Below are 114,593 nucleotides of genomic sequence, written 5' to 3'. Positions count from 1 at the left end.
AAGGCGTGATGGTGCCGCCCGGGGCTGGGGTGCGGCGCGCGATCCGGCTACCGTCTCGCCCATGGAGCTGAAGGTCTCGTCCCTCGCCGAGCGCCCCGAGATGTATCGACAGGTCGTCGAAATGCCCGACACCTGGCCCGAGTTGATGCTGCACGACTTCACAGGCAATGCCCACTACGGCCGGATCGCCACCGAACTCCCGGAGTACGTCCTGTTCGCCGAGGACGAGCGGGGCGAGGCCGTCGCGCACGCCTACAGCGTGCCCTTCGCGCTCGCCGCCGAGGGGCGGGGCGGCCGGGGCGGGGGCGAACTGCCCGCCCGTGGCTGGGACCAGGTCCTGGTGTGGGCGTTCCAGGACCTGCGCGCCGGTACCCGTCCGGACACGGTGAGCGCGATCTCGATCGTCGTCTCCCCGCACGCACAGGGCACGGGACTGTCCGGACGTATGCTCGCGGCGATGCGGGACAACGCCGCCGCCCACGGTTTCCACGAGGTCGTCGCCCCGGTGCGGCCCAGCGCCAAGCACCTGGAGCCGCGGACACCGATCACCGAGTACGCCTACCGGGTGCGCGAGGACGGCCTGCCCCACGACCCCTGGCTGCGCGTGCACGCCCGGGCCGGCGCCACGATTGTCGCCGTGGCGCCTGCGTCGATGTGCGTCGCGGCCTCGCTGGAGGAGTGGCGCGCCTGGACGGGGCTGCCCTTCGATCGCGACGGCGAGGTGGAGGTGCCGGGTGCGCTGGTACCCGTGCGGTGCGACCTGGAACACGGGTACGGAGTCTACGTCGAGCCCAACGTGTGGATGCGGCATACCTTGTGACCGGCGTTCCGGCCCTCCGGTGTCGGGCCCTCCGGTGTCCGGCGGCCGGGCTCAGCCGCCCAGCGCGTCCAGGTCGAGGATCTCGCCGCTGGGCTTCCGGGCCGAGACGGGCTTGTCGTAGTCGCTGAAGACGATGCTCCCCGGGTCTTTCGCGGACTTGCTGTCGACCCGCAGGAGACAGCCTTCGACGAGGCTTCGCTCTGCGCCCGCAGGAACTTCTCGTCGTACTTCATTTGAAGTGTTCTCCTGGCTGTGGCCGGGAGATTCCTGCTTACCTTGCGGCAGCGGGCTTGACGCGCTTCGCGCGCCTGACGACTGCCCTCCCGGCAGCCGGGATGAGCGCGTGGCCCATCCGGTACAGGTGATGGATGTTGCGGGCCGCGTTCCAGTCGGCGTTGCCCGACCATCCGCAGCCGATGTTCTTGCACACGAACAGGGCCTGGGTCTCCCGGCTGCCGGGGGTGCTGAAACCGCACAGCGAGCAGCGCCGGGAGGTTCCGGGGGCGGGGACCTTGTGCAGGGTGCCGCCGTACCTGGCGGTCTTGTACGTCAGCATCGTCATGGTGCGGCCCCATGCCTCCTGGCTGATGGAGCGGTTCAAACCGGACTTTCGGGCGACGTTCCTCCCGGGCTCCTGGACGGTGCCCCTGGCGGACTTGACCATGTTCGTGATCTGCAAATGCTCCACCACGACGGTGCCGTACTGCTTGGCGATGGCGGTGGTGGTCTTGTGCTGCCAGTCAACGGCTCGGCGCGTGGCTGTTGCGCGGAGTTGCTTGATCTGGTCGTAGGTATGCCGGAGTCGGCGTGAGGTCTTCTCGCCCGGTTTGCGGTGCGTCTTGCGCTGGGCGGCTCGCTGCTCCAGGCGGAGCAGTTTGGCCTTCTCCTCGGGGTTCAGCCACTTGTCGCGGTCGGCTTTCCCCTCGGAGGTGTAGGCGGGGCGGCTGTGGTCCTGGTGGTTACCGTCGGAGAGGGCGAGGGGTAGGTTCACCCCGGCGTCGATGCCCACTTCCGGGCCGGTGTGCAGCGCGGGGGTGGTTTCGAGGGTCTGGACGCGAAAGGAGATGTGCCAGCCGAGCGCGTCCTTGACCAGCCGGGCCCCGGTGATCCGGTTGTCGGCGTTCGCCTGCTTGCCCACCGGGAGGTCTTTGGTCCAGCGGAACCGGACACGGCCGATCTTGGGGATGTTGACCATGCCCCACCGACGGTGCACACGGGTGATGTTCAGGTCCCGGCCCTGCGGAATGTCCACGGACATGAGAGACCGGATACGAGACTTGAAGTTCGGAGCCTCGGCGCGGCCGTCCCAACAGTTCTTCCACGCCTGAAAGTACGCCTTGAGTACCGCCTGCGCGGCTTGCGCGGGCAGTGCGGCCAGCCAGTCGATCTCCTTTCGGGCCTGACGGATCGCCGCGTCGGCGGTGGCGAGGAATCTGCGGTCCTTTGCGAGCATCGTCCACCAGTCGTGCAGCAGGTTCCACGTCGTGCGGGCCGCGTGCGCCTGGTCGTCCATGAGCCGGATCTGCGTAGGCGTCAGCGCCAGCCGGGCACGATGCCCGAACTGCCGTTTTACCTCCACGAGTTCATCGCTCACTCGATCACCGTAGCATTCGGTTTATGTCACCCAGGTGGGAACCAAATCGCGATGTCAGAACCGGTCGTCATGTGGTCAACAACCTTCATGTTCATTTGGTTTTTGTCACGAAGTACCGGAATGGAGCGCTCACCGAGGCCATGCTCAGCAGGTGCGAGGAGATCATGCGGGAGGTCTGCGCCGACTTCGAGGCTGAACTGAAGCAGTTCGGCGGCGAGGAGGACCATGTCCGCCTGTTGGTGCAGTACCCGCCCAAGGTCCAGCTCTCCAAGCTGGTCAACTCCCTCAAGGGCGTCAGCTCCCGCTACCTTCGGAAGGAGTACAGCGCACATGTCCGTCGGCACCTGTGGAGCGGCCACTTCTGGTCCGGCTCCTACTTCGCCGGGTCCTGTGGCGGCGCGCCACTCACCACCGTGCGCCAGTACATCGAAAACCAGCAGCGCCCCGTGTAGACGGGAAGGTGCTGCTCGTCGATGCCGGAACCGTCGCCGAACACACCGGGCGCGACGGGCTCGACCGGGAGGCCGTGCGCACCGCCGTCCTCGACGCCTGGCGGCCCTTCGAGCGGGCCGGTACCGCGGCCGGGCAGCCGGGGCTGGCGAGCTCGGTGCCGGTCATCGAACTCCTCGACGACGTCGACCTCGCCCCGGCTCACCATCTCCCGCCCGCCACCGAGGGCGATGGCGAACACCTGAGCGCTGTACGGCGCTCAGCGGTTGACTTGGGGCCGAGGGTGCGTATCCGAGTGCACGGGGGCGGGTGCGGCTGCGTGCAACTACGTATCAAGTGATGAGCACGACAACGGTTCGGTACAACCCGGACCCGTTGTCGGTGTCGGCCTATACGCTCGAACCCCGACACCGAACCTGTCACTCGTACGTCCGTCCCCGTCGGCACAACCCGGTCCAGGAGCAGTCATGTACGGCCCCGGCGCGCCGCCGCCCACCAGCAACGCGGGCACCGTCATCACCCTGCGCGTGCTGATCGCCGCCGCCGGGTTCCTCTCGTGCGGCCTCTTCGCGTGCCTGCCACTGTTCCGGGTCGCCTTCCTGCGCGGCCGGTGGTTCAACTGGGTGGCCGCCTGGGTGAGTCTGCCGCTGTCCATCACGTGCTTCGCGGTGGTCGGCGCGGTGGCGGAGAACAACGTCAAAGGCGACTACGCCCTCGGCACCGTGATGATCCTGGGCGCCCTGAGCAGCGCCTACTTCCTGGTCATGGACATACGGCAGGACAACCCCCAACGCCAGTACGCCGGTTACGCGCCGGACCGGGCCGCGACCGTGCCCCCCGGGTACGGTTATCCGCCCCCGTCGCCGTACGCGAACATGCGGACCGGGCCCCAGCAGCCCCCCATGCCTCACACGCCGATACCCCAGCCCCAGGATCAGGTACCCCGGCCACCCGCGGCCCAGAGCTCCGTACCGACCCCGCCGCAGCGCCCCGCGCCCGCCCGTATCGACCAGGTGCGCGCCGAACTCGACGAGCTCAGCGACTACCTGCGCAAGCACGACAGCAACGGCAGCGGCAACGGCACCCCCAACCCCAACCCCAACAGCAGCCACGAGGGCGGACGGTGAGTGTGGCGACGGGCCGCGTCATCGCCGACCGGTACGAACTGTCCACGCTCATCGGACAGGGCGGCATGGGCCAGGTGTGGACGGCGTACGACCAACGGCTCGACCGGCGCGTCGCGGTCAAGCTGCTGCGCCCGGACAAGGTCGCCGGCCAGGAGGCGGACGAACTGCGCCGCCGCTTCGTGCGCGAGTGCCGGGTGACCGCGCAGGTCGACCACCCCGGGCTCGTCACGGTCCACGACGCGGGCAGCGAGGGCGAGGAGCTGTTCCTCGTCATGCAGTACGTCGACGGCGCCGACCTCTCCGACCACCTCGCCGAACACGACCCCTACCCCTGGCAGTGGGCGGTCGCCGTAGCCGCGCAACTGTGCGCCGTGCTGAGCGCCGTGCACGCCGTGCCGATCGTCCACCGCGACCTCAAGCCGCGCAACGTGATGGTGAAGCAGGACGGCACGGTCACCGTCCTCGACCTGGGCGTCGCCTCCGTCATGGACACGGACACGACCCGCCTCACGCACACCGGTTCGCCCATCGGCTCGCCCGCCTACATGGCGCCCGAGCAGGCGATGGGCGGCGCGGTCGGCCCATACACGGACCTGTACGCACTCGGCGTACTCCTCCACGAACTCCTCAGCGGGGACGTGCCGTTCTCCGGCTCGACGGCCCTCGGCGTGCTGCACCGGCACCTGTACGAGCCCCCGCTGCCCGTGCGCCGCCTCAGACCCGAGGTGCCCGAGTCGCTGGAAGCGCTCGTCCTGCGGCTGCTCGCCAAGGACCCGCAGCACCGGCCCGCCTCCGCGCAGGAGGTGTACGAGCACCTGGCGCTGCTCCTCCCGGAACGTGGGATGCCCACGGGGGCGCCCCTGGACCCCACGCGCCCCTTCCTGCGCCCGCACGCCCCCTGGCCGGACCGCGCCCGCACCCCCGCAGCCCAGCCGACGGCAGCCCCGGTGGTCGAGAGACCCGACGTCGCCAGAGCTGTCGACGAGGTCAAACGCCTCCTCGGCGAGGGCCGGATCACCCAGGCCGTCGACATCCTCGGCGGGATCCTGCCCGCCGCCGCCGAACAGCACGGCGAGCACTCCCCGGTCGTCCGCACCCTCCGCAAGCAGTACGCGGCCACCCTCATGGACGACGGCCAGTACCGCCGCGCCCTGCCCGAACTGCGCCGCCTCGCCGACGAACGCGCCACCGGGTCCGGCCAGGCCGACCCCCAGGCACTGCGCTTCCGCTACGAGGCCGCCCAGTGCCTCGAACAACTCGGCGAACCCGCGGCGGCCCTCGCCGAGTACCGCGCCCTGCTGCCGTACTACGAGAACCAGTACGTCGCCGGCGACCCCGAACTCGCCCTCGACGTCCGCCGCCGCATCGGCCACCTCCTCCTCGCCCTCGGCGACCGCACCGCCGCCCGGGACACCCTCGCCCGCCTCCTCCACGACGTGGACCGCCTGCGCGGCCCCGGGCACCCGCTGGCGGCGGAGATCCGACGGACCCTGGAGTGGCTGGGACAGGTGCGCGGCTAGTGTTTGCGGTGGCTTGAGGGAATCTTGTGGGTCTCCGGGGCCGATGTTTCCCGAACACGGGAACGGCACCGGCTCCGTTGCGACCTGCTTCCGTGTCACCGAACCAAGGGGGAGAGCTACGTGGTGTCCAGTCACCGGCAGTCCAAGAAGCGCAGGTACATCACCTGGGCGGTGGCCGGGACGGCCGTCGTCGCCGGGGCCGGGCTCGCCGCGCAGTCCTCGATGGCCGCCACCACCTGGCCCGCCCAGCGCACCTACACCGGTCGCGCGTTCGACACCTGCACCGCGCCCTCCCTCGCTGCGATGAAGGCCTGGCGCACCAACAACTTCTACGGCGCCGCCGCCGTCTACATAGGCGGCAAGAACCGCGGCTGCGCCCAGCCCAACCTCACCGCGTCCTGGGTGAAGTCGGTCAGCACGCAGGGCTGGAAACTCATCCCCCTGTACGTCGGCGCCCAGCCGTTCTGCCAGACCGGCTCCAGCCCCGAGAAGCTCACCGCCGCCACGGCCGCCTCCCTCGGCGCGAAGGACGCGGCGGACGCGGTGACCAAGGCGTCGGCGCTCGGGATGAAGGCCGGCAGCCCGGTCTACCTCGACATGGAGTCGTACGACATCACGAACAAGGCGTGCAACGACGCCGTACTGACGTACGTACGCGCCTTCGGCAAGGCCCTCCAGGCCAAGACGTACCGCACCGGTTACTACGGCTTCACCAGCTCCAGCGCGAAGGCGATAGCCGAGGCCACCGACCGCACCAACCTGCCGGGCAACATGTGGTACGCGCTGTGGGACCAGCAGAACACCACCACCGCGGACTGGCCCTTCGCCGCCACTCAGTGGACCAACCACAGCCGGGCCCACCAGTACATGGTCAACAGCAAGGAGAAGCGCGGCGGTTACACGATCACCGTGGACCGCAACGCGTGGGACGCACCGGTGGCCATCACCGGCTGAGGCCGCCAGGCCGGGCATGGCGGGCACGGCGGGCATGGCGGTGCCCGAAGTCCCGGTGAATCGTTGGTCGAATGGCTTGGCCGGAGCCAGGCCACTGCCTACCATCGATCATCGCAAGACTTTGTGCGCCCGCCCGTCGCCCGACCACCGCCCCTCAACGAGGCGCTTCGCGCCGCACCAGCTGGTCTGCACAATCTCCTCAGGAGGCTTCCTTGCACCGCCGTCGTCGCACCGCGCTGTTCCTGTCCGCCGCGATCGTCGCGGCGGCCCCTCTCCTCACCGCCTGCGGAAACGACGCGCATCCCGGCGCGGCGGCCGTCGTCGGCGGGCAGCGGATCACGGTCGCGCAACTGGAGAGCAGGGTGAACGAGGTACGCGCGGCGCAGCGGGCGGCCACCCCGGACCAGGCCCAGTACGCGCAGACCGTCGCCAGAACGGCCAGCCTCACCCGCGACACCCTGCACACGCTGGTCCTCGACCGCGTCCTGAACCAGGCCGCGAAGGACGCGGGCGTGACCGTGACCCGCAAGGACGTCCAGACCCTGCGTGCCTCCCTGGAACAGCAGGCGGGCAGCGCGAAGGCGCTGGCGGACGCCTGGCTCCAGCAGTACGGCGTCGCCCCGGCCCGCCTCGACGACAGCCTGCACACCGAGATCGTGGCCCAGAAACTGGCAGCCGCGCTCGGCGCCGACATGAACACACCCGACGGCCAGGCAACGTTCTGGAAGGCGATGTCCGACGCCTCGAAGACCCTCGACGTCGACCTCAACCCGCGCTACGGCAGCTGGGACGTCCAGAAGAGCAGCCGCGTCGACGCCAAGACACCCTGGGTACGGGAGATCACGGCGTCGCAGACGGCCGAGGGGACGGCGTAACGGCCAGGGCGTAGCAGCCACGGCGTAACGGTTGTCCGCACGGGTGTCCGGGTTTACGGGCGCCTGTGTGCACAGGGGCGTGCTGGCCTGTGGACAACCGGTGGGGCTGTCGGTGGTGTGGGTTACGTTCGAAGGGTGAACGCAACCAGCGGCTTCGAGACCGCTCCGGAGACGGAGACCGACCCCGGTCGTGTCGTCCTGCTCACCACCAGCCACCGCGTCGCGCCCGGCCTGCTGTCCTGGCCCGCCTGGCAGGTGCTGCACACGGCCGACCGGGTGCTGTGCGCGGACGGTACGCATCCGCAGCTGCCGTATCTGCGGGACGCCGGCATAACTGTCGAGGAGACCTCCCCGACCGCCGAGGACCTGATCGGCACCTGCGCCGGCGGCCGGACGGCCGTGGTCGTGACGACCGGCGAGGGCGACCCGGCACTCACCGACGGCCTGTCACGCCTCGCCGGTTCAGGCCGCGTACGGATGCCTGACCTGGAACTCCTCCCCGCCTCCTACGACCTGCCCGGCGCCCGCCTCCTCGACCTCGTGCAGGTCATGGACCGCATCCGCCTGGAGTGCCCGTGGTCGTCCAGACAGACCCACAAGGGCCTGGCGAAGTACGGGCTTGAGGAGGCGTACGAACTCGTCGAGGCGATCGAGGAGGGCGACCGGGACGAACTGCGCGAGGAGCTGGGGGACGTCCTGCTCCAGGTCGTCTTCCACGCGCGCATCGCCGAGGAGGGCAGCGAGGAGGACGGCGAGGAGGGCACAGCCCCGTTCTCGATCGACGACGTGGCGGCCGGCATCGTCACGAAGCTGATCCACCGCCACCCGCACGTCTTCGGCGACGAGACGGCGTCCACACCGGAGGACGTCAAGGAGCACTGGCTGCGCACCAAGGCGGTCGAGAAGCAGCGGGAGTCGGTGACGGACGGCGTGCCCCTGGGCCAGCCGGGCCTCGCACTGGCCGCGAAGCTGGCGTCCCGGGTACACACGGCGGGCCTGCACGTCCCGCTGCCGCAGGGCGAGGGCATCGGATACGAACTGCTGGAGATGGCGGTACGGGCGGAGCGCGAGGGCGTGGACCCGGAGGCGGCACTGCGGGCCGCCGCGCGGGCTTATCGGGATGCGGTGCGGGTGAAGGAGGGGACGGCGGAGGTGGCTGGGGAGGGGCGCTGAGCTGAGCCGGGTCCGGGGCTCAGTACCGTTGTCCCAGGGCTAGCTAGTGCTGAGGCGTGCAGCGTGCCTGGAACAGAAGTTGGATCAGCTGGCGGCCGAGGGTGCCAGGACGCTGGTCAACGGGCTCAAGTCGGCGGAGTGGGCGCGGGTACGGTACCGGTTCGTGGAGTGGTTCGCGTTGCGTGGGCAGGACGACTGCGTCCATGACCTCAAGCGTCTGCCAGGGCCGATAGGCCAGGGCGCGGATCGCATCGGATGCACCGAAAAGCTGAGAGCTAGGTGTTGCCGGCCATGAGGTTGGTGGCGCTGCTCGCCGGTGTTGACCTTCGAGTTGGTTGAAGCTCAATGATGGCGAGGTGCCAAATTCTGAGCTGATGCCGATCGGGGTCTTCGCCCAACGCAGTGGCTTGACCTCAAGCGCGTTGCGGTTCTACGCAGACTCCGGGCTGCTGAATCCCACCGAGGTCGACCCGGTCTCGGGCTACCGCTACTACAGCGCTGACCAGGTGGCGCGGGCGACCATGCTGCGTCAGCTCCGCGAGATCGCTATGCCCCTCGCTGTTGTCGAGGCTGTCCTCGAAGCCAGGGCTGACGAGGCATCCCGGCTCCTGGACGAGCATGTCGCGAAGGTCGTTGGGGACGCGGTAGCGGCGCAGCAGAAGGCTGCAGTCATCAAGTCCGTACTCGGCGACGTGTCAAGTCTGCCGATTGTTGTGCTGAAGGGTCCTGTGCTGGCGAATGCGGTCGAACAGGTCCTGACCGCGACCGCACGTGAGCCGGGGATGCCGGTACTCGCCGGCCTGTGCATCGAGGCGAGTCATGAGGCGGTCACCCTGACCGCTACTGACCGATACCGGCTCTCCACACGAACCCTGGTACCGGCTGAACCACCGAGGCAGACGTGGGTCGGCACGGTCGACGGCGACGAGCTGCGGGCCGCGATCGCCGAAATCCGCCGCAGCGCGCTGGTGCGACTCGAAGCGGTGGTGCACGGAATCTGGCTCCGAATGGAAGACCGGGAGGACCGGTATTGCCGGTTGCTGTCCGAGGAGTTTCCCGACTACCGGCTGATGCTCGCGTCACTTAGCGAGGTCACCACCCGTGTGACAGTCTCGAAGGAGCTGCTCCTGCGGGCCCTGGAAGACCACCCCGGCGATCGCATCGCGCTGCACGTTACCGACCACGGAATGAACGTCCGGTCAGCGGATGACGAACACCCGGACATCCCGCTCCCGGCCACCGCGACAGGGCAGTCCCTACAGACCTGGTTCGAGCTGACGACGCTCTATCCCGCCGTGAGCACCGCGATCGGCCCCGACGTGATGCTCGACCTGAGAGGGCACGACCAGCCCGTCACGATCCGCTCCGCCGATCGCGGCGATCTCACCACCTTGGCCATGCCCATCAAATCCGACCACCGTTCCGTCTGAACACGACGACGAGGAATGTTCTATGACCGCCGCACCCGCCAGCCCCGACTCGACCATGGAAGCCATCGGCGAAGCCGTCACCAAAGGCCGAGCTGGCGATATCGCTTCCGCCCGCCAAAAACTCCTGAATCTGTGGGCCGTGCTCGGTGTCACCGGCGACCCGCTGCACCGTTGCTCGCTCGCTCACTACCTCGCAGATTTCTACGAAGATCCCGCCCAGGCGCTGGCCTGGGACGTCAGGGCCCTGGATGCTGCCGACGCGGTGACCGAGCAGCGCGTCCAAAAGCACCACGCCAGCCTCCACATCGCCGGCTTCTACCCCTCCCTGCACCTCAACCTTGCCGACAACTACCGCCGACTCGGCTCCTTCGAAGCCGCCACCGAGCACATCACCGCCGCCAAAGCGCAGGCCCCCAACCTTCCTGAGGATCCCTACGGTGACCTGCTTCGTGGCGCCATCCAAGAGGTCGCCGAGGCCATCGCCGGACGGGACCGCGCACGGCGAGCATCTGCACCCGGTTCTCCTGCGTGACGCACAAGGACACACCCCTCTGTGGAGGGGCGACGTCGCCCCATCGAGCGCTGCCGCACGAGACCGATCGCCCACGTCGCAGCCGAGACGAGGATCTCCCGGGCGTGCGCATCAAAGTGGGGCAACCGATACCGGTGCCATGGCGAACTTGGGCTGGAGGACCGCTCTTCCACGCCACCATCAGCCCACCGCGACGCCGTCGCGCATCGCTGATGAGGACACGGAAACCCCGTTCTCCATCGACGACGTGGCGGCCAGCATCATCACCGAACTGATCCACCGCCACCCACACGGCTCCGGCGACGAGAACGCGTCCATGCCGGAGGAGGTCAAGGAGCGTGAGCTGTGTCCTCCCAGGTATCCCACGCGAGGACTTGGACGACGTCCTGATCCACACCCCTCAATCGGCCGTGAACTCCACCGGGAGGTTCCGCAGCCCGCGCATGATCAGGCCGCCTCGCCAGCGCAGGTCCGCAGGGTCAGCGGCAAGTCGCATATCGGGCAGACGGCGCAGCAAAGTAGCCAGCGCAGTGCGGCCTTCGAGGCGGGCGAGCGGGGCGCCGATGCAGTAGTGGATGCCGTGTCCGTAGCCGAGATGCTGGTTGTCCCTGCGGGAGAGGTCGAGCGTGTCCGGCTCGTCGAAGCGGGCAGGATCACGGTCGGCAGCAGCAAGGACCACGAGCACAGGATCACCTGAGGCGATCCGTTGGTCGCCCACTTCGAGGGGTTCGGTTGCGTAGCGCCAGGTGGCCAGCTCGACGGCGCCGTCGTAACGGAGAAGCTCTTCGACTGCGGTGGCGAGCAGTTCCTGTTCGCCACGGTCGATCGACTTCTGCAGTTGTGCCCGCTGTTGTGGGTTGCGCAGCAGCGCGTATGTGCCGTTGCCGATCAAGTTGATAACAGTCTCAAAACCAGCGAACAGTAGTACGAAACACATGGCTGCGGCCTCGTTTTCGGTGAGGTGTTCGCCGTGGTCGGAGGAGCGAATGAGCCCGGAAATGAGGTCCTCGTCGGGACCGGGACAGTCCGGGAGCGACTCCCGTTTGCGGTGGATCAGTTCAGCGAGATACCCGCGCATCTTCTTCACGGACCGTGCGACGCCGCCCCTCGGCCCGCCCCCGTGCCGGATCATCATCCCCGCCCAGTCCCGGAAGTCGTCCTGGTCCTCGCGGGGGACTCCGAGCAGGTCGCAGATGGCGTAGATGGGGAGAGGGAACGCGAAGTCGTGGATGAGGTCGGCGCTTCCGGTATGCGCGAACTGGTCGATGAGATGATCGGTCAACTCTTGGACGCGGGGCGCGAACTCGGCCACTCGACGGGGAGTGAACGCTTTGGAGACAAGGCGGCGGAGCCGTGTGTGGTCCGGCGGATCGATGTTGAGAAGATGGGTCATGAGGTTGGCGCTGCGCTCGCCAGGGATGCCCGTCTTGCTCTTGCCCTGGGCGCCTTCGGAATGGTGGACGGGATTCTTGGACAGGCGCTGGTCGGCGAGCGCCTGCTTGGCGTCCGTGTACCGGGTGACCAGCCAGGCCTCCACGCCGCTGGGGAGCGTGGTGCGGTGCACAGGCGAGTGCTCGCGGAGCCACGCGTAGGCAGGGTAGGGGTTGGTGGCGAATTCCCAGGTGAAGAGTTCAGGTTCGATATGTGGAGCGTTCACGGGGGTGACGGTACCGGGAGCCGTATTGCGTAGGTGAGGACACCGACCTGCGCAATTCCCCTTCAACTGCACAGAGTGACAGGTAAAGTTCCCCAAAACGGCACCGGCTCCAGAGCGCTTGCAGCAGCGCAAAGGAGCCGGAACCCTCCCGGCAGTGAGCGAACACTCCGGGGACGGAACAGTCTTGGAGGACTGAACATGCCCATTGTGGCACGCCCATGCCATGCGGCCCCTGCGGCCGTCATCGTTGCCAAGTACGCGCGCGTTTCCACTCTCGACCAGCTTGACGGCTTCGGGCTCGAAGACCAGGACAAGGTCTCCAACGGATGGCTCGGCCGTCACCCTGAAGTCACCGTCTACGACTCCTACGTGGACGAAGCCGTGTCCGGGGCTCTGGAGAGCCGACCTGAGATGGACCGTCTCGTTGTCGATGCACGGCAGCAGCACTTCAATCGCATCCTCGTCCCCAAGGTCGACCGCATTGGGCGAACGGCCCGAGCCGCCTATCAGTGGGCGTGGAACATGGCTGACCTCGGTATCCACTTCATCTCGGTCACCGAAGGGATCGACACCAGCACCGAAGAGGGCTGGCAGCAGTTCATGCGATACGTCACCTTCTCCGAAAGGGATTGGCGACGCATCAAGGAGCGCACCGTCGCCGGCCGAGAGCTGAAGATCAGTTACGGCGGCTGGCCCGGTGGCCCGGCTCCCTACGGCTACAGGATCGAGAAGGACGCCAAGGACGTCGGAGGACGCCGTAAGCGCTTCTCAGTTCTGGTCACCGACGTCGATGAATCCATGGTCCTCGCTGTCGCGGCGGATCTCATCATCGACCAGGGTATGAACCTCACCGAGGCTTGCGAAGAGCTCAACAACCGCAGGCTCTTCGCCCGCAGCGGTGTCCGTTGGAGCGTTGCCAACCTCCGCAGCCGCCTCTACAGCGAAACCATCCACGACGGCTATGTCGTCTACCGAAAGACCGACCGCGGTAACGGAAAGAACCACACCCGCCGTGGCGACGACGGCACACCCGTCCATGGTGACCCGGTCAAAATCGGTGTCCCGCCCATCTTCTCCGTGGAACGGGCCGCACAGCTCATGGCCGCCCTGAAGAGGCTCGGCTTCCAGAACGGTCGGCGCGGGAACGCCGTCTATCCCCTCACCGGACGGATTCACGGTTTGTGCGGCGAGGTGTACACCGGAGCAGGCCGGGGCACGGGCCGGTCGTACCGCTGCAAGGGACTTCTCAAGGACCCCTCGTGCCGTGAGCCCCACTTTGAGGCCGACGACATCGAAGGCGCCGTCCGGAAGGAGCTGGCCATGCTCCTCGAAGCCGAAGGCTGTCCAGGGGGCTTGGCTGCCGAGCGAGTGGGCGGTCTCTCCGGAGACAAGGAGAAGTACGAGAAGCGCGTCTCCGAGTTCACGACCAGAATCGCCGAACAGGAGCACCTGATCGAGGTGCGCATCCCCGAGTACGTACGCGCCGGTGTCGACCCAGCGGTACTCAAGGCCTCCATCGCGGTGCTTGAGACCGAACTGGCTGATTTCCGGAAACAGCGCAGGTTCGCCCAGCAGTGGTTGGAGGCGTACACCGATCACGAACGCCGGGCGGGCAATCTCGTCGACATCGCGAGCAGTATTGAGGAGCGGCTGCAGAAACTGACTCTGGGGGAGTGCAAGGAAGTCTTCGACAGGTTCGACCTCAAGGTCGTCCCCGGCGATCTGGCCATCCTTGGCAAGCCTGGCGGGAGGTGTGCCGTCAGCGACTGGCACTGGACAACCGGCACGAAGGTGCCGCCAGACCCCGACGACGAGCAATGGGGGAAGGTGCTGGAGGTGCTACGGCCGTACTTCACCAAGCGTCACTTCATGAGCAGGTACGACATCCGTCTCCAGTTGGAGGGGATGCTTCACCGGCTTCGCCATGGCCTCTCGTGGTGCGATATGCCCCTTACCTGGGGACCCGTCGATCCGATTCGCGAGCGCCAGCTCTCCTGGTGGCAAAAGGGCGCCTGGCCGGAGGTCATGAAGATTCTGGACGCCGACGTCACGGGAGTCGGTGCGTACAGGCGGCCGACCTTGCCGCAGCTCACTGTGACCGGTCGGTTCCGGTCCGGGCTGCTCGGCGAGGTCCGGGGTGCGGTTGCCGGGGACCGCGACAAGCAGCGGTAGCCGATCCGGTGACGGGTCTACGGCCGACGGATTCGTGACACTCCGCGGAGGCACCCTCCTCACCCGCCCCCCGCCATCTCAACTCGGCGCAGTTCCCGCCGAGTTGAGATGGCGGGGCGGGCTCATCATGCGTGGACTGCGTACCCTGCCCGTCGAGTTCACGCCGGTGCGCGAGGTCGGGCGGGCGTCGCCGGTGGGGTCGTAGGCGAGGGCGTAGAAGACCGGGAGAAGGTGACACTCCCTCAGCAATGTGATCTTCACGTGATCTGTGCGGCATTAACTTGTGACAAGTGTTCGTCTGTCGATACGTTCGTGCACCAGTGCGATGCCTTGCATCACTGGTCGCACTGCCCCCAGTTGTCTCGTGAAAGGCACCGCATGCTCTCCGGGAACGGTCGTCACCGTCGCCCCCGTCAGGCCCCGGCTCTGCTTGTCGCAGCCGGCGTGACAGGCTCCGCCATCGCCATCCCACTGCTCGCCGCGTCCGGCGCCAGTGCGGCCAGTGGTACCACCTGGGACAAGGTCGCGGAGTGCGAGAGCGGCGGCTCCTGGAGCGCCGACGGCGGCAACGGGTTGTACGGCGGGCTCCAGTTGACCCAGGCGGACTGGGCGAAGTACGGCGGCCTCGCGTACGCCGTGAGCGCCGACCAGGCCAGCCGTTCGCAGCAGATCGCCGTCGGCGAGAAGATACTCGCCGACCAGGGGGTGGGGGCCTGGGAGGACTGCGCGCTGCTCTCCGGGCTCGGCAAGGACACCGGTTCGGCCGATGTCGACACGGGCGTCGTCGAGGGTGACACCGGCGCGACCGAGGGCGACGTCTCGGGCCTGGGCCTTGGCCTGGGCTTGACCCCGGGCTCGGACTCCTCTCCCTCCGCCTCCTCCTCGCCATCGGTGTCGCCCACGCCCTCGCCGTCCCCCTCCACCGGCTCCTCGGCCCCGACCGGGGCCTCCGACTCGTCGCCGCCGCCCGCGTCGTCCGTAGGGGCGACGACCGACCCTGTCGGCTCCGCCGGGTCGGTCACCTCGCCGGCGGCTTCCTCCCTGTCGCCCGGCGTGGGCGGTTCGGAGGGAAGCGACAGTTCGCCCATAGGCGCCTCAGGGAGTGGAGAGCAGGGCAACTACGGGCAGATTGCGGAAAATAAGGACAAGGTGAGCGGCGCCGAAACCGCTGCCGGTACCGGCCGTCATCGTGGTGAGGCCGAGGGCTCGTACACCGGCAGCATCGGGGACGCCCTCTGGGGTGTCACCGACTCTCTTGACCTTGTGGGCGGAGAGTCCGGAACCCCCGCCGGAACCGCGTCCTTCCTTGACGCTGACTCGGGCCTTATCCTTCCCGGTCAGACCCTTGCGGTAGGTAGCGAACCAGGGCAAAACTAACCGGAGTTCACGTCCCGGTTTCGAGCTGAATGTCCGTTATCGATGCGGTGAGACAAAGGTCTCAGAAGCCCTGATCGTCTTTGTATTTCAGAGGATCAGCTGTTTACGGTCGTCATCGCCCGCCACAGTGGGCCCCGCCGGTCGTAACGCCGAGTCCTGCCAACGGCCGTACGGGAACAGTCGTCGCTATCAAGCGCCGTAGGCAGGAGCGGGGGACCCAAGGTAAGTGCCGCACCGGGCAGTTGTCCGGAGCGGCTTGGGGTGAAGCCGTACGCCGCCCGCAAGGGACGTACGGCCGGGCAACTCAACCGACCCGAACCCGACAGCTCACCTCGCAGGCGTCGGTGAGGGGATATACGCATGCTGTTTACCGGTAAGGGCAAGCACCGCCGTCCGTCCAAGGCCACCCGGGTCGTCGCCCTCGCGGGTGTGACCGGTGCTGCTGTCGCCGCTCCGCTCCTGGCGGCCGGCTCCGCCTCCGCCGCCACCTCTGCCGAGTGGGACACCGTCGCCCAGTGCGAGTCCGGCGGCAACTGGTCCATCAACACCGGCAACGGCTACTACGGCGGCCTGCAGTTCTCCGCCTCGACCTGGGCCGCGTACGGCGGCTCGTCGTACGCCTCCACCGCCGACCAGGCCTCCAAGTCCCAGCAGATAACCGTCGCCGAGAAGGTCCTCGCGGGCCAGGGCAAGGGTGCCTGGCCGGTCTGCGGCACGGGCCTGTCCAGCGCCTCCTACGGCGGCGGCGCGAGCAGCAGCACGGGCACGAGCGACAACAACTCGTCCAGCAGCTCGAACAACTCCAGCGGCTCCAGCGAGACCTCCACCCGCTCCACCGACAACCAGTCGGCCTCCCGTTCGCAGGAGCGTCCGGCTGCCAAGAAGACCGTCACCACCCCGACCGGCAAGAAGGTCGAGAAGGGTGACGGCGAGTACAAGGTCGTCAAGGGCGACAGCCTGAGCGCGATCGCCGAGGCGCACGACGTCAAGGGCGGCTGGCAGAAGCTCTTCCAGCTGAACAAGGACATCATCGACGACGCCGACTTCATCTTCCCGGGCCAGCAGCTGCACCTCAGCTGACGCGGCTGTACCGCGGCCGACCCCGGTCACCGGCGGGCCGGAACTTCCCCCAGATCCTGGCCGGCTCGTAGGTGAACCACAGGGCTCTCACAGCCGTGCCTTCCATAGTGAGGGCCTCGTGAGGGTCACCCCCGTCCCCCACGGGCTCCCCGCTCCGGTGCGTGTTCCCCCGTACGCACCGGAGCGGGGCTTTTTGTTCCCTGGGGGAACAATGTTTACCCTCGGTTCCGTTCATGTTCCGTCCATGGGGTGGCCGGACGGCTGGCCGATCCCCCGGAGCCGGTTAGGCTCATCAACGCGGAGCCGCCGCGGCCCCGTACTCGCGAGGCCCAGCAGCCCCGCGTACCCGCGTCACATCCCAGCCAGAAGGAGATGCTCGTGCCGTCCATCGACGTCGTCGTAGCCCGGGAAATCCTCGACTCGCGAGGCAACCCCACCGTCGAGGTCGAGGTCGGCCTCGATGACGGCAGCACCGGTCGTGCCGCTGTCCCGTCCGGCGCCTCCACCGGAGCCTTCGAGGCCATCGAGCTGCGCGACGGTGACCCCAACCGTTACTTCGGCAAGGGTGTCGAGAAGGCCGTCCTCGCCGTCATCGAGCAGATCGGCCCGGAGCTCGTCGGCTACGACGCCACCGAGCAGCGCCTCATCGACCAGGCCATGTTCGATCTGGACGCCACCGACAACAAGGGCTCCCTCGGCGCCAACGCCATCCTCGGCGTCTCCCTCGCCGTCGCCCACGCCGCGTCGGAGGCCAGCGACCTCCCCCTCTTCCGCTACCTCGGCGGCCCGAACGCGCACCTGCTGCCCGTTCCGATGATGAACATCCTCAACGGTGGATCCCACGCGGACTCCAACGTCGACATCCAGGAGTTCATGATCGCCCCGATCGGAGCGGAGTCCTTCTCCGAGGCGCTGCGCTGGGGTGCGGAGATCTACCACACCCTCAAGAAGGTGCTGAAGACCAAGGGCCTGTCCACCGGTCTCGGCGACGAGGGCGGCTTCGCCCCGAACCTGGAGTCCAACCGCGCCGCCCTCGACCTCATCGTCGAGGCCATCAAGCAGGCCGGTTACGTCCCCGGCGAGCAGATCGGCCTCGCGCTCGACGTCGCCGCGTCCGAGTTCTACAAGGACGGCAAGTACGAGTTCGAGGGCAAGTCCCGCACGGCCGCCGAGATGACCGAGTACTACGAGGAGCTCGTCTCCGCGTACCCGCTCATCTCCATCGAGGACCCGCTGTACGAGGACGACTGGGCCGGCTGGAAGACCATCACCGACAAGCTGGGCGACAAGGTCCAGATCGTCGGCGACGACCTCTTCGTCACCAACCCGGAGCGTCTCGCCCGTGGTATCGAGGAGGGTTCGGCCAACGCCCTGCTCGTCAAGGTGAACCAGATCGGCTCGCTGACCGAGACCCTGGACGCCGTCGAGATGGCCCAGCGCAACGGCTTCAAGTGCATGATGTCCCACCGCTCCGGCGAGACCGAGGACGTCACCATCGCCGACCTCGCCGTCGCCGTGAACTGCGGCCAGATCAAGACCGGCGCCCCGGCCCGCTCGGACCGCGTCGCCAAGTACAACCAGCTCCTGCGCATCGAGGAGATCCTCGACGACGCGGCGGTCTACGCCGGGCGCTCGGCCTTCCCCCGCTTCAAGGGCTGAGCCTTCCCGCACGTCCGCCCCGCGGACCACGGGCACAGCAAGGGCTGAGCCAACCAGAGTCAAGGCATAGCCAGTCGTACGTACGTCCCCGTACTCGGTCCCGTACCGTGTGCGGGGACGTACGCGCGTGTGAACGGGAGGCGGGGAACATGGCCGTGAAGGACCGGGACCGGTTCTCCACCGCGACCAGGATCAAGCTGCTCGGCGAGCAGACGGCGGCCCGCGTCTACCGATCCCAGACCAAGCGCCAGGCCCGCCGCTCCCGCCTGACCGGGCGGGCGGCCCTGCTCGTCCTGGTCCTCTGCACGCTGATCGTGGCCCTCGCCTACCCGATAAGGCAGTACGTCTCCCAGCGCGCCGACATCGCCGCCATGGAACGCGAACGCGACCGGACCAGCCGGCGGGTCGAGCAGCTCCGCGACCTGAAGGCGCGCTGGCAGGACGACGCGTACGCGGAGCAGCAGATCCGGCAGCGGCTGCACTTCGTGCTGCCGGGTGAGACCGGGTTCATCGTGATCGACCCGGACGCGGCGAAGCAGTCGCGCGCCGACCTCGGCGCGGCCGATCGCCCCTGGTATGCGAACGTCTGGGACGGCGTGGACAAGGCCGACGCCGCGAACCAGTGACGTCAAGCAGTGAACTGAACGGAACAGAGAAGACAGGTATGGACACGCCCCCGCCTCCCACCCCGCGCACCGAGCCGACCGACGCGGACGTCGAGGCCTTCCAGCAGCAGCTTGGCCGCCCGCCGCGCGGGCTGCGCGCCATCGCGCACCGCTGCCCCTGCGGTCAGCCCGACGTCGTGGAGACCGCTCCGCGGCTGCCGGACGGCACGCCCTTCCCCACGACGTACTACCTGACGTGCCCGCGCGCCGCCTCGGCGATCGGCACGCTGGAGGCGAACGGCGTGATGAAGGAGATGACGGAACGTCTGTCGACGGACCCGGAGCTCGCCGCCGCGTACCGGGCCGCGCACGAGGACTACATCGCGCGCCGTGACGCCATCGAGGTCCTGGAGGGTTTCCCGAGCGCGGGCGGCATGCCGGACCGCGTGAAGTGCCTGCACGTCCTCGTGGGCCACTCGCTGGCCGCCGGCCCCGGGGTGAACCCGCTGGGCGACGAGGCGATCGCGATGCTGCCGGAGTGGTGGGCGAAGGGGGCGTGCGTGACGCGCTCGACGTCTCCGGAGGGGGACGGCCGGGTGGTGCACGAGAGCGAGTCCGGGCACTTCGCGTTCAAGCCGGTGGAGGCAGCGGATTCGGTGGAGTCCGGGGAGGGCGGCAAGTGACCCGTGTCGCCGCCATCGACTGCGGTACGAACTCGATCCGCCTCCTGGTCGCCGACGCGGACCCGGAGACCGGTCAACTCGTCGACCTGGACCGGCGGATGACCATCGTGCGCCTCGGTCAGGGCGTCGACCGTACGGGACGGCTGGCCCCCGAGGCGCTGGAGCGGACCTTCGCGGCCTGCCGGGAGTACGCCGCGGTCATCAAGGAGCACGGCGCCGAACGGCTCCGCTTCGTCGCGACGTCCGCCTCCCGGGACGCGGAGAACCGGGACGAGTTCGTACGGGGTGTGCTGGACATCCTGGGTGTCGAGCCCGAGGTCATCTCGGGTGAGCAGGAGGCCGAGTTCTCCTTCACCGGCGCCACCAGGGAACTGACGGGGCGCGACGACCTCGCCAAGCCCTACCTGGTCGTGGACATCGGCGGCGGCTCGACCGAGTTCGTGGTCGGGGACGACCAGGTGCGCGGGGCACGGTCCGTGGACATCGGGTGCGTACGGATGACGGAGCGGCACCTGGTGCGGGACGGCGCCGTCACCGATCCGCCCGCCGAGGAGCAGATCGCGGCGATCCGCTCGGACATCGAGGCGGCCCTGGACCTGGCGGCGGAGACGGTCCCGCTGGGCGAGGCGCGCACGCTGGTCGGGCTCGCGGGGTCGGTCACCACGGTGTCGGCGATCGCGCAGAACCTGTCCGCGTACGACCCCGAGGCCATCCACCACTCCCGGGTCTCCTACGACCGCGTCCGCGAGATCACCGAGACCCTTCTCCGGTCCACCCATGCCGAGCGTGCGGCGATCCCCTCCATGCATCAGGGGCGCGTCGACGTGATCGGAGCGGGGGCGCTCGTACTGCTCTCGATCATGGAGCGGATCGGGGCGTCGGAGGTCGTGGTGAGCGAGCACGACATCCTCGACGGGATCGCGCACAGTTGCGCGGCCGAGTCGCGTTCGTAGGCGTTCCTCGACGGGATCGCCTTCAAAGTCGCGGAAGCTCTGCCAGATCCAGATCCAGATCCAGCCGTAGCCGTAGTTCTTGATGTATCCGGTGGAGCCGGTCTGGTAGGCGTCCGTGCACACCGCGGCGACTGATGCCGGCGCGACCGGGTGGGACGCGGAGCCGTCGTTCGTGAAGTCCGCGATTGATTGGTGGGCCGGGAACGGGCTGCCAATCAACATCCTGACCAGTGGACTTGAGGAGCACCGGGGGCGGTGTCCCACGTTCCGCACAGGGGAGGGAACGTGGGACACCCGGGCGGGATGCCTCCAGTGGATCGGGCCGCTCGACGAGTTCGGCGGCGTCGTCTTCGTAGGGTTGGTAGGGGAGGGGAAGCCGAATGGGGCGCCCTGAAAGTCCGTTGGATCCGGAGGCCGGGCCGGTCGAACGGTTTGCCTTCGAGTTGCGTGAGTTGCGGCGCCAGTCCGGTGGGGTGACCTACCGGGCCATGGCGGAGAGTGCCGGCTATACGGCGGCGACGCTGTCGGAGGCGGCGGCCGGGGAGCGGCTTCCGTCCCTGCCGGTGGCTCTGGCGTATGTGCGGGCCTGCGGCGGGGATGCCGACGACTGGGAGCGGCGCTGGCAGCAGGCCGCCGAGGACGAGGCCGGACAGCCGCCCGAGGCCGACGGGAGCGCGTCGCCGTACCGGGGGCTCGCGCGGTTCGAGCCGGGGGACAGCGGCTTCTTCTTCGGCCGGGAACAGTTGGTGGCCGACCTGGCGGAGCTGGTGCTGGACAGCCGGTTCGTGGCCGTTGTGGGCACGTCCGGCAGCGGGAAGTCGTCGCTGCTGCGGGCCGGTCTGATCCCACTGCTGCGTGGCGAGGACCGGCCGGGCGAGCGTCCGGCGGCCATCCGGATCCTCACCCCGGGCGTGCGGCCGGCCCACACGCACGCCCGCGCGCTGGCCCCCGTGGACGGCGCCGGGGACACCTGGGTCGTGGTGGACCAGTTCGAGGAGGTCTTCACCCTCTGCCGGGACCCCGCCGAGCGTGGCCGCTTCATCGAGCTGCTGCTCGCCGCCGTACGGCCGGACAGCCGGCTGCGTGTGGTGATCGCCGTACGTGCGGACTTCTACGGCCGCTGCGGCGAACACCGTGACCTCGCCGCCGCCCTGCGCGGCGCCGGTCTGCTCGTCGGCCCGATGAGCGCGGACGAACTGCGCGAGGCCATCGTCAAGCCCGCCGCGGCCGAGGGGCTGGTCGTCGAGCGGGCCCTGACCGCGCGGATCATCGCGGACGTCGCCGACCAGCCCGGCGGGCTGCCGCTGATGTCCCACGCGTTGATGGAGACCTGGCGGCGGCGCCGAGGCGGGGCGCTGACCGTCAAGGGCTATCAGGCCGTCGGCGGTGTACACGGCGCGATCGCCCGCACCGCGGAGGAGTGCTACAACCAACTGTCCGCGCACGAGTCGACGTTGGCCCGCCAGGTGATGCTGCGGCTGATCGCCCCGGGGGAGGGGACGGACGACACCAGCCGTCCCGCCCGCCGCGCCGAACTCGCCGCCGGCTCGGCCGACACCGACACCGACGCCGTGCTCGACCTGCTGGCCGGCGCCCGTCTGATCACCCTCGACGACGACACCGTCGACCTCGCTCACGAGGCACTGATAACCGCCTGGCCCCGGCTGCGTGACTGGATCGAACGTGACCGCGACCTGCTGCGCAGGCACCGGCTCCTCACCGAGGCCGCCACCGCCTGGAACCAGTTCGACCGCGACGCCGGCGTTCTGTACCGGGGAGCCCGGTTGACCGCGGCCACCGAGGCCTTCCTCCCGCTCGCCGGTCCCGACCCGCTGACGCCGTTGGAGCGGTCCTTCCTCACCGCGAGCCTCGACGCCCGCCACCACGAACAGCGCCAGGCCACGCGTAACAGCCGTCGGCTGCGCGTCCTGACCACGGCGCTGACGATCCTCGTCGCCCTCGCGACCGTGGTGGGCCTGACCGCCTGGAACCAGAACACGACCGGTACCCGGCAGCATCTGCAGGCCGAGGCCCGCCGTATCGCCGCGATGGCCGACAGCATCCGCTCCTCCGACCCGAGGACGGCCATGCGGCTCAGCGCGGCGGCCTACGGGCTCGCCGACCTGCCCGACAGTCGCTCGGCCCTCCTCGACTCGCTCGCCCAGACCGAGCAGGACCGGTTCGATCCCGGGCAGGACCGGTTCGATCCCGGGCAGGGTCCGGCTTCGACCGGCGACAGCGACAGCGACAGCGCGGAGCGCCGGTTCCTGAGCCGCGACGGTCGCCTCCTGACCAAGGTCACGGAGGGCCGTGTGGAGCGCTGGAACACCTCCACAGAGTGGCGCATCGGCTCGTTCCCCGGCCCGGGAGGCCTGGAGTTCCCCGGCGTCGAGGGCATCAGTCCCGACGGAAACACGCTCATGAACTGGACGGAGGGCGGGCTGAGGCTGTGGGACATCGAGGCCGGCCGGCAGGTCGGCGCGCGCATCGGATCGGCCGACGACTCCTCCGCCGGTACGACCGGTTCGTTCGTCACCGATACGCGGATACTCCTCTCCAGCCGCTACCCCGGAGGGTCCGGCGTCCGCTTCCTTATATGGGACACCGTGCTCGGCCGCTCGGTCTTCGAACAGGACCTCAGGGAGGAGCCGACCGCCGACAGCGTCGCCAGCCCGGACGGACGACTGCTGGCGATCTGCCCGCGCGGCGGACCGGTGCAGGTGTGGGACACAGCGGAACGGCGGAAACTGCCGACTCCGTGGGCGACCGCGAACCGGGATCTCTGCCCGACCCATCAGTCCCGGTTCGGTTCGGCGGTAGGCGGTCCGTATGAGGGCCGGCTGCTGTTCACCCCGGACAGCCGCGCCCTCGCCGTCGTGGGTGACTTCCCGGACGGCTCCGGGGTGCGCGCCTGGGACCTGGCGTCGGGAAAGCGGCGGATGAAGATCGAGTACTCCTTGCCGGAAGGCGCCGGTACCCGCATGACGTTCAGCGCGGACGGCGGTTTCGTCGCGGTGGAAAGCGATGACGAGATCCTGCTGTGGCGCACCGCCGACCCGGACGTGGCCGTGTTCCGGCATCCGCTGAGCTCCACGGGCTCCTACGATCTGGACGAGACCTCGGCACTCAGGCTGGACCTGGCCCAGCGCAGGATCCGGTACCTGGAGGTGCGCGGCTGGGAGAGCAGTACCTCGGTGGCGTCGCTGGCCCTCGACGAGGCACTGGACTCCGCCTACCCGGTCGGCCCGGTCCGGGCGGCCACCTACAGTCCGGACGGCCGGACCCTCGCCGCCGTACGGCGTCTCGACGGCGCGACCCGCTTCCAGCTCCTGGACGCGGCCACCGCCGAGGTCCTGGCCGATCTGCCCAACCCGCAGATGTTCTGCCTGCCGGATCCCGGCTGCGAGAACCACACCGCGTTCAGCGCCGACGGAGGGACTTTCGCCTACGGCGCCGAGCCGCCGGCCGGCCGCTATCCCAGGATCACCCTCTACGTCTGGGACACCCGCACCCGCCGCCAGATCACCTCGCTGTCCTTTCCGGCGGACGTCGAGGGCATCGGGCTCAGCCCGGACGGGAAGACCTTGCTGGTTTCCAGGATCAAGGGAAGCGGAGCGATCGAACTCTGGGACGTCCACAGCCGGACCAGGACCAGGGTGCTCCACGGCGTGCGGAACAACCCGGTCGTCAGGCCCGACGGACGCCTGCTGGCCACCTCGGGCGGCGACTACGTCGAACTGCTCGCCGACAGCAGGGCCTACCGCATGACCCACCGCAACACCTCGGACCCGCAGTCGTCCGTGGTCTTCAGCCCCGACGGCCGCTATCTCGCGGTGGGCGGCAGGGGCGGGGTCACGATCTGGGACGGCAGTGCCCGACGACGCCTGGCGAACCTGCCCGCGACTCCCGACGGTTCGGCACCGCCGGCCGGCGGCAACGGTGTCACGCTCGACGACAAGCAGCTCGACAACCAGTTCGTCACGACGTTGGCCTTCTCGCCGGACGCCCGGTATCTCGCCGTGGGCACCGCAGGCGGAACGCTGCAGATCTGGCAGACAGAGGCGCCCCACCTCCAGGCCGCGGTGTTCCCCTCCCTGGGCGGGCGCGTGCAGTCCGTGGCCTTCAGCCCCGACGGGGGAACCCTGTACGCCGCGAGCACGCACCGCCGCTCACGTTCCTACGACCTCGACCCCGAGCACGTCGCCGCCACGGTGTGCGAACGGGCGGGCGGCGGACTGTCGCGTGCCGACTGGAAGAGCTATCTCCCCGACGTGCCCTACCGCGACGTGTGCTGAGCCCTGGGACCCCATCCGGGACCCCGGGATCAGCCTCCCCTGAGCAGGTCGGACAACGTATGAGCGCACCTGGGGGGCTGTTTGCGGCCCCCCGGGGACACCCCCTCGGGAAACTTCGTGAAGTTCTTCACAAGGAATTCGGTCCTGTTGGGCGAGGAACATGGTCCAGAGGGCCCTATCGGGGGCTCACCTGGGGTGGGAGCGTGCTCGGGGGAGCGTTTCGGCGGTGTTTCCAGGGGGTGTTGCCGGAGGCTGGTCCAGTCGCTCCGGCGGCCCGGAAGGGCAGTTCACGCGGCATTGACATCGGGGCGTACCGCCCGCTGGTACCTCTCGCGTGGCAGGGTCTCGGTCAAGCGGGGCGCGCAGTGTAGCAGAGGGTCCGCATAAGCTTGTGAAGGGGCGCACGAGCGACCCCCCCTGAGCGGGTGGATACTCGATGGCATGAGCACCACGGAGCGTCCCAGGATCCTCGTAGTAGGCGGTGGGTACGTAGGCCTGTACGCAGCTCGGCGCATCCTCAAGAAGATGCGCTACGGCGAGGCGACCGTCACGGTCGTCGACCCCCGGTCGTACATGACCTACCAGCCCTTCCTCCCCGAAACCGCCGCCGGCAGCATTTCGCCGCGCCACGTCGTCGTACCGCTGCGACGTGTGCTGCCCAAGGCGGAAGTTCTCACCGGTCGGGTCACCACCATCGACCAGGACCGCAAGGTCGCCACGATCGCCCCCCTCGTGGGTGAGGCGTACGAGCTGCCTTTCGACTACCTCGTCATCGCCATGGGCGCGGTCTCCCGCACCTTCCCGATCCCCGGCCTCGCCGAACAGGGCATCGGCATGAAGGGCATCGAGGAGGCCATCGGCCTGCGGAACCACGTCCTCGAGCAGCTGGACAAGGCCGACTCCACGACCGACGAGGAGATCCGCCGCAAGGCGCTCACCTTCGTCTTCGTCGGCGGTGGCTTCGCGGGTGCGGAGACCATCGGTGAGGTCGAGGACATGGCGCGCGACGCGGCGAAGTACTACACCAGCGTGTCCCGCGAGGACATGCGGTTCATTCTCGTCGACGCCGCCGACAAGATCCTTCCCGAGGTGGGCCCGAAGCTGGGCCAGTACGGCAAGGAGCACCTGGAGAGCCGCGGGGTCGAGATCTACCTCTCGACGTCGATGGACTCCTGCGTCGACGGTCACGTGGTGCTGAAGAACGGCCTCGAGGTCGACTCCAACACCATCGTGTGGACCGCGGGCGTCAAGCCCAACCCGGTCCTGTCGAGGTTCGGCCTTCCGCTGGGTCCGCGCGGTCACGTGGACGCGCAGCCGACGCTCCAGGTCACGGGTACGGACTACATCTGGGCCGCGGGCGACAACGCCCAGGTGCCGGACGTGGCCGCCCGCAAGGCCGGCGTGGAGAACGCCTGGTGCCCGCCGAACGCGCAGCACGCGCTGCGGCAGTCGAAGGTGCTCGGCGACAACGTGATCTCCGGTATGCGGGGCTTCCCGCAGAAGGAGTACGCGCACTCCAACAAGGGCGCCGTCGCGGGTCTCGGCCTGCACAAGGGCGTCGCGATGATCGTCATCGGCAAGCTCAAGATCACGCTCAAGGGCCGGCTGGCGTGGTACATGCACCGCGGCTACCACGGTCTGGCGATGCCGACGTGGAACCGGAAGATCCGGGTGTTCGCGGACTGGACGCTGGCGATGTTCCTGAAGCGTGAGGTTGTGGCGCTGGGGGCGCTGGAGACTCCTCGTGAGGAGTTCTACGAGGCTGCGAAGCCGGCGCCTGTCGCTGCGGCGAAGAAGGCCGAGGAGAAGGTCGAGGAGAAGGTCGAGGAGAAGACAGAGGCCAAGGCCTCCTGATCTCCCCCCTCTGACCTCCTCCCTCTGACCTCCGGTCACTGAAACACCCCTGAAGGGGCCGCTCGCCATCCGTGGTGCGAGGGGCCCCTTCAGGCGTTTCCTTGCCTCCGCCGCCCTTACCCGTCCCGTCCTGTCTCCGGGGGCTGCGCACCCAGACCCCCGCTGTCGGCCCTGAAGGGGCCTCGTCCTCAAACGCCGGACGGGCTGGGTGGGGGCGGCAAACGAGTGGGTGGGTACTCACCGTCTTGGCTGCAAAAGCTTCGCCGCTCATCTCACCCTTTTGCCCAGTTGTGATCAGCCCTGGGGACTGCGAGCCCGACCCGTTGGTGTTTTCGTGAGTGTTGGACATTCCCGGTGATGTCGTCACGGAGGTGTGCGTCATGCCCGAAGCCGCGCCGCGGCTCCAGAGCTTCGCCGAACAGTTGCTGGGGGCCCCGCTCCCGATGCGTATCCGCGCCTGGGACGGTTCGCAGGCCGGTCCGCCCGGCGCCCCCGCACTGGTCGTCCGTAACCGCCGCGCCCTGCGCCGGCTGCTGTGGAAACCCGGCGAACTGGGGCTCGCCCGGGCCTGGGTCGCCGGCGACCTGGACATCGAGGGCGATTTCTACGCCGCCCTCGATCACCTGTCCGGGTTGCTCTGGGAGCGCGGGGAGGACACCCGGAGTCTCGCCGAGGCACTGCGCGAACCCGGGGTGCGGGCCGCGGTGCGCGGGCTCGTGAAGATGGCCGGGCTCCCCGTCCCTCCCGCCCCGCCCCGTGAAGAGGTTCCGCGGCGCCGCCGACGCCTCCACACCAAGCGCACCGACAAACGCGCCGTCAGTCACCACTACGACGTCGGCAACGACTTCTACGAGGTCGTCCTCGGCCCGTCCATGGTGTACTCCTGCGCCTACTGGGACGCCCCCGGCGGAGCTACCGGCCTTGAGGACGCCCAGCGCGACAAGCTCGAACTCATCTGCCGCAAGCTCGCCCTGGCGCCGGGCCTGCGGCTCCTCGACGTCGGCTGCGGCTGGGGCTCCCTCGCCGTGCATGCCGCCCGCGAGCATGGCGTTCGGGTCGTCGGCGTCACCCTCTCGCAGGAACAGGCCGCGTACGCCCGTAAGCGCGTCGCGGAAGAGGGGCTCGCGGACCGGGTCGAGATCCGGGTGCAGGACTACCGGGATGTCACCGACGGGCCCTTCGACGCCGTCTCCTCCGTGGGGATGGCCGAACATGTCGGGAGCGAGCGGTATCTGACGTACGCGCGCGATCTGTACGCCCTGCTCAAGCCGGGCGGCCGGCTGCTCAACCACCAGATCGCCCGTCGGCCGCAGACGGACGAGGGCGCGTACAGCCTCGACGGGTTCATCGACGCGTACGTCTTCCCGGACGGCGAACTCGCGCCCCTCGGCACCACCGTCACCCAGCTCGAACGGGCCGGGTTCGAGGTGCGTGACGTCGAGTCGATCCGGGAGCACTACGCGCTGACCCTGCGTCGCTGGGTCGCCAACCTGGAGGCCGACTGGCCGCTGGCGCTGCGGCTCACCAGCCCGGGGCGGGCCCGCGTCTGGCGCCTGTACATGGCCGCCTGTGCCCTCGCCTTCGAACACAACCGGCTCGGCGTCAACCAGGTCCTCGCCGTGCGGACCTCCGGATCCGGTGCCTCCGGGATGCCCCTGCGGGCCCGTACCTGGAACTGACCTACCTGGAAGGGACGGCAACGAGAAGGGAGTTGGGTTCCGTCGTTGTGACGGCGGAACCCAACTCCCTTACGGATACTGCTGAACCCCTACTCCGACTTGATCGCCGCCAGCATGTTCATGCGGGCCGCGCGACGGGCCGGCCACAGGGCCGCCAGGATGCCCACCGTGGCCGCGAGGAGCAGGAAGAGCGCCATCCTGGCCCAGGGCAGGACGAGTTCGTACGTCGGCATGCTCGTGCCGAGCAGTTCGCCGGCCGCCCAGCCGAAGAACACGCCCAGGCCGATGCCCAGGACGCCGCCGAAGAGGGAGATGACCAGGGACTCCAGACGGACCATCCGCTTGATGCCCTTGCGGTCGAGGCCGATCGCGCGGAGCATGCCGATCTCCTGGGAGCGTTCGAAGACCGACATGGCCAGGGTGTTGATGACCCCGAGGACCGCGACCAGGACCGCCATGGCCAGCAGGCCGTAGAGCATGTTCAGCATCAGCGTGAACATCTGCGCGATCTCGTTGGAGATGTCCTTCTTGTCCTGGATCTTGATGGCAGGGTTGGCGCCCAGGGCCTTCTCCAGCTTGTCCTTCGTCGCGCTCGTCGCGCCGTCCGACGTTTTGACCATGACCTGCATGTCGGCGGGGTCGGCCGCGTCCGTCCGGTGCGGGGCCAGCAGGGCGTTGTCGACCATGATGCCGCTCACCACCTCGTTGCCCTCGTACACGCCCGCCACGGTCAGCAGCTGCTTCTGCCCGTCCTCGTAGCCGACCGTGAAGGTCGAACCCGCCTTCCAGTCGAGGGACTTGGCCGTGCGCTCGTCCACGACGACCTGGGTGCCGCCGACCTTGAACGTGCCGTCGTCGACCGTCAGCTTCGTCAGCTTGCCGATCGTGGCGCCGGTGACGCCGGTCATGTACTCGGTCGTGCCGTCGATGAGGACGGGGGCGTCGCTCAGGGGGCTGACGGCGGTCACTCCGGGCGTCTTCGACAGCTTCTCGGCGACGTCTGAGGAGAGGCGCTGGCCGTTGGCCATCGAGACGATGTAGTCCGCGCTGATCGAGGCCGACGCCATCTTGTCGATCGCCTGCTGGAGGCTGCCCGCCATCACCGTCATACCGGTGATGAGGGTGAGCCCGATCATCAGCGCGGAGGCCGTGGCGGCCGTACGGCGGGGGTTGCGGACCGAGTTCTGGCGGGCCAGCTTCCCGGAGACGCCGAACACGCGCATGAACGGGCCGGCGGCGGCGATCAGCGGGCGCGAGAGGAGGGGGGTGAGGATGAAGACGCCGATGATGAGCAGTACCGCGCCGATACCCATGGGGGCCTGGCCGTCCGAGCCGCTCATCGACGTCGCGGCCAGGACCACGGCGATGCCCACGCCCGAGAAGAGCGCGCCCAGCGTGTTGCGCAGCACCAGCGACTTGGTGGTCGCGGTGGCGTGGACGCTGCTCATGGCGGCCACCGGGGGGATCTTCGCGGCGCGGCGGCCGGGCAGCCAGGCCGCCAGCATGGTGATGAGGATGCCGACCGCGAGGGCCGCGCCGACCGTGCCGGGCGTGACGACCAGCGGCCCGTCGGGCACGGTCGCGCCGAGCATGCCCAGCAGTGCCTTCAGCCCGGCTCCGATGCCGATGCCCGCGACCAGCCCGGTCACCGCCGCCACAGCGCCGACCACGAACGCCTCGACCAGCACGGACCGCGTGACCTGCCGGCGCGAGGCGCCGACGGCCCGCATCAGCGCCAGTTCCTTGGTGCGCTGGGCGACCAGCATGGTGAAGGTGTTGGCGATGATGAACGTACCGACGAAGAGCGCGATGCCCGCGAAGACCAGCAGGCCCTGCTTCAGGCCGCTCATCCCGGCGGCGATCGTCTTCGCCTGGTCGTCGGCGAGTTGGGTGGCCGTCGTCGTCTCGACGGCGTTCCGCGGCAGCGCCTTGTCGAGCGCCGCCTTGAGTGCGGCCTGGCTCGTCCCGGCCGCCGCCTTGACGTCGATCTCGTCGTACGCGCCCACCTTGCCGAACAGCCGCTGCGCGGTCGCCGTGTCGAAGAGGGCGAGGCTGCCGCCGGCCGTCACGTTGCCGTCGTCCGTGGTGAAGATGCCGGAGACGGTGGGGGAGAGCACCGGCCCGTCCACCGACAGGCGCACGGTGTCCCCGACCTTGTACCCGGCCCGTTCGGCGGTCTTCGCGTCGAGGGCGACCTGGCCGGCGTTCTTGGGCGCGGTGCCGTCCGTCAGCGGGTACCGGGCGTCCTTGTCGCCCCAGTAGTTCGCGCCCTGCGACTGGAAACCGCCGCCGATGAGCTTGCCGTCCTTGTCGGCGATGGCCGTGAAGCCGTTCACGACCCCGATGACGGACGCGGCGCCCGGAACCTTCGCGCTCTCGTCGAGCAGGGCCTGCGTCAGCTCCGGAGGCCTGGCGATCGTGTCGCCCCCGTCGTTCCCAACGTCCCCGACGCCCGGCCGCACGGCGACGTCGACCTGGTCGAAGCCCTTGGCGGAGCTGTTCTGGAGGGCGTTCGAGAGGGTGTTGGTGAAGACCAGGGTCCCGGACACGAAGGCGACGCCGAGCATCACGGCGAGCACGGTCATCAGGAGTCTGGCCTTGTGCGCGAGTACGTTGCGCAGGGCGGTACGGAACATGGGTGTCGTCTCAGTCCGTCGAGGTCGAGATCGAAGTCGTGCTGAAGTCAGGGCAGGCGTACGGGAATTGATGGAGCGTCAACTCTCGGCTCGTGCGGTGGCGGTGCGTCGGTGCGTCAGCTGGTGCGGATCGCCCCGGTGTCGAGCCGCTTCATGCGGTCCAGGACGCTGTCCGCCGTCGGGCCGTACAGCTCGTCCACGATCCTGCCGTCCGCGAGGAAGACCACCCGGTCCGCGTACGCCGCGGCCACCGGGTCGTGGGTGACCATCACGACCGTCTGCCCCAACTCCCGTACGGAGTTGCGCAGGAAGCCCAGTACCTCGGCGCCCGCGCGGGAGTCGAGGTTCCCGGTCGGCTCGTCGCCGAAGATGATGTCGGGGCGGGAGGCCAGGGCCCGGGCCACGGCGACACGCTGCTGCTGGCCGCCGGAGAGCTGGGACGGGCGGTGACGGAGCCGGTCGGCGAGGCCGATCATCGTGATGACCGAATCCAGCCACTCCTTGTCAGGCTTCCGGCCCGCGATGTCCATCGGGAGGGTGATGTTCTCCAGGGCGGTCAGCGTCGGCAGCAGGTTGAACGCCTGGAAGATGAAGCCGATCTTGTCCCGGCGGAGCTTGGTGAGCTGCTTGTCCTTGAGCGAGCCCAGCTCGGTGTCGCCGATGCGCACGGAGCCGGACGAGAAGGAGTCCAGCCCCGCCACGCAGTGCATCAGCGTGGACTTGCCGGAGCCGGACGGGCCCATGATCGCGGTGAACTCGGCCTGCTTGAAGTCGACGGAGACCCGGTCGAGGGCGACGACCTGCGTCTCTCCCTGCCCGTAGACCTTGGACAGTTCCGTGGCGCGGGCGGCCACCGAGGTGGTGGTCCGGTCGGCGAGGGGAGTGGTGGTCACGGATGGGGCTCCTGTCGGACAGCGGTGCGCGGCGATGGGCCAGAGGTGTGACGAGTTCGGGTTCGGCTGCGAGGTCCGAAGCTCGTGTACCCATCGTCATGGCCCGGGGCCGCCGTGTAGTCAGCCGTTGTTCCGGTTCCGAAGGCAGACCCGGGACGGACCCGGGGCGCCCGTCTCATACCTGGGGATGACGGTCGTCCCCTAGGCCCTTCGGGCGGGGAGATGTCAAGAACAGGTGGAGCCCCCTTGTTCGAACGGTGAAATTCCGTCATTCCGCATGTGCGCCGAACCGCCTCGCGAAAGGCTGTTGGCAAGTGCGGATGGCTCGTTCCAGGTGCTGATGCACCCTCAGAAGTCAATAAAATAAGACAACATCGGGGCCCTCACCCGCAGTTCGGGTGGGGCGTCCCGATAGGCTCGGAATCTCGATGCGGAGCCCAGGGCCTGCCCGGATGGTGGAATGCAGACACGGCGAGCTTAAACCTCGCTGCCCCTTCGCGGGCGTGCCGGTTCAAGTCCGGCTCCGGGCACTTCCGACTGTTGTACGCCGGATTTGTCGGTGCTGTGTTCATTGAGGACTTCATCGCGGAACCGTTGACAGCGGACGTTTGCGGACAGAGACTCATCACCGAGAGTTCGTGAAGAAAGTTTCACCAAGCGAACGCACATGCGCTGGATGACCGTACCGCCCGTATGAAGGGAACGACCGATGCGTACCACCGTCGGCATCATCGGAGCCGGCCCCGCCGGGCTCCTGCTCGCCCGGCTGCTCCACAACGCCGGTATCGACTCGGTCGTCCTGGAGAGCCGCGACCGGGAGTACGTGGAGCGGCGGCAGCGGGCCGGGATCCTGGAGCAGGGCACCGTCGACGTACTGCGCGCGGCCGGGGCCGGCGCCCGTATGGACCGCGAGGGCCTGCGCCACGACGGCATCGAGCTGCGCTACGACAGGAAGCGCCACCGCGTCGACTTCCCCGCCCTCACCGGTGGCCGGTCCGTGATGGTGTACGCGCAGACCGAGGTCTGCAAGGACCTCATCGCCCTCCAACTGGCGGAGGGTGGCCCGCTGCTCTTCGAGGCGGAGGCACTCGCCGTGCAAGGAGTGGAGGGAGCGGAGGGAGTCGAAGGCGCCGGGAGTGGTGGCCCCCGGGTGCGGTTCCGGCACGAAGGGCGCGAGGACGTACTGGAGTGCGAGTACGTCGTCGGGTGCGACGGCTTCTGGGGGGTGGCCCGTACGGCGATCCCCGCGGAACTCACCCGCGTCTTCGAACGGTCGTACCCCTTCGGCTGGCTCGGCATCCTCGCCGACGTGGCGCCCTCGCACGACGAGCTGGTCTACGCCCGCCACGACCGCGGCTTCGCCCTCCTGTCCATGCGCTCCCCGTCCGTCTCCCGCCTCTACCTCCAGGTGCCGGACGGCACCGACGCCGAGGAGTGGAGCGACGAGGAGATCTGGGACGAGCTGGAGCGGCGCTTCGAGACCGCCGACGGCTGGAAGCTCGACCGGGGGCCCGTCACCCAGAAGTCCGTGACACCGATGCGGAGCTACGTCCACGAGCCGATGCGGTACGGACGGCTGTTCCTGGCCGGGGACGCCGCGCACATCGTGCCGCCCACCGGCGCCAAGGGGCTCAACCTCGCCGTCGGGGACGTCGTGACCTTCGCCCGCGCACTGACGTACGAGAAGGAGACGGGGTCGGCGGAGCTGCTGGACGCCTACTCCGAGACCTGTCTGCGCCGCGTCTGGCAGGCCGAGCGGTTCTCGTACGACATGACGACCCTCCTGCACCGGACCCCGGACGCCACTCCCTTCGAGGACCGGCTCCAGCTGGCCCGGCTGGAGCGGATCGCGGGCGCCCGTTCGGCGGAGACCGATCTCGCCGAGGGTTACACGGGTTTCCCCCTGGAGTGACGGTGGGTGACAGCGGACGACGGTGGGGTGAAGGGCCCGCCGACCGGCCTGATCAGGGGGCGGTCTCGGGTCTGTACCGGGTTGGTCATGGTCCTGGGGCTCCGTAGCCGGGAATCAGGGCGGCGCGTAGCGTGTTCGCGACAGGACAAGGGAAAGATCCTCCCCAAGCACTAGGGTCAATCCTTTGCCCACCTATTACCCTTGAGCCCAAGGCCACGCACTGTGGCCATGGAGGAGTGAAATGAGGAGCAGCAACCCGGTCTTCTCGCGACGGGGGTTCAGCCGCGACAACGGCTACGCGGGCTTCAACACCGCGCCGCAGGCCGGGGGAGCCGGTGTCGGTACGCAGTCGGGCAACCCCTATGCGGACCAGCAGGCCCAGCAGGGCGGCAACCCGTACGCGACCAACCCCTACGCCCAGCAGGACCTTCAGCACGGCGCACCGCCGCAGGCCCCGGTCTCCACCGGCCGGATGACGATGGACGACGTCGTCATGCGGACAGCCACCACACTCGGTGTGCTGGTCGTCACGGCGGCGCTCGCCTGGGCGCTGCTGCCGGTCGACGACGCGAACATCAGCCGGTCCTACGGCATCGCCATCGGCGCCGGTCTGGTCGCGATGGTCCTGGGCCTCGTCCAGTCCTTCAAGCGCAAGGCCTCGCCCGCGCTGATCGTGACGTACGCGGCGCTCGAGGGTGTCTTCCTCGGCGTCGTCTCCAGCGTCGTCGACAACCGCATCGCCAGCGGTGCGGCCATGCAGGCCGTGATCGGCACGCTGGCGGTCTTCACCGCCGTACTCGTGGCGTACAAGGCGGGCTGGATCCGCGTCAACCGCCGCTTCTACGGTTTCGTGATGGCGGCGGCGCTCGGCTTCGTGCTGCTGATGGCCGTGAACCTGCTGTTCGCGGTGTTCGGCGGCGGTGACGGCCTCGGCTTCCGCAGCGGCGGCCTCGGCATCATGTTCGGCATCATCGGCATCCTGCTCGGTGCGTGCTTCCTCGCCCTCGACTTCAAGCAGGTCGAGGACGGCATCGCCTACGGCGCGCCGCGCGAGGAGGCCTGGCTCGCCGCCTTCGGCCTCACGATGACGCTGGTCTGGATCTACCTGGAGTTCCTGCGGCTGATCGCCATCCTGCAGGGCAACGACTAGCAGCCGGTACGACGGCGGTCGGCGGTGGGTCGTCGGCGGTCGGTAGTACAGGAGAAGGGCCCCGGGAAGCATTCCCGGGGCCCTTCGTCACGTCGTGGTGTCGGTGCGCGCCTCGGTCTCTCGGAGGGCTGTGCACTCAGAGAAGCTTGCGCGCGGCCCTCCTCAGGTCGTACTCGTGAATGATCGCCTTGGCGTGGCCGTACGCGAGATCGTGTTCGTGCCGGAGCCAGCTGACCTTCTCCTCGAAGCGGAAGAGGGAGGGGCCTTCGTCGACGGTGCGCAACCAGTCGGCGACTTCACGACCGGTGCATTGAGGGATGCGGGCGAGCATGTTGCGGTGGGTCTCCTCGGAGAGGACGTGGGACATCGGCGCCTCCGGACGCAAAGGGGATGTAAGCCGGTCCTTCACGCCACGGTGCCTGAGGGTTGGGTCGTTGGCAACAGTCCGGTTGCGACGGTTAGTCTCACGGCGTGCTGGATACCGAGCCTTTGACGCTTGCAGTGGATCACTTTGCCGACCGGTTGCGGGCGGCGCCGCAGAGTCGGTTGCAAAGGGGGGCCGCGGCGGAGGCGTTGGGGTTGGCCAGGGAGTTGGCACGGCGTGCCCAGCTTCTGGAGTCGCCCGGGGTCGAGCCTCGGGTCATGCCCGATGTCGGTATGTTCGCTGCCGCGGATCAGGTGACTGTTGCCGCGCATGATCTGGCGCTCGTTCTGAAAAGCGAAGGGGAACTGGCCGCGGCGCTGACTCTGGTGGCGGAGGCTCAGCAGCGGGCGGGGGTCTAGCGGCGGGCGGGAGTCCAGAGGCGGTTCAGAAGGGTTCGGGGGGTGACCGCGAACCCGCCGCCGCGTCCCACGACTACAGGGACGCTATGACCCTGTCCGCCAGTACGTACACCGTTTCCTCGCCGCATTCGAAGGTCAGGGCGTAGGCGCCCGAGATGCCCGAGCCGCCGAGGAGGACGGGGGCCTCGCCCGTGCGCAGAGCCGCGGAGAGACGTTCGGCCGTCTCGCGGTGGCCCGGGGTCATACAGAGGGTCGTGCCGTCGGTGAAGACGTAGACGTCGAGGGTTCCCAGCGGACCGGGGCGGACGTCGGCCAGGGCGGTACGGGACTCGGCGAGGTCCTCCAGGCAGGCGACCGTGCGTTCGTGGTCGTTCACGATGGGCGACTGGGCCGGTACGAAGTCGGGGTGCGAGGGGTGCCGGCGACGGGCGGCGGCCAGTTCGGCGGACTCTCCCGCGAACTCGTCGGTGTCCGTGCTGGACTCGGTCACCGGCTCCAGGGACTCCAGGCCCGCGAAGTCCGCCGCACGCGGCAGGAACAGCTCGCTGTCGGGGAGGCCGAGCAGGGAGGGCGCGTCGGAGGCGTCACGGGCCTCCTGGGCGGCCCAGAAGGCACGCGCCTCGGCGAGCTCCCGCTCCCGCTCCTCGGCGAGCGCCTCGGCCACGGCGGCGCGTATCCGGTCGGTGTCACCGGCTGTGCGGGCCTGCGGCACGAGACCGTGCGCGCCGACGGCGAGACTCTGGGCGGCGAGCTCCGCGTGCAACGCCGCGATCTGTCGACGCAGCCCCAACAGGGTGCGCAGAACGGCGACGCCCACAGCCGTGGTGACGGTGGCTGTGGCGAGCAGCAGAGCAAGAGGCGTAGCGCTCACTGACGTACTCCCGGTTCAAAGTCGACCCCCGACTTCCTACATCAGCTTGAAGGGTGGACTAACCACCTGTCAGTGCGTAACGTCACGAATCGGACAGGACTTTGGGCCCGGGGTTCGGTAGTGAACCACTCCTGACCTGCGTAAATACCTCACCAAAGCGAGATAGGTCACATCCTGAGGGAGATTGGATCACAAAACGGCCCAGAACCCCGGTGGTTACTGGGTTCCGGGCCGCTTTCTCACGCAGCGCATCCGCTCGACTACCGAAACGATTCCGCCAGTTGGGGATCGCGGCGGTTTCGCCTCGGGCGCTCGGGGCTCAGCTCAGGCGCTCGATGACCATCGCCATGCCCTGGCCGCCGCCGACGCACATCGTCTCCAGGCCGAACTGCTTGTCGTGGAACTGGAGGGAGTTGATGAGCGTGCCGGTGATCCGGGCGCCCGTCATGCCGAAGGGGTGGCCGACGGCGATGGCGCCGCCGTTGACGTTCACCTTCTCCAGGGGGATGCCGAGGTCGCGGTAGGAGGGGATCACCTGGGCGGCGAACGCCTCGTTGATCTCGGCCAGGTCGATGTCGTCGGCGGTGAGACCGGCGCGGCGCAGCGCCTGGCGGCTCGCCTCGACCGGGCCGAGGCCCATGATCTCGGGGGAGAGGCCGGAGACGCCGGTCGACACGATCCGGGCCAGCGGGGTCAGCCCCAGCTCGGCGGCCTTCGCGTCGCTCATGATCACGACGGCCGCGGCGCCGTCGTTCAGCGGGCAGCAGTTGCCGGCGGTGACGAGTCCGTCCGGACGGAACACCGGCTTGAGCCCCTGGGTGCCCTCCAGCGTCACGCCCGCACGCGGACCGTCGTCCTTGCTGACGACCGTGCCGTCGGGCAGCGTCACCGGGGTGATCTCGCGCTCCCAGAAGCCGTTCTTGATGGCTTCCTCGGCGAGGTTCTGCGAACGGACGCCGAACTCGTCCATGTCCTGACGGGTCACGCCCTTCACCCGGGCGAGGTTCTCGGCGGTCTGGCCCATCGAGATGTAGGCGTCCGGTACGAGGCCGTCCTCGCGGGGGTCGTGCCAGGAGGTGCCCTCCTGCTGGGCGACGGCGGCGGTACGGGCCTCGGCCTCGGCGAAGAGCGGGTTGCGCGTGTCGGGCAGCGAGTCCGAGTTGCCCTTCGTGAACCGGGAGACCATCTCGACACCGGCCGAGATGAAGACGTCGCCCTCGCCCGCCTTGATGGCGTGCAGTGCCATCCGGGACGTCTGGAGGGACGAGGAACAGTAGCGGGTGATCGTGCAGCCCGGCAGGTAGTCCATGCCCATCTGTACGGCGACGATCCGCCCGAGGTTGTTGCCCTGCTCGCCACCGGGCAGACCGCAGCCGAGCATCAGGTCGTCGATGTCCCGCGGATCCAGCTCGGGGACCTTGGCCAGCGCGGCCTGGATGATCGTGGCGGTGAGATCGTCGGCGCGCAGCTCCTTGAGGGAGCCCTTGAAGGCGCGTCCGATGGGGGAGCGGGCGGTCGAGACGATGACGGCTTCCGGCATGACGGCTCCATTGGCGTACGAGGGTAAGCGGACCTGCTTGCGAAGTTACCCGTACGTATGGCCTCGGTCACGGGTGTGGCGGTGTGACTCGGGCCGCACTTTTCTAAGCGCTTGCTCAGGAGGTCGGGATCATGCGGGCGGACCTCACCTGCTGACGGCCTCCGCGATCCGCAGGGCGGCCTCGGCGGGCGTGAGGTGCGTGGTGTCGACGACCTCGGCCTCGGCGTGCAGCCAGGTGCGGGCCGCCTCGGCGTAGGGCTCCAGGTATTCGAGGCGGAACGGGGAGGGGCCCATGACGGCGTCCCCCTCGATGCGTCCGCGGAGGGTGTCCTGGTCGGCGTGGAGGACGAAGTGCCGTACCGGGATGGCGTGGTGGGCGAGGCCCGCGCTGATCTCGCGCCAGTACTGCTCGACCAGGACGGTCATGGGCATCACCAGAGTGCCGCCGGTGTAGTCGAGCACGCGGCGGGCGGTCTCGACGACGAGAGGCCGCCACGGCGGCCAGTGCTGGAAGTTGTCGGTATCGGGCAGCCCCGGCTTGATGTCCATGAGCGTCTCGCCGACCTTCTCGGCGTCGAACACCCTTGAATCGGGGATCAGTTGCTGCACGAGCGCACTGGTCGTCGTCTTGCCCGCGCCGTGGGTGCCGTTGAGCCATACGATCATGGGACCCGACGCTATCCGCTCCGCGGGGAGCGCGGTGATGCACCTGCGGGCCGGTGAGGGCTGGTCGCGCAGTTCCCCGCGCCCCTTTCGGGGCTTCGGGGCTTCGGTGCTTCCACGCCCTCGCCGGCCTCAGCCGCTCGACACTCCCCTCGGTGTGGTCGGGGTGGGGGACGGGTCCGTTGCCGGTACCCGGCGCCTGCGCCTGCGCTTCATCAGGGCCCAGGGGCCTCTGGGGCCCGTGGGCATCGCCGCCGTGACCTCCGTGCCCGGCTCCGATGCCGCCTCCGCCGCCGCCCGTGCCACCGGCAGGAAGCCCTCGCGGCGGGACACGTCCGGGCGATCCTCGTCCGCAGGCCACAGGCCCAGCGCCGCGCACACCGTCGGGAGGACCGCCATCGCCGCCGTCGCGTAGCCCTCCGCCGAGGGGTGGTAGTTGTCCGGGCCGAACAGTTCGCGCGGGTTGGCCTCGAACTCGGGGCCGAGCAGGTCGCCCAGCGACACCGTGCGGCCCCCCTGTTCCACGACCCCGATCGTCTGTGCCGCCGCCAGCTGGCGGGACGCCCGCCGGGCCAGCCAGCGCAGCGGCTGCTGGACGTGCTCGACGGTGCCCAGGTCGGGACAGGTGCCCACGACCACCTCCGCACCCGCCGTACGGAGGCGTCGTACCGCCGAGGAAAGGTGGCGGACCGAGCGGGTCGGGGGCATGCGGTGCGTGACGTCGTTCGCGCCGACCATGATCACGCAGATGTCCGGGATCCAGTCGGACGCCGAGACGGTCAGCCCCACCTGGCGGTCCAGATCGTCCGACTGGGCGCCGACCAGCGCCACGTTGCGCATTTCCACCGGACGTTCCGCGAACGCCGACAGGCCGGACGCGAGCAGCGCGCCCGGGGTCTGGCGGGCCCGGTGGACGCCCTGGCCGGCCGCCGTGGAGTCGCCCAGCAGGACGAGTCTGAGCGGGGGCTCACCGGGGGTGGCGTACCCGCGTCCGTACAGGCCGTCCGCGCTCGGCGCGTGTGGACCGCGGCCGTTTCCCACCTGGCGTCTCGCCATCCGGACCTCGGCCAGCACCACTCCCATGGCCGCCGCGCTCATCAGGCCGACCCCGCCACCGCCGTACGCGGCACCGGCCGCGATCCGCCGGGCCACCCTTGCCCTTGACATGCTCGTCATGCGTCGCCGCCACCTCCTCGTAGCCGTACACCCACTCCTTGCCCCGAACCGGCGGTCCGCCAATCGTGACGTGAGGTGAATGCCGAGGCGGAGCCTTAGGCTGGCCGCACCAATGACAACCACATTTATGTGCGGCAACCGGAGACAACGGTGCAATTCCACGACTCGATGATCAGCCTCGTCGGCAACACCCCGCTGCTGAGGCTCAACAGTGTGACCGCGGGCATTCAGGCGACCGTCCTCGCGAAGGTCGAGTACTTCAACCCCGGCGGGTCCGTGAAGGACCGCATCGCCCTGCGCATGATCGAGGCGGCGGAGGAGAGCGGGGAGCTTCGGCCGGGCGGCACGATCGTCGAGCCGACCAGCGGAAACACCGGGGTCGGGCTGGCCATCGTGGCCCAGCAGAAGGGGTACAAGTGCATCTTCGTCTGCCCCGACAAGGTGTCCACGGACAAGATCAACGTGATGCGCGCCTACGGCGCCGACGTCGTGGTCTGCCCCACCGCCGTTGACCCCGAGCACCCGGACTCGTACTACAACGTGTCCGACCGGCTCGTGCGCGAGACGCCGGGTGCCTGGAAGCCCGACCAGTACTCCAACCCGCACAACCCCCTCTCGCACTATCACTCCACCGGCCCCGAGCTGTGGGAGCAGACCGAGGGGCGGATCACCCACTTCGTGGCGGGCGTCGGCACCGGCGGGACCATCTCCGGGACCGGGCGCTATCTGAAGGACGCCAGCGACGGGCGCGTCCAGGTCGTCGGGGCCGACCCCGAGGGGTCCGTGTACTCCGGGGGGTCCGGGCGGCCGTACCTGGTGGAGGGGGTGGGCGAGGACTTCTGGCCCACCGCCTACGACCGGACCGTCGCCGACGAGATCGTCGCCGTGTCCGACAAGGACTCCTTCCAGATGGCCCGCCGGCTCGCCAAGGAGGAGGGCCTGCTGGTGGGCGGCTCCTGCGGGATGGCCGTCGTCGCCGCGCTGCGGGTCGCGGAGCGGCTCGGGCCGGACGATGTCGTCGTCGTGCTGCTGCCCGACAGCGGGCGCGGATACCTCAGCAAGATCTTCAACGACGAGTGGATGGCCGACTACGGGTTCCTGGAGGACACCGGCCCCTCCGCGCGCGTCGCCGACGTCCTCGACTACAAGGAGCACGGCCACATCCCCTCCCTCCTCCACATGCACCCGGACGAGACCGTCGGCCAGGCCATCGAGGTGCTGCGTGAGTACGGCGTCTCGCAGATGCCGATCGTGAAGCCCGGCGCCGGTCACCCGGACGTCATGGCGGCGGAGGTCATCGGGTCGGTCGTCGAACGCGAACTGCTCGACGCGCTGTTCACCCAGCGGGCCTCGCTCGACGACCCGCTGGAGAAGCACATGTCGGCGCCGCTGCCGCAGGTCGGCTCCGGTGAACCCGTCGGCGACCTGATGTCCGTACTCGGTACCCATGACGCGGCGATCGTGCTCGTCGAGGGCAAGCCGACCGGAGTCGTCAGCCGGCAGGACCTGCTGGCCTTCCTGGCCAAGGGCGGCAGCCAGTAGCGAACGTCCGGTGAACGGGGCGTGTCGGAGGGGAACTTGCGGTGTGGGCCGCGATGTCCCGTTCCGGTTCCTTTCGGCCGGAGACTTCGTGGAAGTGGTACGAGGGTGTCACGTCCGCGCAGCACACGCTTAACACGGGACCGGCAGAGTAGTGGGTGTCGGCAAGGGCGGGAGCGGCTCCCCGCCCAGGCCGGCACCGAAACGGCGTCACGGACTTCCGGAGCGGCTCCCGGACCTCCACCGACGCCCAGGACGCGCCAGCCCGGCCCTGACCCGGCACGCGTCCCTCGCGGGGACCGCCGTCGTCCCGCCCCCCGGCAACGGGGGTGCGGCGGTCCCCGCGAAAGCTTTTTCCACCCGGCGTACGGTGACACTCCCCTGCCCGTGGTGACTCCGGGACCTCGGCCGACAGCCCTCGGTCCTCGGTCCTCAGCCCTCCCAGTCGCTGTCCTGGCCGGACCTCTTGTGCCGGCCGAAGAGCCACGCCGCACTTCGCGCGGCCTGGAACGCGTTCACTCCCACGATGCCGGCCCATGTGACCAGCAGGCCGGGGAGGCCCGAGACGCCGCCGCCGATGGCGGACAGGGGTATCGCCAGGACCAGCGAGACGATGGCGAAGCCGAAGCGCTCACCGAAGGTGTCGGTGGACTTCGGGCCGCGCGAGTCACGCGCCACCACCATCTGCTGCTCGGCGAGCTGCCGCCGTACCCGGCGTTCCACCGTGCCGTCTATCCGCTGGTCGACCTTCTCCAGGAACGAGTCGACCAGCGCGGACTCGTAGTCGTCGCCCAGTTCCCTGCGGGCATGCAGGGTGGCGCTGAGTTCCTTCTTCAGGTCGGCGTCGTGAGCGCCCGAGGTGTCCATACCGGTCATGCACACCACGGTAGGGAAACGGGACCCGCCCAGCACTGGGGTTAGCCCCCCTGTTGTCCCTGGGCCGGACCCTAGGGTGCATCGAACCGCATCGTGAGATGTCCCTTGTCCAGCCTGTATAACGGCATGCAGAGTGTTCGATGTCTGAATACGTTGTCAGGATCGAGCGGTCCATCCGATGTGAGGGGAGTCTGCGCCTTATGCCGTCCCGGACCGTGAACACGCCGCCTCCGATGTCCACCGGCATCGTCGTCCTGGACGGTGTCGGCCTCGGCGTCGAGGACGTCGTACGCCTCGCCGACGGGGTCGCGCGGCCGGTCGCCGGCACCGACGCGATGAAGCGCGTCGAAGAAGTCTGGGACGTCGCCCGCCGCATCGCCGCGACCGGCCGCGTCTACGGGCGTTCCACCGGCGTCGGCGCCAACCGCAACGAGGCCGTCCCGACCGAGGCCGCCGCCGACCACGGACTGCGCCTGCTGCGCAGCCACGCCGGGGCCATCGGCGCGGAACTGCCGGCCCGGCAGGTGCGGGCGATGCTCGCCGTCCGCGCCAACCAGCTCCTCGCCGGGGGCGCCGGACTCCGCCCCGGGGTGGTCACCGCCCTGTGCGAGGCGCTGGAGAACGGCGTCCACCCCGTGATCAACGAGTTCGGATCGGTGGGCACCGGGGACATCGCGGCGCTGGCGCAGATGGGGCTCGCCCTGGCGGGGGAGCACGAGTGGATCGCGGCGGGGACGCCAGCGGGGGGACCGGCTTCCCGGGGGTGGAGCGTCGCCGGAGCCCCCGAGCCCCAGGCCCTCGACAACAACGACGCCCTCGCCCTGATCAGCAGCAACGCGCTCACCCTCGGGCAGGCCGCGCTCGCCCTGCACGAGCTGCGCGGGCTCATCGCCGCCACCCAGGTCGTCGCCGCGCTCTCGCTGTACGCCGTCGACGGTTCCCACGAGGCGTACGCCGCGCCCGTGCACGCCGCCCGTCCGCACCGGGGGTCGGTCGAAGTCGCTCGCCGGATGCGGGAGTTGATCGGTTCCGCGGCCCGGCCCACCCCTCCCCTCGGGCGCATCCAGGACCCGTACGGCTTCCGGTGTCTGCCGCAGATCCACGGGCCCGCGCACGACGCGGCGGACGCGCTGGAGGGGGTGCTCGCCATCGAGATCAACGCTGCCGCCGAGAACCCGCTCATCTCCCCCGAGGACTTCACCGCCTACCACCACGGCGGCTTCTACCAGGCCCAACTGGCCCTCGCCCTCGACCACTTCAGGCTGGCCGTCACCCAGGTGGCACGGCTGTCCACCTCCCGCCTGTCCACCCTCAACGAGCCCGCCTTCACCCGCCTGCGCCCCTTCCTCGCCGACCACGAGCCCGCCGCCTCCGGGGTGATGATCCTGGAGTACGCCGCCGGCGCCGCCCTCGGTGACCTGCGGGCCTTCTCCGCGCCCGCCTCGCTCGGGCACGCTGTACTCTCCCGGGGCGTCGAGGAACAGGCCAGCTTCGCCTCGCTCGCCGCCCGCCAGACACTGCGCGCCTGCGACGCGTACCGTCTCGTCGTCGGCTGCGAGCTGGTCGCCGCCGTACGGGCGCTGCGCCAGCGCGACCTGCGGCCCGACCCGGAACTGCCGGCCGGACGGGCGCTGGAGCTGGCCGAGTCGGTCCTCGACGCCGAATCGGCCGACCGGCCGCTCACGGACGACGTGACCGCGGCGGCGGCACTGCTGGACCGGTTCACGGAGATCTGGAGGGGGAGCGGGGCATGAGCACGCCGAGTGCGGACGACAACAGGGGCGCCGGTACGGGTACGGGTACGGGTGTGGGGACGGGTGTGGGGACGGGTGTGGGGGTGGCCACGGGAGCTGAGAGGGAGGCGGGCGCGAGCGGACACATGCCCGACAGCCCCGCCGTCCGGCTCCAGGCACTCTTCGAAGGGCACCGGCTCACCCCGACGCAGCGGCGCATCGCGCACAGCATGGTGCGCCGGGCCTCCGAGGTGCCCTTCCTCTCCAGCGTCGAACTGGCCGAACTGGCCGGCGTCAGCCAGCCGTCCGTCACCCGCTTCGCCGTCGCCCTCGGCTTCGACGGCTACCCGGCGCTGCGCAAGCACCTGCGCGAGGTCGCCCCCACCGACCAGAGCGCCCAGCAGGGCTCGTACAACGAGTACCAGCAGGCCGTCGAGGCCGAGATCGAGAACCTCAGGCACCTGGCCGAGGTGCTCGCCGACCCGCGCCCGGTGAGGCGGGCGGGCCGGCTGCTCGCCGCGTCCCGCCCCCTGCCCGTCCTCGGGCTGCGCGCCGCCGCCTCCCAGGCGTACGGCTTCGCGTACTTCGCCGCCAAGGTCCACCCGGACGTACGGCTGCTCAACGAGGGCGGCACGATGATCCACGACCGTATCGACGCCGCCGTACGGGCGGGCGCCACGACCCTGCTGTGCTTCGCGCTGCCCCGGCATCCACGCGAGGTCGTCGACACCCTCGCCTACGCCAGGGCGGCGGGGCTGACCGTCGTCACCGTCGCCGACTCGGCGTTCGCGCCGGTCGCGAAGGTCTCCGACCTGCTGCTGCCGGCCGCCGTCGGCACCGGGCTCGCCTTCGACACCGCCTGCGCGCCGATGCTGCTCGGCCGGGTGCTGCTGGAGGCCATGTGCGACGACCTGCCGGACGCCCAGGCCCGTCTGGAGGAGTTCGACACGCGGGCGGCGACCCGGGGGCTGTTCGTCGAGTAGCCACCGGCCGTCGGGAACCCTCGGCTGGGCTCTCAGACTCGTCTCACGTTCGCTCGCTACCGAACGCTTGCCCAGTGCTCCATCCTTCAGGGTGGAGGTGCAGGGCATCCTGTCCATTGCGGCCCCGAGGGCCGCAGCGGCATGGCTAAGATCGCCTCATCTGACGACGAAGTTGTCGGATCTACCGCCGGACGGGCGGGAAGTGACGCCTGTGGAGGCCCCTGTAAGACCGAGCTCCTCGGAGACCGGCAAGGGCCAGTGAAGCAGGAACCCAAGGTGGTACCGCGTAGCGGTGCGGACCGGAATCTCCCGCCCTCGGCGGGCAGGAGAGGGCGTCAATCTCCCGCTCCGCCAGAACTGTGCCGGTGATTACCGGCCGCCGGGTCGGGGTCATGGCGGACCTGCGGCGTCGGCGCTACACCGCGCTCGCCGCCGGTCCCGCCCGGGCCGGCAGGCACGACGTGCTCCAGGACCGCGCGGTGACCGTGCGCAACTGGCGCCGTGGCCACCGCTGGTGGCTGCTGCTCGCCTTCGTCGCCGCGCTGGGCAGCTCCCTCGCGGTGCCCGCGGCGGGCGGAATGCTGCTCGCCGGGGCCGGTACCGGGCTGCGGCTGAAGGCCGCCTGGCTGGGCCGCCGCGAGCGAGCCGACGACGTACTGCTGTGGGTACGGGTGGACTGGCTCGACCCCCGCTCCGGTGCCCCGGCGGGCAGGCCGGTCAAGGCCTACCGCGCCACGGGAATCGCCGCCGGCGACGCCACCCCGGGCGGGGCGCGCCGCCGCGGCGACGTACTGGTCTAGCCCGTCGGTCCTCTCAGACCTCGATCTCCGCCTCGATCCGCTTCAGCTGGTGGCGGGCCATCGCCAGGTTGGAGCGGTTGATGTCCAGCACCAGGTAGAGGAAGAGGCCGTTGCCGCCGCGCCCCTTCATCATGCGGATCAGGTGGTACTGGCTGGAGAGCGTGATCAGGATGTCCTCGATCTCGCCCTTCAGGCCCAGGTGCTCCATGGTGCGCATCTTGGCGCGTACGACGTCGGTGTTGCCGGCGGCGGCGACGTTCAGGTCGAACGTCTTGCTGCCGCCCATCGTGCCCAGGGCCATGCCGCTGGTGTAGTCGACGAGTGCGACTCCGGTGGCGCCCTCGATCGAGGTCAGCGCCTCTTTCAACGCGGTCTCTGTGGTGGCCATGACGGTGTTCCTCTCCTGCTTCCGGTTCAGTTTTCCGTGGTGGTGCGCGCGTTGGGCGTGGTTGTCGTTGTGCGTGGCGCGCGCGGGGTTCTGGTTCGGGTGGGCATCGGTTCGGGTGCGGCTGCGGGCGTGGGTTCGGGTGCGGCGGCCGGTTTCGCCGGTGCGGATGCCTGCTCCGCCTCGGCCGCCGCGTCCACCAGCTCGCCGATACGGAGGCCGGCCCGGCGGCCCTCCAGATGGAGTCGGCCGACGTTGACGCGGTCCTGGGCGAGCAGCGTCAGGACGGCGGTACGGCCTGCCGCGTACGTCGCCACATAGCCGTACACCCCGCGGATCAGCAGTTCGCGGAAGTCGCCCTGGCCGGTCGCGTCCGCCATGCGCACGGCGACGCTGAGCGCGGTGGCGGTGAGTGCCGCGACCGTCTCCGGTTCGATACCCGGGGTGTCCTGGACGAGGACGAGACCGTCGACGCTGGCCGCGAGTGCGCCGGTGAGCTGGGGGACGCGGGCCCGCAACCGGCGCAGTTCGTCCATGACTTCGGCCTCGGCTGCCATGAGTTGTTGCCTCCTCTCGGCACGCGGGCGCTGCTTTTCAAAGGGCCTCCAGCGCATCCCTGAGCCTCTTCAGCAGCGTGATGTTGGGGTCGGCGAACGACGGCGGCAGTGTCCCGGGGGGAGCCGGGGGAGCCGAGGACTCCGACGGTGGTGGAGGGACGACGGGAGCCGGCGCCGGGGTCGGCGTGGCCTCCGGGGCTATGACCCCGGCGGCTGCCAGGCGCCGTACGTCCACAAGGGTGTGGAAGGCGGGACGGGCCAGCGCCAGGGCGATGTCCGCCGCCGTACGGACACCGTCCACCAGGGCCAGTACGGCGTGCTGGCGGGCGGTGACCGTCGGCGCGGCCGGGCTCCCCGAGAGGAGCAGCGGGGCGCTGTCGGGGGCAGGGTCGGGCCAGATGCGGTGCAGCAGAGCCCGTCGGCGCAGGGTCTCGTGCTCGACGGCCGCCACCGGCACCGGGCGCACCGGACCGAGCCAGTGCGTGTCCCCGTACTTGAAGTGCCCCGGCGTCCCGCTGGGCGCGAGGGCGAAGTACGCCGCGTCGTACAGCGTCCCCAGGTGGCACACCTCCAGGGCGCCCGCGCCGATCCGGCCGCTCTCGACCAGGAACCGCCCGACCCGGTGCAGCTTGCCGGCCGCGCCGACCGCGTCCCGCCAGCCCTCCGCGTCCAGCGTGCCGCGCGCCGTGAGCAGCACGTCGAGGCCCGGTACGGCCGGGCTCTCGGCGTGCACGACCTGGCCGTCGGCGAGGTAGAGCGAGCCGCGCTCGCGGACCAGGACGCCGGTGGCCCGCTCGGTGGCGAGGCGGCCGAGCATCGGCGAGACCCCGCCCCACGCCCGCTGGCGGCCCGCCGCCTTGTCCCGCACCGGCAGGCGCGGCGGCGGGGTCGTCAGATCGGTGTGCAGAGTCGTCATCCCAGCACCAGCCGTCCGGCCATCTCGCCGAGCCGGATGCGGGCCAGCGCGAGGTTGCCGTCCGCGCGGGCCAGCCACAGGTGCAGGAACACACTGCTGTCGAAGCTCGTGGTGACGAACCGCAGGACGTGGTAGCTGTCGCGGTTGCTGATGATCAGGTCCTCGACCGGAGGATCCTGTCCCGGCGTGCCGCCGGCGAACTCGTCGGCGTCGGCGTTGTAGTCCTCCTCCTCGGGGGCGAACGCCCGGTGTTCGACGGCCAGCCGGGCCAGCTCGGCCGCCTCGGCCGCCATCGTCTCCGGATCACCGCCCGGGGACTCCCCGACGGTGCCCAGTGCCAGCCCGCTGGTCCAGTCGACCAGCGCGGCGCCCCGGGCACCGGGCAGCCGCATGGCTTCCAGTAAGCACTCGTCGATTCCGGGCACCCTTGGCCCCTCCCACCTGTCCCGCTCGCGTCTGTCCGGCCGGTCCTCGGCCGCCCCGCCTGGTGTTCGGCCGACGGATGTTCGGCCGACCGGCGTTCGGCTGAGTGACGCAGACGCTACGCAACGTGTGCGCGAGGAGTGAGAGATCTGGCATTTTCCGGTGGAACATGCGGCGGATGACTAAGGTAGGTCGACTGACCCCGTTTTAAGGGCAGTTGACCTGCATGTTCCCCGGAGTCCGTCAAGGGCGTGCGGAGGGGGAGGCGGTGGGGGCGAGGGTGGTGAGCGCTGAGGCGTGCGCCCCTCCGGATTCGGCCACGATCTCCGCGACGGTCTGCGGCTCCCGTACGACCGCGAAGGCGACCTCCCCGACCCTGCCGTCGCCGCCGGCGCTCCCGCGCGGCACGAAACCGTAGATCCCGGGCCGGGCGAGGGAGTTGTACGCGTAGTGGTGCGCGAAGTAGTACGCGCCCGTGTCCAGCGCCGCCGCGTAGTCACCCTGTTCGAGCAGCGGCAGCGCACGCCCCTCGGCGAGCAGGTCGCCCGAGAAACAGGCGGGACCGGCCACGTCCTGCAGCACGTCCGCCCCGGACTTGGGGAGCCCCTTCCCGTCGTACGCGGCGATCCTCAGCGGCCACGACGCAGGCGCGTACACCGTCCGCGTCGCGACCTGCACGCCCGCGTGGGTGACCGCGACCGGTCGCCCGCCGGCGCTCTTCGCGTACTCGACGCGCGCCACGACCGTGCCGTGCTTGGCCAGGAGCGACCGCCCGAATTCGGTCACCAGTCCGTACCGGCCCCCGAACAGCCCCGGCACCGCGTCGCTCAGCAGCCGCGCGTACTGCGCGTACGTCGGACTCGTCGCGTCCGACGCGAAGTTGACCGGCAGTCCGCCGCCGATGTCGATGGTGTCGACCTGCCGCCGCCCGACGCGCCGGTTGATCTCCTCGGCGAGCGCGTACGTCTCCGCCACGCCCCGAACCATCAGCGACAGGGGGATGCCCTGCGACCCGGTGTGCGCATGCAGCCTGGTCAGCCACGGGCGCTCGGCGTACGCCCCCACGATCCACTCGCGCGCCCCTTCGTCCAGCAGTGCGACCCCGAACTTCGAGGTCGCGGTGGCGGTGGACGTGGCCCCGATCGACCCTCCGCCGATCTGCGGATTCACCCGGATCCCGATCGGGGACCGGCTGGTCGCGGACCGCATCAGTGCGTCGATCCGGTCCAGCTCCTGCGGGTTGTCGACGTTCACGGCGATGCCCAGCGCCAGCGCCTCGCGCAGCTCGGTGGGCGTCTTGGCGGGCGAGTCGAGCACTGTCCGGTTCGGCGGCACCCCCGCCGCCCGCGCCAGTGCCAGCTCGCCCGGGCTCGCCACCTCGGCCCCGATCCCCTCCTCGCGCAGCAGCCGCAGTACGGGCACCAGTGGCGTCGCCTTCACCGCGAAGGCGTGCAGGACGGGCGTGCCGGGTGCCACGACCGCGTCGAAGGCGGCCCGCAGCTCGGCGGCGGACTCGCGGATGCCGATGACGTCGAGAAGTCCGACGATGGGTGCGTCGGCGCGGAGCAGTCCCTGCTCCACGGCGGCGCGTACGGCTTCGTCCCGGCGGCCCGTGCGATCGGAACCGTTGTTCTCCATTACGTCCCCCGTGGTGTCGATCCCTGTGGATCGGTGTCGATGGGTCAAGCCAAACATCCGTGGCGCACGCGTGCTTGCGCAAGAAGGTATTGACTAGTTCTATTCAAAAGTCCAGGATGTGAATATCCACTGCAATAGCCCGCTGTCAGTCCGCTGGGAGGCAGACCATGTCAGGACCCCGCCCCGTACGAGCCCCGCGCGGTACGGAACTGAGTGCCCTGGGATGGCAGCAGGAGGCCGCCCTGCGGATGCTGCAGAACAACCTGGACCCCGAGGTCGCCGAACACCCCGACAAGCTCGTCGTGTACGGAGGCACCGGCAAGGCCGCCCGTGACTGGCGCTCCTTCGACGCCATGGTCCGCACCCTGCGGACCCTGAAGCAGGACGAGACGATGCTCGTCCAGTCGGGCCGCCCGGTCGGTGTCATGCAGACCCACGAGTGGGCCCCGCGTGTCCTGATCGCCAACTCCAACCTGGTCGGCGACTGGGCCAACTGGGAGGAGTTCCGCCGCCTGGAGGCCCTCGGCCTGACCATGTACGGCCAGATGACGGCCGGCTCGTGGATCTACATCGGCACCCAGGGCATCCTCCAGGGCACCTACGAGACCTTCGCCGCCGTCGCCGCGAAGCTGCATTCATTGGGTAAAGGGGTCGGCGGCACCCTCGCCGGGACGATCACCCTCACCGCCGGCCTCGGCGGGATGGGCGGCGCCCAGCCGCTCGCCGTGACGATGAACGACGGCGTCGCGATCTGTATCGACGTCGACCCGCGCGCGATCGAGCGCCGCATCGAGCACCGGTACCTCGACGTGAGGGCCGACTCCCTGGAGCACGCCCTCCAGCTCGCGGTGGAGGCACGTGACGCCCGCCGCCCGCTCTCCATCGGCCTGCTGGGCAACGCGGCCGAGCTGCTCCCGCGCATGCTCGCCGAGAGCGCCCCCATCGACATCGTCACCGACCAGACGTCGGCCCACGACCCGCTGGCCTACCTGCCGGTCGGCGTCGACTTCGACGACCTGGCGTCCTACGCGGCGAAGGACCCGGCCGGCTTCACGACCCGGGCGCGCGAGTCCATGGCCCGGCACGTGGAGGCGATGGTCGGCTTCATGGACGCCGGTGCCGAGGTCTTCGACTACGGCAACTCGATTCGCGGGGAGGCCCAACTGGCCGGATACGAGCGGGCGTTCGCCTTCCCCGGCTTCGTGCCCGCGTACATCCGCCCGCTCTTCTGCGAGGGCAGGGGCCCCTTCCGCTGGGCGGCCCTGTCGGGCGAGGCGTCCGACATCGCGAAGACCGACAAGGCGATGCTGGAGCTGTTCCCGGAGTCCGATTCCCTTCAGAACGCGTCCCTGCACCGCTGGATCAAGATGGCGGGGGAGCGGGTCCACTTCCAGGGGCTGCCGGCCCGGATCTGCTGGCTCGGCTACGGCGAGCGGGACAAGGCGGGCGAGCGCTTCAACGACATGGTGGCGAGCGGCGAGCTGGCCGCGCCGCTGGTGATCGGCCGCGACCACCTGGACAGCGGGTCCGTCGCGTCTCCCTACCGGGAGACGGAGGCGATGCTCGACGGCTCCGACGCGATCGCCGACTGGCCGCTGCTCAACGCGATGGTGAACGTGGCATCCGGAGCGTCGTGGGTCTCCATCCACCACGGCGGCGGTGTCGGCATGGGGCGGTCCATCCACGCCGGTCAGGTGACGGTGGCCGACGGCACGAAGCTGGCGGGGGAGAAGATCCGCCGGGTGCTCACCAACGACCCCGGGATGGGTGTGATCCGGCACGTGGACGCGGGGTACGACATCGCGGAGTCCGTCGCGGACGAGCGGGGTGTGCGGGTGCCCATGCGTGAGGGGGACGACGCGTGAGGCGTCTTTCCGGCGGGCGGGACGGCGACTCTTCGGTGAGGGCGGGTGATTCGTTGCCGACTGCCGGTTCACCTGCCGGTTCGCCTGTCGGCGGCACCTCGTTCCAGGAGATGTGGCGCGAGCTTGCCCCCATCGGGCGGCACGCCGACTCACGCGGCTATCGCCGTTACGCCTGGACAGGCATCGATCTCGAATGCCGGGCCTGGTTCAAGGAACAGGCCGAGAGCCGAGGGCTGGCCTACGAGGTCGACCGGAACGGCAACCAGTGGGCCTGGCTCGGCGATCCCGGCGCCGGGGATGCCGTTGTCACCGGGTCGCATCTTGACTCCGTGCCCGATGGCGGGGCTTTTGACGGGCCCCTCGGTGTCGTCTCCTCCTTTGCCGCGCTTGATGAACTCCGGGGCCGGGGTGCGCAGTTCGGCAAGCCCCTCGCCATCGTCAACTTCGGGGACGAGGAAGGCGCGCGGTTCGGGCTCGCCTGTGTCGGGTCGCGGCTCACCGCCGGGGCCGTCACCGTCGAGCAGGCCCGGCTGTTGACCGACGGGGGCGGGATCACCCTCCCGCGGGCCATGGAGGCCGCCGGGTACGACCCGGACGCCATCGGGCCGGACCCCGAGCGGCTCGCCCGTATCGGCGCCTTCGTCGAGCTGCACGTCGAGCAGGGGCGGGCTCTCGACCTGAGCGGCGACCGCGTCGGCATCGCCAGTGCCATCTGGCCGCACGGGCGGTGGCGGTTCGATTTCCGGGGCGAGGCCAATCACGCCGGTACGACCCGCCTCGTCGACCGGCGTGACCCCATGCTGCCGTACGCCGAGACAGTCCTCGCCGCCCGGCGCGAGGCGCAGCTCGCCGGTGCCGTCGCCACCTTCGGGAAGATCACCGTCGAGCCCAACGGGGTCAACGCCGTCCCCTCCCTCGTACGCGGCTGGCTCGACTCCCGCGCCGCCGATCAGCACGCCCTCGACACCGTCGTCTCCGGCGTCGAGAAGGCGGCCCGCGAGTACGCCGAGGCGCACGGCGTCGATCTCGACGTCGTCCGGGAGTCGTTCACCCCCGTCGTCGAGTTCGACCACGCCCTGCGCGACGAACTCGCCCGCCTGCTGGGCCGGAACGGGCAGGACACCGAGCTCAGGGTTCCCGTCCTCGGTACCGGTGCCGGACACGACGCCGGGATTCTCTCCGGGAGCATCCCGACCGCCATGCTGTTCGTGCGCAACCCCACGGGCGTCTCGCACTCCCCGGCGGAGTACGCCGCCGAGGACGACTGCGTGGCCGGGGTGACCGCACTCGCCGACGTACTGGAAGGGCTGGCCTGCACGTGACGCACCCTCATCAGCACTCGCATCCGCGGCGCACCTACTGGCTGGAGCACGCCTGGCTCGGCACCAACGTCGAGCCGGGCGTCGCCGTGGACGTCAAGGACGGCCGGATCGCCGCCGTCCGGACAGGGATCGACGCACCGCCGGCCGGCGCCGAGATCCTTCGCGGGCTCACCCTTCCCGGCCTCGCCAACGCCCACAGCCACGCCTTCCACCGAGCTCTGCGCGGCACCGTCCAGGTCGGCTCCGGCACCTTCTGGACCTGGCGCGAGGTCATGTACTCCTTCGCCGACAAGCTCACCCCGGACAGCTACCACGCCCTCGCCCGAGCCGTGTACGCCGAGATGGCCCTCGCCGGCATCACCGCGGTGGGCGAGTTCCACTACGTCCACCACGCCCCGGGCGGCACCCCGTACACCGACCCGAACGCGATGGGCGAGGCCCTCGTCGAGGCCGCCGCCGACGCCGGGATCCGCATCACCCTCCTCGACACCGCCTACCTCTCCGCAGGCATCCTCAACAAGCACGGCGGACAGGCCCCGAACCGCCACCAGCTCCGCTTCTCCGACGGCACGGCCGATGCCTGGGCGGAACGCTGTTCAGTTCTCAAGGAACGGGATCACGCGCGGATCGGTGCCGCCATCCACTCCGTACGGGCCGTGCCCGCCGGCCAGTTGGCGACCGTGGCACGCTGGGCCGAGGAACGGCGGGCCCCGCTCCACGTCCACCTGTCCGAGCAGACGGCGGAGAACGACGCCTGCCAGGCCGCACACGGATGCACACCCGCTCAACTCCTCGCCGACCACGGGGTCCTCGGCCCCCGCACCACCGGCGTCCACAACACCCACCTCACCGCCGAGGACATCGCGCTCCTCGGCGGCAGCGGCACGGGTACCTGCATGTGCCCCACCACCGAGCGCGACCTCGCCGACGGCATCGGCCCCGCCGTCGCCCTCCAGCGCGCGGGCTCACCGCTCAGTCTCGGCTCCGACAGCCACGCCGTCATCGACCTGCTCGAAGAGGCGCGTGCCATGGAGCTGAACGAGCGCCTGCGCACCCGCACCCGGGGGCACTGGACGGCGGCAGCCCTGCTCCGGGCAGCCTCCGCCGACGGCCACGCGGCCCTCGGCTGGGACGACGCGGGCACCCTTGAGGCGGGTGCGCTGGCCGACTTCACGACGATCGCGCTCGACTCGGTCAGAACTGCGGGGCCGCTGCCTCGCCTGGGAGCGGAGACCGCGGTATTCGCAGCGTCGGCAGCGGATGTGCGTCATACGGTCGTGGCCGGTCGGCATGTTGTGCGCGACGGGGCGCACACCCTCGTACCCGAGGTGCCGCAGGCACTTGCTGCCGCTGTCGAAGCCCTGCGCGGCTGACCCCCGTACGAACGCCTCCCGTACGCACCCCGGCCCGCAGGCCGCTCGCCACCCATGAGGACGTCATGAACAGCACCAGCACGCCGAGCAGTCCGGGCAGCCCGAACCGGACGAACAGCGCTATCGGCAGCACGACCGACACCACCACCGGCACGACGACTGTCATCACGAACATCGGCAGCCTGGTCACCAACGACCCCTCTCTCGGCGACGGTTCCCCCCTGGGACTGGTCCTGGACGCGGCCGTCGTCATAGAGGGCGACCGCGTCGTCTGGACCGGTGAAACCAGCAAAGCACCCACCACTGACAATCGGGTCGACGCAGGTGGCAGGGCCGTCCTCCCGGGCTTCGTCGACTCCCACTCCCACCTCGTCTTCGCGGGCGACCGGACCCAGGAGTTCAACGCCCGCATGTCCGGGCGCGGCTACACGGCAGGGGGTATCCGCACCACGGTCGCCGCCACCCGCGCCGCCACGGACGCGGAACTGGAGGCCAACCTCACCCGTTACCTCCGCGAGGCCCTCCACCAGGGCACGACGACCTTCGAGACCAAGTCGGGGTACGGCCTGACCGTCGAGGACGAGGCCCGCGCCCTGCGCATCGCCGCCGCCCACACCGACGAGGTCACCTACCTCGGCGCCCACATCGTGTCCCCGGACTACGCCGACGACCCGGCCGCCTATGTCGCCCTGGTCACCGGCGAGATGCTCGACGCCTGTGCCCCGTACGCCCGTTGGGTCGACGTCTTCTGCGAGAAGGGCGCCTTCGACGGCGACCAGGCGCGCGCGATCCTCACGGCGGGCAGGGCGAAGGGGCTGCATCCGCGCGTCCACGCCAACCAGCTCTCGTACGGCCCCGGGGTGCAGCTGGCCGTCGAGCTCGACGCGGCCAGCGCCGACCACTGCACCCACCTCACCGACGCCGACGTGGACGCCCTCGCGAACGGCGACACGGTCGCGACCCTGCTGCCCGGCGCCGAGTTCTCCACCCGGGCCCAGTGGCCGGACGCCCGCCGGCTCCTGGACGCGGGCGTCACGGTCGCGCTCTCCACGGACTGCAACCCGGGGTCGTCCTTCACCTCCTCCGTGCCCTTCTGTGTCGCGCTGGCCGTACGGGACATGGGCATGACCCCGGACGAGGCGGTCTGGTCCGCCACGGCTGGGGGCGCGCGGGCGCTGCGCCGCACCGACGTCGGCCGCCTCACGCCCGGGGCGTACGCCGACCTGACGCTCCTGGACGCCCCGAGCCACGTACACCTGGCCTACCGGCCGGGGGTTCCGCTGGTCAGCGGGGTGTGGCGGCGGGGCGTGCGGGTCGTCTGAACCGGATCGACCGGATCAGAGGCCGTAGCGGTTCTTCAGGTGGCGCCAGAAGTCACGGGCCATCCACTTGTCGAAGTCCGTGATCTGTGTCGCGCTGCCCGCGTTCATCAGGAAGCAGCACTGGCCGGTCGGGGTCCAGTCGTAGAAGTCGTCGAGGCCGAAGGTGTGGCCGACCTCGTGCAGGTAGATGTGGATGTTCTCCTGGTCGAGCGTGCTGGTGAAGTACTCCTGGCCGACCCGCTGACCCCAGTCGCCGCCGGCGCCGCCCTGGAAGCCCTTCGTCAGCCACAGCGACTGGTCGTAGTGGCGGGACGCGCCGCCCGGGCACCTGGAGTAGTTGCCGTCCTGGTGGAAGAAGCGGCCGCAGTCGGGAGCGCACTGCGGGGCGCCGCCGCCGTCGAGGTTCCCGGCGTAGATGTCGACGGAGTTGTCGGTCCACTGGAGGGTCGAGCGGTTCTTCACCGCCCAGCCGACGATGTTGACGGGCACGCTGGTGTACGGCCAGGCGTTGTGCCCCTTGCCGTTGTCGACCATGGCGGCCATCCACTTGCCGAACTGCTTCTTCAGCGCGGTGTGGATCCGGTCGCGCAGGGCGGTGCTGACGGGTGCGTCCGACTCCCAGCGGACGCAGTAGTTGACGCTTCCCCGGTTGGCCATGACCTGGTCCCAGCCGTAGTTGCGGAAACCGTAGAGGTCCGGGTAGGTCGACGAGACGTGGTTCCAGACCTCGTTCAGTGGCTGTACGAGGTTCGCGGGCGGGTTCCAGTCCTCGGCGGCCCGCGCCTGCGCCGCCGTCACGGCGGGGGCGGCGAACGCCGCCGGCAGACCGGGGGCGGCGATCAGCGCGGCCAGTGCCGCGAGGATGGCCAGGAGACGTGCGAGTTGCTTGCGCATCGGTGAACTCCCTTTGTGGGGAACGGGATTCACCCTCGGGTCGCCACCGGCCGCGCGCCGGGTTGCCGACGCGGCCCCGGCGGCATTTCACTCCCGCCTCGTCCCGTCTCGTCCGGCGGAGTGAAACGCGCACCCGCCGCGGGAGGTTGGCGGATACGGACTTTTCAGCTAGCGCCCGCCCGCCACCGCTGCCCCGACCCGCCCGTCAGCGGTTCGAGGGTCAGGCCGCCGTCGCCGGACGGGGTGAGTGCCGTCGCGATGGCGATCGCCGGGCGGATCACACCGTCGTCGTCCACGGTGAAGCGCAGGTTGTCACCGTTCTCGCTGTCGCCCACCGACGCGCACTCCCAGATGCCCACGCCCTTGTCCACATCACCCCGGCTGTCCAGGCACAGGTCGGTGTTCGCGGACGAGCGCAGCAGCCCGGAGCCGGCGTCCACCTGCCAGCGCTGGGTCGCGGCCGACGCGGAGCAGGTCGCCGTGACGACGTCCGTGCCCTTCTCCAGCTCACCGCCCCGGATGTCCAGGCAGCGTCCCGAGGCGACGTTCACCACCTGGGCGAACGAGGCGCCCGGCGCCCGGAACGCGGGGGTGGGAGTGGGCGTGGGTGTAGGGGTCGGCTTCGGAGTCGGCGAGGGAGACGGGGTCGGAGTGGTCCGCGGCCGTGAAGTCGGCCCCGGGGAGGGGGAGTCGGCGGCAGCCGGTGAGGAGGGCGACGTCGCCCCGGGGACGCTCGGCACCGCGGTGACCGGGAGGGTGCCCGCCGCGCCCTGTGTATCCGGCGGGCCGCCGCTCCGCGAGAGCAGCACGATCAGCAGCGGGACCAGCGTCACGCCCAGCACAGCAGAGGCCAGCACGAACCGGCGACGGGACGGCCGGGCCGGAGTCCAGGGCCAACTCCCTTCCGATGGGAGGGAGTTGGCGCGCGTGACGGTCGGAGCGTCCCGTGCGTACGACAGGCCGCTCCACGGCAGCAGGCCCTCGCCCAGCGCCCTGCGCGGGTTGTCGCGCAGGGCGGAGAGTTCCTCGTAGGCCATTGAGCAGTGCGGGCAGATGACCATGTGGGAGTTCAGGTCCGTGCTGTGGCGTGGGTTGACGGGCCGGACCGACTCCTCGATCAGCCGGCGGAAGTCCTGGCAGCGCGGATCGGCGGAGACGGCCAGCCGGAACCGCAGACAGGCCTGTGCCAGGGCCTGGAGAGCCGAGTCCGTCTCGTGCGTCACGTCCTGGCGCGTCAGCCCGAGGAGAGCGGCGGTCCGGTCCTCGGGCTCGCGCTCCACGATGCCGTACCAGATGAGGCCCCGCGTGCGGGACGGCAGCGACTGGAACGGGGCCAGCATGGGCGGGGGCGGGATCAGACCGACTTCGCCCACCGCGTTCGGCGCGCTCCCCGCGTTCATCGGGCTGAGCGTGTTCAGGACGAGGAGCAGGCTCGGGTCGAGGCCCGCCGCGCGTTCGTCCGTCGCCCAGGTGGCCGCCAGATCGGCGGTCAGCAACAGCAGTTGGTGGCGCCACGGGACGCTCGGCTCGATACCGCGTGCCGTGTCCCGGGCCGCCGCCGTGAACGCCTGGGCCGCCAACTGCCCTGCCGTGGAGTCGCTCGTCGTGCACAGACGGGCGTAGGCGAGGACGGACGCGCGGTGGCGGGCCCGGAGTTCCTGCAACGCCGGATACGCGGTGGGGGAGTTGGTGCGCAGCAACTCGGTGAGGTGTGCGTCGGACGCGCCGACATACACCCCGTCCGCTCCGTCCACCCCACTGTGGTCGGTGTCCTGGGACATCCGTCCGCCTCCTCGCACCCCCGACTCCGCCCCGTCCTGACGTACCAGCCAGTCTGAGGGCGGTCCGGGTGACGCAGGGGGCCTTTGGGAAAAGAGGGGAGAGGTTTTCCGTGGGTAACCGGAAACCTCTCCCGGTGGGGGCCTCAAGGCCTCAGGAGGGCCTCAGCCCTCGGCCAGCAGGCCCTTTCGCAGTCGCTGCAACGTCCGTGACAGCAGTCGCGACACATGCATCTGGGAGATGCCCAGTTCCTCGCCGATCTCCGACTGGGTCAGGTTGGCGACGAACCGCAGAGAGAGGATCTGCCGGTCCCGGGGCGGGAGTCCGGCGATCAGTGGCTTCAAGGACTCGATGTACTCGATGCCTTCGATGCCGTGGTCCTCGTAACCGATGCGGTCCGCGAGCGCGCCCTCGGAGTCGTCGTCGTCGGCCTGCGCGTCGAGTGAGCTGGCGGTGTAGGCGTTCGAGGCCGCCATGCCCTCGACGACCTCTTCCTTCGAGAGGTCGAGGCGTTCGGCCAGCTCGGCCACGGTGGGAGCGCGGTCGAGCCGCTGGGCCAGTTCGTCGCCGGCCCGGGCCAGGTCCAGCCGGAGCTCCTGGAGCCGGCGCGGTACGCGGACGGCCCACGACGTGTCACGGAAGAAGCGCTTGATCTCGCCGACGATGGTCGGCATGGCGAACGTCGGGAACTCGACGCCGCGGCTCAGCTCGAAGCGGTCGATCGCCTTGATCAGGCCGATCGTGCCGACCTGGATGATGTCCTCCATGGGTTCGCTGCGCGAACGGAACCGGGAGGCGGCGAACTTGACCAGTGCGAGGTTGAGCTCGACGAGGGTGTTACGGACGTACGAGTAGTCGTGGGTGCCTTCTTCGAGGGACTCCAGTCGCGCGAAGAGGGTCTTGGACAGGGCCCGGGCGTCGACCGCCCCCACCTTGTCGAACGGCGGGATCTCGGGGAGCCCGTCCAGGGCGTCCGGAACGTGTGCACCCGCGAGGTGCTGGTCCAGCTGTTGGGAGTCCGTGTGTTCCGGAGGGGGTGTCGACGTCGCTGTGTGGGTATGCGATCCGTCGAGCCGGGGTGACATGGTGTCCTCCATGGTTCTCGGCACAAGGCTGCCGAAGCCGGTGTGTGCGGTGCGGTGTGCGGCGACTCCAATGCCGGCCATATCGGGTGTTCGTCTTGGCCGGCTCGCTGACAGGAACTGGCTCACTACTAGCCCTACCCGCTTTCCCGGGCCCACCGCAAGTGCACTGTCTTCCTGTATGTCCATATATGGGCTTTAGTTCGGGTGTCGAAGAGTGTGGGGAAGGCGTAGTGTTCGTGGACGTCAGTTGGGCGCGAGCGAGCGCCGGAAATGCAGACACGAGCTCGGGAGAGAGACGGCATGGACCGCGAGACGGTCGGCAGCGCAGAGTCAGGCCGGCTTCTGGTGGAGGTGCGCCACGAGGGCTCCAGCGCCGTCGTGACGCCGACGGGTGAACTCGATCACCACACCGCCGACCTGTTGCGTGAACCACTTGAGGACTGCCTCGCGAAGGGCATCTCGCGGCTGGTCGTCGACTGCGCGGGGCTGGAGTTCTGTGACTCCACCGGCCTCAACGTGCTGCTCGGCGCCCGCCTGAAGGCGGAGGAAGCGGGTGGCGGGGTGCATCTCGCCGCCATGCGGCCAGTGGTGGCACGCGTGTTCGAAATCACGGGCGCGGATGCCGTTTTCACCGTCCATGAGTCGCTTGCCGACGCCCTGGCCGATGAATCCCCGGAGTCCCCTGAGGCCCTTGAATCCTCCTAGCCTTTCCGGCCGAGTCTCCTTGGTCGGTCGTGCGAGTTGTCGAGCGCGCTCTTTTTGGGGGGTGTTCTGTCGGTTCCGCCGGGCAGGAGACATCCTGAATGCACACACAATGACGTGCGTAAGCAACTGTGGTGAATGAAGCCCCTGTACGCGAACTGGTGAATCGGTGAGGTGAAGCGCTGATGAGCACCACCCGGCCCGACTCGCCGGGCTCCCCGGAGTCCTCGCCGGGCTCCCCGGAGTCCTCGCCGGGCTCCCCGGAGTCCTCGCCGGGCTCCCCGGAGTCCTCCGGGTCCGGCGGCGCTTCCGGGGGTCGTCAGACCCGCAGCCTGAGTCTCGCGGGCGAGAGCGGTGTCGTTCCGCTCGCCCGTGACTTCGCCCGGCAGGCGCTGTACGCGTGGGGCTGGCTGCCCGCCGAGGCCGCCGACCGGCGGGCCGCCGCCGAGGACGTGCTGCTCGTCGTCTCCGAGCTGGTCACCAACGCCTGCCTGCACGCCGACGGCCCGGACGAGATGTGGATCACCTGCGACAACAAGGTGATCCGTGTCGAGATCTCGGACAGCGGCGCGGGCCAGCCTGCCCCGCGCACCCCGCATCGGGCCGGGCGTCCCGGCGGCCACGGAATGTTCATCGTGCAGCGGCTGTGCCTGGACTGGGGGGTCGTACGGACCCCGGGCGTCGCGGGCAAGAAGGTCTGGGCGGAGCTCGGCGCTCCGGCGTAGTTCCCGCCGTTCCGGCACGTGGGCATCGCTCGAATCAGGCCGAAATCCCGGCGATCCGGTGTGTGCTGTGTCTTCCAAGTGTTGGTCCTCCGGCGTACCTTGACGGCCGATCCGCGATCTGATGTGCCGTCAGATTCGCCGCCAGGGCCGCCAGGAATGACCGCCAGGAATGGGGGACGACGATGTCGTACCACCGGACATGCCGCCGAACGCACCCGAAACGAGGCGCCGCGCTCGCGTCCGTCGCGGCCCTGGCCGGATCGGCGGTGCTGCTGGCCGCCCCCGCCGCCCGGGCCGAGGTGGTGGACGTCAACTACCGGTGCGATACGCCGATCGGCATCAAGAGCGCCCTCTCGTCCATCGACATCAAGGCGGTCGGGAGCGGCGGCTCCTACACGGTCACGATGTCCTGGCAGAAGGGCGTCTCGTCCAGCCCGGTGGAGCTGGGCAAGGGTGCGATGAGCCCGAGCGCCACGATCAAGCTGGGCGGCGCGGACAGCGGCACCCTCAACGTCAGCGGGCCCGCGAACCAGGCCGCGCTCCCCGCCAACACCCCCATAAAGATCAATGACCTGAGCGGCACGTACAAGCCGTCGAAGAACGGCAAGGTCACCTTCACGGCCGGCATCCTGACGATCAAGGCCGCCGGTACGACGACCACGTGCACGCCCACCAACAGCCCCGAGCCGTCCCTGACGCTCGATGTCACGGGGGCCTCGGGCGGCGGAACCACCGGCGGCACGAGCAGCACCGGTGGTAGCGGCGAAACCGGTGCCGACCTCCCGCAGACCGGCCCCGAGGACTCCTTCGTCGCGCTGGGCACGCTCGGCGGCACGGTCCTGCTCGCGGGCGCGGCGGGCACGCTGTGGCTGACGCGCAGGAACCGGACGGCGCACGGGAACCAGACGGGTACGGCGGTACGACGGCAGCCGACGGCACGCCGCTGAGGACCGTACGAGAACCGTACGAGAACCGTACGACTTCCGGGAGCCGCCGATGCGTGTCCTCTGCCCCAGCCGCAGCCATTTCCGTCCCCTCAGCCACCTCCGCCTTCTCGGTCTCGTCGCGCTGCTGTCCGCGGGGACGCCGGCCGTGGCCGACGAGGGCTGGTCCGCCATGCCCCTGGGCACCGGCCGGCCGTACTTCTACGCCGAGGGCACCCCGGGAACGGTTCTCCAGGACACGCTGTCCGTCCGCAACCCGACGGCGCGGATCCTGAACGTGCGGCTGACCGGCGGCAGTTGGCTCACCCTGGCCGCGCCCGAGGTCGACGTCCCCGCCCGCACACGCGCCGACGTGCCGTTCACGGTACGCATCCCCGAGGGCACGCCTCCCGGTGACCGCACCGCCACGATCACCGCCCGGGCCTCGGGCCGGAGCGCGACGGTGCGGGTCCGACTGCGGGTCAGGGGACCCCGGTTGCCCGCGCTGACCGTCGAGCACGTGAGGGTACGCGATGACCGCATCGCGTACGAGCTGGTCAACCGCGGCACCACCGACCTGACCCCGACGCTCGCCGTCCACGCGGACGGTGTCCTCGGCCCCGTCCTCGACCGGGCCCCGCGCACACTGCCCGTACGTCTGTCCCCGGGCCGGCGCGTCGCCCTCACCGAACCCTGGTCCGGGCGGCCGGGGTTCGACGCGGTCGACGTACGCCTGACGGTCACGGCGGCGGACGGCGCGGTACGCGACGAGGCGGGCGCGTCGGTGCGGTTCGTGCCGTGGGGCGGGGTGGTGGGGGTCGCGGGGGTGCTGTCGGCGGGCGGCGCCCTCGTGGTCGTACGACGGATCGGGCGCCGTGGGCGCGATGAACGGCCGGACAGGCGCCCGGAGTTGGCGGCGAAGCCGGATGAGCTGACGGGGGCGATGACGTGATGCGGCGTATTCCTGCACTGGTCGCGGTGCTGGCGATCGCTCTCCTGATGGTGCCCGTGACCACCGCGGCAGCCGCCGGCGGGCCGACCGTCAAGGTCTCCAAGTTGCAGGCGGGGACCGGTGATTCGATCGTCGTGACGGGGGCCGGCTGGCAGCCCAGGACGCTGTTGATGATGTTGATCTGCGGCCGGTCCACACCGGGCCGGGGAGTGCTCGGCGGCACCAACTCCTGTGCCAACGCGGACGCGAGAGCCGTCACCACGGACACGCTGGGCGGCTTCAGCAAGAGTCTGCCGGTGGTCGAACCGCCGGTGCCGTGCCCATGCGTGGTGCATGTGGCGACGGTGACGGGAGGGTCGCAGGCGGCGGCCGACGCGGTGTTCCAGGTGGCCGGGCACCCGGTCGAACCGCTGCCCGCGCAGACCGGCACGGGCCGTCTCTCGGTCCTCACGGACCCGCGGCTCGACGGTTCGAGCGGGGTGCTGACCTGGTTCGGGGCGCCGCCCACCCGGACCCTGGTGGTCACCGTCGGCAACCTCGGTACGGCGGCGGTCAAGGACCCGGTCTTCCAGGTCGGCACCTCCCACGGGGTGTTCGCCCCGCAGTGGGACGAGCAGCAGTGGCGCGGCACGATCAAGCCGGGCGGGAAGGCACGCGTCGCGCTGCCGGTCGGCCTGGTGAGCGGGGCGCACGGCGACTACACGGTCTCGCTGAGGTACGACGGCAAGATGCTCGCCGAGCAGCCGTGGGGCGTGGGCCGGCCATGGGGCGTGACCCTGTTCTGGGTCCTGGCCGGTGTCGTCGTACCGGCGGCACTGTTCCGCATCGGGATGGCTGTGGTGGACCGGGTACGGCCACGCGGACCGGGCGGAGCGGGCGGGCGGCCGTCGCCGCGACATGGCAGGGCGCTGCGGATGCCCGAACTGACGCTGCGTATGCCGAGGGTGGGCGCGCGGGAGGACGGCGAACAGCCCCGGCCTGCGACCGCTTCCACCACCCTGCCGTGGTTCACCCCCGACGCCGCCCCGGGAGCGAGCGCGGGCGAGAGCGCGGACACGGGCATCGACGCGGGCGCCGGCACTCCGACGACCAACACGACGAAGACGAAGGGGAACACGTGAGAACGCAACGGAGACGGAGCGTGGGCGCGGCAGGGGCCCTGTTGCTGCTCGGCGGAGCGGGCGGTGTCCTGCTGGGCATGGCCGCGGCGGGGCCCGCCCAGGCCGCCGAGGTGTCGTACGCGACCAAGTGCGTGCCGCCGGCGGCCTCGGGGCTCGACCCGGTCAACGGCACGACCAAGGTGGAGATCACCGCGCCCGCGACGGCGAAGGTCGGCGACGAGGTGGACGTGGTCTGGAAGTTCACGCAGGCCGCTTCCAAGAACCCGGATCTCATCGTCCTCCCGGCCAACTCGGTCCAGCCGAGCGGGGTGTTGAAGGTTGCCGGGGCGCAGACCGCCGACATCGCGATGGTCGGCCCGCGCGAGAACCCGGCGATCCCCAAGGGCGGGGCGATGGTCCTGTCCGACATGAAGGGCAAGGTGAAACTGACGGCGGCGGGCGACGTGACGCTGACGCCGGACGCGTACACGATCAACGTGTACGAGACGGACACGAAGTGCGCGCCGACCGAGACGGTGCAGTCGTCGGCGACGATCAAGGTGACGGCGGGGGACACCGGTTCACCGTCCACGTCGACCTCACCCACGCCGACACCGACGGACTCCGAGTCCGCGACCCCGACGCCGACCGAGTCGGACGACGAGAGCGAGTCGCCGAGCAGCACACCGAGCAGCACACCGAGTGCGACGGACAGCGGCCAGACGGACTTCACCGGGAAGCTCGTGCAGGTCCCGTACAAGTGCGTGACGCCCATCGGCGACAAGGACGTGACCTCCCCCATCCAGATCAACGCCACGAAGAACGGAGGGAGTTACGACATCACGGTCCAGTTCAAGGGCTCGGTGATGAACAGTCCGGCGGACCTCCCGGCGGACTCGGTGAAGCCGTCCATGGAGGTCGTCCTGGGCGGGTCCGACTCGGGCACGGTCCATGTCGAGGGCCCGGCCAACACGGATCCGATCACGACCGGTGACGCGATGACGATCTCCGACATGACGGGCACGTACAAGCCGGGTGCGACCGGTGAATCGACCCTGTCACCAGGCGTGTTGACGGTCAGCGCCCTCGGCACGACGACCACCTGCACCCCGACCACGACGATGGTCTCCCTGACCCTGGACACGGAGGAGCAGGCGAGTGGGGCGTCCGGCTCGTCGACCACGACTTCCGGCGGTACGTCGACCACCGGCGGCCTCGCCAACACGGGCGCCGAGAACGACGGCGCCCTGAAGGCGCTGGGGCTGGTGTCCGGAACGGTGATCCTGGCGGGCGTGGCGGTGTTCACGTTCATGCCGGGCCGGCGGCGCCTGCGCTGAACGGTGATCGGTGATCGGTGACGTCAGGACCCCGCCCCGGTGCATGTCGCCGCGGGCGGGGTCGGGCGTTCTCCGCCACCTCGAACGTGCTGCTCCCGTGCTGCTCACGTGCCGCTGTGGGCGTCCAGCAGATGGGCCCGGAGCCGTACGTTCGCGTCGCTGACCGCGCTGTGGTCGAAGGCGGCCTGCGCGTTGCTCCGGCGTGCGGCGAGTTCCTGACAGGCCTCGCAGCCGTCCGTCGGCGCGGGTGGGCGGTACTCCTCGTAGGACGGGTAGAGCGGCGGGCGCGGTGGGCGCGATGTCATGGCGCACACCCCTGTCCGTGCCTGCCGTGCTCCCCCAACTCCCTTTCACAGTCGCTGACTTCACCCGTACGACCGGCTTCCAGAGCCGCGTCCCGCTGCACTGCCAGCGCCTCGCACACGTCACAGGGCGGCGCCTGGGCCGTCGTGGAGGGCGTGGCGGCCGTGTTCACGCCGACCACCGTGCGAGTGCCGCTTCCAGAGAGCGCAGGACCTCGGGGGTCGGCGCCGCCCAGGCACCGGACGGGGTCCAGGTGGGGGCGGGGGTGGCGCGGTGGGTGGTGGTGCGGGGACGCCGGGGGAGACGGGGGAGGGAGGTCGTCGTCATCGGGTCACTCCTCGGGTGGAGGTTCCGGCGTAAGCCTGTGCTGTGTGCGGTCGCCGGATTACGGTGCGTGTTCAGGTATGACGAGCATGCCGCCTCCATGGGGCGGAAACGTCGTGGACAGGGCCGGATTTCCACGTTCGGCGGGACGGATTTCCACGGCTCCATACAGCTACCCACATCACCCACAGTCGCCGTAGGGGAGTACGAGATGTCGCAACGACGGACCGTGACGAGTCGCAGCCAGGAGCCACGGGCGCGGTTCGCCGAGGAACTGAAGGCGTTGCGGGAGAAGAGCGGGGACAGTCTGCGCCAGTTGAGCGAGAAGGTGGGCTGGGACTTCTCGCTGTTCGGCAAGATGGAGAACGGCCACACGCTGGGCAGCGCCGACGTGGTGCAGGCACTCGACCAGTACTTCGGCGCGGACACGTTCCTGGTGACCTTGTGGGAACTGGCGCTGGGAGATCAGGCTCAGTACAAGGATCAGTACCGTACGTTCTTTCAGCTGGAGGCCGAGGCGCTCAGCATGTGGCACTTCGGGTTGAACAGCGTCCCTGGTGTGTTGCAGACCCGGGAGTACGCGACCGAGGTGCTCGCGGCAGGTGGCATGCAGGGTGAGGAACTGGCCCGCCATGTCGAGGCACGCCTCAACCGTGGCGCGATGCTCTTGGCGGAGGATGCGCCCCGATTCCGCACGATTCTGTACGAGTCGGTGCTGCGACTGATGCTGCGAGACGAGAAGGTGTGGCGCCAGCAGTTGGAACATTTGCTGACGATGTCCCGGCGCCCGAACGTGACTGTGCAGGTACTGCCGTTCAGCGTCGGGCCGTTCGGCATGATGAACACGGAGGCGATGTTCCTGCAGCCCGCAGACGGTCGCTCTGTGGCTTACACGGAGAACGACCTGCACGGCGAAGTCATCGTAGAAGGAAGCCAGATTGAGCGTCTGCAATCTGCATACGATGCTATGCGCGACTTGGCGTTGTCCCCGGTCGAGTCGCGAAGGTTCATCGGAGAGATGCTGGAGGAAGCGCAATGCGATCCATCGATCTGAGTACCGTCACGTGGCGCAAGAGCAGCTACAGCAACACTGACGCCGGCCAGTGCCTCGAAGTCGCCGACAACCTCTCCGTCGTCCCCGTCCGCGACTCCAAGACCCCCGACGCCCCCGCCCTCGTACTCCGGCCCACCACCTGGACCTCCTTCGTCACGGCAGTACGCCGCGCCCAACTCCCCACCTGCTGACGGACGTACGCCCGTCAGTAGGCCGGAGTGCCTCAGGGCTTGCCGATGTCGACGGCCCACACTCCCGTACCGTCGTACGCCTCGGGTGTGGCGGTCAGTACCTGGCCCTCGACCGCGCCAGAGGCAGCCGCGTGAACTGCGTGGCCGTACGCCCATTCCAGGCCGGCGGTCACCGCGTGCTCGACCGAGGCGGTACCGGCGAAGTCGAGCGGTACGAACTCCAGGCCGGGCAGGGCGCCGACATGTGCTGCCGCGCCAGGGAGTTGAAGGCTCGCGGCAATCAGGCACAGTGCCGGGACATGCGCGCGCTGCCCTGGATCGTCGACCTCGACGACCGCCAGACCGGACAGCAGCCGGTGACCACGGCACAGGGCGAGCACCGCGGTGTGGTCCAGGATGATCACCGGCGTTCTCCCAGTTGCCTCGCGGCAATGGCGGCACGCCACTCCTGCGCTTCTCGAACGTCGGCGTCGGTGAGGTCCGCACGCAGATTGGCCCGTACGTAGGCGATGGCCCGGGCCGTGCGCTCGGCTCGCTCCTCCTCCGTGGGGGCCGCGGCGACCACACGCTCCACGTAGGCGCGTGTGCTCAGGCCGCGCTCTTCGGCGAGCGTGCGCAGGCGGTCTCTTACCGACTCACTGATCTTGATCGTGGTGTCAGCCATACCGAGAGAATACAACTGAATACCAAAGGGGGTTCACTCGCCGGTGTAGCAAAAGAGATCTTCAGGGAAAATCGGACAAGAGGTCGTATGAGTCTGTTAAGGAACTTTCCGTCACGTAATGTTTCTCTGTGGCAAATAGTGGTACTTGTGGCATTGATCGCAGGCAATGGGCGGGCGTCAATCGCCCATTCGAAGGTAAGGGACAGGAAAGTGCCATAGAGGTACAGGTTCGAGCACCGGAGTGTGGTGGGTAGCGGCCCCGCCGTCCCTAGTGCTCTCGTCGTAGCGTCCGAAGGTAAGAATCAAGAACGCCTGGTCACACCCCGGACGGCGTCCAGGGCGGTCTACCATCAGCTCATGACCCGTGTACTGCTCGCTGAGGACGACGCGTCCATCTCGGAGCCGCTGGCCCGCGCACTGCGCAGGGAAGGTTACGAGGTCGAGGTGCGCGAGGACGGCCCGACCGCGCTCGACGCAGGCATCCAGGGCGGTATCGACCTGGTTGTCCTGGACCTGGGACTGCCCGGTATGGACGGCCTCGAAGTGGCCCGCCGGCTGCGTGCCGAGGGGCTGACCGTCCCGATCCTCATCCTGACCGCGCGCGCCGACGAGGTGGACACCGTCGTCGGCCTCGACGCGGGCGCCGACGACTACGTCACCAAGCCCTTCCGGCTCGCCGAACTGCTCGCCCGCGTGCGGGCCCTGCTCCGGCGCGGTGCGTCCGAGCAGCAGCAGCCGCCCGCCACGCACGGCGTGCGCATCGACGTCGAGTCGCACCGCGCGTGGATGGGCGAAGAGGAACTCCAGCTCACCGCCAAGGAGTTCGACCTGCTGCGGGTGCTTGTGCGTGACGCGGGGCGGGTCGTGACCCGCGACCAGCTGATGCGTGAGGTGTGGGACACGACGTGGTGGTCGTCGACCAAGACGCTCGACATGCACATCTCGTGGCTGCGGAAGAAGCTGGGCGACGATGCCGCCAACCCTCGGTATATCGCGACTGTCCGGGGCGTCGGTTTCCGGTTCGAGAAGAGTTAGCGAACTACGCGCGTAACCCTCCGGGGGCTGTGCGTGGTGTGCGACTGCGGGCCGGTGAGGGCTGGTCGCGCAGTTCCCCGCGCCCCTGGGGTGGGGCGCTGCGCGCCACCACCCCAGGGCACACTCGTCGTGTTGGAGCCATTGCCCGGAGGGCCTGTGCGTCGTCGTCTTATTCAGTCCACCCTTGCCGTCGTGCTCGTGGTGATCGCCGTGTTCGGTGTGTCGCTCGTCATCGTCGAGACGCGGACGATCAGTGCGAGTGCCCAGGAGCGGGTGGACTCCGAGGCCGTGCGGCTGGCCAGCATCGTGGACAGCCGAATCCTCGGGGCCGAGCAGATCAACTCCAAGGTCCTCCGCGGCCTCGTCACCGGCGACCGGTACGCCGTCGTGCGCATCCCCGGCCGTGCGCCGATCGAGGTCGGGGACCAGCCCGTCGGTGACGTCATCTCCGCCGAGGAGGACGGCGAGGAGGGCGAGACCGTCCGGGTCGAGGAACCCCGTTCCTCCGTGACCCGTGAGGTAGGCCGCACCCTGCTGATCATCGGCGCGGTCGCGCTGCTCGCCGTCATCGCCGCCGTCCTGCTCGCCGTACGGCAGGCGAACCGGCTGGCCTCGCCGCTCACCGACCTCGCCGAGACCGCCGAACGCCTCGGCTCGGGCGACCCGCGCCCCCGCCACAAGCGGTACGGCGTCCCGGAGCTCGACCGGGTCGCGGATGTGCTGGACAGCTCGGCGGAACGTATCGCCCGGATGCTCACCGCCGAACGCCGGCTGGCCGCGGACGCCTCGCACCAGCTGCGTACGCCCCTCACCGCCCTGTCCATGCGCCTTGAGGAGATCACCCTCACCGACGACCCGGACACGGTGAAGGAGGAGGCCACGATCGCGCTCACGCAGGTCGAACGCCTCACGGACGTCGTCGAGCGGCTCCTCACCAACGCCCGCGACCCGCGCACCGGCTCCGCCGTCTCCTTCGACCTCGACGAGGTCATCCAGCAGCAGCTCGCCGAGTGGCGCCCCGCCTACCGCAGCGAGGGCCGGGCCATCGTCACCTCCGGCAAGCGGCATCTGCAGGCCGTCGGTACGCCGGGCGCGGTCGCGCAGGTGCTGGCCGCCCTGATCGAGAACTCCCTCATGCACGGCGGCGGCACGGTCGCCCTGCGCACCCGCGTCATCGGCAACCAGGCGGTGATCGAGGTCACGGACGAGGGGTCCGGCGTCCCGGCCGACCTCGGCGCCCGGATCTTCGAGCGCGCGATCAGCGGCCGCAACTCCACGGGCATCGGCCTCGCGGTCGCCCGCGACCTCGCGGAGGCCGACGCGGGCCGCCTGGAGCTGCTCCAGGCCCAGCCGCCGGTCTTCGGCCTCTTCCTGTCCCGGACCCCGCTGAAGAAGCCGCTGGGGGGCGAGGAGGAGCGGACGGTCCGGTAGGTGCCCGTACGTGGTTCCGGTGGTGCGGGGGCTGTCAGCCGACGTGCTGGCGGTGGGACCGGCCCCCGGGAATCGTCCGTCCCTCCGGAAGAGGCACCGAGTCCGCCTCTTCGAGGAACGATTCGGCGCTGGCGACCGCCTCACGCGCCGGAAGCGTACGGAACACCCACGTACGGTACGACCAGAAGCGGAACAGGGTCGCGACGCCGATCCCGACGAACTTGAAGACGTTGCTCTGCAGGGGGCTGTCCAGGCCGAAGCCGTACGTCGCCGCGTAAAGAACGCCGTTCTCGATGACCAGTCCGACCGCGCTGAACAGCAGGAACAGCGTCAGTTCCTTCGTACGGCCGCTCTTGTCGCGGTCCCGGTACGTGAAGTAGCGGAAGCCGACGTAGTTCGAGCAGATCGCGACGACAGTCGCGGTCACACTGGCGCGGACCACCGGGAGGTCGGTCGTGGCGCGCACCAGGTTGAACACGAGCAGGTTGACGAGAAGCCCCGCCGTTCCCACCGCCCCGAACTTCGCCACCTCGGCCGCGAACTGGTCGAATCGTCGGCGTACGGCGCTCCGGGGCGTCGTATGAAGCCCGTCGGAACCACCTTCGGAACCACGTTCCATGGTCTGTCGGCCCCCGTCTGTGGGATCGCGGTGTGGGATTTCGTCAACCCAGCCATGCTAACCACCCCCTCTGGGGCTTGCCTGTGCGCATCGGGTCACAGGCGTGTAATGCGTGAAATCAGGCCGGGATGGCCGACCGGATACTCGCCGATACTCTTGGAGGGTGACGTTCCCGGTAGTCGGCATGGTCGGCGGGGGGCAGCTCGCTCGTATGACACACGAGGCGGGCATCCCGCTCGGCATCAGGTTCAAGCTTCTCAGTGACACCCCGCAGGAGTCCGCGGCGCAGGTGGTCGGTGATGTCGTCATCGGCGACTACCGCGACCTGGAGACGCTGCGCGCCTTCGCGCAGGGGTGCGATGTGATCACTTTCGATCACGAGCACGTCCCGACCGAGCATCTTCGGGCCCTGGAGGCGGACGGCATCCCCGTCCGCCCCGGCCCCGACGCGCTCGTGCACGCCCAGGACAAGGGCGTGATGCGGGCGAAGCTCGACGAGATCGGGGTGCCGTGCCCGCGCCATCGCATCGTCCGCGACGTCGTGGACGTGGTGGCCTTCGCGGCCGAGGGCGTGCCCGAAGGCGATGAGGGGGACGGCTTTCCGGTCGTCCTCAAGACGGTCCGCGGTGGGTACGACGGCAAAGGCGTGTGGGTCGTCCGGTCCGCGGCGGACGCCGCCGACCCCTTCCGGGCCGGTGTGCCGGTCCTGGCCGAGGAGAAGGTCGACTTCGTACGGGAACTGGCGGCGAACGTCGTCCGCTCCCCGCACGGCCAGGCCGTCGCTTACCCGGTCGTCGAGTCGCAGCAGGTCGACGGCGTGTGCGACACCGTCATCGCCCCGGCACCCGGCATAGCGGAGGAGCTGACCCTCCAGGCCACGGAACTGGCCCTGCGCATCGCCAAGGAACTCGGCGTGGTCGGCCACCTGGCCGTCGAACTGTTCGAGACCCGGGACGGTCGCATCCTCGTCAACGAACTGGCGATGCGCCCGCACAACTCGGGCCACTGGACCCAGGACGGCGCGATCACCAGCCAGTTCGCCAACCACGTCCGCGCGGTCCTCGACCTCCCGCTCGGCGACCCGCGCCCGCGTGCCAAGTGGACGGTCATGGCGAACGTCCTCGGCGGCGACTTCCCCGACATGTACTCCGCGTACCTGCACTGCATGGCCCGCGACCCCCAGCTGAAGATCCACATGTACGGCAAGGACGTGAAGCCCGGCCGCAAGGTCGGCCACGTCAACACCTACGGCGACGACCTGGACGACGTGCTGGAGCGCGCCCGTCACGCAGCCGGCTATCTGAGAGGCACGATCACCGAATGAGTTCCGTCGCAGGCCCCCTCGTGGGCATCGTCATGGGTTCCGACTCCGACTGGCCCGTCATGGAGGCCGCCGCCCAGGCGCTCGACGAGTTCGAGATCGCGTACGAGGTCGACGTCCTGTCCGCGCACCGCATGCCGCGCGAGATGATCGCCTACGGCGAGCAGGCCGACGGCCGCGGGCTGAAGGCGATCATCGCGGGCGCGGGCGGCGCGGCCCATCTGCCCGGCATGCTGGCGTCGGTGACCCCGCTCCCGGTGATCGGCGTCCCGGTGCCCCTCAAGTACCTCGACGGCATGGACTCGTTGCTGTCGATCGTGCAGATGCCGGCCGGTGTGCCGGTCGCCACGGTCTCGGTCGGCGGCGCGCGCAACGCGGGCCTGCTGGCGGCCCGCATCCTGGCCTCGCACGACGAGGAACTCCTCGGCCGGATGCGGGAGTTCCAGCAGGAGCTGAACGACCAGGCCACCGAGAAGGGCAAGCGGCTGCGCGCCAAGGTCGACAGCGGCGCGGGCGGCAGCGGCTTCGGCTTCGGGAAGTGACGTCGGTGAGCTCCCTGGAGCAGGCCCGGGAACTCCTGCGGGAGTTCCCGGTCGTCGACGGCCACAACGACCTCCCGTGGGCGCTGCGCGAACAGGTCCGCTACGACCTCGACGCCCGCGACATCGCCACCGCCCAGCACGCCCACCTGCACACCGACATCCCGCGCCTGCGCGAGGGCGGGGTCGGCGCGCAGTACTGGTCGGTGTACGTCCGCTCGGACCTGCCCGACGCGGTGCCCGCGACCCTCGAACAGATCGACTGCGTACGTCAGTTGATCGCGCGGTACGGCGACGACCTGCGCCCCGCCCTCACGGCCGCCGACATGGAGGCGGGCCGGCGCGAAGGCCGTATCGCCTCCCTCATGGGTGCCGAGGGCGGTCACTCGATCGCCAACTCCCTCGGCACCCTGCGGGGGTTGTACGAACTGGGCGTGCGCTATCTGACCCTCACCCACAACGACAACGTGGCGTGGGCGGACTCGGCGACGGACGAGCCGGGCGTCGGCGGGCTGTCGGAGTTCGGCCGCGAGGTGGTCCGGGAGATGAACCGACTCGGCATGCTCGTCGACCTCTCGCATGTCGCCGCGACGACGATGCGGCACGCGCTGGACACGTCCGTCGCGCCGGTGATCTTCTCCCACTCCTCCTCGCGCGCGGTGTGCGACCACCCGCGCAACATCCCCGACGACGTGCTGGAACGCCTGCCCGGCAACGGTGGGATGGCCATGGTGACGTTCGTGCCCAAGTTCGTCCTCCAGGCCGCCGTCGACTGGACGGCCGCCGCGGACGACAACATGCGCGTCCACGGTTTCCACCCCCTCGCCACGACCCCCGAGGCGATGAAGGTCCACCGCGCCTTCGAGGAGACGAACCCGCGCCCGATCGCCACGGTCTCGACGGTCGCCGACCACCTGGACCACATGCGCGAGGTGGCCGGCATCGACCACCTGGGCATCGGCGGCGACTACGACGGCACGGCGTTCACCCCGGACGGCCTCAGCGACGTCTCCGGTTACCCGAACCTCATCGCCGAGCTGCTGGACCGATCCTGGTCGAAGACCGACCTCGCCAAGCTGACCTGGGGCAACGCGGTACGGGTGCTGGGGGCGGCGGAGGACGTGGCACGCGAGGAGCGGGAGAGGCGGGGGCCCTCCAACGCCACGCTGGAGGAGCTGGACGGCTGAGGCGGACTCGGGGGGCGAGGGCGTACCCCCGAACGCCCCACCCACCAGGAAGCCCCCTCGGCTCCGTGCGACGGTGACCGTATTGCGATCACGCGGTAGATCACGACGTACGGAGCCCGTCATGGCCGACCTGCAGGACGAACTGCACACCACAGCCGAGGTCGGGGAACTCGACCCGCCGCTGCCCCCGCCCGTCTCCTTGCCGGAGCCCGACGACCACCCCCACGGGGACATGGCGACGGAGCTCGACTTCTCCGCCCTCTCAGCCCTTTCCGATCTCGCCGACCTGGACACCGCCGACCCTCTAGACCGTGCCCACGCGGTCCTCGCCGAGCACCCCGTCGCCGACGGTTACAGCGGGCTGCCCTGGGCGCTGCGGCACCTCTCCTGGTACGACCTGGAGCTCGGTGAGAGCACCGTCGACACCGATGTGCCCCGGATGCGACGCGGCCACGTGGGCGCCCTGTTCTGGGCGCTGCACCTGCCCGAGGGGCTCGCCGGGGACCGGGCCGTCGGCGCCACCCTGGAGCAGCTCGACCTGGTCAAGACGGTGGCCCGGAGCCACCCGGAGGGGCTGCGTCTCGCGGACACCGCCGGGCAGGTCACCGACGCCCGCAACTGCGGACGGGTCGCTGTCGTCCTCGGGCCCGCCGCCGCATCCGCGCTCGACGACTCGATCGGCATCCTGCGCGTCCTGCACTCCCTGGGCCTGCGCGTGCTCACCCTCGCCGGTACGTCCTGGGCGAGCGAGGCCGGGCTCACCCGGTTCGGCGAGGAGGTGGTCCGCGAGATGAACCGGCTCGGTGTGCTGGCCGACCTCTCGGGCGCCTCCGCGGCCACCATCAGCCGTACCGTCACGATCTCCAAGGCGCCGGTCCTGTGCACCCGCTCCGCGGCCCGCGCCCTGCGCCCCCACCCCGCCAACCTCCCCGACGAGACGCTCGCCGAGCTGGGCGCGGCCCGGGGCCTGTGCCTGGTGCCGCTGACGGCCGAGCAGACCGGGCCGTCCGTCCGTGACGTCGCCGACCACCTCGACCACGTCCGCGCGGTCGCGGGCCCGGAGTGCGTCGGCCTGTCCGGTACGTACGACTCCGGCAGCGCCCACCCCCAGGAACTCGGCGACGCCTCCTGCTACCCGAACCTGATCGCCGAACTCCTTCGCCGAGGCTGGACCGAGCCCGACATCGGGCTCCTCACCTGGGGAAACGTCCAGCGTGTCCTGCGCAGTGCCGACTTCACGGCCAAGGCGGCCCAGCAACGCCGGGAGCCGTCCACGGCACGGATCGCGGAGCTGGACGGCTGACCCGGCTGCTCAGGTGCGCTCGATCCGGCAGAGGCAGAACGGATGCCCCGCCGGATCGGCGTAGACCCTGAAGTCCCGCTTCCCGTCCTGGTCGTCCAGGTCCAGCGGGCGGGCGCCGAGCGCGAGGACCGCCTCCTGGGCCGCGTCCAGCTCCGCCCAGGTGGAGCCGGCGTCCAGGTCGAGGTGGAACTGCTGGGAGCCGTGATCGGCCCGCGGCCACTCGGGCGGGGAGTACCCGGGCGCCTGCTGGAATGCCAGCCGCGGCCCGCCGGGAACGTGGAGCACGACCCACTCGGGCTCCTCTTCCACGGGCGTACCGCCGAGGACCCGTGCGTAGAAACGGGCCAGCGCGTGAGGGTCGGGACAGTCGAGGACGACGGTACGGAAACGGGCTACGGGCGTCATGGGTTCCTCCGGTCGGTACGGTCGGTACGGCCGTTCGGCACGTCTGTTACATCCGTTACGTCCGTTGCGCCTGTTCAGCCTGCGCAGAGGCAGAACGGGTGTCCCGCCGGGTCCGCGTACACCCTGAAGGAGCGGGCCCGGTCCTCCGTGTCCAGCGGCTTCGCGCCCAGCGCGAGCACCTCCCGCTCGGCCGTGTCCAGGTCCGCCACCGTCACGTCCAGATGGAACTGCTGCGAGGCCTCTGCCGACGGCCACTTCGGGGGTACGTGTCCGGGGGCGGCCTGGAAGGCCAGGCTCGGCCCGCCCGGGATCCGCAGGTCGACCCAGTCCTCCTGGACCTCGGGAGTCCCGCCCAGCAGCCCGGCGTAGAAGGCGGCGAGTGCGTCGGGGTCGGGACAGTCCAGGACTACCTGGTCGAACTTGGCGATGGGCATGGGTTCCTCCGTCGATTGCCTGCTCAGTGCTCTCTGCTGCTCTCCGGCGTTCCGGGTACCCCGTTGTTACCGGTTGACCCGTCTCATACGGTTACCGGATGCCCGTGCATAGGAGGTAACGCGAAGAGGTACCGTCTGCGGTATGAGCGAGAACGGGTCCGCACCCGGAGGGCTGGCCCTCGTGGAGGCCTTGGTGAACACCAGGGACCTGGAGTCGGGCCGGGACGCGCTGGACGCCGTCGAGGGGCGTGCCGCGTTCGGCATCGCGGAGATCACCGAACGGGAACTGGTGGCCGTGAAGGAGCTGCGGGAGTCCCTGCGGGCCGTCTGCCTCGCCCACGCCGGGCATCCACCGCACGACACCGTCACGCCCCTGGGCCAACTGCTGTCCCGCGCCCCGCTGTTGGTGACCGTCGACGAGCGGGACGGCTCGGCCCGCCTGACCGCCGCCGAGCAGGGCCCGCTGCTCTCCCGAGTGGCGGCGGCCGTCGCGGAGGCACTCACCGACGGCACCTGGCTGCGCCTCAAGGCGTGCGAGCTGCCCGAGTGCCACTGGGCGTACTACGACCGCAGCCCCGCCGGGCGCCGGCGCTGGTGCGCCATGTCGGTGTGCGGGGCGCGCGCGAAGATGCGGCGCTATCGCGCGAAGTAGGGGGTCCGCGTGGAGTGGCCGCCCGGGATTTGGGATGCGGGTCCCGAAGGGTGGCCGGGATGTGGAGAATGGGACAGGCGCCGGTCCGGCCGACTGAGCCTCGGCCGGACCGGCGTCCTACCCCGGGCCGGACTCCGTCAGCCGCAAGCGGCCGTCAGGCGGTGGGCCGCCCCATCGCGCGGTACGTCCATCCGGCCTTGCGCCACACCTCCGGGTCGAGGGCGTTGCGCCCGTCCAGGACGAGCCGGTGGGCCACCGCCTCGCCCAGCGCCGCCGGGTCCAGCTCGCGGAACTCCCGCCACTCGGTCAGGTGCAGTACGGCATCGGCGCCCCGGACCGCCTCCAGGGCCGTGTCGGCGTACGTGAGCGTCGGGAAGACCTTGCGTGCGTTGGCCATGCCCTTCGGGTCGTACACCGTGACCTGGCCGCCCTGTAGGTGGATCTGCCCGGCGACGTTGAGGGCCGGCGAGTCGCGGACGTCGTCCGAGTCGGGCTTGAAGGTGGCGCCGAGCACCGCGACCCGCTTCCCGAGGAACGGGCCGCCGCCCAGTGCCTGCCGGGCCAGTTCCACCATCTGGCCGCGCTGACGCATGTTGATCGAGTCGATCTCGCGCAGGAAGGTCAGCGCCTGGTCGGCGCCCAGCTCACCGGCGCGCGCCATGAACGCCCGGATGTCCTTGGGCAGACACCCGCCGCCGAAGCCGATCCCGGCCCGCAGGAACTTCTTGCCGATCCGGTCGTCGTACCCGATCGCCTCGGCGAGCTTCGCCACATCCCCGTCGGCGGCCTCGCAGACCTCCGCCATGGCGTTGATGAACGAGATCTTGGTGGCGAGGAAGGAGTTCGCGGAGGTCTTCACCAGCTCGGCGGTCGGGAAGTCGGTGACGACGAACGGCGTCCCCTCCGCGATCGGCGTGGCGTACACCTCGCGCAGCAGCTTCTCGGCCCGCTCGCTCCGTACGCCGACCACGAGCCGGTCGGGGTGCAGCGTGTCCTGGACGGCGAAGCCCTCGCGCAGGAACTCCGGGTTCCAGGCCAGCTCGGCGTCCGCGCCGGCGGGCGCCAGCCCGGCGATCGTCCGGGCGAGCCGGTCCGCCGAGCCGACGGGCACCGTCGACTTGCCGACGACGAGGGTGGGGGAGGTGAGGTGCGGGGCGAGGGACTCGATCGCGGAATCGACGTACGACATGTCGGAGGCGTACTCGCCGTGCTTCTGCGGGGTGTTCACGCAGACGAAGTGAATGTCTCCGAAGGCGGCGATCTCGGTCCAGTCCATGGTGAAGCGCAGGCGCCCGGTGGACCCCTCGATCCCCGCGACATGCTTGCGCAGCAGCTCGTCGAGTCCGGGCTCGTACATGGGGGCCTGCGCGCGCCGCAGCAGGTCGATCTTCTCCTCCACGACATCCAGCGCCAGCACCTCGAAACCGAGCTCGGCCATGGCGGCGGCGTGGGTGGCCCCGAGGTATCCGGTGCCGATCACGGTGATCTTGAGAGCCATGGGTGCTCCTGGGGTGTGGCCTGGGGGTGGTCGTGTGTGCGATGGCGAGCATAGTCGTGGGCCCGGCACGGCCTGGCAGGGGCTGTTGCGGGCCTTCACCGGGCAGAATTCTCCGGGAGTCCCCGGGAGTCCCCCGAACTCCTCCCTGTCGCCAAGCTCACGTATCACTCGGGTGGGCAGGCCCTTAAAATTTGGATTACCTACTGTGTTACTTAACGGTAGTTAGCGTCAGTCATACAGCGTCTTTGGAGCGTGAGAGACCTTGGCCGGATCGGCTGATTTCGACCTGTACCGCCCGTCGGAGGAGCACGACATGCTCCGTGACGCGATCCGCTCCCTGGCCGAGGCGAAGATCTTGCCGTACGCCGCGGCGGTGGACGAGGAAGCACGCTTCCCCCAGGAGGCCCATGACGCGCTGGTGGCCAACGACCTGCACGCCGTCCACGTACCGGAGTCGTACGGCGGCGCGGGCGCGGACGCGCTGGCGACCGTGATCGTGATCGAGGAGGTCGCACGGGTGTGCGCCTCCTCGTCCCTGATCCCGGCGGTGAACAAGCTCGGCTCGCTGCCCGTGATCCTCTCCGGCTCGGAGGAGCTGAAGAAGAAGTACATGACACCCCTCGCCAAGGGCGAGGGCATGTTCTCGTACTGCCTCTCGGAGCCCGACGCGGGCTCGGACGCGGCCGGCATGAAGACGAGGGCGGTCCGCGACGGCGACTTCTACGTCCTCAACGGCGTGAAGCGCTGGATCACCAACGCGGGCGAGTCCGAGTACTACACGGTGATGGCCGTGACCGACCCCACCAAGCGCAGCAAGGGCATCTCCGCGTTCGTCGTCGAGAAGTCCGACGAGGGCGTCTCCTTCGGCGCCCCGGAGAAGAAGCTCGGCATCAAGGGCAGCCCGACCCGCGAGGTCTACCTCGACAACGTCCGCATCCCGGCCGACCGCATGATCGGCGACGAGGGCACCGGCTTCGCCACCGCGATGCAGACCCTGGACCACACCCGCATCACGATCGCCGCGCAGGCGCTGGGCATCGCGCAGGGCGCCCTCGACTACGCCAAGGGCTACGTCAAGGAGCGCAAGCAGTTCGGCAAGCCGATCGCCGACTTCCAGGGCATCCAGTTCATGCTCGCCGACATGGCCATGAAGATCGAGGCGGCCCGGCAGCTGACGTACGCGGCTGCCGCCAAGTCCCAGCGCGGCGACAAGGACCTCACCTTCCAGGGCGCGGCGGCGAAGTGCTTCGCGTCGGACGTGGCGATGGAGGTCACCACGGACGCGGTCCAGCTGCTGGGCGGCTACGGCTACACGCGTGACTATCCGGTGGAGCGGATGATGCGCGATGCCAAGATCACCCAGATCTACGAAGGTACGAACCAGGTCCAGCGGATCGTGATGGCCCGCAACCTGCCGTAACTCGCTGACTCGGTAACCCGGCACGAAAACCCGTTCGCCCCTGCCCGATCCATCGGGCAGGGGCGAACGGGTTTGTCATCGGGGCCGGTCGCCGCGCTCAGTTGCCGGAGACGGTGACCTTGTCGTCGTTCTTCAGTTCGGTCACCAGCGTCTTCACCTTCGCCTTGTCCCAGACGAGGTTGCCGCCGGTCGAGCCCGAGATCGGCATGTTCATCGACTTGCCGTCGCCGCCCGTGACGCCCTTCATCGCCCAGAACATGTCGCCCAGGTCGAACAGGCCCATGTCCTTGTCGACGACCAGGGTGTCGAGGCCCGCACTCATCGTCGGGTACAGCTTGAAGGGGTTCAGGATCGTGCTCGGCGTCGCGGTCTGGCTCGCCAGCGCCGCGAGGAACTTCTGCTGGTTCTTCGTACGGTCGAGGTCGCTGCCCGCGAGGGCGTACCGGGTACGGACGAAGGCCAGGGCCTGCTCGCCGTTGAGGGTCTGCTTGCCCGCCGTGAAGTTGGCGCCGGACTTCGTGTCCTTCATCCCGCCCTTGGGGATGGTGAGCTCCACGCCGCCGACCGCGTCCACGATGTTCGCGAAACCGGCGAAGCCGATCTCCACGTAGTGGTCGATGCGCAGACCCGTGTTGAACTCGACGGTACGGACGAGCAGTTCGGGCCCGTCCGTCGCGTAGGCCGCGTTCAGCTTGGTGTGCTTGCCCGTGCCCTTGTACGTCTTGCCGGACTCGGAGCCCACGAACGTCGGGATCTCCACGTCCGAGTCACGGGGGAGGGAGATGAGCGTCGGCCCGTTGTCGCCGGTGTGCAGGATCATCATCGAGTCGGTGCGCTTGCCCTCGGCGGACCCGGTGTGCAGCGCCTTCTTCTCCTCGGCCGACATGCCCTCACGGCTGTCGGAACCGACGATCAGATAGTTGGTGCCCTTGCCGCCGTCCGGCCGGTCGATGACCTTGGACAGGTCGACCTGGCGGTTCAGCTTGCCGTCGGCCCAGAAGTACGTGCCGACGGACACCACGACCAGCACCGTGACCACCGTGATCGCGGTCCACTTGATGCGCTTGCGCCAGTTCGGAGCAGAACGAGGGCCACTCATCGCGCCGGGCCCGCCCGGTCCGCCGTCCGATCCACCGACGCTGGGCGCGCCGCCGTAGACCTGGCCGGTGTTGTATCCGCTGTCGTAGCCGTTGCCATAAGGGTCTTGTCCCCGTCCATGTCCCTGGTCGCCGGCGTACGGCTGCTGCTGCGGCACCCCGCCGCCGTACGGCGGGGCGGACGGGTTCTGGCCACCCGGGCCGCCTTGGCCGCGCTGGACCTGCCGCATCACGCGCGCACTCTCGGGCTGTGCGTTCGCGCTGCCGCGTCCGTAGCGGTTGTCGCGGTTGTCGTCGGACCACGCGCCTGGCCAATCGTTCATGCGGCCAGTGTGCAGTGCCGGGCCATGCCCTATACAAGGGTCGAAGGAAATTAGGAACAGGGCTGTTGCCAAGCTGACACAAATCGCCCAGGTGTACGTCCCGCATAGGGTGGACGTCATGACAGACCAGGCCACCGGGCCGGATGAGGTACCCCCGGGCAAGCCGACCTCCGCCTCCCGGACCACCCTCAGCCACATCATGACGAACGCCGACACCAACCTCCTGGGTACGGTGCACGGCGGCGTGATCATGAAACTGGTCGACGACGCGGCGGGCGCGGTGGCCGGCCGGCACAGCGGTGGTCCCGCGGTCACGGCGTCGATGGACGAGATGGCGTTCCTGGAACCGGTGCGGGTGGGCGACCTGGTCCATGTGAAAGCCCAGGTCAACTGGACCGGCCGGACCTCGATGGAGGTCGGGGTGCGGGTCCTCGCCGAGCGCTGGAACGAGTCGACACCGGCGACACAGGTCGGCTCGGCGTACCTGGTCTTCGCGGCGGTCGACGCCGAGGGCAAGCCGCGTCTCGTGCCCCCGGTCCTCCCGGAGACGGAACGCGACGAGCGCCGCTACCAGGAGGCCCAGATCCGCCGCACGCACCGGTTGGCGAGGCGGCGGGCGATCATGGAACTGAGGGAACGAAGAGCGGCGGAGGGTCTGGACGACTGATCGACGGGGTGGAAACGGGCGGGATGGCGGGAAGCGAGCCGGGGTGGACCGGCCCGGCTTCTCGAACGCCGGCCGCCCCGAATCCCCGTCCTCACCGGTGTCTCACTTGCACCCCACCTCATCGCCTGTGGTCACCCCGAGCTCCGCCACCCGAACCTTCCGCACCTCCCGGTAATCCGTCCCGACGGTCACCTTCAGCACCGCCCCCTGCCCCCGTACGACCCGCAGCGAACTCCCCGGCAACGCCGCCGCCAGCGACCTCGCGGAGCGGTCCCACCGGGGGTCGTACGCGATCACCGTCCGTACCGTCGCGCCCCGCTCCCGCGCGTTCACCGGCGCCCGAGTCGTCCGGAACCCCGTCGCGGCCAGCGCGCGATCGACCTTCCGCCCCAGCCCCACCGTGCGCGTGCCGTTCTCGACCTGCACCCGGATCTGCTGCGGCGCCACCTCGACCCGCACCGGCGCCCCGCCCTTACCGCCCCCGCCTCCACCCTTCCGTACCGCCAGCGGCTCGTCCTCACGCAGCGCGCGGAACAGCCGCCCCGCCTTCGCGTCGTCCCACTTCAACGTCGAACCGATGCCCTTCACGGCGAACCCCATCCGCCCGATCGGCACGGTCGTGAACTCGGACGACGACGGGGAGAAGTTCCGCATGGCCCGCCCGAGGTCCAGCAGCTCACCCGTACCGAACTCCTTGTCCGCCCGCACCGACCCGAGCACCGCCCGGGTGATGTCCCGGAACTTCATCGGGTTCAGCAGTACCCCGGACGACGTGGACTGCGCGATCAGCGCCGCCATGAACCGCTGCTGGCGCTGCATCCGCCCCAGGTCGGAGGACCCGTCGGCGTGCCGTGAACGCACGTACTGCAACGCCTCCCCGCCGTTCAGCTCATGCTCCCCGGCGGTCAGGTTCAGCCCGGTGTACGAGTCCTTCAGCGGCTTGGGCGTACAGATCTCGACTCCGCCCAGCACATCCACCGTCTTCATGAAGCTGGTGAAGTCGATCTCCAGGTAGTGGTCGATCTTCACGTGCGTCATGTTCTCCACCGTCCGCACGGTGAGGTTCGGACCGCCCTCCGCGTACGCCGCGTTCAGCTTGATGACGTGTCCGCCGTGCCGGTGCCCGGTGGTCCGGTCGGTGTGCGGGGGCGTCAGGGCGTACGAGTCGCGCGGCAGGCTGACCACGCTCGCCCGCTCCCGGTCCTCCGAGATGTGGGCGATCATCATCGTGTCGGTGCAGTGGCAGGGCGCGCCGCCGAGCCGGTACTTGCGCCGCTCGGCCTCGCTGATGTTCTCCCGGCTGTCCGTGCCGACCAGCAGCACGTTCATGCCGTGACCGGCCCTCGGACGGTTCTTCATGTCCTTGAAGGGGTCGACGCGGGCGATGTCGGCGTCGAGGCTGGTGACCACCGCGTGCCCGATCCCGGCCGCTGCGAGCACCACGACGGACAGCGTCGTCACCGCCCGCATGGCCCAACGGGGCTTCTTCCGCCGTACGGGGGGACGCGGGCGCACCGGCGACGGCCGTGGCCGGCGCTGCGGGGAACCGGGGGAGTGGGGGGATGCGGGGGATGCGGGCATGGGGGAACACCTCCGCGAAGGCAGGCCGGGGGCGGGGGAGTGGGCCGAACGTGGGATCCGTGAGCACCGTAGGCCCATACGATCTGCGGCCCGGGTCAGGGAGCGGGCGGCGCGCGTCGGTGTCCCCCGTTCGCGGTAACGTGAGCCCCCTATGAACGCCAAGCCCGACGTGCAGTTGCCCGCCGTGTCCGTGATCATGCCCGTCCTCGACGAGGAGCGGCATCTGCGCGGAGCCGTCCAAGCGATCCTCGCCCAGGAGTACGCGGGCGAGATGGAGGTCGTCATCGCCCTCGGTCCTTCCAAGGACCGTACGGACGAGATCGCCGCCGAGCTGGTACGCGAAACGGCCGGTACCAGCAAGCGCGTCCACACGGTCCCCAACCCGACCGGCCGTACGCCCGCCGCGCTGAACGCCGCGATCAAGGCCTCCCGCCACCCCGTCGTCGTACGCGTCGACGGGCACGGCATGCTCTCGCCCGACTACATCGCGACCGCCGTACGTCTCCTCGACGAGACCGGCGCGCAGAACGTCGGCGGGATCATGCACGCCGAGGGCGAGAACGCCTGGGAGCACGCGGTGGCCGCCGCGATGACCTCGAAGATCGGGGTCGGCAACGCCGCCTTCCACACGGGAGGCGTGGCCGGGCCCGCCGAGACCGTCTACCTGGGTGTCTTCCGGCGCGCCGCTCTGGAGCAACAGGGCGGCTACAACGTGGAGTTCATCCGCGCCCAGGACTGGGAGCTGAACTTCCGGATCCGGGAGGCGGGCGGCCTCATCTGGTTCTCGCCCGAGCTGCGGGTGTCGTACCGGCCGAGGCCCTCCGTGCGCGCGCTGGCCAAGCAGTACAAGGACTACGGCCGCTGGCGCCATGTCGTGGCCCGCTACCACGAGGGTTCCATCAACCTGCGCTACCTCGCCCCGCCCACCGCCGTGGTCGCGATAGCGGCGGGTGCGGTGCTGGGTGCCGTACTGACCCCGTGGGCCTTTCTGGTGCCCGGCGGCTACCTCGCGGCCATCGCGGCGGGCTCGGTCCCGGCGGGCAAGGGGCTCTCGCTGAAGGCCCGGCTGCAGATTCCCGTCGCCCTCGCCACCATGCACATGTGCTGGGGCTGGGGCTTCCTGACGAGCCCCAAGTCGCTTGCCCGCAAGGTGATCGCGGCCCGTCGGCCGGCGGTGCTGGACGGCGCGAACGCGGCCTGAACGACAACGAGTCGGGGGCCTGCCGTCAGTGACTGACGGCAGGCCCCCGACTCGTTTCCCCACAACCGGTGCGGCGGCTGTTCACCAGCGGTAGGGCGAGTAGACCTCCATGCACGCGCCGGTGTCCGAACCGACCACCTTGTCGGCGGTGGCGGGCAGTTGGCCGGCCTTCGGAGCCGCCTGCTTCGGATACGCCTTGCCCTCACGCCAGTCGGCGCCCACGGTCACCGTCACGCCGGAGACGTCCGTCGACTTCTTCACCGAACTCGCCGGGATCCCCAGCGACTTGGCGACGAGCTGGGCGTCGCCCGCCAGGTCGGCGCTCGGGTAGTGCACGACCGTCTTCTCCACGGACAGCGAACCGGACGTGTCCGCCGCCGCGTTCGTGAAGCCCTTGCCCGAGAGGATCCCGCTGATCGCGGTCGCCCGGCCGCCGACCGCGGCGAGGGTGGCCGTCCGGGTGCCGTTCTGCACGAGCACGCCGATCTTTCCGGGAGCGGCCGCCGGGTCCGTCGAGGCCGTCGCGGAGGCCGCGGCCGTCGGGGCCTTGGTCGCCGTGGCGGAGCCCTTGTCGTCGAAGGCGATGTCGTCGCGGAGCATCGTCCACATCGTCTCGGCGTCGGCGTCGGCCGCCACCAGGTGGTTCGCGTTCTGGGGGTCCACGACGGTCGGCATCGTCGTCATCGTGATGCGGTCGGTCGGCACCGCCTTGAGCTGCATGCCCAGGTCGTACAGCTCCTTGACCGTGCCGAGCTCCTCGGACACCGTCAGGGACTTGGTGGCCGCCTCGGCCAGATCGGTGAGCCGTCCGGCGTCCGTGAAGACGTTCTGCGCCTTCAGCGTGCGGATCATCGAGTTCATGTACATGTGCTGGGCCTTGGCACGCCCCAGGTCGCTGTAGAAGGCATGCCGGGTACGCAGCCACTGCAAAGCCTGCTTGCCCTGGACCTTGTGCTTGCCGGCCGTGAGCTTGAGCCCGGAGCCGCCGGACACACCGGGCAGTGGGCGGTCCCACACGTTCTGGTTCACACAGACCTCGACACCGCCGATGGCGTCGGCCATCTTCACCACGCCCGCGAAGTCGATCGTCATCCAGTGGTCGATGTAGACCCCGGTGAGGTTCTGCCAGGTGGCCAGCGTGCAGCCGGCGCCGCCCCGGGCCAGCGAGGTGTTGATGATGTCGTTGGTCGCCGCGAACTTCTCACCGGTGTCGGGGTCCGTGCACTTCGGTATGTCGACCCGGGTGTCGCGCGGGATGCTCACCACGGCCGCGCTCTTGCGGTCGGCGGAGACGTGCATCAGCATCTGGACGTCGCCCAGCGGCGGGTTGCCGCGGCTGGCCTTGCTGCCACCCAGCGCCACGTTCGCGTCGGAGTTACGGCTGTCCGAGCCGATCAGCAGGATGTTCAGCGGAGTCTGCCCGGCCGAGTTCGCCTCGGTCTTCTGCGCCTTGGAGTCGCCGCTGCTGCGCTTGCCCTTCTGGATGTTGCTGTTCAGGTGCTCGTAGTACAGGTATCCGACGCCGGCGGTGGCGAGGATCAGCAGCGAGAGGGTCGCCGCCGACCAGCGCAGCACCTTGCGCCTGCCGGGCCGCCGCTGTCTTTCCGCCGGACCACCACCGCTACCACTGACACCACCGCTACCGCCGTCGCTTTCGCCGTCGCCGGAGTCGCCCTCCTGCTCGTGCGAGCCGTCTCGCTGCCCCGGAACCCGAGCAGGCCGGACGCCAGGTCGCGTCCCCTCCCCATGCACACTGCTCTGCGTCATTCCCCTGCCTCCCACCCTTGCGCCGCCGTCGAACAGGCCTGCCTCGCGTCCGGTAGGACGCAAGGCAGGCCTGTCAGGTCAACCGGCGCACCAAAAACATCTGGCGCAGATGCCCATTGATCAATTCGGAATGCTCAGCTGGCGCACTTCACCTTGTCCGCCGTGGACTGTCCGTCCACGCTCGGCGCCTTCGCCGGCGCGGTGAGCGAGACGCCGGCCTCCTTGAAGTCCTTGCCCAGGGTCAGCGTCATGGTGGGCAGCCCCTGGGAGTTCGTCACACTCTCGCCGGGCTTCATCGCCGAACCGGACAGCCCCATGATGGCGGCCAGCCGCCGGGCCTGGTCGGCCTGGGCGGGCGCGTACTCCAGCGTCGTCTTCGCAAGCGTCGCCGAAGCGTTGCCCGCGTTCTCGGACTTCGTCACGCCCTCATCATTCTGCAGGTAGTTAAGAACAGCCTGTGCGGAGCCGGAGACGGCACCGCCGTTCAGGATCCGCACCCGCACGTCGGAGGCGGCGGACTTGGTGCCCTTGAGGCGGGCGGCGACGGCAGCCGCCTCCTTCGCCTTCTGCTGCTTGACCGCTGTGAACGACACGTCGTTCGCGATCGCGTTGAACACCTCGGGACCCGTGGTCTGGTTGACGACAACCGTCGCCCGGACCTTCTCCGCAGGGTTGTCGACCACCGGCACGGTCAGGAAGGTGATGTTCTTCGTCGGCACCTTCTTGAGCTCCAGCGCCACGTCCTTGAGCGTGGACACCTTGCCGAGACCGGTGTCCACGGTCAGCGCCGAGGTGGCTGCCTCGGCGAGCTTCAGCAGCTTGGCCGGGTCGGTCAGGGTGTCGCTGGAGGACATCTTGCGCATCAGCGAGCTGAGGAACTGCTGCTGCACCTTGATCCGGTCCAGGTCGCCCTGGTTGCCGAAGCTGTGCCGCGTACGGACGAAGGCGAGCGCCTGCTCCCCCTCGACCGTCGACTTGCCGGCGGGCAGCTTCAGCTTCGACTCCTTGTCGTTGACGGCCTTGGTCACACAGACCTCGACCCCGCCCACCGCCGTCGTCAGCGTCTTCACCGCGTTGAAGTCGGCCATCATGAAGTGGTCCGGGGAGATACCCGTGACCTCTTTCACCGTGCGCATGGTGCAGCCGGGGTCGCGCCCGCCCTGTCCGAGGCTGGTGTTGAAGCGGACGCTCTGGGTACCGGCGATGATCTTCTCGGTACCGTCCGCCAGCTTGGTCGGACAGTCCGGGACGTCGACGATCAGGTCACGCGGAATGCTCAGCGCGGTCGCGTTCGTGCGGTCCTTGGAGACGTGCAGCAGGATCGTCGTGTCCGCGTGCCCGACGCTGCCCGCGTCGCCGTATTTCTCGTTGCCCGCACCGGTGCGTTTGTCCGTGCCGATGATGAGGATGTTGAAGGCCTCGTCCTTGCTGAAGCCGGACTTGCCCGCCGTACCGACATCCGTCGTCTGGACGTTGCCCTCAAGGTGCTTGAGGTAGAAGTAGCCCCCCGCGGCGGCGGCCACCATGACGAAGGCCATGGTCCCGCCCGTCCAGAGCAGCACCTTCTTGGCCTTCGACTTCTTCTTCTCCGGGGCCCGCGAGCGGCGTCGGCCGGGCAGCGGCTCCTCGGGCACACCGCGGCGCCGTCTCGGCGGCGGTACCTGCCCGGGCGTGCCGGGCACCCCGTGCGTCTCTCGCTCCTGCTCGCGCTCCCGCTCCGGCGCCGCCGAACGCCCGCGTCCCGCACCCGCGTTGGCAGGCGTGGCTCGACGAGGTCCCGGGACCGCTGATTGCGGTGCGGAGGGAGTCAGTCGCAGTTCGTATTCGCCGGTGCTCGGGTTGAGCACCCACTGGTCTGCGGGGTCGATGTCGTCCGCCCGCCCACGGCCTTGCGCGTCCACGGTTCTGCATCCTCCGTCGGGGCCACGCGGCGCCTTTCCCCCTCCAAGGCGCTCGGGTCTCTCGGTCTGCCGGTGTGCACACGACACGTGTCCTGACGCACCGGATCGCTCACACTATCCGTCCAGTTGGGCGTCAAACGACGACGGTGACAAATTCCACGTCCCTACACCTGGGCAATCCATCCATTTTCTTGAACTAAAGACCGCCGACTTGGCAAGCGCTTTACCCGCAAGCGCGCCGAACCGGCATTTCCGCCGCGACGGCGACCGATGCGCCCGTGCGCAATCGCTCGGACAACCGCCCGGTATCCGGCTCGGCAGGCTGGTCGCGATTTGTGTCGTAGGCGTACGACACCCGCGGAACGGTCAGGAACTGCCCACGTTCGACAGGAATGTCACGCATTCCGCGCACCAATTCACACAAACCGCGCAGACTTGCCAGGGCCGGGTGGTCCGAGGGCGCGTACGGTGCCGGTCACGGCTCGGCCCTCATGGTCGTAGGTGCACGTGCTCCTACGGCCATGACGCGCAAGCCGGGCTCGGGGTGGCCGCTGATGGACCGAACGAATGAACGTCGGGCCGGACGCTCAGTCGGGGGTGCGGGGCTGCGACATGTGCGGCTCCGCCGCGTGGGCGCGACAAGCCCCACCGTGGCCGCAGCCGAAACGCGACGCACCCCTACGCGCTGCGCGTAGCCGTGACCCGCTCGTCCTCGATCCGCTTGGCCAGCACGTCCTCGGACACCCGCCCCAGGTGTCGGCACAGGACGACAGACCCTCCGGTGGCGAGCGGCGAGTACAGCCCCGCGCTGACCCCGTCCCACGTGTCGTACCCCAACCCCGACAGCAGCCGGGACCCCGGCCCCGTGAGCCCGAACCCCACCGCGTCCGCCCCGGCCCGCTCCACGACCTCCGCCCCCGTGAACTCCGCCCCGGCCACGATCAACGCCGCCGCCTCCGGATCGACGGGCGCGTACGGCGCGAACCGGTCCCCCTGCCCCGGCACCTCCACCGCGTAGTCGGCGAAGCCGGCCGGCACCTGCGGGAACCGCCCGCCCAACGGCCGCAGCGCGAGAGCGATCCGCTCACCGGAGCACGCGCGCGCCGCGTCGAGCGTGTCGGGCCCGCTGACGACGATGTCGGCCGCGCCGGGCTCGCCCGCCATGTCCGCGACGACGCCCACCGACGAACAGGCCAGCAGCCACACCGCCGTCTGCCAGTGCGCGGGCAACAGCAGCGCGACCCGGTCACCGGGTTCGGCGGACAGCTCGCCCTGGAGGAGATTCGCGGTCTTGGCCACCCAATTGGCGAAGGTGGCCACGGACAATTCGACACGTTCACCCGTGGCGTCGTCGTAGAAGGTCACCAGGGGGCGTGCGGGGTCCGCGGCGAGCGCGGAACGCAGCAGGTCGGCAGGGGTGCGATCGGTGGCGTTCACCCGCGCAAGAGTACGCAGGGGTCCGCGTGGCGGTGGGCGCGGGCCGACTGCCGGAGCCACCGGTTCGGGTGAACACGCCGGACGGCCCGTCAGTTCATCGTTGGACAGATATGTATGACTATGTCCAGGATCAGGGGCATGCGTGGATATCTTTCTTCTTCCATCGGCGTCGTATGTGCAACAGCCCTGGCGCTCCCGTTGACCCTGCCCGCAACCCCGGCCTCGGCGAGATCCGTCGAGGCAGGACCGGCACAGGTGGTCTCCGCCGCTTCCGCCGTCCCGGGCAGCACCCAGTCGCTCCCGCTCGCCCCCCGCCCCGGCGACCGCACCCTCGGCCCGGCCGCCGAACAGGGCCTGTACCGCCCGGACGTACGGCACTTCTCGCTGGTCGGCGTCGTCTGGGACAACCCGGACACCGAGCTGAACGGCCAGGTCCAGGTCCGTACCCGGGAGGCCGCCGGCGGGCACTGGTCCGGCTGGCAGGAAGTCGAGACGCACAACTACGAGCACGCGGCCGACCCCGGCACCGCCGAGCGCGTCTCGGGCCGGGTCCGCGGCTCCACCGCGCCGCTGTGGGTGGGCGACTCGAACGGCGTCGAGGTGCGCGTACGGGCGGACGGCGGGGGAGACGCGCGGGGGACCCGTTCCCCCCTTCCCGCGGGCCTCCGCCTCGAACTGGTGGACCCGGGTACGGCCCCCGCGGCACCCGTACGGCAGGGCACGCGCGTGATGGGGGCGGCGGAGACCGAGTACGCCACCGGCACCGCTGCCGCGGAGTCGGCGGCGGCCAACGCGGACCTCGCTCCCCTCGGCGCCACCGAGATCCCGGCGTTGACCAGGCAGCAGACGGAGGAAGAGGCGCTGGCGCTGCAGGGGCGACAGGAGACGGGCGCGGGACCGGAGGGGCGGCGGGTGAACCCGTACATCGGCCCGCGCCCGCGGATCGTCACGCGACGCGGCTGGGGCGCGGACGAGACGCTGCGCGAACCCGGCTTCGTCTACACCGAGAAGGTGAAGGCGGCCTTCGTGCACCACACGGCCTCGGGCAACAAGTACTGGTGCTCGGACGTCCCGTCCCTCATCCGCGGCATCTACCGCTTCCACGTGGAGAGCAGCGGCTGGCGGGACATCGGCTACAACTTCCTCGTCGACCGGTGCGGAAACATCTACGAGGGGCGGGCCGGGGGTCTGGCGAAGCCCGTGATGGGCGCACACACGCTCGGATTCAACACCGACAGCATGGGGATCGCCGTCCTCGGAACTTTCGGCAGCTCCAAGCCGTCCAAATCGGCAGTGGGTGCGATCGCCCGGCTGACCGCCTGGAAGCTGGGCCTGTATGGGGTCAATCCGAACGCGAAGACATACCTGAAGTCGGGCGGTGGCAATCTCTATCAAAAGGGAAAGAACGTACGGCTGAACGTGATCTCCGGCCACCGGGACGGCTTCGCCACCGAGTGCCCGGGCCGGCTGCTCTACGACAAGCTCGGCTCGGCGCGCAGGTCGGCGGCCGAATACCAGGGGCGATGAGGACTTCGGCCGACCGGACGGCGTTTCGGTCGGTCCCGGCAGAAAGCAGGGACGACAGGTGACAGAAGCGATCCTCCTGGTCGGCGGCAAGGGCACCCGACTGCGTCCGCTCACGGTGCACACCCCGAAGCCGATGGTCCCTGCGGCCGGGGTCCCCTTCCTCACGCACCAGTTGGCGAGAGCGAGAGCGGCGGGGGTGGACCACATCGTCCTGGCGACCTCCTACCTGGCCGAGGTCTTCGAACCGTACTTCGGCGACGGCTCGTCGCTCGGCCTCCATCTGGAGTACGTCACCGAGGACGAACCCCTCGGCACGGGCGGCGCGATCCGCAACGCGGCCTCGCGCCTGCACTCCGCCCCCGACGACCCGGTCCTCGTCTTCAACGGCGACATCCTGACGGGCCTGGACATCAGGGCCCTGGTCCGCACCCACGAGTCGACGCGGGCGGACGTCTCCCTCCACCTGACCCGGGTGACGGACCCGAGGGCCTACGGCCTGGTCCCCACGGACGAGACCGGCCGGGTGACGGCGTTCCTGGAGAAACCGCAGACCCCCGAGGAGATCGTCACCGACCAGATCAACGCGGGGGCGTACGTCTTCCGCCGCTCGGTCATCGACACGATCCCGGCAGGCCGCCCGGTGTCGGTGGAAAGAGAGACGTTCCCGGAACTCCTCTCCATCGGCGCACACCTGCAAGGCCTGGTCGACTCCACGTACTGGCTGGACCTGGGCACCCCGGCGGCCTTCGTACGCGGCTCGGCGGACCTGGTCCTGGGCCGCGCCCCGTCCCCGGCCGTCCCCGGCCGCTGCGGCGACCGCCTGATCCTCCCCTCGGCCCGGGTGGCCCCCGACGCCAAGCTGACCGGCGGCACGGTGGTCGGCGAGGGCGCGTTCGTGGCGGAGGGCGCACGCGTCTCGGGCAGCACGATCCTGGCGGGCGCGGTGGTCGAACCGGGCGCGGTCATCACCGACTCCCTGATCGGTTCAAGGGCCCGCGTAGGCGAACGCTCGGTCCTCACGGGCACGGTGATCGGCGACGGCGCGATCATCGGCGCCGACAACGAACTGAGGGAGGGCGTACGGGTGTGGTGCGACGCGAGAATCCCACCGGGCGCACTCCGCTTCTCGTCGGACCAGTAGGCGGTACCAGTTCAGCCCGTCCGGGGGTCCCCCCTCTGGGGACGGGACGGGACGGGACGGGACGGGCAGGGGCGGCGGGGGCGAGAAAAAGCCCCCTCGACCTCACAGCCGCCCGATGTCCCCCTTACGCATACGCGGCCCCCGCCTCCCCGGCGTAAGCCCACTCAGCAGGATCAACCGAGCCGCCCGGTGCCGCTGCCCCGCATACGGCTCCAGCAACGACAACATCACCTCGTCGTCCGCATCCCGATCCCCCGCCAACGCGAACCCGACGATCCCCGGCAGATGCAGATCCCCCACAGTCACCGCATCCGCCGCCCCATGGCTCCGCTGCACAACCTCCGCCGAGGTCCACGGCCCCACCCCGGGAACCACCTCCAACCGAGCTCGCGCCCGCTCCGGATCCAGCGCCACAGCCTCCTCCAGCCGCCCCGCGACCCGGACAGCCCGCAGAATCGTCGACGCCCGCTTGTCGTCGACCCCGGCCCGATGCCACTCCCAGGACGGAATCAGAGCCCAGTCCCGAGCCGCGGGCGCAACGAACAACCCCGGGGGCAGACCTTCGGGCCCGGGCGCAGGCTCCCCGAACTTCCGTACGAGCAACCGCCAGGCCCGATAGGCCTCGTCGGTCGTGACCTTCTGCTCCAGCACGGACGGAATCAGCGACTCCATGACCAGCCCGGTCCGCGTCAGCCGCAACCCCGGCCGCCGATGCCGCGCGAGCGCGACGATCCGGTGCCGAGGCGCGAACGCCTCGGGATCGTCGGCCGCCCCCAGCAACTCGGGCAGCCGCTCCAGCAGCCACTCGGCCCCGGGCCCCCACGCCTCCCCCCGGACCACCCCGTCCCGCAGCGCGACCCGCAGCGTCCCGGCCCCGGCAGGCGTACGGCTGGCCCGCCACACGGACCCGTCCGGCGCCGCCCGGAACGTCGGGTCGCCCGGCCCCCGCCGCAACGGCCCCAGAACCAGCCCGAGGTCGAGCGGCACACCGGGCACCCAGGTCCGCGTCCGCCCCGGCGCGTCGGCCTGCCGGGGCACGCCACCGGGCACGACGACATGCCCACCCCGCACGGTCGTACGAGTGGGCCGGGAAGGCCGAGAAGCGAACCGTCCTGCCACGAACCGTTCCTAGCACGCGAAGAAACCCAGAAGAAGCGAACCCCTAGAGGGACAGCCCAGGACAGCCCCCACAACACCTCACCGCACCTCGATGAACGCCCCCGCATCCCGATCCACGCGAGGCTGCGGCGCCTGAGCCGGATGCCCGACGGCGACCGCCCCCATCGGATCCCACCCCGCGGGAAGCCCCAGGACCTCCCGCACGGCATCCCGGCAGAACATCGTCGACGACACCCACGCCGACCCGAGCCGCTCACCGGCGAGCGCGACGAGGAAGTTCTGCACCCCGGCCCCGGCCGCGACCACGAACATCTCCCGCTCGGCCCCGTCCCGCCGGGCGTCCCCGTACGTGTGCGACCCGTCCATCACGAGACAGGGCACCGCCAGATACGGCGCCGCCCGCAGCACATCCCCCCGCCGTACCCGCTTCTCGACCGACGCCTCGCTCTTCCCGTCCCGCCGCAGATCCGCGATCCAGGCATCCCGCATCGCGTCGAGCAACTCGGTCCGCGACCGCTCCGACTCCAGCAGTACGAAGCGCCAGGGCGTCGTGTGATGAGGAGCGGGCGCGGTCACCGCGGCGGCCACCGCCCGCCGTACCGCGCCGGGATCGACGGGCTCGTCCGTGAAGGCCCGCACCGTCCGCCGCTGGGTCACCGCCTCCCGTACGGCCTCCGACGTACCGAGCCGGAACATGTCGTCGCGGGCGTCGCGCACCAGAGCCCGGGCCCCCGCCCCTTCACCGTCGTCATCGCCCTCGACCACCACATGCGGCAGCCCGCGCACTACGGCGACGGGCAGTCCCGAGGCCTTGCCCTTGACCAGATCCCCGGCGCCGGCCAGCTCGTCGGCGGTCGCCACGACCGTCGCGGAGAGCGGATTGCCGTACGCGTCCGTGCCCCCGCGCAGATCGTCGAGCACACGCACGCCCGCGGCGCCGATCGCCACGTCCGTCAGTCCCGCGCGCCAGGGGCGTCCGAAGGTGTCGGTCACGACGACCCCGATGTTGACGCCCAGTGCGTCTCTGACCCCGTCCCGGACCGCACGCGCGGACGCGTCGGGGTCCTCGGGCAGCAACAGCACCGTCCCGGAAGGCGTGTTGGAGGCGTCGACGCCGGCCGCGGCCATCACCAGCCCCTGCCGGTTCTCCACGATCCGCAGCGGCCCGCGCCGGGCGACGACCCGCACGGTCTCGGCATCGATCGCGGCCTCGCGGTCCGCCGCCTGGACGACGCGTCCCTCGGCCTTGGACACGATCTTCGAGGTGACGAGCAGCACGTCCCCGTCGAGCAGCCCGGGCTCGGCGGTGGCGATCAGCTTCGCGAGATCGTCCCCGGGCTGAACCTCGGGCATCCCGCCCACGGCCCAGACCCGATACCCGTCACCAGTACCGCCACCGTGACCGCCACTGCCGTCGACGGCACCCTCACCGGAAAGCTCGCCGTTCAAGCGCCCCGCACCTCCTCCGCCAGCGCGAGCGCCTCGCGCGCCATCTGCGCCGACGCCTCCACGTCCGTCATCATCAGCGGCACGGCACGGCAGCGGATGCCCGCCGTCTCCACCCGCTCCACCGCGCCCGCGTCGACCGTGTCGACGAGCCAGCCGTCCAGCAGCCCCGAGCCGTAGTGCTCGGCGACCGCCGCCGCCGTGGCCTCCACGCCCACCGCCGCGAGCACCTTGTCGGCCATCCCGCGCACGGGCGCGTCCCCGACGATGGGGGAGAGGCCCACCACGGGCACCCCGGCCTCGGCGATCGCCTCGCGGATCCCGGGCACGGCCAGGATCGTGCCGATGGACACGACCGGGTTGGAGGGCGGGAAGAGGATCACGTCGGCGTCGGCGATCGCCTCCAGGACCCCCGGTGCCGGCTTCGCCTGTTCAGCGCCGACCGGCACGATGGCCTCGGCCGGTACGGAGGCCCGCAGCCGCACCCAGTACTCCTGGAAGTGGACGGCCTTGCGCTCGCCGTCCACCTCGACGGCGACATGCGTCTCCACGCGGTCGTCCGACATCGGGATGAGCCGCACCCCGGGCTTCCACCGGTCGCACAGCGCCTCGGTGACGGCGCTCAGCGGATAGCCCGCGCCGAGCATCTGCGTCCGCACGATGTGCGTGGCGAAGTCCCGGTCGCCGAGACCGAACCACTCCGGCCCGACGCCGTACGCCGCGAGCTCCTCCTTCACATGGAAGGTCTCGTCGGTCCGCCCCCAGCCCTGCTCCTCGTTGATGCCGCCGCCGAGGGTGTACATCACCGTGTCGAGATCGGGGCAGACCTTCAGCCCGAACAGGTGAATGTCGTCCCCGGTGTTGCCGATGACGGTGATGTCCGCGTCCGGCACGGCCCGCTGAAGACCGCGCAGGAACCGGGCACCACCGATGCCGCCTGCCAGAACCACAATGCGCATGCGACAAGTCTTGCAGGCGGGTACGACAACGCGTCGGCCGGTCGCGGAGACGAGCCCCTCGGACAGCTGTGACGACTCTTCTCAGCCGGTCACGGCCGCCGCCGACGCGCAGCGCGCCGCGTGCATCGGCATCTCCGTCAGGCCCGGGTAGTAGACGTGCAGACTCACGGCCGGTTCGAGACTGTCGTTGACCACCTCGTGGACGTACCCCGGAGCGAACACCCTCTGCGCCCCCGCCCCCAACGCGCGCGTGCCGCTCTCCGTCCGCTCGGTCAGCTGCCCGTCCAGGACCGTCAGGACGCCCGACGAACCGCCGTGGTCGTGCAGCCCGCTGCCCTGCCCGGGAACCCAGGACAGCAGCCACACCTCGTAGCCGGGGCCGGTGCGCAGCCGGTGGTACCAGCGCGAGGTCGCGTCGAACCGGACGAGGTGCGCCCACTGGGAGCGGTCCGCGGCGATGGTGCGGGCGAGGCCGACGAAGTCGGCGACGGTGGCCGGGTGCTCGCGCGGCGCCTGGAGGAGGTGCGCCACTTCGAGGATGTCGCCGGCGATCTGGAGGTCGCTGTCGCTGTTCATGAGTGCGGAGGTCCTCGGCGGGAGAAGTGTGGGGGTTGGCTGGGTGTCGCGTACCGTCCGCCCGGGTCACGGGTGGGAAAGGCATCGCCCTGGTGTGGGCTTCTGGGAAACAGCAGCCGAGTCACGGTGGACTCAAAGGCAGCCGGAGCTCGCCTGAGCTCAACAGCTGGAACAGCAACAACAGCTACAGCGAGGACGGGCAGCACCGAGGGACCGCGCGGGGCGGGTCGAGGTGAATGCCGAGTTCGCGAGCATGCCCACAAGGACATCGGTTCACACCATCACTGTCAACTCGACGCCCGGTATGTGGGACATGTTTCACCTCATCCGGTTCATCTCCGTGCTGAAAGGTTTGTTCGCCCGACTTCGCGGACACATGGCGCACAACCAGGCGCAGGACCTCGGAACGAGATCGAACTTCTGGGCGTCCTCTCCCGTACAGGCTCTGCGCGTGGGTAGTCGTTCCCCGGGGCCTCCTCTGCCCTGTCAAGGTTTATGCCGATTTGAACACTTTCCGCATGGCCTTGGTTCCGCAGAGTGAATAAGAGGCCCAATAGCAGATCTCGGCTTGACTCGCCCGGATCAGCACACTTGTAATTTCACTCGTGTCGTTCGGCCGATACCGGTCGACGGCAACCTCACGGGGACGCGAAAGACAGACGAGGGGCGCACATGACCGAGACGGTGCAGCAACTGCTGGTCGACGACGCGGACGAGGAACTCGGCTGGCAGGAGCGCGCGCTGTGCGCCCAGACAGACCCCGAGTCCTTCTTTCCCGAGAAGGGCGGCTCCACCCGCGAGGCCAAGAAGGTCTGCCTCGCGTGCGAGGTCCGCTCCGAGTGCCTTGAGTACGCTCTCGCGAACGACGAACGCTTCGGCATCTGGGGCGGCCTGTCCGAGCGGGAACGCCGCCGTCTCAAGAAGGCCGCGGTCTGAGGCTTACGGCACCGGGATCCACGTAACGCAGCACACGGCAACGCAGCACAACGAACGGCCCGTCGCGGGTGGGGTTGTCCACAGGCGGCGGGCCGCCGTGCTGCCCAGCCGATAGTGTGGCTGTTCGTCCGAGACGCCCCGCCGCTCACAGAGGGCACAGGCGTCCACCACAGTCCACCGAACCGGGGCCCGTACCTCGATGTCCGCGCACAGCCACACCGCAGCCGACTACGGCACTGCCACCACGCCCGAGTTCCCGCGTCACGTGGTGACCGCGGTGCTCGTCTCCCACGACGGCGCCCGCTGGCTGCCCGAGGTGCTCGCCGGGCTGCTCGGGCAGGAGCGCCCGGTGCAGAACGTCATGGGGGCCGACACCGGCAGCGCGGACGACTCCGCCCAGCTGGTCACCGAAGCCCTCGGCGCGGACCGCGTCCTGCACCTCGCCCGCCGCACCGGCTTCGGCCAGGCCGTCGAGGAGGCCAACCGCACGGCGCCCGTCCTCACCCCGGACGAGCTGACGTATCTGAAGCGCCCCAGCGGCTGGGACCCCGTCACCCGCAGCTGGCGCGACGACGCGTACGACATGCCGGAGCTGCCCCACGGGGAGCCGGTGCAGTGGCTCTGGCTGCTGCACGACGACTGCGCCCCCGACCCGGACGCCCTGGCCCAGCTGCTGCGGGTCGTGGAGCACGAGCACGAGTTGGGCCGCGGCGACGACATCGCGGTCGTCGGCCCCAAGCTGCGCGGCTGGTACGACCGCCGACAGCTCCTCGAGGTCGGCGTCACCATCGCCAACTCCGGCCGACGCTGGACCGGCCTGGACCGCCGCGAACAGGACCAGGGCCAGCACGACCACGTCCGCCCGGTGCTGTCCGTGTCCACCGCGGGCATGCTCGTACGGCGCGACGTCTTCGACGAACTCGGCGGCTTCGACCGCCGGCTGCCCCTGATGCGCGACGACGTCGACCTGTGCTGGCGTGCCACCGCCGCCGGCCACCGGGTCCTCGTCGCCCCCGAGGCGGTCGTACGGCATGCCGAGGCGTCCTCCCGTGAGCGCCGCACCGTCGACTGCGTGGGCCGCACCTCCGCGTCCCCGCACAAGGTCGACAAGGCCGGCGCCGTCTACACCCTGCTCGTCAACAGCCGTACCGCGCAGCTGCCCTGGGTGCTGCTGCGCGTGATCCTGGGCACGCTGGTGCGCACGGTGGCGTATCTGGTCGGCAAGGCCCCCGGACAGGCCGTCGACGAGATCCGCGGCCTCCTGGGCACCCTGCTGCGGCCCGAGCGGATCATCGCCGGGCGCCGCCGGCGAGGTGCCGCCCAGATCGACAAGGGCGAGCTGCGAGCCCTGTTCCCGCCGCCCGGCGCGACCGTGCGGGCCACCATCGAACAGGTCGCCGGCGATCTCGGAGGCCGCTCCGACCCCGAGGTCACCTCCGGCGCCGGCCGGCACGGCGGCGCTGTCGAGTCCGGGCCCGGCGGCGACGACGCCGACTTCCTGGAGGTCGAGCAGTTCGTCCGCCTCAAGCGCATCGCCCGCAAGCCCGGCCCGGTGCTCTTCCTCGTACTCCTGCTCGTCTCGCTCGTCGCCTGCCGTGAACTCATCGGCGGCGGTGCCCTCGTGGGTGGCGCGCTGCTGCCCGCGCCGGCCGACTCCGCAGAACTCTGGGCGCGTTACCTGGACGCCTGGCATCCGGTGGGTGCGGGCGACACCTCGTCGGCGCCGCCCTATCTGGCGCTCGTCGCGATGCTCGCCTCCACGCTGTTCGGCTCGGCGGGCCTCGCGGTCACCGTCCTGCTGATCGCCTCGGTGCCGCTGGCCGGCTTCACCGCGTACTTCGCCTCCCGCCCGCTCGTCGAATCGCGGCTCCTGCGCGCGTGGGCGGCCGTCGTCTACGCTTTCTTGCCCGCCACCACCGGAGCCCTGGCGGGCGGCCGGATCGGCACCGCCGTACTCGCCGGCCTCCTGCCCCTGATGGCCCGCGCGGGCATCGCGGCAAGCGGTCTGACGCACGCGTCGGGAGCGCGCGGCAGCTGGCGGGCCACCTGGGCGTACACGTTGCTGCTGACGATCACCACCGCCTTCACACCGATCGTGTGGCCCATCGCGCTGCTGCTCGGTCTCGCGCTCCTCGTCGTGCGGCGGGGTGAGATCACCGCCTATGGGCTGCGCTTCCTGGCTCAGTTGGGCGTGCCCCTGCTGGTGCTGGCCCCCTGGTCGCTGTCCCTGCTCCCGTTCGGCTTCTTCCAGGAAGCCGGTCTGGAGTACGGCTCCGGCTCTGCCGGAGCCCTCGACCTCCTCAGCGCCAGCCCGGGCGGCCCCGGCACGGTCAGCGGGCTGATGCTCATCGGCGTCGTGCTGGCCGCACTGGCCGCCCTGCTGCGCACCGAGCGCCAGTTCGGCATCTGGACGGCCTGGGTGATCGCCCTGGTGGCACTCGTCTTCGCGGTCCTCTCGAACAGTTCGACGTGGGCCGGACCCGCCACCCTCGTCTACGGCCTCGCCCTGCTGGCCGCCGCCGCGCTCGGCGCCGACGGGGCACGCTCGCGCGTGGCCGAGCAGAGCTTCGGCTGGCGCCAGCCGGTCGCCGCCCTGATCGCGTTCGCCGCCGCCGCGGGCCCACTGCTCCTCGCCGCCGGCTGGATGATCGGCGGCGCCGACGGACCACTGGAACGGCGCGACCCCGTCCAGGTGCCCGCGTTCGTCGCCGAGGAGAGCGGCACCCGCGACCAGGCCCGCACCCTGGTCCTGGCCAGCGACTCCACAGCCCGCGTCGGCTACACCCTCGTCCGCGGTTCCGGCGCCCGGCTCGGAGACGGCGAACTCGCCGCCCAGAGCGGTGAGAACGAACTCCTCGACAAGGTCGTCGCCAACCTCGTCGCGGGCTCCGGCGCCGACCAGGCCGACGAACTCGGCGGCTTCGCCGTGCGCTACGTCCTCGTCCACAAGGGCGCGCCCCGCCAGGTCAGCCGCGTCCTCGACGCCACGCCCGGCCTGAGCAGGCTCAGCCAGCAGGACGGTGGCGCACTGTGGCGCGTCGACCGGCAGGTCTCGCGCGCCGCCGTCGTCCCGGCGTCCGGCACCGGAGCCCCGCTGCCCGTCGCCGCCGGACCCGTCGACATCCACACCACGATCCCGGCCGGCTCCGGCAGTCGCGTCCTGCGCCTCGCCGACTCCGCCGACGAGGCCTGGACGGCCACGCTGGACGGCAAGCCCCTCACCCCCACCACCCTCGACGGCTGGGCCCAGGGCTTCGAGCTTCCCTCCTCCGGAGGGAAGCTGGACGTCACCTTCGACACCCCGATGGGGCACACCGCCTGGCTGTGGACGCAGGGCGCGCTCGCCGTCGTCCTCGTCGTCATGGCCCTGCCGGGCCGTCGCCGGAACGTCGACGACGACCTTCCCGAGGAAGAGCGCGAGATCCCCGCCCAGGCCACCACCGGCGAGGGCCGCCGCGCCCGCCGCCTGCGCGCCCAGGCGGAGGCCGACCAGACAGACCAGAGCGAACACAGCGACGAACACGCCGAGTTCCCCTCCGCCACCCCTCCTCCTCCGGAGGAGGCCCCGGCCGCGATCCCGCAGCAGCAGCCGTACGGCGACGAATGGAACACCGCGGCCTACGCGGGCACCCAGTACGACGGCTACAGCGCCGACCAGTACCAGAACACCCAGCAGTACCCGCCTGGCACCTACGACCCGGCGTACCAGGGGGATCCGTACCAGAGCGGCCAGTACGACCCGTACGCGTACGGCGGTTCGCCGCAGACGACGTCGTACGACCAGACGTACACCCAGGGTTACGACCCCGCGTACGACCCGGCGCAGCCACAGCAGCCACAGCAGCCACAGCAGCCACCGCAGCCGCACCCGCAGGGTGAGCGCCCCGACGGGAGCCAGCAGTGAACCGCACCACCATCTCCCTGCTCGCCGGCACGACCGCGCTCGCCGCCGTCACCGGCTTCGCCTCCATCAGCACACCGGACGCGTCCGACGCGGGCACGGCCAAGGCCGCCGCCCAGCTGCCCGTGGAGCGCACGAGCCTGCTCTGCCCGGCTCCCAGCACCTCCGACCTCGCGGAGACGACGTACACGTCCTTCACACCCGTCACAGAGGGCACCGGGAGCGACGGCAAGGCCGAACTGGCCGCCGCCACCGCCGAGTCGGCCACCGGCGCGAAGGGGAAGGGCAAGGCGAAGGCCGCCAAGCCCGTCCTCGCCCCCAAGGAGCCCGGCAAGCCCGTCACCGGGGACACCTCGGGCGGTGACGCGCCCGCGCTCGTCGGCACCGCCGAGGGGAAGTTCGCGCCGGGCTGGACCGTGCAGGAGACCACCGAGGTCGCCGCGGGCACCGGACGCGGCCTGCTGGGCGTCAACTGCACCGTCCCGGACACCGAGTTCTGGTTCCCGGGCGCCAGTACCGCCGCCGACCGCACGGACTACGTGCATCTGACCAACCCGGACGACTCCGCCGCGGTCGTCGACATCGAGCTGTACGGCAAGGACGGCAGCCTCAAGTCCGAGGTGGGCGAGGGCATCACGGTCCCGCCGCACGGCAGCGAGCCGATCCTGCTGTCCACGCTCACCGACGGACCGCAGGCCGACCTCACCGTGCACGTGAGCGTGCGCAGCGGCCGGGTCGGCGCCGCCGTCCAGGCCCTGGACGCCAGGACCGGCGGCGACTGGCTGACGGCGTCCACCGAACCGACGGGCAGCCTGGTCCTGCCGGGCATCCCCAAAGACGCCACCTCCGTGCGCCTGATCGCCTTCGCGCCCGGCGACAGCGACGCCGACCTGAAGGTGCGCCTCGCCTCCCCGACCGGCCTGATCACCCCGGTCGGCAACGAGACGCTGCACATCAAGGCGGGCATGACGGCCGCCGTCGACCTCGGTGACCTCACCCGCGGCGAGGCGGGCTCCCTGGTGCTCACCCCGACCGGCACATCGGTGCCGGTCGTCGCCGCCCTGGAGGTCGTACGCGGCAAGGGCGCCAAGCAGGAGAGCGCGTTCATCCCGGCCACGGGCCCGGTCTCCGCGCGCGCGACGGTCGTCGACAACACTGCCAAGGGCACCACACTCTCCCTGACCGCTCCGGGCCGCGCCGCCCAGGTGAAGGTCACGGCGTCCGCGGGCAGCGAGGGCGGTACGGCGGCGACGAAGACGTACACGATCAAGGGCGGCACCACCCAGGACGTCGAACTCCCCGTCCCGGCCGGCCTGAAGGGCACGTACGCGCTGACGGTCGAGCGGGTCTCCGGGGGAGACGTCTACGCGTCCCGGACCCTCGCGGCCCCGGCCGACGGCATCCCGGCCTTCACGATCCAGACGCTGCCGGACGACCGGGGGACGGTGGCGGTACCCGACGCGGAGCAGGACCTGTCGGTCCTGCAGAAGTGATCGCCCCGAGAGGCATCAAGGGGTGTCAGTCCGAGTCTTCGCCGTACCGCGGATCCACGGTGTCCGGGGTGAGCCCCAGCAACTCGGCGACCTGCTCGACCACGACCTCGTGGACCAGGGCCGCGCGTTCGTCGCGGCCCTTGGTCCGGATCTCGACCGGGCGGCGATAGATCACCACGCGCGCGGGGTGACCCTCGCGGGCGGCGATCGTGCCTCCCAGAGGGACTGTTTCGTCGGCCCAGGCCTCGGGCGACCCTTCGAGCTGCGGTACTTCGAGGACGAGGAAGTCGAAGTCCGCGAGCTGTGGCCACCGCCGCTCCAGCCGCTCCACGGAGTCCTGCACCAGATCCGCGAACCCCTCGGCGCGGCTCGCGGAGAGCGGAACCTGCGGAGGTGCCACGGGGCCGCGCATGCCACGGCCGTGGCGATCACGGCGGCGGGGTCCGGGGCCTGCGGCGCGGGGCGGTACGGGGTTGTCCATCACTGACGAAGCGTAGTCCCCGCGACCGCCGCACGGGCGCCGGGCACGCTGCACCCCTGGGCATCGACCGGGGCAGCCAGGCCCGTCGGCGACATGTCGCAGGATGATCATTTCAGCCAAGATCGGGCTCGATTTCGCATGCCCCTTGACCGCCGAAGACCGCCGGTCTCATGGCACTTGGCATGGTTTATGCCAAGTGTCGACCGGAACCAGGATCGTTCGGTATCTCGTACCCCGCTGTCGCCCCAGGTCAACGAGGTGTCCCGGAAGACCCGTGTGGGCGGTTTCACACCCCGACACGGGAGAGTGGCCTGGTGGGGAGTCGTCGCGGCCCGCTCAAGAGTGCGGTACCGTCCAACGTCGTGAGCCCTGTACGTCGCTGTTCGCGCACCGCTTGCGGCCGTCCCGCCGTCGCGACGCTGACGTACGTCTACGCCGACTCGACCGCGGTCCTCGGCCCTCTCGCCACCTACGCCGAACCCCACTGCTACGACCTGTGCGCCGAGCACTCCGAACGCCTCACCGCGCCGCGCGGCTGGGAGGTCGTCCGGCTCCTGGACAGCTCAGCTCCCGCGCGGCCCAGCGGAGACGATCTGGAAGCGCTCGCCAACGCGGTCCGCGAAGCGGCCCGCCCGCCGGGGCGGACGGGCGAAGCCGGCGGAGCCCGCACGGCGGACCCGCGCGAGGTCGCCCGACGCGGACACCTGAGAGTCCTGCGCTCACCGGACAACTGAGCCACTGGAGCCGTTTTCGGCCTCCTCCCCATCCGCGCGTCCAAGCCCTCGCCGCCACCTCCTGCCACAGGGATGTGTCAGTCAGGGCGGGTAGTTTGGGGCGACCGATGGGACTTTCCGAAGGGTTGGCCATGTCTGCAGATCTGTCGCAGCTCGTGAAGGCGTACGACGTACGTGGTGTGGTCCCGGACCAGTGGGACGAGCCGCTGGCGGAACTGTTCGGCGCCGCCTTCATCCAGGTGACCGGGGCGGACGCGATCGTGGTCGGGCACGACATGCGGCCCTCGTCGCCCGGCCTGTCGCGGGCCTTCGCGCGCGGGGCGGCGGCACACGGCGTCGACGTGACCGAGATCGGACTGTGCTCCACGGACCAGCTCTACTACGCGTCGGGCGCTTTCGGCCTGCCCGGCGCCATGTTCACCGCCTCGCACAACCCGGCCCGGTACAACGGCATCAAGATGTGCCGGGCGGGCGCCGCACCGGTCGGCCAGGACACGGGCCTCGCCGACATCCGTGAACTCGTGGAGTCCTGGCTGGACTCGGGCGCACCGGAGCCGGAGGCCGTAACACCGGGAACGATCACGCGGCGGGACACGTTGGAGGACTACGCGGCACACCTCCGCTCGCTCGTCGACCTGACCTCCATCCGCCCCCTGAAGGTCGTCGTCGACGCGGGCAACGGCATGGGCGGCCACACGGTCCCGACGGTCTTCGCCGGCCTGCCCCTCACCCTCGTCCCCATGTACTTCGAGCTGGACGGCACGTTCCCGAACCACGAGGCCAACCCGCTCGACCCGGCCAACCTCGTGGACCTGCAGAAGCGTGCCCGCGAGGAGAACGCAGACCTCGGCATCGCCTTCGACGGTGACGCGGACCGCTGTTTCGTGGTCGACGAACACGGCGACCCGGTCTCGCCGTCGGTGATCACGGCCCTGGTGGCCTCCCGCGAGCTGGCCCGCAACGGCGGTTCCGGCACGGTCATCCACAACCTGATCACCTCCTGGTCGGTCCCGGAGGTCGTCCGCGAACAGGGCGGCACACCGGTACGCACGCGCGTGGGCCACTCCTTCATCAAGGCCGAGATGGCGCGCACGGGTGCGATCTTCGGCGGCGAGCACTCCGCGCACTACTACTTCAAGGACTTCTGGAACGCGGACACCGGCATGCTGGCCGCCCTGCACGTCCTCGCCGCGCTCGGCGGCCAGGACGGCCCTCTGTCGGCCCTCGTCGCCCAGTACGACCGGTACACCGGCTCCGGCGAGATCAACTCCACGGTGGACGACCAGACAGGCCGCCTGGCCGCCATCAAGACGGCGTACGAAGGTCAGGAGGGCGTCGAGCTGGACGAGTTGGACGGACTGACGGTCACCGCGACGGACTGGTGGTTCAACGTCCGCCCGTCCAACACGGAACCCCTGCTGCGCCTGAACACGGAGGCGCGCGACGAGGCGACGATGGCAAAGGTCCGGGACGAGGTACTGGGCCTCATCCGAGGCTGACGGATACCTTCCAGCACCTTTCAGCGCGTCCGGGGGCGCCGCATCCGTTCAGCGGCTCCGCCGCGGTCCCTCCCGGCCCGACCCTCACCCGCTCCACGCCCGACACCCCGTCCCCCACGGCGGTACCCTGACCAGGCCACATCCGCGCACCCCCGAAGGGACACCACATGCCGCTCGAAGCCGGCCTCCTGGAGATCCTCGCCTGCCCGGCCTGCCATGCTCCCCTCAAGGAGCAGGAGACCGAGCTGATCTGCACCGGTCAGGACTGCGGCCTGGCGTACCCCGTCCGGGACGGAATCCCCGTACTGCTCGTCGACGAGGCCCGCCGCCCCGCGTAACCCGCCCCGGCGATCGGAGGTGCCACCCATGCTCGACGAATCGCTGCTCGACGCCCCCGAGGCGTTGGCGGACGCAGACCGCCGCGGCCTCCTGCGCGGCGCGGCGGAAGCGGGCGCCCGCGTCCGAACCGCCGCCCGCCACGCGGCGGAGGCGGGCATCAACGACCTGAAACCGGACGGCCGCCCCCGCGCCGTCCTGATCGCGGGCCCCGGCGCCGCCGCGAACTGCGTCGCCGACCTCCTCGGCACCCTCGCCGGCGCGACCAGCCCCGTCATCCGCCTGGTCCCCACGGGCGTCGCCCCCGCGGCAGGCGCCCTGCGCTGGGAGCTGCCGGGCTGGGCCGGTTCCGTGGATCTGCTCCTGATCGCCACCCCCGACGGCACCGAACCCGGCCTGTCACTGCTCGCCGAGCAGGCCTACCGCCGCGGCTGTACGGTCGTCGCCGTCGCCCCCGCCGACACCCCGATCGCCGAGACGGTGCAGGGCGCGGCCCATGGTCTGTTCGTACGCATGGCGACTGCCCCGAACGAACAGGAGGAGGCGGACCAGCAGCTCGCCGCGTCCGCCCCCGGGATCCTGTGGGCGCTGCTCATCCCGCTGCTCGTCCTGCTCGACGGCACCGGCCTGCTCACCGCCCCGCCGGACGCGCTCGAGAAGGTCGCCGACCGCCTCGACCACATCGCCGAACGATGCGGCCCGGCTGTCGCGACGTACAGCAATCCGGCCAAGACCCTCGCCGTCGAACTCACGGACAAGCTCCCGGTGGTCTGGACGGAGGGCACGTCGGCCGGGCCCGTGGGCCGCCGGTTCGCCGCCGCCCTCGCCGAACTCGCCGGCCGCCCCGCGCTCGCCGCCGAACTCCCCGAGGCGCTCGCCGCGCACGGCTCCCTGCTCGCGAGCCGGCTCGCCGCGGGCGCCGACCCCGACGACTTCTTCCGCGACCGGGTGAGCGAGGCACCCGCCCTGCACGCGCGCGTGGTCCTGCTCCGAGACCGCCCGACCGGCGGTCTCACCGCCGCCCCCGCCGCCCGCGAACTCGCCCTCGGCCACGACACGGCGATCAGCGAGCTCGAACCGGAGGACGGCGCCGAACTGGAGACCCTGGCGGAACTGATCGCCACCACGGACTTCGCCGCGGTGTACATGGCGCTGACTGCCGGAACCTGACCCGACGAGCGAAGAACCGCGTAAGGCCCACAGCCCCCGAACCGTCTCACTCGCCTCACCTCGCCCCCTCCTTCGACCTGCACGCAGAAAGACCGGTATGGACCGCCTCGACAACACCATCCGCCCCTACGCCTGGGGTTCCACCACCGCCATCGCGGCGCTCCTCGGCACCGAGCCGACCGGGGAACCGCAGGCGGAGATGTGGATGGGCGCCCACCCCGGCGCCCCCTCGCGCACCGGACGCGGCACGCTTGTCGAGGTCATCGACGCCGACCCGCAGGGCGAACTCGGCGCGGCGGCCGTCGTCAAATTCGGCCCCCGGCTGCCCTTCCTCCTCAAGATCCTCGCGGCCGGCGCCCCCCTCTCCCTCCAGGTGCACCCCAACCTCGCCCAGGCGAAGGAGGGTTACGCGGACGAGGAGAACCGCGGGATCCCGGTGGACGCCGGGCACCGCAACTACAAGGACGCCAACCACAAGCCCGAACTGATCTGCGCCCTCACCGAGTTCGACGGCCTGTGCGGCTTCCGCGACCCCTCGCAGACCGCCGACCTCCTCGCGGGCCTGGAGGTCGACTCCCTCAAGCCGTACGTCGACCTGCTGCGCGCCCACCCCGAGGAGGCGGCGCTGCGCGAAGTCCTGACGGCCGTACTCAGCGCGGACCGCGAGGACATGGCCCGCACGGTCACCGAGACCGCGACCGCCTGCGCCCGCCTCGGCGGCGACTACGCCCCCTACGCGGACATCGCCCAGCACTACCCCGGCGACCCGGGCGTCATCGCGGCCATGCTCCTCAACCGCGTCCGACTCCAGCCCGGCGAGGCCCTGTTCCTCGGCGCCGGCATCCCGCACGCCTACCTCAACGGCCTCGGCGTCGAGATCATGGCCAACTCGGACAACGTCCTGCGCTGCGGCCTGACCCCCAAGCACGTCGACGTCCCCGAACTCCTGCGTGTCGTCCGCTTCGAGGCGACCGGCCCCGGCGTACTGCGCCCGGAGGCCGCCGCCGACGGCGAGGAGGTCTACGACACCCCCATCGACGAGTTCCGCCTCTCCCGGTACGTCCTCCCGGAGGGGACACCCGCCCGCGACCTCACCCTCCCGACCCCGCAGATCCTGCTCTGCACGGCAGGCTCGATCCGTACCGGAGACATCGAACTCGCCCCCGGCCAGTCGGTCTTCGTACCCGCGAACGAAAAAGCCGAGGTGTCCGGCCCCGGCACGGTGTTCCGGGCGACAGTCGTCGTCTGACACATCTCCGAGGACCGCCGGAGACTGTTCGAGTACATCCCGGGCACTGGTTGCCGGGGTCCGTGTGACAGCCTGGCGGGCCGTTGCCGGAGGGGGCTGCAACAATGACCCACCGGCAAAGGGCGGGCAAAGCCCGGGACAGCGAACGTACGAAGGGACAACGCGAACACATGAGCGCGTCAGGCGGCACCAGGGCGATCGTGGCGGCACTCGGCGCCAACCTCGCGATCGCGGCAGCGAAGTTCGTGGCGTTCCTCTTCAGCGGTTCGTCGTCGATGCTCGCGGAGTCCGTGCACTCGCTCGCCGACTCCGGCAACCAGGGCCTGCTCCTCCTCGGCGGCAAGAAGGCCCAGCGCGAGGCGACCCCGCAACACCCCTTCGGCTACGGCCGCGAGCGGTACATCTACGCCTTCCTCGTCTCCATCGTGCTCTTCTCCGTCGGCGGCATGTTCGCGATCTACGAGGGCTTCGAGAAGATCAAGCACCCGCACGAGATCGAGCACTGGTACTGGCCGGTGGGCGTCCTCGTCTTCGCGATCATCGCCGAGGGCTTCTCCTTCCGTACGGCCATCAAGGAGTCCAACCCGCTGCGCGGCAACGAGTCCTGGAAGGACTTCGTCCGCCATGCCAAGGCCCCCGAACTGCCCGTCGTCCTCCTGGAGGACCTCGGCGCGCTCGTCGGCCTGGTCCTGGCCCTCGGCGGCGTCGGCCTCGCCCTCGCCACCGGCGACGGCGTCTGGGACGGCATCGGCACCCTCTGCATCGGCATCCTGCTCATCCTGATCGCCCTGGTACTGGCCGTCGAGACCAAGTCCCTGCTGTTGGGCGAGGCCGCGGGCCCGGAAGCGGTCGTGCAGATCGAGAAGGCGATCGTCGACGGCGACACCGTCACCGGCATCATCCACATGCGCACGCTCCACCTCGGCCCCGAGGAACTCCTGGTCGCCGCCAAGATCGCCGTCCAGCACGACGACACCGCCGCCGAGGTGGCCACCGCGATCAACGCCGCCGAGTCCCGTATCCGCGCCGCCGTCCCGATCGCCCGCGTCATCTACCTGGAACCGGACATCTACAGCGAGAAGGACGCCACCAAGGGCCCCGACCGCGAGGCCACCCCGGGCGGCCCGGCCCAGCCCGCCGCCCACTGAGTTCCCTTCCACTCGGTATTGGTCTGTCCTGATGTGTCCGTAGGCGGGCTGGGGGCGGCCGGGCCGACAGGTGTAGCTTGGGACGGAGCCAGACGTCGCTGCTGATGGCGGTCGGGCGGTCCCACTGCGGACCGGCCGAGGGAGAGAGGGCCTCCGACGGACTGTGCTGCGCGTACATGGGGCATGCCCGTGCCCTCTTCGGGCACCCCTGTGTCCGCCGCCGCGCAGACCAGCCGTATCCACCTCGCCCCAACCTTCAGGAGCAGCCCGTAATGACGACTGTCGACGCCCGACAGGACTTCAAGGTCGCTGATCTCTCCCTGGCCGAGTTCGGCCGCAAGGAGATCACCCTCGCCGAGCACGAGATGCCCGGCCTGATGTCCATCCGCAGGGAGTTCGCCGCCACCCAGCCGCTGGCCGGTGCCCGGATCATGGGCTCGCTGCACATGACCGTGCAGACCGCCGTCCTGATCGAGACCCTGGTCGCCCTTGGCGCCGAGGTCCGCTGGGTGTCCTGCAACATCTTCTCCACCCAGGACCACGCGGCTGCCGCCATCGCGGTAGGCCCGAACGGCACGCCCGAGAACCCGCAGGGCATCCCGGTCTTCGCCTGGAAGGGCGAGACCCTGGAAGAGTACTGGTGGTGCACGGAGCAGGCCCTGACCTGGCCGAACACCCCCACCGGCGGCCCGAACATGATCCTGGACGACGGTGGCGACGCCACGATGCTCGTCCACAAGGGCGTCGAGTACGAGAAGGACGGCAAGGTCCCCTCGCCCGACACCGCCGAGTCCGACGAGCACCGCGTCGTCCTCGAGCTCCTCGGCCGGACCATCACCGACGGCTCGCAGAAGTGGACCCAGGTCGCCTCGGAGATCCGCGGCGTGACCGAGGAGACCACCACCGGTGTCCACCGCCTGTACGAGATGCAGCGCGACGGCGCCCTCCTGTTCCCGGCGATCAACGTCAACGACGCCGTCACCAAGTCGAAGTTCGACAACAAGTACGGCTGCCGCCACTCCCTGATCGACGGCATCAACCGCGCCACCGACGTCCTCATCGGCGGCAAGACCGCAGTCGTCTTCGGCTACGGCGACGTGGGCAAGGGCTGCGCGGAGTCCCTGCGCGGCCAGGGCGCCCGCGTGATCATCACCGAGATCGACCCGATCTGCGCGCTGCAGGCGGCGATGGACGGCTACCAGGTCGCGACCCTCGACGACGTCGTCGACAAGGCCGACATCTTCATCACCACGACCGGCAACAAGGACATCATCATGGCCGCCGACATGGCCAAGATGAAGCACCAGGCGATCGTCGGCAACATCGGCCACTTCGACAACGAGATCGACATGGCCGGCCTGGCCAAGATCCCGGGCATCGTCAAGGACGAGGTCAAGCCGCAGGTCCACACCTGGAAGTTCCCCGACGGCAAGGTCCTCATCGTGCTGTCGGAGGGCCGCCTGCTGAACCTGGGCAACGCCACCGGTCACCCGTCGTTCGTGATGTCCAACTCCTTCGCGGACCAGACCCTGGCCCAGATCGAGCTGTTCACCAAGCCCGAGGAGTACCCGACCGACGTCTACGTGCTGCCCAAGCACCTCGACGAGAAGGTCGCCCGCCTCCACCTCGACGCGCTCGGCGTGAGGCTGACCACGCTCCGCCCTGAGCAGGCCTCGTACATCGGCGTAGAGGTCCAGGGCCCGTACAAGCCGGACCACTACCGCTACTGAGTCGGCACCCAGCCAGTGGTGAGCACGTCCGTGCACTGACGCGCTCACCACCAGCAGGTCCTCCGAGGCAGGCCCCCGCACCCCCGTGCCGGGGGCCTGCCCCTTTACCGAGGCTCAGCGGCTCGAAAGCCCAAGCGACAGTGACAGTCCGAAAAACCCAGGACACCCATGCCCCGCGGCCGTTATTCGCTCCACGATCCGCACGATCACACCCCTCTCGCAGAAGAACACTTCCACTGCGCCCCCGGCCCCTCCGGCTGGCGCTATGTCTCCCAACTGACCACCCCCTCGGGCGACCACAGCGGTTCCGTCGACCTCACCATCGACGACCTGGGCCGTCCGATCCGCCTCGAACTCCACGCGGCGAGCTGGCAGGTCCGCGGTGCCGCACTCGACGGCGTCACCTGGGTACGCACCGACCCCACCGGCACTCACGCCGCTGAAGGCAACGTCCGAGCCCATGCCTTCACCGGCACATCCCCCGCGTTCCTGGTCGCCACCGCCCGCCTCCTGCGCCTCACCCCCTCCGCTGCCGCAACCCGCGTACGCCTCGTCGCCCTCACCGACCCGGTCCTCGCCCCCCGCACCGTGGACCAGTCCTGGGCCTTGGTGAAAAGAGAAGCACACGCCACTGACAACGCCCCCCTGACAGTGGACGAATACCAGGTCACAGCCCTGGACACAGGCGAACAGCATGCCGTACACATCGCCGGCGACGTGGTCCTCGCCGCACCCGGCATCGAGCTGGAACACCTCGAGTCCCCGCCGTCGACGTTCGCCGACTAGGCGGGCGGCGCGAACCCACCAGAAGAGCGGCGATCACCGGCCTGGTGCTGCGGCGCGGCTTCGACAACCGGGACGGGCGCGGCGGCTTGGACGACCGCAGGATAGGGACCCCCAGCGGGTGGATAGGTGACCGCAGCAGGCGGTTGCGGCGCCGGAGCCCCGAAAGATCCAGGCACCCCGGGTCCACTGATCGCAGCCCCCCTCCCGAACGCCCGCCGAGCCTCCCGGACCTGCCGCTCCTGCACCACGGCCGCCAGATAGGCGGCCGGAGGAACATCCCGCGGCGCGGGAGTCCCCGTACGCGCCGCCACATCGGCGGCGAGCCGCTCGGCCATGGCCGAGCCCACCTGCGGATCCAGTTGCCGCATGCGCGTCAGATACTGACGTACGGCCAGCCACAACCCGTCGGGCACGCCCGACAGATCGAGCTCCGCGAACCGTCCGGACAACCAGGGCGGCGGAGGAGGAACGAACGCGGTCCGACCGACGGGCACTCGCTCCCGTACGACGAGCGTGCCCGCGACGACATCACCGAGCCGCCGTCCCCGCGCCGAGACGAGCGAGGCGATACAGGCCACCACCCCGAACGTCATCAGAATCTCGACCACACCGACAGCACCCCGTACCAGCGCATGCCGAAACCGGATCGGCCCGCCGTCGTCCCGCACCACCCGTAGACCGCACGCCATCTTGCCGAGCGAACGGCCATGGCTGAGCGTCTCGACCGCGATCGGCGCGCCCACCAGAACCAGAATGAACGCCGCGATGGACAGAGCGACCTGTGCCGCCTCGTCCAGCGAGGCCGTCGATATGACCAGAACGATGGTGACGATGGTGTAGACCAATCCGATCACAACAAGGTCGAGCATCACGGCAAGCGCCCTGCTGGGCAGTTTCGCGGGGCGCAACTCCAGCGCCACCGCCTCGCCCGTAACCAGCTCACTCACGCCTGCCGTCCTTCCCCTGACCTGCCCCTGGAACCACCAGTCTGCCAAGCTGAAGGGGCATCGCGCCGCAGTACGACAAACCGACACCCACGACGTGCAGTCGATGAACAGCCGAGGAGCAGGCAAAACGATGGACCTCGACGTCTTCGTCTCCGCCCACCGCGCCGAGTGGGACCGCCTGGACGCACTGCTGAGCCGCCGACGCCGCCTCACCGGCGCCGAGGTGGACGAACTCGTGGCCCTCTACCAGCGCACCGCCACTCACCTCTCGCTGATCCAGTCGAGCGCCCCGGACCCCCAGCTGACCGGTCGGCTCAGCCAACTCGTGGCACGCGCGCGTAGTGCTGTGACAGGAACCCGCCGCGCCTCCTGGCGCGATGTCACGCGCTTCCTCACACACGGTTTCCCCGCGGCGGTCTACCGAGCGCGCCACTGGTGGGTCCCCACCGCGCTCATCTCCACGGCGGTGGCCGTTCTCCTGGGATGGTGGATAGGCACGCACCCCGAAGTGCAGTCCTCCATAGCGGCCCCCGACGAACTGCGCGCCCTCACCCGCCCCGGTGGCGAGTACGAGACGTACTACTCGAGCCACCCCGCGGCTTCCTTCGCCGCCCACGTGTGGACGAACAACGCCCAGGCCGCCGCGATGTGCCTGGTCCTGGGAGTCTTCCTCTGCGTCTTCGTCATCTGGATCCTCTTCCAGAACATGCTCAACGTGGCCATCGGCCTCGGCCTGATGTCCTCGGCGGGCCGACTCGACACCTTCCTCGGCCTGATCCTGCCGCACGGCCTACTGGAACTGACCGCGGTCTTCGTAGCCGCGGGTACGGGTCTGCGCCTCGGCTGGACCGTCATCGACCCGGGCCCGCGGTCCCGCCGCACGGCACTTGCGGAGGAAGGACGAGCAGCCCTGGGAATGGCGATCGGCCTGGCCCTGGTCCTCTTCGTCTCGGGTGCCATAGAAGGCTTCGTCACCCCCTCGGGCCTGCCCACCTGGGCGCGCATCACGATCGGGGTCGTCGCCGAACTGGCCTTCCTCGCGTACGTCTATGTCCTCGGCGGTCGCGCGGTCCGAGCCGGAGAGACGGGCGACCTTGAGTCGGTCGAGCGCAGCGCCGCCGTCCCCACGGCTGCCTGATGTGCGGACACACCTGCCGGACTGCTAGTCTCCTCTTCGCCCTACAAGAGCCGTTGACGCGGAGCGAGTGGGGAGGTAGGTTGGAGCAGTTGCCTAGAACCGGACAGGTTCGGTGGCGGCGGTAAAAATCTACTGGTTGCTCGAGGACTTGGATTCTTGAGGACCACATCCCGATGAATCTCAGGAATGAACAGCCGGTCAGTCCGGCCAAAACTTCTGATAAAGTCGGAGTCGCCGGAAAGGGAAACGCGAAAGCGGAAACCTGGAAAGCGCCGAGGAAATCGGATACGGAAACGGTCTGGTAGAGTCGGAAACGCAAGATCGAAGGGAAAGCCCGGAGGAAAGCCCGAGAGGGTGAGTACGAAGGAAGCGTCCGTTCCTTGAGAACTCAACAGCGTGCCAAAAATCAACGCCAAGTTTGTTGATACCCCGTCTCTCCCGTTCGGGAGGACGAGGTTCCTTTGAAGTAGTAAACACAGCGAGGACGCTGTGAACGGTCGGGCTTATTCCGCTTGACTGTTCCGCTCTCGTGGTGTGACCCGATTACGGGTTGACATTCACGGAGAGTTTGATCCTGGCTC

The 114,593-nt window shown here is 70.0% G+C and carries 99 protein-coding genes, 1 tRNA gene, 4 pseudogenes and 1 riboswitch; of the genes and pseudogenes, 66 read left to right on the top strand and 38 right to left on the bottom strand.

Annotated elements, in window-relative coordinates; genetic code table 11:
* Window positions 1-61 precede the first annotated feature (61 nt).
* Entirely contained in the window at window positions 62-820 is a 759-nt protein-coding gene (locus G3I71_RS28235; RefSeq protein WP_164318696.1) for an N-acetyltransferase, read from the top strand.
* Between the two features lie 271 nt (window positions 821-1,091).
* On the opposite strand, the gene G3I71_RS28230 is transcribed toward G3I71_RS28235, so the two are convergent.
* The gene (locus G3I71_RS28230; protein ID WP_343243101.1) at window positions 1,092-2,414 is read right to left on the bottom strand and encodes a transposase; all 1,323 of its coding nucleotides are present in this window, start codon (window positions 2,412-2,414) and stop codon (window positions 1,092-1,094) included.
* A 23-nt stretch (window positions 2,415-2,437) separates the two neighbouring features.
* Between G3I71_RS28230 and tnpA the strand changes: the two genes are divergently transcribed.
* The 10 genes and pseudogenes from tnpA to G3I71_RS28180 form a co-directional block, all read left to right on the top strand.
* Window positions 2,438-2,866, top strand: coding sequence for an IS200/IS605 family transposase (gene tnpA, locus G3I71_RS28225; RefSeq protein ID WP_164318694.1), 429 nt, complete (start codon window positions 2,438-2,440; stop codon window positions 2,864-2,866).
* A gap of 5 nt (window positions 2,867-2,871) precedes the next feature.
* Window positions 2,872-3,120 (top strand): annotated as a pseudogene (locus tag G3I71_RS28220) (restriction endonuclease subunit M); the annotation flags it as partial.
* Window positions 3,121-3,331: 211 nt separating this feature from the next.
* Window positions 3,332-3,991 (top strand): conjugal transfer protein TraF, encoded by a 660-nt coding sequence (locus G3I71_RS28215; RefSeq protein ID WP_164318692.1) that lies wholly within the window; start codon window positions 3,332-3,334, stop codon window positions 3,989-3,991.
* Window positions 3,992-4,029: 38 nt separating this feature from the next.
* The gene (locus G3I71_RS28210; protein ID WP_203731634.1) at window positions 4,030-5,511 is read left to right on the top strand and encodes a serine/threonine-protein kinase; all 1,482 of its coding nucleotides are present in this window, start codon (window positions 4,030-4,032) and stop codon (window positions 5,509-5,511) included.
* A 123-nt stretch (window positions 5,512-5,634) separates the two neighbouring features.
* A complete protein-coding gene (locus tag G3I71_RS28205; RefSeq protein ID WP_164318798.1) occupies window positions 5,635-6,465 on the top strand; it encodes a glycoside hydrolase domain-containing protein in 831 nt (276 codons plus the stop codon).
* Window positions 6,466-6,677: 212 nt separating this feature from the next.
* Entirely contained in the window at window positions 6,678-7,340 is a 663-nt protein-coding gene (locus tag G3I71_RS28200) for a SurA N-terminal domain-containing protein (protein WP_164318688.1), read from the top strand.
* Window positions 7,341-7,475: 135 nt separating this feature from the next.
* Window positions 7,476-8,513, top strand: coding sequence for a nucleoside triphosphate pyrophosphohydrolase (locus G3I71_RS28195; RefSeq protein ID WP_164318686.1), 1,038 nt, complete (start codon window positions 7,476-7,478; stop codon window positions 8,511-8,513).
* A gap of 356 nt (window positions 8,514-8,869) precedes the next feature.
* Window positions 8,870-9,943, top strand: a complete 1,074-nt coding sequence (locus G3I71_RS28190) for a MerR family transcriptional regulator (RefSeq protein WP_164318796.1) — start codon at window positions 8,870-8,872, stop codon at window positions 9,941-9,943.
* Window positions 9,944-9,965: 22 nt separating this feature from the next.
* Window positions 9,966-10,475, top strand: coding sequence for a hypothetical protein (locus G3I71_RS28185; protein WP_164318684.1), 510 nt, complete (start codon window positions 9,966-9,968; stop codon window positions 10,473-10,475).
* Window positions 10,472-10,677: pseudogene (locus tag G3I71_RS28180) on the top strand (leucine zipper domain-containing protein); the annotation flags it as partial. The gene G3I71_RS28185 and the pseudogene G3I71_RS28180, both read left to right, overlap by 4 nt.
* Before the next feature lie 198 nt (window positions 10,678-10,875).
* Here the strand turns inward: G3I71_RS28180 and G3I71_RS28175 are convergent.
* A complete protein-coding gene (locus G3I71_RS28175; RefSeq protein ID WP_164318682.1) occupies window positions 10,876-12,132 on the bottom strand; it encodes a cytochrome P450 in 1,257 nt (418 codons plus the stop codon).
* 198 nt (window positions 12,133-12,330) lie between these two features.
* On the opposite strand from G3I71_RS28175, the gene G3I71_RS28170 reads away from it, so the two are divergent.
* The 11 genes and pseudogenes from G3I71_RS28170 to G3I71_RS28120 all read left to right on the top strand — a co-directional run bounded on the left by G3I71_RS28170 (window position 12,331) and on the right by G3I71_RS28120 (window position 28,489).
* Window positions 12,331-14,304, top strand: coding sequence for a recombinase family protein (locus G3I71_RS28170; RefSeq protein ID WP_164318680.1), 1,974 nt, complete (start codon window positions 12,331-12,333; stop codon window positions 14,302-14,304).
* 52 nt (window positions 14,305-14,356) lie between these two features.
* Window positions 14,357-14,509, top strand: a pseudogene (locus G3I71_RS51370) (cytochrome P450); the annotation flags it as partial.
* Window positions 14,510-14,748: 239 nt separating this feature from the next.
* Entirely contained in the window at window positions 14,749-15,681 is a 933-nt protein-coding gene (locus tag G3I71_RS28160; protein ID WP_343243100.1) for a transglycosylase family protein, read from the top strand.
* Window positions 15,682-15,865: 184 nt separating this feature from the next.
* Window positions 15,866-16,037: riboswitch (cyclic di-AMP (ydaO/yuaA leader) on the top strand.
* Between the two features lie 4 nt (window positions 16,038-16,041).
* On the top strand, window positions 16,042-16,761 hold the full coding sequence (locus G3I71_RS28155) for a transglycosylase family protein (protein WP_164318676.1): 720 nt from the start codon (window positions 16,042-16,044) through the stop codon (window positions 16,759-16,761).
* Between the two features lie 372 nt (window positions 16,762-17,133).
* The gene (gene eno / locus G3I71_RS28150) at window positions 17,134-18,420 is read left to right on the top strand and encodes a phosphopyruvate hydratase (RefSeq protein ID WP_164318674.1); all 1,287 of its coding nucleotides are present in this window, start codon (window positions 17,134-17,136) and stop codon (window positions 18,418-18,420) included.
* A gap of 149 nt (window positions 18,421-18,569) precedes the next feature.
* Entirely contained in the window at window positions 18,570-19,046 is a 477-nt protein-coding gene (locus tag G3I71_RS28145) for a septum formation initiator family protein (protein ID WP_164318672.1), read from the top strand.
* Between the two features lie 38 nt (window positions 19,047-19,084).
* Window positions 19,085-19,708, top strand: coding sequence for a DUF501 domain-containing protein (locus tag G3I71_RS28140; RefSeq protein ID WP_164318669.1), 624 nt, complete (start codon window positions 19,085-19,087; stop codon window positions 19,706-19,708).
* On the top strand, window positions 19,705-20,661 hold the full coding sequence (locus G3I71_RS28135; RefSeq protein WP_164318667.1) for a Ppx/GppA phosphatase family protein: 957 nt from the start codon (window positions 19,705-19,707) through the stop codon (window positions 20,659-20,661). The genes G3I71_RS28140 and G3I71_RS28135 overlap by 4 nt, the downstream gene beginning before the upstream one ends.
* A 380-nt stretch (window positions 20,662-21,041) precedes the next feature.
* On the top strand, window positions 21,042-24,956 hold the full coding sequence (locus tag G3I71_RS28130) for a helix-turn-helix domain-containing protein (RefSeq protein WP_164318665.1): 3,915 nt from the start codon (window positions 21,042-21,044) through the stop codon (window positions 24,954-24,956).
* A 441-nt stretch (window positions 24,957-25,397) separates the two neighbouring features.
* Window positions 25,398-26,810, top strand: a complete 1,413-nt coding sequence (locus G3I71_RS28125; RefSeq protein WP_164318663.1) for an NAD(P)/FAD-dependent oxidoreductase — start codon at window positions 25,398-25,400, stop codon at window positions 26,808-26,810.
* Window positions 26,811-27,190: 380 nt separating this feature from the next.
* Entirely contained in the window at window positions 27,191-28,489 is a 1,299-nt protein-coding gene (locus G3I71_RS28120) for a cyclopropane-fatty-acyl-phospholipid synthase family protein (protein ID WP_164318661.1), read from the top strand.
* 89 nt (window positions 28,490-28,578) lie between these two features.
* Here G3I71_RS28120 and G3I71_RS28115 read toward each other — a convergent pair whose 3' ends face one another.
* Together G3I71_RS28115 and G3I71_RS28110 are read right to left on the bottom strand one after the other, a co-directional pair.
* A complete protein-coding gene (locus G3I71_RS28115; RefSeq protein WP_164318659.1) occupies window positions 28,579-31,125 on the bottom strand; it encodes an ABC transporter permease in 2,547 nt (848 codons plus the stop codon).
* Between the two features lie 116 nt (window positions 31,126-31,241).
* Window positions 31,242-32,018 (bottom strand): ABC transporter ATP-binding protein, encoded by a 777-nt coding sequence (locus tag G3I71_RS28110; RefSeq protein WP_164318657.1) that lies wholly within the window; start codon window positions 32,016-32,018, stop codon window positions 31,242-31,244.
* A 446-nt stretch (window positions 32,019-32,464) separates the two neighbouring features.
* Between G3I71_RS28110 and G3I71_RS28105 the strand changes: the two genes are divergently transcribed.
* The 3 genes from G3I71_RS28105 (at window position 32,465) to G3I71_RS28095 (ending at window position 35,080) form a co-directional block, all read left to right on the top strand.
* Window positions 32,465-32,548 (top strand) — tRNA-Leu (locus tag G3I71_RS28105).
* Between the two features lie 179 nt (window positions 32,549-32,727).
* Window positions 32,728-33,930, top strand: coding sequence for a 4-hydroxybenzoate 3-monooxygenase (locus G3I71_RS28100; protein WP_164318655.1), 1,203 nt, complete (start codon window positions 32,728-32,730; stop codon window positions 33,928-33,930).
* A 241-nt stretch (window positions 33,931-34,171) separates the two neighbouring features.
* A complete protein-coding gene (locus tag G3I71_RS28095) occupies window positions 34,172-35,080 on the top strand; it encodes a Bax inhibitor-1/YccA family protein (protein WP_164318653.1) in 909 nt (302 codons plus the stop codon).
* A gap of 136 nt (window positions 35,081-35,216) precedes the next feature.
* Here G3I71_RS28095 and G3I71_RS28090 read toward each other — a convergent pair whose 3' ends face one another.
* Window positions 35,217-35,447, bottom strand: a complete 231-nt coding sequence (locus G3I71_RS28090; RefSeq protein ID WP_164318651.1) for a DUF4287 domain-containing protein — start codon at window positions 35,445-35,447, stop codon at window positions 35,217-35,219.
* 104 nt (window positions 35,448-35,551) lie between these two features.
* Here G3I71_RS28090 and G3I71_RS28085 point away from each other — a divergent pair, with 104 nt between their 5' ends.
* Window positions 35,552-35,863, top strand: coding sequence for a hypothetical protein (locus G3I71_RS28085; protein WP_164318649.1), 312 nt, complete (start codon window positions 35,552-35,554; stop codon window positions 35,861-35,863).
* A gap of 73 nt (window positions 35,864-35,936) precedes the next feature.
* Here G3I71_RS28085 and G3I71_RS28080 read toward each other — a convergent pair whose 3' ends face one another.
* The 4 genes from G3I71_RS28080 to G3I71_RS28065 all read right to left on the bottom strand — a co-directional run bounded on the left by G3I71_RS28080 (window position 35,937) and on the right by G3I71_RS28065 (window position 40,113).
* Window positions 35,937-36,734: a hypothetical protein gene (locus tag G3I71_RS28080; protein ID WP_164318647.1), complete on the bottom strand. Its 798-nt coding sequence runs from the start codon at window positions 36,732-36,734 to the stop codon at window positions 35,937-35,939.
* 319 nt (window positions 36,735-37,053) lie between these two features.
* Entirely contained in the window at window positions 37,054-38,274 is a 1,221-nt protein-coding gene (locus G3I71_RS28075; RefSeq protein WP_164318646.1) for an acetyl-CoA C-acetyltransferase, read from the bottom strand.
* Window positions 38,275-38,418: 144 nt separating this feature from the next.
* The gene (locus G3I71_RS28070; protein ID WP_164318644.1) at window positions 38,419-38,940 is read right to left on the bottom strand and encodes an ATP-binding protein; all 522 of its coding nucleotides are present in this window, start codon (window positions 38,938-38,940) and stop codon (window positions 38,419-38,421) included.
* Window positions 38,941-39,069: 129 nt separating this feature from the next.
* The gene (locus G3I71_RS28065; RefSeq protein ID WP_164318642.1) at window positions 39,070-40,113 is read right to left on the bottom strand and encodes an SGNH/GDSL hydrolase family protein; all 1,044 of its coding nucleotides are present in this window, start codon (window positions 40,111-40,113) and stop codon (window positions 39,070-39,072) included.
* Between the two features lie 150 nt (window positions 40,114-40,263).
* Here G3I71_RS28065 and G3I71_RS28060 point away from each other — a divergent pair, with 150 nt between their 5' ends.
* Window positions 40,264-41,655 (top strand): cystathionine beta-synthase, encoded by a 1,392-nt coding sequence (locus tag G3I71_RS28060; protein ID WP_164318640.1) that lies wholly within the window; start codon window positions 40,264-40,266, stop codon window positions 41,653-41,655.
* 429 nt (window positions 41,656-42,084) lie between these two features.
* On the opposite strand, the gene G3I71_RS28055 is transcribed toward G3I71_RS28060, so the two are convergent.
* Window positions 42,085-42,528 carry a hypothetical protein gene (locus tag G3I71_RS28055; protein WP_239149395.1) on the bottom strand — a complete coding sequence of 148 codons (444 nt, stop codon included), beginning with the start codon at window positions 42,526-42,528 and terminating at the stop codon, window positions 42,085-42,087.
* A 200-nt stretch (window positions 42,529-42,728) separates the two neighbouring features.
* Between G3I71_RS28055 and G3I71_RS28050 the strand changes: the two genes are divergently transcribed.
* The 3 genes from G3I71_RS28050 to G3I71_RS28040 all read left to right on the top strand — a co-directional run bounded on the left by G3I71_RS28050 (window position 42,729) and on the right by G3I71_RS28040 (window position 46,044).
* Window positions 42,729-44,282, top strand: coding sequence for an aromatic amino acid ammonia-lyase (locus G3I71_RS28050; RefSeq protein ID WP_164318638.1), 1,554 nt, complete (start codon window positions 42,729-42,731; stop codon window positions 44,280-44,282).
* A 125-nt stretch (window positions 44,283-44,407) separates the two neighbouring features.
* Window positions 44,408-45,244, top strand: a complete 837-nt coding sequence (locus tag G3I71_RS28045) for a MurR/RpiR family transcriptional regulator (RefSeq protein WP_164318792.1) — start codon at window positions 44,408-44,410, stop codon at window positions 45,242-45,244.
* A gap of 392 nt (window positions 45,245-45,636) precedes the next feature.
* A complete protein-coding gene (locus tag G3I71_RS28040) occupies window positions 45,637-46,044 on the top strand; it encodes a hypothetical protein (RefSeq protein ID WP_239149404.1) in 408 nt (135 codons plus the stop codon).
* A gap of 13 nt (window positions 46,045-46,057) precedes the next feature.
* Here G3I71_RS28040 and G3I71_RS28035 read toward each other — a convergent pair whose 3' ends face one another.
* From G3I71_RS28035 to G3I71_RS28015, 5 genes are all read right to left on the bottom strand, one after another.
* Window positions 46,058-46,432, bottom strand: a complete 375-nt coding sequence (locus G3I71_RS28035) for a hypothetical protein (RefSeq protein ID WP_164318636.1) — start codon at window positions 46,430-46,432, stop codon at window positions 46,058-46,060.
* 26 nt (window positions 46,433-46,458) lie between these two features.
* Window positions 46,459-46,986: a roadblock/LC7 domain-containing protein gene (locus tag G3I71_RS28030; protein ID WP_164318633.1), complete on the bottom strand. Its 528-nt coding sequence runs from the start codon at window positions 46,984-46,986 to the stop codon at window positions 46,459-46,461.
* A 37-nt stretch (window positions 46,987-47,023) separates the two neighbouring features.
* Entirely contained in the window at window positions 47,024-47,902 is an 879-nt protein-coding gene (locus G3I71_RS28025; protein ID WP_164318631.1) for a transcriptional regulator, read from the bottom strand.
* A complete protein-coding gene (locus G3I71_RS28020) occupies window positions 47,899-48,327 on the bottom strand; it encodes a hypothetical protein (RefSeq protein ID WP_164318629.1) in 429 nt (142 codons plus the stop codon). The genes G3I71_RS28025 and G3I71_RS28020 overlap by 4 nt, the downstream gene beginning before the upstream one ends.
* A 241-nt stretch (window positions 48,328-48,568) precedes the next feature.
* Window positions 48,569-49,963 carry a diaminopimelate decarboxylase gene (locus tag G3I71_RS28015; protein WP_164318627.1) on the bottom strand — a complete coding sequence of 465 codons (1,395 nt, stop codon included), beginning with the start codon at window positions 49,961-49,963 and terminating at the stop codon, window positions 48,569-48,571.
* A 167-nt stretch (window positions 49,964-50,130) separates the two neighbouring features.
* Between G3I71_RS28015 and hutU the strand changes: the two genes are divergently transcribed.
* From hutU to hutI, 4 genes are all read left to right on the top strand, one after another.
* Window positions 50,131-51,828 (top strand): urocanate hydratase, encoded by a 1,698-nt coding sequence (gene hutU / locus G3I71_RS28010; protein WP_164318625.1) that lies wholly within the window; start codon window positions 50,131-50,133, stop codon window positions 51,826-51,828.
* Window positions 51,829-51,881: 53 nt separating this feature from the next.
* Window positions 51,882-53,150 carry an allantoate amidohydrolase gene (locus G3I71_RS28005; RefSeq protein WP_275409277.1) on the top strand — a complete coding sequence of 423 codons (1,269 nt, stop codon included), beginning with the start codon at window positions 51,882-51,884 and terminating at the stop codon, window positions 53,148-53,150.
* A complete protein-coding gene (locus tag G3I71_RS28000) occupies window positions 53,147-54,523 on the top strand; it encodes a formimidoylglutamate deiminase (RefSeq protein ID WP_164318621.1) in 1,377 nt (458 codons plus the stop codon). Before G3I71_RS28005 ends, G3I71_RS28000 begins: the two co-directional genes overlap by 4 nt.
* A gap of 65 nt (window positions 54,524-54,588) precedes the next feature.
* Complete coding sequence (gene hutI / locus G3I71_RS27995; RefSeq protein ID WP_164318619.1) at window positions 54,589-55,845, top strand: imidazolonepropionase; 1,257 nt, start codon at window positions 54,589-54,591, stop codon at window positions 55,843-55,845.
* Window positions 55,846-55,860: 15 nt separating this feature from the next.
* On the opposite strand, the gene G3I71_RS27990 is transcribed toward hutI, so the two are convergent.
* From G3I71_RS27990 to G3I71_RS27980, 3 genes are all read right to left on the bottom strand, one after another.
* The gene (locus tag G3I71_RS27990) at window positions 55,861-56,739 is read right to left on the bottom strand and encodes a hypothetical protein (RefSeq protein WP_203731590.1); all 879 of its coding nucleotides are present in this window, start codon (window positions 56,737-56,739) and stop codon (window positions 55,861-55,863) included.
* Window positions 56,740-56,903: 164 nt separating this feature from the next.
* A complete protein-coding gene (locus tag G3I71_RS27985; RefSeq protein WP_164318617.1) occupies window positions 56,904-58,520 on the bottom strand; it encodes an RICIN domain-containing protein in 1,617 nt (538 codons plus the stop codon).
* A gap of 162 nt (window positions 58,521-58,682) precedes the next feature.
* Window positions 58,683-59,615 carry an RNA polymerase sigma factor SigF gene (locus G3I71_RS27980; RefSeq protein WP_164318788.1) on the bottom strand — a complete coding sequence of 311 codons (933 nt, stop codon included), beginning with the start codon at window positions 59,613-59,615 and terminating at the stop codon, window positions 58,683-58,685.
* A gap of 288 nt (window positions 59,616-59,903) precedes the next feature.
* Here G3I71_RS27980 and G3I71_RS27975 point away from each other — a divergent pair, with 288 nt between their 5' ends.
* From G3I71_RS27975 to G3I71_RS27950, 6 genes are all read left to right on the top strand, one after another.
* Window positions 59,904-60,308 carry an STAS domain-containing protein gene (locus tag G3I71_RS27975; RefSeq protein ID WP_164318615.1) on the top strand — a complete coding sequence of 135 codons (405 nt, stop codon included), beginning with the start codon at window positions 59,904-59,906 and terminating at the stop codon, window positions 60,306-60,308.
* 182 nt (window positions 60,309-60,490) lie between these two features.
* Window positions 60,491-61,030, top strand: coding sequence for an ATP-binding protein (locus G3I71_RS27970; protein ID WP_164318613.1), 540 nt, complete (start codon window positions 60,491-60,493; stop codon window positions 61,028-61,030).
* A gap of 182 nt (window positions 61,031-61,212) precedes the next feature.
* Window positions 61,213-61,977, top strand: a complete 765-nt coding sequence (locus G3I71_RS27965; protein ID WP_164318611.1) for an LPXTG cell wall anchor domain-containing protein — start codon at window positions 61,213-61,215, stop codon at window positions 61,975-61,977.
* 49 nt (window positions 61,978-62,026) lie between these two features.
* The gene (locus tag G3I71_RS27960) at window positions 62,027-62,905 is read left to right on the top strand and encodes a DUF4175 domain-containing protein (RefSeq protein ID WP_164318609.1); all 879 of its coding nucleotides are present in this window, start codon (window positions 62,027-62,029) and stop codon (window positions 62,903-62,905) included.
* Window positions 62,905-64,026 (top strand): hypothetical protein, encoded by a 1,122-nt coding sequence (locus G3I71_RS27955; RefSeq protein ID WP_164318607.1) that lies wholly within the window; start codon window positions 62,905-62,907, stop codon window positions 64,024-64,026. The genes G3I71_RS27960 and G3I71_RS27955 overlap by 1 nt, the downstream gene beginning before the upstream one ends.
* Before the next feature lie 77 nt (window positions 64,027-64,103).
* Window positions 64,104-65,342 (top strand): hypothetical protein, encoded by a 1,239-nt coding sequence (locus tag G3I71_RS27950; protein WP_239149402.1) that lies wholly within the window; start codon window positions 64,104-64,106, stop codon window positions 65,340-65,342.
* Window positions 65,343-65,446: 104 nt separating this feature from the next.
* Here the strand turns inward: G3I71_RS27950 and G3I71_RS27945 are convergent, their stop codons facing one another.
* Entirely contained in the window at window positions 65,447-65,647 is a 201-nt protein-coding gene (locus G3I71_RS27945; protein ID WP_164318603.1) for a hypothetical protein, read from the bottom strand.
* A 166-nt stretch (window positions 65,648-65,813) separates the two neighbouring features.
* Window positions 65,814-65,972 carry a hypothetical protein gene (locus tag G3I71_RS27940; protein WP_164318601.1) on the bottom strand — a complete coding sequence of 53 codons (159 nt, stop codon included), beginning with the start codon at window positions 65,970-65,972 and terminating at the stop codon, window positions 65,814-65,816.
* A 208-nt stretch (window positions 65,973-66,180) separates the two neighbouring features.
* On the opposite strand from G3I71_RS27940, the gene G3I71_RS27935 reads away from it, so the two are divergent.
* Complete coding sequence (locus G3I71_RS27935; RefSeq protein ID WP_164318786.1) at window positions 66,181-67,023, top strand: helix-turn-helix transcriptional regulator; 843 nt, start codon at window positions 66,181-66,183, stop codon at window positions 67,021-67,023.
* Window positions 67,005-67,214 carry a DUF397 domain-containing protein gene (locus G3I71_RS27930; RefSeq protein WP_164318599.1) on the top strand — a complete coding sequence of 70 codons (210 nt, stop codon included), beginning with the start codon at window positions 67,005-67,007 and terminating at the stop codon, window positions 67,212-67,214. Before G3I71_RS27935 ends, G3I71_RS27930 begins: the two co-directional genes overlap by 19 nt.
* A gap of 32 nt (window positions 67,215-67,246) precedes the next feature.
* On the opposite strand, the gene G3I71_RS27925 is transcribed toward G3I71_RS27930, so the two are convergent.
* Together G3I71_RS27925 and G3I71_RS27920 are read right to left on the bottom strand one after the other, a co-directional pair.
* Window positions 67,247-67,618: a hypothetical protein gene (locus G3I71_RS27925; RefSeq protein WP_164318597.1), complete on the bottom strand. Its 372-nt coding sequence runs from the start codon at window positions 67,616-67,618 to the stop codon at window positions 67,247-67,249.
* The gene (locus G3I71_RS27920) at window positions 67,615-67,878 is read right to left on the bottom strand and encodes a hypothetical protein (RefSeq protein ID WP_164318595.1); all 264 of its coding nucleotides are present in this window, start codon (window positions 67,876-67,878) and stop codon (window positions 67,615-67,617) included. Before G3I71_RS27920 ends, G3I71_RS27925 begins: the two co-directional genes overlap by 4 nt.
* Window positions 67,879-68,235: 357 nt before the next feature.
* On the opposite strand from G3I71_RS27920, the gene G3I71_RS27915 reads away from it, so the two are divergent.
* Together G3I71_RS27915 and G3I71_RS27910 are read left to right on the top strand one after the other, a co-directional pair.
* Window positions 68,236-68,913: a response regulator transcription factor gene (locus G3I71_RS27915; RefSeq protein ID WP_164318594.1), complete on the top strand. Its 678-nt coding sequence runs from the start codon at window positions 68,236-68,238 to the stop codon at window positions 68,911-68,913.
* Between the two features lie 156 nt (window positions 68,914-69,069).
* Window positions 69,070-70,344, top strand: coding sequence for an ATP-binding protein (locus G3I71_RS27910; RefSeq protein ID WP_164318592.1), 1,275 nt, complete (start codon window positions 69,070-69,072; stop codon window positions 70,342-70,344).
* A gap of 34 nt (window positions 70,345-70,378) precedes the next feature.
* On the opposite strand, the gene G3I71_RS27905 is transcribed toward G3I71_RS27910, so the two are convergent.
* A complete protein-coding gene (locus G3I71_RS27905) occupies window positions 70,379-70,963 on the bottom strand; it encodes a GtrA family protein (protein ID WP_164318590.1) in 585 nt (194 codons plus the stop codon).
* 163 nt (window positions 70,964-71,126) lie between these two features.
* Here G3I71_RS27905 and G3I71_RS27900 point away from each other — a divergent pair, with 163 nt between their 5' ends.
* From G3I71_RS27900 to G3I71_RS27885, 4 genes are all read left to right on the top strand, one after another.
* Window positions 71,127-72,287, top strand: coding sequence for a 5-(carboxyamino)imidazole ribonucleotide synthase (locus G3I71_RS27900; RefSeq protein ID WP_164318588.1), 1,161 nt, complete (start codon window positions 71,127-71,129; stop codon window positions 72,285-72,287).
* On the top strand, window positions 72,284-72,826 hold the full coding sequence (gene purE / locus G3I71_RS27895) for a 5-(carboxyamino)imidazole ribonucleotide mutase (RefSeq protein WP_164318586.1): 543 nt from the start codon (window positions 72,284-72,286) through the stop codon (window positions 72,824-72,826). Before G3I71_RS27900 ends, purE begins: the two co-directional genes overlap by 4 nt.
* Entirely contained in the window at window positions 72,823-74,010 is a 1,188-nt protein-coding gene (locus G3I71_RS27890; RefSeq protein WP_164318584.1) for a dipeptidase, read from the top strand. Before purE ends, G3I71_RS27890 begins: the two co-directional genes overlap by 4 nt.
* 121 nt (window positions 74,011-74,131) lie before the next feature.
* Window positions 74,132-75,313: a dipeptidase gene (locus G3I71_RS27885; RefSeq protein WP_164318582.1), complete on the top strand. Its 1,182-nt coding sequence runs from the start codon at window positions 74,132-74,134 to the stop codon at window positions 75,311-75,313.
* Between the two features lie 9 nt (window positions 75,314-75,322).
* Here G3I71_RS27885 and G3I71_RS27880 read toward each other — a convergent pair whose 3' ends face one another.
* Both G3I71_RS27880 and G3I71_RS27875 read right to left on the bottom strand, forming a co-directional pair.
* Entirely contained in the window at window positions 75,323-75,718 is a 396-nt protein-coding gene (locus tag G3I71_RS27880; protein WP_164318580.1) for a VOC family protein, read from the bottom strand.
* Between the two features lie 74 nt (window positions 75,719-75,792).
* Window positions 75,793-76,152: a VOC family protein gene (locus tag G3I71_RS27875; RefSeq protein WP_164318578.1), complete on the bottom strand. Its 360-nt coding sequence runs from the start codon at window positions 76,150-76,152 to the stop codon at window positions 75,793-75,795.
* Window positions 76,153-76,294: 142 nt separating this feature from the next.
* Between G3I71_RS27875 and G3I71_RS27870 the strand changes: the two genes are divergently transcribed.
* Window positions 76,295-76,804 (top strand): CGNR zinc finger domain-containing protein, encoded by a 510-nt coding sequence (locus tag G3I71_RS27870; RefSeq protein WP_164318576.1) that lies wholly within the window; start codon window positions 76,295-76,297, stop codon window positions 76,802-76,804.
* A 154-nt stretch (window positions 76,805-76,958) separates the two neighbouring features.
* On the opposite strand, the gene G3I71_RS27865 is transcribed toward G3I71_RS27870, so the two are convergent.
* The gene (locus G3I71_RS27865) at window positions 76,959-78,302 is read right to left on the bottom strand and encodes a UDP-glucose/GDP-mannose dehydrogenase family protein (RefSeq protein WP_164318574.1); all 1,344 of its coding nucleotides are present in this window, start codon (window positions 78,300-78,302) and stop codon (window positions 76,959-76,961) included.
* Window positions 78,303-78,564: 262 nt separating this feature from the next.
* On the opposite strand from G3I71_RS27865, the gene G3I71_RS27860 reads away from it, so the two are divergent.
* Window positions 78,565-79,722 (top strand): acyl-CoA dehydrogenase, encoded by a 1,158-nt coding sequence (locus G3I71_RS27860; RefSeq protein ID WP_164318572.1) that lies wholly within the window; start codon window positions 78,565-78,567, stop codon window positions 79,720-79,722.
* 97 nt (window positions 79,723-79,819) lie between these two features.
* Here G3I71_RS27860 and G3I71_RS27855 read toward each other — a convergent pair whose 3' ends face one another.
* Window positions 79,820-81,142 (bottom strand): LCP family protein, encoded by a 1,323-nt coding sequence (locus tag G3I71_RS27855; protein WP_164318570.1) that lies wholly within the window; start codon window positions 81,140-81,142, stop codon window positions 79,820-79,822.
* Window positions 81,143-81,260: 118 nt separating this feature from the next.
* Here G3I71_RS27855 and G3I71_RS27850 point away from each other — a divergent pair, with 118 nt between their 5' ends.
* On the top strand, window positions 81,261-81,809 hold the full coding sequence (locus G3I71_RS27850; protein WP_164318568.1) for an acyl-CoA thioesterase: 549 nt from the start codon (window positions 81,261-81,263) through the stop codon (window positions 81,807-81,809).
* A gap of 102 nt (window positions 81,810-81,911) precedes the next feature.
* On the opposite strand, the gene G3I71_RS27845 is transcribed toward G3I71_RS27850, so the two are convergent.
* Window positions 81,912-83,279, bottom strand: coding sequence for an LCP family protein (locus tag G3I71_RS27845; protein WP_239149394.1), 1,368 nt, complete (start codon window positions 83,277-83,279; stop codon window positions 81,912-81,914).
* A gap of 262 nt (window positions 83,280-83,541) precedes the next feature.
* Here G3I71_RS27845 and G3I71_RS27840 point away from each other — a divergent pair, with 262 nt between their 5' ends.
* A complete protein-coding gene (locus tag G3I71_RS27840; protein WP_164318564.1) occupies window positions 83,542-84,591 on the top strand; it encodes a glycosyltransferase family 2 protein in 1,050 nt (349 codons plus the stop codon).
* Window positions 84,592-84,672: 81 nt separating this feature from the next.
* On the opposite strand, the gene G3I71_RS27835 is transcribed toward G3I71_RS27840, so the two are convergent.
* The 4 genes and pseudogenes from G3I71_RS27835 to G3I71_RS27825 form a co-directional block, all read right to left on the bottom strand.
* Window positions 84,673-86,358 (bottom strand): LCP family protein, encoded by a 1,686-nt coding sequence (locus tag G3I71_RS27835; protein WP_203731585.1) that lies wholly within the window; start codon window positions 86,356-86,358, stop codon window positions 84,673-84,675.
* 134 nt (window positions 86,359-86,492) lie between these two features.
* Window positions 86,493-88,259: an LCP family protein gene (locus tag G3I71_RS27830; protein ID WP_164318562.1), complete on the bottom strand. Its 1,767-nt coding sequence runs from the start codon at window positions 88,257-88,259 to the stop codon at window positions 86,493-86,495.
* A gap of 259 nt (window positions 88,260-88,518) precedes the next feature.
* Window positions 88,519-88,707, bottom strand: a pseudogene (locus G3I71_RS51365) (LytR family transcriptional regulator); the annotation flags it as partial.
* Window positions 88,708-88,937: 230 nt separating this feature from the next.
* Window positions 88,938-89,696, bottom strand: a complete 759-nt coding sequence (locus G3I71_RS27825) for a TIGR03089 family protein (protein WP_164318560.1) — start codon at window positions 89,694-89,696, stop codon at window positions 88,938-88,940.
* A 138-nt stretch (window positions 89,697-89,834) separates the two neighbouring features.
* On the opposite strand from G3I71_RS27825, the gene G3I71_RS27820 reads away from it, so the two are divergent.
* Together G3I71_RS27820 and G3I71_RS27815 are read left to right on the top strand one after the other, a co-directional pair.
* Window positions 89,835-91,223, top strand: a complete 1,389-nt coding sequence (locus G3I71_RS27820; RefSeq protein WP_239149393.1) for a peptidoglycan recognition protein — start codon at window positions 89,835-89,837, stop codon at window positions 91,221-91,223.
* Between the two features lie 58 nt (window positions 91,224-91,281).
* Entirely contained in the window at window positions 91,282-92,364 is a 1,083-nt protein-coding gene (locus G3I71_RS27815) for an NDP-sugar synthase (RefSeq protein WP_164318556.1), read from the top strand.
* A gap of 102 nt (window positions 92,365-92,466) precedes the next feature.
* On the opposite strand, the gene G3I71_RS27810 is transcribed toward G3I71_RS27815, so the two are convergent.
* From G3I71_RS27810 to G3I71_RS27795, 4 genes are all read right to left on the bottom strand, one after another.
* On the bottom strand, window positions 92,467-93,483 hold the full coding sequence (locus G3I71_RS27810; RefSeq protein ID WP_164318554.1) for a DNA-3-methyladenine glycosylase 2 family protein: 1,017 nt from the start codon (window positions 93,481-93,483) through the stop codon (window positions 92,467-92,469).
* A gap of 78 nt (window positions 93,484-93,561) precedes the next feature.
* Window positions 93,562-94,932, bottom strand: a complete 1,371-nt coding sequence (locus G3I71_RS27805; RefSeq protein WP_164318552.1) for a coenzyme F420-0:L-glutamate ligase — start codon at window positions 94,930-94,932, stop codon at window positions 93,562-93,564.
* Window positions 94,929-95,888 (bottom strand): 2-phospho-L-lactate transferase, encoded by a 960-nt coding sequence (cofD, locus tag G3I71_RS27800; RefSeq protein ID WP_164318550.1) that lies wholly within the window; start codon window positions 95,886-95,888, stop codon window positions 94,929-94,931. Before cofD ends, G3I71_RS27805 begins: the two co-directional genes overlap by 4 nt.
* An 81-nt stretch (window positions 95,889-95,969) precedes the next feature.
* Window positions 95,970-96,464 carry a cysteine dioxygenase family protein gene (locus G3I71_RS27795; protein ID WP_164318548.1) on the bottom strand — a complete coding sequence of 165 codons (495 nt, stop codon included), beginning with the start codon at window positions 96,462-96,464 and terminating at the stop codon, window positions 95,970-95,972.
* A 672-nt stretch (window positions 96,465-97,136) separates the two neighbouring features.
* Here G3I71_RS27795 and G3I71_RS27790 point away from each other — a divergent pair.
* The 3 genes from G3I71_RS27790 to G3I71_RS27780 all read left to right on the top strand — a co-directional run bounded on the left by G3I71_RS27790 (window position 97,137) and on the right by G3I71_RS27780 (window position 102,794).
* Window positions 97,137-97,400 carry a WhiB family transcriptional regulator gene (locus G3I71_RS27790; RefSeq protein ID WP_010034659.1) on the top strand — a complete coding sequence of 88 codons (264 nt, stop codon included), beginning with the start codon at window positions 97,137-97,139 and terminating at the stop codon, window positions 97,398-97,400.
* A 199-nt stretch (window positions 97,401-97,599) separates the two neighbouring features.
* Window positions 97,600-101,304 (top strand): glycosyltransferase, encoded by a 3,705-nt coding sequence (locus tag G3I71_RS27785; protein ID WP_164318546.1) that lies wholly within the window; start codon window positions 97,600-97,602, stop codon window positions 101,302-101,304.
* Window positions 101,301-102,794 (top strand): DUF5719 family protein, encoded by a 1,494-nt coding sequence (locus G3I71_RS27780; RefSeq protein WP_164318544.1) that lies wholly within the window; start codon window positions 101,301-101,303, stop codon window positions 102,792-102,794. Before G3I71_RS27785 ends, G3I71_RS27780 begins: the two co-directional genes overlap by 4 nt.
* 25 nt (window positions 102,795-102,819) lie before the next feature.
* Here G3I71_RS27780 and G3I71_RS27775 read toward each other — a convergent pair whose 3' ends face one another.
* Window positions 102,820-103,275: a metallopeptidase family protein gene (locus G3I71_RS27775; RefSeq protein ID WP_164318783.1), complete on the bottom strand. Its 456-nt coding sequence runs from the start codon at window positions 103,273-103,275 to the stop codon at window positions 102,820-102,822.
* Between the two features lie 314 nt (window positions 103,276-103,589).
* Here G3I71_RS27775 and G3I71_RS27770 point away from each other — a divergent pair, with 314 nt between their 5' ends.
* The 8 genes from G3I71_RS27770 to G3I71_RS27735 all read left to right on the top strand — a co-directional run bounded on the left by G3I71_RS27770 (window position 103,590) and on the right by G3I71_RS27735 (window position 111,927).
* Complete coding sequence (locus tag G3I71_RS27770; RefSeq protein WP_164318542.1) at window positions 103,590-104,009, top strand: DUF3499 domain-containing protein; 420 nt, start codon at window positions 103,590-103,592, stop codon at window positions 104,007-104,009.
* 131 nt (window positions 104,010-104,140) lie between these two features.
* Window positions 104,141-105,508, top strand: coding sequence for a phosphomannomutase/phosphoglucomutase (locus G3I71_RS27765; RefSeq protein WP_164318540.1), 1,368 nt, complete (start codon window positions 104,141-104,143; stop codon window positions 105,506-105,508).
* Window positions 105,509-105,675: 167 nt separating this feature from the next.
* Window positions 105,676-105,846, top strand: a complete 171-nt coding sequence (locus G3I71_RS27760) for a Trm112 family protein (RefSeq protein ID WP_133928598.1) — start codon at window positions 105,676-105,678, stop codon at window positions 105,844-105,846.
* 28 nt (window positions 105,847-105,874) lie between these two features.
* Window positions 105,875-107,014 (top strand): SIS domain-containing protein, encoded by a 1,140-nt coding sequence (locus G3I71_RS27755; RefSeq protein ID WP_164318538.1) that lies wholly within the window; start codon window positions 105,875-105,877, stop codon window positions 107,012-107,014.
* Between the two features lie 97 nt (window positions 107,015-107,111).
* Window positions 107,112-108,263, top strand: a complete 1,152-nt coding sequence (gene manA, locus G3I71_RS27750) for a mannose-6-phosphate isomerase, class I (protein ID WP_164318536.1) — start codon at window positions 107,112-107,114, stop codon at window positions 108,261-108,263.
* Window positions 108,264-108,433: 170 nt separating this feature from the next.
* Window positions 108,434-109,411 carry a cation diffusion facilitator family transporter gene (locus G3I71_RS27745; RefSeq protein WP_164318534.1) on the top strand — a complete coding sequence of 326 codons (978 nt, stop codon included), beginning with the start codon at window positions 108,434-108,436 and terminating at the stop codon, window positions 109,409-109,411.
* A 272-nt stretch (window positions 109,412-109,683) separates the two neighbouring features.
* Window positions 109,684-111,141: an adenosylhomocysteinase gene (ahcY, locus tag G3I71_RS27740; protein ID WP_164318532.1), complete on the top strand. Its 1,458-nt coding sequence runs from the start codon at window positions 109,684-109,686 to the stop codon at window positions 111,139-111,141.
* 168 nt (window positions 111,142-111,309) lie between these two features.
* Window positions 111,310-111,927: a hypothetical protein gene (locus G3I71_RS27735; protein ID WP_164318530.1), complete on the top strand. Its 618-nt coding sequence runs from the start codon at window positions 111,310-111,312 to the stop codon at window positions 111,925-111,927.
* On the opposite strand, the gene G3I71_RS27730 is transcribed toward G3I71_RS27735, so the two are convergent.
* Complete coding sequence (locus tag G3I71_RS27730; RefSeq protein ID WP_164318528.1) at window positions 111,924-112,874, bottom strand: RDD family protein; 951 nt, start codon at window positions 112,872-112,874, stop codon at window positions 111,924-111,926. The genes G3I71_RS27735 and G3I71_RS27730 overlap by 4 nt on opposite strands.
* A gap of 130 nt (window positions 112,875-113,004) precedes the next feature.
* On the opposite strand from G3I71_RS27730, the gene G3I71_RS27725 reads away from it, so the two are divergent.
* Complete coding sequence (locus G3I71_RS27725) at window positions 113,005-114,012, top strand: stage II sporulation protein M (protein ID WP_164318526.1); 1,008 nt, start codon at window positions 113,005-113,007, stop codon at window positions 114,010-114,012.
* The last annotated feature ends 581 nt before the right edge of the window (window positions 114,013-114,593 follow it).

This window comes from Streptomyces sp. SID12501 (genome assembly GCF_010550245.1).
GTDB lineage: Bacteria > Actinomycetota > Actinomycetes > Streptomycetales > Streptomycetaceae > Streptomyces.
The sequence above is the reverse complement of the archived record's forward strand: the minus strand, read 5'-3'. Positions and strand labels throughout refer to the sequence as shown.

Excerpts from the sequence above, each read along its gene's own strand:
- G3I71_RS28235 (WP_164318696.1), top strand. The coding sequence starts at position 62 with ATGGAGCTGAAGGTCTCGTCCCTCGCCGAGCGCCCCGAGATGTATCGA.
- tnpA (WP_164318694.1), top strand. The coding sequence starts at position 2,438 with ATGTCACCCAGGTGGGAACCAAATCGCGATGTCAGAACCGGTCGTCAT.
- G3I71_RS28215 (WP_164318692.1), top strand. The coding sequence starts at position 3,332 with ATGTACGGCCCCGGCGCGCCGCCGCCCACCAGCAACGCGGGCACCGTC.
- G3I71_RS28185 (WP_164318684.1), top strand. The coding sequence starts at position 9,966 with ATGACCGCCGCACCCGCCAGCCCCGACTCGACCATGGAAGCCATCGGC.
- G3I71_RS28170 (WP_164318680.1), top strand. The coding sequence starts at position 12,331 with ATGCCCATTGTGGCACGCCCATGCCATGCGGCCCCTGCGGCCGTCATC.
- G3I71_RS28155 (WP_164318676.1), top strand. The coding sequence starts at position 16,042 with ATGCTGTTTACCGGTAAGGGCAAGCACCGCCGTCCGTCCAAGGCCACC.
- eno (WP_164318674.1), top strand. The coding sequence starts at position 17,134 with ATGCTCGTGCCGTCCATCGACGTCGTCGTAGCCCGGGAAATCCTCGAC.
- G3I71_RS28145 (WP_164318672.1), top strand. The coding sequence starts at position 18,570 with ATGGCCGTGAAGGACCGGGACCGGTTCTCCACCGCGACCAGGATCAAG.
- G3I71_RS28140 (WP_164318669.1), top strand. The coding sequence starts at position 19,085 with ATGGACACGCCCCCGCCTCCCACCCCGCGCACCGAGCCGACCGACGCG.
- G3I71_RS28130 (WP_164318665.1), top strand. The coding sequence starts at position 21,042 with ATGGGGCGCCCTGAAAGTCCGTTGGATCCGGAGGCCGGGCCGGTCGAA.
- G3I71_RS28125 (WP_164318663.1), top strand. The coding sequence starts at position 25,398 with ATGAGCACCACGGAGCGTCCCAGGATCCTCGTAGTAGGCGGTGGGTAC.
- G3I71_RS28120 (WP_164318661.1), top strand. The coding sequence starts at position 27,191 with ATGCCCGAAGCCGCGCCGCGGCTCCAGAGCTTCGCCGAACAGTTGCTG.
- G3I71_RS28115 (WP_164318659.1), bottom strand. The coding sequence starts at position 31,125 with ATGTTCCGTACCGCCCTGCGCAACGTACTCGCGCACAAGGCCAGACTC.
- G3I71_RS28100 (WP_164318655.1), top strand. The coding sequence starts at position 32,728 with ATGCGTACCACCGTCGGCATCATCGGAGCCGGCCCCGCCGGGCTCCTG.
- G3I71_RS28095 (WP_164318653.1), top strand. The coding sequence starts at position 34,172 with ATGAGGAGCAGCAACCCGGTCTTCTCGCGACGGGGGTTCAGCCGCGAC.
- G3I71_RS28090 (WP_164318651.1), bottom strand. The coding sequence starts at position 35,447 with ATGTCCCACGTCCTCTCCGAGGAGACCCACCGCAACATGCTCGCCCGC.
- G3I71_RS28075 (WP_164318646.1), bottom strand. The coding sequence starts at position 38,274 with ATGCCGGAAGCCGTCATCGTCTCGACCGCCCGCTCCCCCATCGGACGC.
- G3I71_RS28070 (WP_164318644.1), bottom strand. The coding sequence starts at position 38,940 with ATGATCGTATGGCTCAACGGCACCCACGGCGCGGGCAAGACGACGACC.
- G3I71_RS28065 (WP_164318642.1), bottom strand. The coding sequence starts at position 40,113 with ATGACGAGCATGTCAAGGGCAAGGGTGGCCCGGCGGATCGCGGCCGGT.
- G3I71_RS28055 (WP_239149395.1), bottom strand. The coding sequence starts at position 42,528 with ATGACCGGTATGGACACCTCGGGCGCTCACGACGCCGACCTGAAGAAG.
- G3I71_RS28050 (WP_164318638.1), top strand. The coding sequence starts at position 42,729 with ATGCCGTCCCGGACCGTGAACACGCCGCCTCCGATGTCCACCGGCATC.
- G3I71_RS28045 (WP_164318792.1), top strand. The coding sequence starts at position 44,408 with ATGCCCGACAGCCCCGCCGTCCGGCTCCAGGCACTCTTCGAAGGGCAC.
- G3I71_RS28040 (WP_239149404.1), top strand. The coding sequence starts at position 45,637 with ATGGCGGACCTGCGGCGTCGGCGCTACACCGCGCTCGCCGCCGGTCCC.
- G3I71_RS28035 (WP_164318636.1), bottom strand. The coding sequence starts at position 46,432 with ATGGCCACCACAGAGACCGCGTTGAAAGAGGCGCTGACCTCGATCGAG.
- G3I71_RS28030 (WP_164318633.1), bottom strand. The coding sequence starts at position 46,986 with ATGGCAGCCGAGGCCGAAGTCATGGACGAACTGCGCCGGTTGCGGGCC.
- G3I71_RS28025 (WP_164318631.1), bottom strand. The coding sequence starts at position 47,902 with ATGACGACTCTGCACACCGATCTGACGACCCCGCCGCCGCGCCTGCCG.
- G3I71_RS28015 (WP_164318627.1), bottom strand. The coding sequence starts at position 49,963 with ATGGAGAACAACGGTTCCGATCGCACGGGCCGCCGGGACGAAGCCGTA.
- hutU (WP_164318625.1), top strand. The coding sequence starts at position 50,131 with ATGTCAGGACCCCGCCCCGTACGAGCCCCGCGCGGTACGGAACTGAGT.
- hutI (WP_164318619.1), top strand. The coding sequence starts at position 54,589 with ATGAACAGCACCAGCACGCCGAGCAGTCCGGGCAGCCCGAACCGGACG.
- G3I71_RS27990 (WP_203731590.1), bottom strand. The coding sequence starts at position 56,739 with ATGCGCAAGCAACTCGCACGTCTCCTGGCCATCCTCGCGGCACTGGCC.
- G3I71_RS27985 (WP_164318617.1), bottom strand. The coding sequence starts at position 58,520 with ATGTCCCAGGACACCGACCACAGTGGGGTGGACGGAGCGGACGGGGTG.
- G3I71_RS27980 (WP_164318788.1), bottom strand. The coding sequence starts at position 59,615 with ATGGAGGACACCATGTCACCCCGGCTCGACGGATCGCATACCCACACA.
- G3I71_RS27975 (WP_164318615.1), top strand. The coding sequence starts at position 59,904 with ATGGACCGCGAGACGGTCGGCAGCGCAGAGTCAGGCCGGCTTCTGGTG.
- G3I71_RS27970 (WP_164318613.1), top strand. The coding sequence starts at position 60,491 with ATGAGCACCACCCGGCCCGACTCGCCGGGCTCCCCGGAGTCCTCGCCG.
- G3I71_RS27965 (WP_164318611.1), top strand. The coding sequence starts at position 61,213 with ATGTCGTACCACCGGACATGCCGCCGAACGCACCCGAAACGAGGCGCC.
- G3I71_RS27960 (WP_164318609.1), top strand. The coding sequence starts at position 62,027 with ATGCGTGTCCTCTGCCCCAGCCGCAGCCATTTCCGTCCCCTCAGCCAC.
- G3I71_RS27955 (WP_164318607.1), top strand. The coding sequence starts at position 62,905 with ATGCGGCGTATTCCTGCACTGGTCGCGGTGCTGGCGATCGCTCTCCTG.
- G3I71_RS27950 (WP_239149402.1), top strand. The coding sequence starts at position 64,104 with ATGGCCGCGGCGGGGCCCGCCCAGGCCGCCGAGGTGTCGTACGCGACC.
- G3I71_RS27945 (WP_164318603.1), bottom strand. The coding sequence starts at position 65,647 with ATGACATCGCGCCCACCGCGCCCGCCGCTCTACCCGTCCTACGAGGAG.
- G3I71_RS27940 (WP_164318601.1), bottom strand. The coding sequence starts at position 65,972 with ATGACGACGACCTCCCTCCCCCGTCTCCCCCGGCGTCCCCGCACCACC.
- G3I71_RS27935 (WP_164318786.1), top strand. The coding sequence starts at position 66,181 with ATGTCGCAACGACGGACCGTGACGAGTCGCAGCCAGGAGCCACGGGCG.
- G3I71_RS27930 (WP_164318599.1), top strand. The coding sequence starts at position 67,005 with ATGCGATCCATCGATCTGAGTACCGTCACGTGGCGCAAGAGCAGCTAC.
- G3I71_RS27920 (WP_164318595.1), bottom strand. The coding sequence starts at position 67,878 with ATGGCTGACACCACGATCAAGATCAGTGAGTCGGTAAGAGACCGCCTG.
- G3I71_RS27915 (WP_164318594.1), top strand. The coding sequence starts at position 68,236 with ATGACCCGTGTACTGCTCGCTGAGGACGACGCGTCCATCTCGGAGCCG.
- G3I71_RS27905 (WP_164318590.1), bottom strand. The coding sequence starts at position 70,963 with ATGGAACGTGGTTCCGAAGGTGGTTCCGACGGGCTTCATACGACGCCC.
- purE (WP_164318586.1), top strand. The coding sequence starts at position 72,284 with ATGAGTTCCGTCGCAGGCCCCCTCGTGGGCATCGTCATGGGTTCCGAC.
- G3I71_RS27885 (WP_164318582.1), top strand. The coding sequence starts at position 74,132 with ATGGCCGACCTGCAGGACGAACTGCACACCACAGCCGAGGTCGGGGAA.
- G3I71_RS27880 (WP_164318580.1), bottom strand. The coding sequence starts at position 75,718 with ATGACGCCCGTAGCCCGTTTCCGTACCGTCGTCCTCGACTGTCCCGAC.
- G3I71_RS27875 (WP_164318578.1), bottom strand. The coding sequence starts at position 76,152 with ATGCCCATCGCCAAGTTCGACCAGGTAGTCCTGGACTGTCCCGACCCC.
- G3I71_RS27870 (WP_164318576.1), top strand. The coding sequence starts at position 76,295 with ATGAGCGAGAACGGGTCCGCACCCGGAGGGCTGGCCCTCGTGGAGGCC.
- G3I71_RS27865 (WP_164318574.1), bottom strand. The coding sequence starts at position 78,302 with ATGGCTCTCAAGATCACCGTGATCGGCACCGGATACCTCGGGGCCACC.
- G3I71_RS27855 (WP_164318570.1), bottom strand. The coding sequence starts at position 81,142 with ATGAACGATTGGCCAGGCGCGTGGTCCGACGACAACCGCGACAACCGC.
- G3I71_RS27850 (WP_164318568.1), top strand. The coding sequence starts at position 81,261 with ATGACAGACCAGGCCACCGGGCCGGATGAGGTACCCCCGGGCAAGCCG.
- G3I71_RS27845 (WP_239149394.1), bottom strand. The coding sequence starts at position 83,279 with ATGCGGGCGGTGACGACGCTGTCCGTCGTGGTGCTCGCAGCGGCCGGG.
- G3I71_RS27840 (WP_164318564.1), top strand. The coding sequence starts at position 83,542 with ATGAACGCCAAGCCCGACGTGCAGTTGCCCGCCGTGTCCGTGATCATG.
- G3I71_RS27835 (WP_203731585.1), bottom strand. The coding sequence starts at position 86,358 with ATGACGCAGAGCAGTGTGCATGGGGAGGGGACGCGACCTGGCGTCCGG.
- G3I71_RS27820 (WP_239149393.1), top strand. The coding sequence starts at position 89,835 with ATGCGTGGATATCTTTCTTCTTCCATCGGCGTCGTATGTGCAACAGCC.
- cofD (WP_164318550.1), bottom strand. The coding sequence starts at position 95,888 with ATGCGCATTGTGGTTCTGGCAGGCGGCATCGGTGGTGCCCGGTTCCTG.
- G3I71_RS27795 (WP_164318548.1), bottom strand. The coding sequence starts at position 96,464 with ATGAACAGCGACAGCGACCTCCAGATCGCCGGCGACATCCTCGAAGTG.
- G3I71_RS27790 (WP_010034659.1), top strand. The coding sequence starts at position 97,137 with ATGACCGAGACGGTGCAGCAACTGCTGGTCGACGACGCGGACGAGGAA.
- G3I71_RS27785 (WP_164318546.1), top strand. The coding sequence starts at position 97,600 with ATGTCCGCGCACAGCCACACCGCAGCCGACTACGGCACTGCCACCACG.
- G3I71_RS27775 (WP_164318783.1), bottom strand. The coding sequence starts at position 103,275 with ATGGACAACCCCGTACCGCCCCGCGCCGCAGGCCCCGGACCCCGCCGC.
- G3I71_RS27765 (WP_164318540.1), top strand. The coding sequence starts at position 104,141 with ATGTCTGCAGATCTGTCGCAGCTCGTGAAGGCGTACGACGTACGTGGT.
- G3I71_RS27760 (WP_133928598.1), top strand. The coding sequence starts at position 105,676 with ATGCCGCTCGAAGCCGGCCTCCTGGAGATCCTCGCCTGCCCGGCCTGC.
- G3I71_RS27755 (WP_164318538.1), top strand. The coding sequence starts at position 105,875 with ATGCTCGACGAATCGCTGCTCGACGCCCCCGAGGCGTTGGCGGACGCA.
- manA (WP_164318536.1), top strand. The coding sequence starts at position 107,112 with ATGGACCGCCTCGACAACACCATCCGCCCCTACGCCTGGGGTTCCACC.
- G3I71_RS27745 (WP_164318534.1), top strand. The coding sequence starts at position 108,434 with ATGAGCGCGTCAGGCGGCACCAGGGCGATCGTGGCGGCACTCGGCGCC.
- ahcY (WP_164318532.1), top strand. The coding sequence starts at position 109,684 with ATGACGACTGTCGACGCCCGACAGGACTTCAAGGTCGCTGATCTCTCC.
- G3I71_RS27735 (WP_164318530.1), top strand. The coding sequence starts at position 111,310 with ATGCCCCGCGGCCGTTATTCGCTCCACGATCCGCACGATCACACCCCT.
- G3I71_RS27725 (WP_164318526.1), top strand. The coding sequence starts at position 113,005 with ATGGACCTCGACGTCTTCGTCTCCGCCCACCGCGCCGAGTGGGACCGC.